The sequence below is a fragment of the Nocardioides sp. NBC_00368 genome (assembly GCF_036090055.1).
Lineage (GTDB): Bacteria > Actinomycetota > Actinomycetes > Propionibacteriales > Nocardioidaceae > Nocardioides.
This window is the reverse complement of the sequence record NZ_CP107970.1, coordinates 4,596,802-4,710,462: the sequence shown is the minus strand read 5'-3', so window position 1 is coordinate 4,710,462 and position 113,661 is coordinate 4,596,802. Positions and strand designations below refer to the sequence as shown.

Sequence of the window (113,661 nt, the reverse complement as noted above, 5' to 3'; positions counted from 1 at the left end):
ACCCAGGACCCGACCCGGCGGGTGCTGATGTTCGAGTACGCCTCCCGCCCGCTCGGGGTGGTGACCTTCTTCGACCACGATCCCGTCGCCCGGTCGGCCTCCTGGGGCTTCTACCTCGACCACGACGGCACCACCGCCGACGGCACCGCGCTGCTGGCGTGGACCAAGGTGATGCGGGAGGCCGTGGCGTACGCCTTCGCCCCGGAGCCCGACGGCCTCGACATCGACCTCCTCGAGGGCGAGGTGCTCCCCCACAACGAGTCCGTCCGCGCCATGAACCGCCGGCTCGGGTTCACCGAGGGCGAGCCCTACGATCAGACCGTCGACGGCGGCGTGGTGACCGCCATCCCGGTCCGCCTGCACCGCGACGACCGACCGACCCGACGTTCCGGCAAGGAGCAGTGATGACCCACCACGAGATCGCCGTGGGAGACCGCCTGATCGGTCCCGGGCACGAGCCGTTCGTGATCGCGGAGATGTCCGGCAACCACGGTGGCGACCTGGAGCGGGCGCTCGACATCGTCCGCGCCGCGGGCGAGGCAGGCGCGCACGCGCTCAAGATCCAGACCTACACCGCCGACACCATCACCCTGGACGTCGACACCCCCGCGTTCCGGCTCTCGGCCGACCATCCGCTCTGGCCCAACCGCCGCCTCCACGAGCTCTACGAGGAGGCGCACACCCCGTGGGCGTGGCACGAGCCGATCTTCGCGCTGGCCGCCGAGCTCGGCATGGTCCCCTTCTCCGCCGCCTTCGACCCGACCGCGGTCGACTTCCTGGTCGGCCTCGGCGTCCCGATGCTGAAGTCGGCCTCCTCCGAGATCACCGACCTGCCGCTGGTCCGGTCGATCGCCGAGACCGGGCTGCCGATGATCATCTCCACCGGCACCGCGACGCTCGCCGAGATCGACGCGGCGGTGCGTACGGCACGGGCGACCGGCAACGACGACCTCGTCGTGCTGGCCTGCACGGCGTCCTACCCGGCTCCTCCGGAGGCGTCCAACCTCCGCGGGATCCCGGTGCTGCGCGACGGGCTCGACGTCGCCGTCGGCCTCTCCGACCACACGCTCGGTATCGGCGCCTCGGTCGCGGCCGTCGCGCTCGGCGCCTGTGTGATCGAGAAGCACATCACGCTCTCGCGCGAGGACGGCGCCGTCGACTCCGACTTCTCCCTGGAGCCGCACGAGTTCGCCTCCCTGGTCAGCGAGACCAGGATCGCGTGGCAGGCGCTCGGCGAGGCCCGGATCGGCCCGAAGTCGGCCGAGCGCGAGGGCCTGCGGTTCCGTCGTTCGCTCTTCGTCACCCGCGACGTACGCGCCGGGGAGAAGGTCGGACCGGACAACGTACGCTCCGTCCGCCCTGCCGACGGGCTGCCGCCGGCCGACGTGGACATCGTCGTCGGGCGCACCTTCACCCAGGACGTCCCGGCCGGCACCCCGCTCAGCTGGGACCTGGTCTAGATCGCTCTGACCCGGTCGAGGGCCAGGAGCGCGTCGGCGACGCGCGCCGGCCCTCGGCCGTCGACCGTGGCCCAGCAGGCGGCGCGCAACCGCTCCCGGAGGCGTACGTCCCCCAGCAGGTCACGCATCCGGGCCACGGCCACCTCAGGGTCGCCGTCGAGCTCGGCCAGGGTGGCGATCCCGACGGCCAGCCGGTCCTCGTCCATCCGGACGTACGCGTCCCGCTGGTTGTCGGCGACGCAGACGAACCCGACCGCCGCGCCGATGCAGAAGAGCTCCCAGGCCGAGGTGCCGGCGGCGCTGAGCACCACGTCCGCGTCGGAGACGAGCTCGGCCAGGACGTCGGTCGGCCCGATCACGTGGATCGCCTGACCCGGCGCCGGCACGATGCCGGCGATCTCCTCGGCGAGCTCAGGGGTGGCCGCGATGGCGGTCAGCTCCACGGCGATCCCGGTTCGCACGACCAGGCGGACGACCCGCGGGGAGACCCCGAAGGCGTCCGTGCCACCGAAGAACGCCAGCACCCGCAGCGGAGTGTGCTCGTCGGCGGCGGCCTTGGGCGCGCTCGGACGCTGCCGGACGATGTCGCGTCGCTGCTGGGCGTAGTCGAGTCCACCGAGATGCCGGGCTCCCTCGGGGAGGACCCACGCGGAGGCCTCCGCGCCGAGGTTCTGGTCCAGGTACAGGTCGGCGACCCGGTCCCCGGGATCGCCGTCGGTGAGCGCCAGCAGCGGCCAGCGTTCCCGCAGCTCGGCGTAGACCGATGCCGGAAGGAGGTAGGAGTCCACGACCACCGACGACGGCTCGATGCGGGCGAGGACGTCCGCGAGATCGCCCGGCCCCGGCGACGCGATCTCGATCCCGCGCCGCCGCACCTGCTCGGCCGCCCAGGGCACCCGGTCGAGGTCGGCGACCACCACGACAGGCACTCCGCGCGCGACGAGCTCCTCCCCGAGCGCCAGGCACCGCATGACATGCCCGATCCCGACCTCGGGGCCGGCGTCGCACACCATCGCCACCCGGAGACGTCCGTCGTCGGGCGATCCCATGGACATGTCTGCGCAACCTCCCGGATCCGTCCGTTTCTGGCGAACGGCATATGTCACCTTTTGCGCGCCGTATCGTTGGCGCAGCAGATGAGGCCCAGACTAGAGAGCATCCCTGTGACCGTGCCGAATTCGGAAGTCCGAGAGTCCCCCGCCGACCATCCTCTCGATGGCGCCAGCATCCTGGTCACCGGCGGGACCGGCTCGTTCGGAAAGGCGTTCATCCGACATGTCCTCGACAACCTCAACCCGAGGCGCGTGATCGTCTTCTCACGCGACGAGCTCAAGCAGTACGAGTGCCGGCAGCTGTTCGGCAACGACCCGCGGCTTCGCTGGTTCATCGGAGACATCCGCGATCGCGACCGCCTGCACCGCGCGCTCCACGACGTCGACTACGTCGTCCACGCCGCGGCGCTCAAGCAGGTCGACACCGGGGAGTACAACCCCTTCGAGTTCATCAAGACCAACGTGCTGGGTTCGCAGAACGTCGTCGAGGCCTCGATCGACGCCGGCGTCAAGAAGGTCGTCGCCCTCTCCACCGACAAGGCCTCCTCGCCGATCAACCTCTACGGCGCGACCAAGCTGACGGCCGACAAGATCTTCATCCTCGGCAACAACTACGCCGCCTCCTACGAGACCCGGTTCTCCGTGGTGCGCTACGGCAACGTGACCGGCTCGCGCGGCTCGATCATCCCGAAGTGGAAGGCGATGGCCGAGCGCGGTGAGCCGCTCGGGATCACCGACATGCGGTGCACCCGGTTCCTGATCACGCTGCCGCAGGCGGTGCAGATGGTGCTCGACACCTTCGAGCTCATGCAGGGCGGCGAGCTGCTCGTCCCGCACATCCCCTCCCACAAGGTCGTCGACCTGGCGAAGGCGGTCGCACCCGACGCGACCTTCGTCGACATCGGCCTCCGCCCCGGCGAGAAGCTCCACGAGGAGATGATCAGCCCGGAGGAGGGCCGCCGCGCGGTCAGCATCCACGACGGGAAGTACTACGTGATCGAGCCCGAGAACCCGCAGTGGGGCTACAAGCCGATCATGGACGCCGTGCCGGTTCCGGACGGCTTCCACTGCGCCTCGGACAAGAACGACATCTGGTACGACGCCGACGACCTCCGCACGGTTCTGGAGTCAGGGGTCTGAGCATGCTTCCGTACGGCCGCCAATCGGTCTCCGAGGAGGACATCGAGGCAGTCACGGCGATCCTGCGCGGCGACTGGCTCACCACCGGACCGACCGTCGCCGCGTTCGAGCAGGCGCTCTCCGACCTGGTCGGTGGACACCGGGCGATCTCGTGCACCTCCGGCACCGCCGCGCTCCACATCGCCTACGCGGCCGCCGGAGTCGGTGCCGGCGACGAGGTCGTCACCACGCCGATGACGTTCGTCGCGACCGCATCGGGAGCCTCGCTGCTCGGCGCGAAGGTCGTCTTCGCCGACGTCGATCCGGACACAGCGCTGATCGACCCAGCAGCCGTCGACGCCCTCGTCACCGACAGCACCAAGGTCGTCGCTGCCGTCGACTACGCCGGCCATCCGGCCGACTACGCCGCGCTGCAGCCGATCGCCGACCGGGTCGGTGCGCTGACGCTGGCCGACGCGGCCCACTCGATCGGTGGCTCGTCCGGTGGGCGTCCGGTCGGCGACCTCGCCGACCTGACCACGCTCTCGTTCTTCCCGACCAAGAACCTCACCACCGGCGAGGGCGGCGCCGTCGTCGCCAAGGACGCCGCGATCGCGCAGCGGGCCCACGAGTTCCACTTCGTGGGGCTGATGCGTGACGCCGACCGGTTCCGGATCGAGGACGAGGGGCCATGGCACCAGGAGGTCCACGAGTTCGGGCTCAACTACCGGCTCACCGATCTGCAGTGCGCCTTCGGCCTCTCCCAGCTCGCGCGGCTGGCCGGGTTCAAGCAGCGGCGGGCGGAGATCACCGCCCGCTACAACGCCGCGCTCGCCGGCGTGGACGGGCTGCGGCTGCCGGTCCGGCGCGAGGGCGTCGATCCGGCCTGGCACCTCTATCCGGTGCGCATCCTCGAGGACCGCCGGCGCGAGGTCTTCGAGAAGATGCGGGCATCCGGCATCGGCGTACAGGTCAACTACATCCCGGTCTACTGGCACCCGGTCTACGCCGACCTGGGCTACCGGCGCGGGATGTGCCCGAACGCGGAGGCGTTCTACGCCGAGGAGCTCTCCCTGCCGCTGTACCCCGACCTGACCGACGACCAGGTCGACCAGGTCGTCGAGACCCTGATCGGCATCCTGTGAAGACCGCCGTCATCACCCAGGCACGGATGACCAGCACCCGCCTTCCCGGCAAGGTGCTGCGGGAGGCCGCGGGCGTCACGATGCTCGAGCATCACCTCGCCCGGCTCACCGCCGCCGGGCTCCCGGTGGTCGTAGCGACGACCACCAACCTCGACGACGACCCGGTCGCCGTCCTGGCCGACAAGCTCGGCGCCGGGGTGGTCCGGGGCAGCGAGCACGACGTGCTGTCCCGCTTCGCCCTGGCGGTGCGAGAGTTCGAGCCCGACGTCGTCGTCCGGGTGACCAGCGACTGCCCCCTGATCGACGGCGATGTCGTACGCCGCGGGGTGGACGCCTGGGCCGCCGCCGGCGACCCCACGCTCTATGCCAGCAACGCCCTGGAGCGCACCTACCCACGCGGGCTCGACTTCGAGGTCTTCTCCGCCGAGGCGCTGCTGGAGGCAGACCGGCTCGCCACCGAGACTCCCCACCGCGAGCACGTCACCCCGTGGCTCTACACCGACGATGCCCGGCCCAAGCTCAACCTGCCGTGGGAGCGGGACGCCTCGGCGTACCGGATCACGCTCGACACCCCCGAGGACATGCAGCTCCTGCGGATCCTCATCGAGGAGCACGACGCGCATCGTCTCGACGCCGCCGGCCTCGTCGCGCTCCTGGAGGCCCATCCCGAGCTGGTCGAGATCAACGCTCAGATCGAGCAGAAGAAGCTCGGCCAGTGAGCCTCGGCCAGTAGGATTCGTGACCACGCGGGACGTCGCGCCGCACCCCATCCCAGCAGCGACATTTGGAGCGTTGCATGCAGAAGACTCTGATCGTCCATTCCGGCACCTTCAAGACCGGGAGCACGGCGATCCAGTCCTTCCTCGCTCGCGCCAGCAAGGAGGGGAACCTCCCGCCCGACGTGGCCTACCCCACGATCGGCCGCGGCGAGCACAGCATCCAGCACCAGAACCTCTACTCCCAGCTGGTCGGCGAGGTGCTCTTCATGCCGGCTCTCGGCACCTGGGAGCAGCTCGTCGAGTCGATCGCATCGGGCAGCGCCGAGACCACGGTGATCTCGTGCGAGTCGTTCTCGCTGCTCAAGCCCGAGCACATCAGCGCGATCGGCGACTACGCGCGCCAAGCCGGCGCCCAGGTCCGCTGGGTCCACTACGTCCGCGACCAGGCCACGTTCTACAACGCCTTCTACGTCGAGCGGCTGATGGTGATGCGACCCGAGCACGCCGAGCTGGTCGATCTCCCCTTCGAGGACTTCCGTGAGTGGTCGCCGCTCGACATGAGCTTCCTCCACTACGGACAGTTCGCGGAGACCATCACCACTGCCATCCCGGACGTCGATCTCCGGCTGCGCCCCTTCATCCGCAAGGAGCTCCGCGACGGCAACGCCGTCACGGACTTCCTCAGCACGTGCGAGCTCCCGCTCCAGGGCACCGGGGCCGCCTCGAGCAACGTCGGATCCGGCTGGCGGACCGTCGAGACCGCCCGACACATGGCTCCGATCGTGGCGGCCGCTCCGATGCGGGGCCGGCTCCGAGGCGCCGACTCCTGGAAGGCCACCCGGTTGCGGTGGATCCAGATCCTCCGGGGCGAGTTCGTCACCAAGGCCACCCAGCTCGGCTGGAACGACACCAGCGCGGTCTACATGACCCCCGAGTTCCGCCAGGAGCTTCTCGAGGACTACCGCGAGGACAACCTCCTCATCGGCAAGCTCGGCGGCTTCTCCTTCACCGAGATGATCGAGCAGAGCAACTTCCCCGCCTACAACATCGGCGACTACGCCTCCATCCCGGGCGACGAGGTGATGCAGGTCGTGAAGCTGGTCATGCAGGGGCTGCACACGATGCCGGAGGAGATCCAGCAGGAGGTCGAGGACGCGCGCGCCCGGCGCCGAGAGGCGGCACCGCCATCGCGACGGGAACGGCTTCGCGCCCTCCTGCGCCGTTGACCGTGCCTCAGCGCAGGTCGAACACGGAGTACAGCCCGCCCTTGAAGCGCGGCTGGCCGAGCTCGCGGCGGATGCCGGGGAGGTCGGCCTGGTAGCGGCGGTCGACGACGAGCCAGTCGACCCCGTACTCGTCACGCAGCCTGCCGATCGTCTCCGGTGACGGACGCGTGATCGCCGCGTCGTTGGCCTCGAGCAGCTCGGGGTCCCAGAAGGGCAGGTAGGCGGAGTTGTTGAGGTCCGTGGACGGCTGCCCGACCACGAGCGGGTCGATGTAGGCCCAGCCCTCCACCAGGACCCGCCGCTCGGCATAACCCGCGATCCAGAAGTTCCGGCGATCGCAGTCGGGCACGGGCAGCCCGATGCAGTGGGCGTTGGTCGCGATCAGCTCGTCCGGCTGCGAGTGCTCGCGGACGAACCGCGCCGCGGCGATCCCACCCGGGCCGATGATGTCCGTGTCGGGAGCCCGGGAGAGCCAGGGGCCCGCCACCGCGAGCGCGGTGGTCTGCGGTGCACCGGCGAGGACGACTCCCAGCATCAGAGCCACGACCGCCGGGATCGCCGCGATCGTGGTGCGCCTGGCGTACACCAGCACGAGGACGACCGCGACGGCCAGCACCAGCAGCCCGACGGCGAGCTGGGTCAGCAACGTCGGCGTGAAGACCGAGCCGGTGGCGGGCATCTTGCCACCGACGACCAGCCTCACGGCCACCATCGCGAGCCAGCCGAGGGCGGCGCAGCCGAGGATCCGTACGACGTCTTGCCGGGACAGGTCGGCCGGGAGGAGGTCCGAGAGCGCGACGGCGGTGGCCACGGCGAAGAACCCGGCGGCGCCCAGGAGGAAGTAGGCCTGGCTCAGCGCGGGGTGGCTCAGGACCATCAACGCGCCGGCCCCGGCGGCCCACGGGCCGATCAGGAACACGAGGTCGGGGCGGCGCCAGCCGCCGCGCACCAGGCCGATGATCAGCGGCACGGCGCCGAGGACGAACCCGACGGTGAAGCAGATCCAGATCGACACCGGCGCGGACCCGGGGAGGGTCTCCCCCTCCGGCAGCATCAGGATGCCCAGCCGTTGAACGGTGCTCCCGTTGAGATCGATCGTCGTCGCCCGGGTGCCGCCGCCGTAGAACACCTGCTGCGCGACCAGGAAGACAGCGACGGCCGACCCGAACAGGACCGCGAGAGTGCGGACCGCCTGCCAGCGGCGCAGCACGGCCGCGACCACGAGCGCGAGGAGCAGGCCGGCGATGACCGTCGGCAGGGCGGACGACTTCGCGCCGGCCACCGCGACCATGACGACCACCGTCAGCAGCCACGGCCGCCATCGCCACCGCTCACGCCGGATCATCTCGACGACCAGCACCATCAGGACCATCTGGAGCGGCATCACGAAAGCGTGCGTCGGGCTGTAGAACGCGCGGGTGACGGAGTCGAGGGCGAGCTGCGCAGGGCTGACCAGGCTCGTCCAGCCGAAGAAGTCCGGAGTGGCACCCAGGGCGAGGACGAGGGCAGCGACGAACCCGGTCCACTTCCGTCCCGTGAGACGTGTGGCCGCCGCGTACGCTCCGCCGACGGTGAGCAGCACGAGCAGCGCGATCGACAGGCTGCGCATGAGCACGATGAGCTCGATGTGGGTGACCGTCGCCGCCGACGCCAGGTGGACGTAGACCAGCCAGTGGTAGAAGAGCGGGGTGCCATCGACCCACGGCATCTGGGCGGGGAAATGGTGCAGCAGGTCGCCGGCGATGGCGAGGTGGAAGGGCTCGTCGACGTACGGCGCCCGCAACGCGTCGAGGGGTCGGTAGGTCCACATCTGCTTCGTGACCAGAAGAACCTGTACGCCCGCCACCGCCGCGCCGACCCAGGACCACAGGTGGGCCCGTCCGACCGCCACCGGTCCGACCCGTCGACGGCGCCGGACGACGACCAGCGTCACGAGGAGCACCGCGACCGGATAGCCGTAGATCAGCGAGGGGAGGTCGATCGCTCGCAGCAGCACGTAGAGCGGGGCCTCGAGGACGAGCCCGAGGATGGTGCCGAGCACCAGGTCGTTGCCGAGACCCGGTCCCGGCTTCGCGACCGCTCGCCACACCACCGTGCCGGGAAAGGTGAGGAACGCCAGGACGTACCCGGTGAAGAGCAGGACGTCGCCGAGAGCGACGCCGGCCACGACCATCGCGAGGACAAGGGTCACGCCCACGACGAGCGCCCCGGGGAGCAGACCGGACCAGGTCCCTCCCGAGAGCACGCGACTCGAGAACGTGCGATCCGAGGAAGGCTTCGCGTCAGGTGCGACGCCCGCGGTTGCCGGGTCTGCAGTCACGCGGGCGATCATGCCAACAAAATGCCTACATGGAGTACACCGAAGCCCCTCCGGATGCGCTATTTTCCTAGCGATGTCCCTCACCCACACCGTCTCCGTCGTCATCCCGGTCTACCGCGGTGCCGAGACCCTTCCGGACGTGGTGAGCGAGATCGCCGACCTCGCCGAGCCGTTCGTGACTCCGGACGGGCACCAGGGGCGGGTCACCGAGATCCTCCTGGTCCACGACCACGGCCCGGACGCCTCCGATCTGGCCATGCGACAGCTCGCCGAGAAGTACGACATCGTTCGGCCGATCTGGCTGAGCCGCAACTTCGGCCAGCACGCCGCCACCCTCGCCGGCCTGGCCTCGTCGGGATCGGACTGGATCGTCACGATGGACGAGGACGGCCAGCACGACCCGGCCTACATCCGGCCGATGCTCGACACCGCGCTCCGCGAGCGGGCCGCCCTCGTCTACGCCCGCCCCACCAACGCGGCACCCCACGGCCCGCTGCGCAACCTGACGTCGCGCGGCTCGAAGGTCGTCATCGACCGCCTGATGCCCGGTGGCAGCGCCCGGCAGTTCAACAGCTTCCGCCTGATCCTCGGCGAGTACGGCCGCAGCGTGTCCGCCTACGCCGCCAACGGGGTCTACCTCGACGTCGCCCTGAGCTGGGTGATCTCGGATGTGGCGACCTGCCCGGTGGAGCTGCGCGAGGAGGGTGAGCGGCCCTCCGGCTACAACTACCGCTCCCTGATGTCGCACTTCTGGCGGATGGTGCTCACCGGCGGCACCCGGCTGCTGCGCGCGGTCAGCATCTGCGGTGCCCTGCTCGCTGCCTCCGGCATCGTTCTCGCGGTCGCGCTGGTCGTCGCCCGTCTGGCCGGCGGCGTCCCGGTGCAGGGCTGGACCTCGTTGATGGCGGCCGTGCTGGTCTGCTCCGGCGCCATCATGCTCACCCTGGGCGTGATCGCGGAGTACCTCGGTGTCTCCGTCAACATGGCCATGGGCAAGCCGCTCTACGTCATCGTCAGCGACCCCGCGAACGGCCCGCTTCGCGAGGGCCCCCGACCCGGTCGCCCCGAGTGACCGGCGCGCGATATCCGTCCCGACCGCCCACGCTCGTCGTCGGTGGTGGGGGCCTGCTCGGCCGCCACGTACGCACCGCCTTCGAGCGCTCGGGGGCGTCCGTGCGTACGACGAGCGTGCCGTGGCACGACCCGGTCGCCGCCCGCGCCGCCCTGAGGTCCGAGCTCGCCGCCTTCCTCGGCTCCGCGCCGGACGGCCGGGTCAACATCGCCTGGTGTGCCGGTGCGGGCTTCGTGGCCAGCCCGGCGGACGAGCTCGAGACCGAGGTGTCCCTCTTCCGTGACGTCCTCGACGACCTCCGCCCGGCGCTACGGCCCACCATCCGGCTCGCGTTCTTCTTCGCGTCCTCCGCCGGCGGCGTCTACGCCGGCTCGGCCGATCCGCCGTTCACCGAGCTCTCCGAGCCGCGCCCGCTGGTGGCGTACGGCAGGGCCAAGCTGGCCATGGAGGAGGCACTGACCGCGTTCTGCGCCGAGACCGGCTCGGTGGCGGTTCTCGGCCGGATCACCAACCTCTACGGGCCCGGCCAGAAGCTCTCCAAGCCCCAGGGCCTGGTCTCCCAGCTGTGTCTGGCTCAGCTGCGCGGCACGCCGCTGCCGGTCTGGGTCTCTTTCGACACCATCCGGGACTATCTCTATGTCGGCGACTGCGCCGAGATGGTCGTCGAGGCCCTCGACGGGCTCGACGAGCAGGTCCGGCGGACCGGATCGAACGCCGTCGTCAAGATCCTCGCCACCGGCACCGGGGTGACTCTCGCGGCCGTGATCGGAGAGATCAACCGGGTCTTCAGACGACGGGCGCGGCTGCGTATCCCGGGAGCCGGCACACCCGGCCAGGTGCGCGACCTGCGCGTCCGCAGCGTCATATGGCCGGAGCTCGACCAACGGACGCAAACGCCCTTCCCCGTTGGCGTGCGTCGCATCGCCGATGAGATCACACTGGCCTATTCTGCTGCTACCTCCGCCCCCGGCCACAAACATCAGTCGACCCACGTGAGCGAGGTCTCCATCCGATGACCGACATGGGCATGTTGCTGGGCACCAGGACCGGCGGCTCTCCCTCGATCGCCCAGAGCGACTACTGGTGGTACCGGGCGCGCACCCGCATCCTCGAGACCGTCATGAAGCCGTACGTCGGGACCCCACGCCGCCTCCTCGACGTCGGCAGCGCCGACGGGCCGAGCGTCACCTGGCTCCGGGGCACCGCCGAGCATCACGTCTCGCTGGACGTCGACCCGCGTGGCCTCGCCGACGGCGGTGTGTGCGGCTCCGCGACCGGACTCCCCTTCGCCGACGCCTCCTTCGACGTGGTCGCGGCCTTCGACGTCATCGAGCACTGCGAGCCCGAGGCCACCGCCCTCGCCGAGATCCAGCGCGTCCTCGCCCCCGGCGGCCGGCTGCTGATGTCGGTGCCGGCGTACAACTGGGCCTGGACCAGCCACGACGACCACAACCACCACCACCGGCGCTACACCCGGCGACGGGCGGTGGCGGCGGTCAGGGCCGCCGGGCTGTCGCCGGTGCGCGCGACGTACGGCTTCGCGGGGACGTTTCCGATGTTCGCCGCCCAGCGCCTGGTCACCCGGCTCCAGGAGCGCGGTCCGGCCGGCGCCCAGCAGCTTCCCGACGGCGGCGTCGCACCGCTCCCCGAGGTCTCCCCCACGATCGAGAAGGTCCTGCTCGGCGCCACCCGCATCGACGAGCGCCTGTTGCCCCGGCTCGACCTGCCGTTCGGGTCCTCGGTGCTGGTGGTCGCGGTGAAGACCGACCGAATCCGTTCGCTAGATCTCGGAGACTGAGACTTGGACACGAGCAATCACTGGTACGGACACGCGCACATCCTCTCGGAGTACTGCGGCCTCCCCTTCGAGGAGCCGCGCCCGATCTGGGGAGTGCTCCAGCACGGCTGGAACCTTCTGCACGGCTTCGGCCCTGGCCACGCGCCGCCCTACGGCTTCCCCAAGTTCGTCTGGTCCCACGCGAACCTGCGCCGCGGTCAGGCGGCCGGCTGGCGCGACTATGCGGTGATCGGCGCCCCGTGGAACTACCTGCTCGACCTGAAGAAGGACGTCGAGCCCATCCCTCCGGCCGACGAGCGCGAGGGCACGATCTTCTACCCGTTCCACACCTGGGACCACGGTGAGGTCAGCGGCGATCACGACCGGTTGATCGCGGAGATCCGCGACACCGAGGACGGCCCGGTGACCGTCTGTCTCTACTGGATCGAGTACGACATGCCCGAGATCCGTCGCCGCTACGAGGACGCCGGCTTCCGGGTCATCTGTCACGGCAAGCGAGGCACGCTGCGCCAGGGCACCGACATCCGCTTCCTCCACAAGCAGTACGCGGAGCAGATCCGCCACCGCCGGGTCGCGTCGAACCGGCTGACCACGGCGATCTTCTACGGTGCCTCGGTCGGTGCCGAGGTCGCGGTCTACGGCGACCCGATGACCTTCGCCGACGTCCGGGACGCCAGCGTCAGGGACGGGAACGAGCAGGCCAGGCGCCTGTTCCCCGAGTTCCACGGGGTGGAGACCGACGCAGAGGAAGTACGCGCCACGACCGTGCGCGAGCTCGGGCTGGATGCGATGGCGTCGCCTGCTGAGCTGCGCGCGCTCTTCGGATGGGAGATCACTGCATGAACGACATCGACACGAAGGTCGCCGCCTACAGCGTCGTCTCCGGTGACATGTACGACTGGTCCGACATGGCCAGCACCCGTCCGCTCCCCCGCGGACCGGTCCTGACCCGGTTCGCGGTGGCGACGGCGAGCGGCGCGGCGCACCTGCTCGTCGTCGGCCCGCACGACCTCGACCTGCTCGATGCGGTCGTCGACCGGGCCGTGACGACGACCGTCATCCTCCGCACGCATGCCGATGCCGAGCTCGTATCCGAGCGTTACGCCGGCAGGTCCGTCGACGTCGTCTGCGGTGATCTGCGCGCGTGGACCCCCGATCGGCCGGTCGACGCCGTGCTCGCGCTGGACGGGCTCGGCCGGGTCGCCACGATCGACGCCGACCCGGCGGACTGGCACGCGCTCTCCGAGCACCTCGCCGGCATCGCACCGGGCGACTCTCGGCTGGCCCTGGTCGTCCCCAACCCGGGATCGCCGCTCGCCCAGCTCAGGGCCGTCACCCCGGAGGCGTCCGACGAGAACGCCGACTGGTCGTTCCCCATCCATGATCGCGGGAACCCAGCGAGCCTCGCGGACGCGAGCGCCCGGTTCGCGGGTCGCGGATACACCCTGTGGCCCGACGTCGGTTCGCCCACCTTGGCCGCAGCCCCCGACGCCTGCTCGGTGGCGCTCGCGATCGCTCACGGCCGCCCCTCCGACACCCCCACGCTGCGCGAGGTCCAGCCGGCGCTGGGCCAGACGCTGGACGCGTTGGGGACCGCGGCGGCTGCTGGCGGCTGGCTGGTCACCCGAGGCCTCGAGACGACCCCGACCGTCCTCGGTGTCGACCGGACGGGCGAGGAGACGTCCTGGACGGCTGCCGACCGGTCCTGGCTGGTCGAAGCCATGCGCGACTCGGCCCGCCGGGACGCGACAGCCCTTCGCCGCCACGTACGCCGGCTGCACGACGCCGTGGCCGGCGCACCCGAGCTCTGGTGCGGTCTTCAGGTCGACGAGATCGGCCTCGACGCGGACCGCGTCGTCCCTGTCCACGAGTCGACGGTGAAGCTCGCTGAGTCCGCCGACGAGATCCTCCTGGGGCTGCTGGACGAGCTCGCCGCGTACCTCTGCGTGGCGGGGTGGCGTCACCCCTGGCCGGCCGGTCGCGGCCGGGACGAGCTCACCGTCCTGCTCGCGGCGACTCTCGATCTCGCGGTGACGCCGGCGGAGGTCCGCCGCGTACGCCAGCGGCGCGAGTCCGCGCTCTCCTCCACCGGCATGACCCCCGTGGTCGCAGGCTCCCGGACGACGCCGGACGCCGACCCGAGCGAGCTGAAGAAGCTGATGGACGAGAACGAGGCGCTGCGTGGCCAGGTGACCTGGTTCAAGCAGCAGATGCGTCAGCGTCAGACGATGACCCACGAGGTCCGCACGGCGGCCCGGCGCGACGTCACGGCACTGAACAGCCGCATCAAGGAGCTGGAGGACCAGCTGAGCGCTCGGCAGGCCTCCTCCGTGAACCGAGTCGCCCAGCGCGCGACGGCCGTCCCCGGACGGGCGCGTGCCGGCGTCGGACGCGTCCCCGGGGCCCGGCGTGCGGCCCGCCTGCTCAGAAGGGTCCGCGCCGCGATCCGACGCATGGCCAGACGCTAGAGCCTGGCTCCGGCGGTGTCAGCCGGTCACGCGTCGACGGGCGTGGCCGGCACGAGCCGCAGGTGGATCTCGTCCGACCAGCCGAACTCGAGCTTCACCGCCTCGGACGCGGCGGGCTGGGGCACCCGCTCGCTGAGCTCACGGGCCACGACGACCGGCTTGTGCTCGCTGCCGTCCAGCAGCGACCACATCGTCGTCTCGCAGGCACCGTGCTCGACCGCCGCGCTCCGTAACGCACCCGCGGGCACGGTGATCAGGAAGACCCCGTCACGGTCGACCACGTCCAGGGAGACGTCGAGGGGCTTCTCCGGGGTCGGCCAGGTGCGGAGCACCGCACCGGCCGACGCCAGGCGGGGACCGTCCGGACCGCGCAGGATCAGATCCTCGCCCTGCCACCAGGCGTCGTGCACCACGGGACGGTCGGGCGTCGCGGTGATGACGAAGGAGCCGTTCGGGTCGCGGGTCGCGTTCACTGCGCGCCCCTTCATCAGAGATCGAGACCCGAGGAAGTCCGGGTGCACAGGTAGCGGAGACGTACGCCCCTTCCGGGTCACCTTCACCCGGGTCGGCACGATCTCCTCCATGGGCATGTCCAGCCCGGACCTCTCGAGAATGGCGCCGACGGACACCGTCACCCGCCACGGGGTGATGCCCCGCTCGCCCTTTTCGCCGATCGTCAACGGGTGGGTCGTCTCCGAGCCACCGCGGCCGGTGAGGGTCAGCTCCGCGCTCGCAGGAGGAGCGCCGCGGAACGCACCCCGGATCTCGATCTCGTCGCCGAGGTCCGTGGCGTGATCCACCCACGCGTCCGGAAGATCCCGAACGGTCACCCCGAAGCCCCCGGGGAGGCGCCCTGGGCGGCACCAGCGGTTGCCGATGCGCCGCCAGCCCTGCCAGCGCTCCCGCCCGTCGCCCGACGTCGTCACCTGGATCACGTCGCGGAGATCGCGGTTGCGGATCCCGATCATGAGGCGCCACTGGCGATCGCCCGCCAGCTGTGACGGATCGATGCTCAGCTCGAGCGTGGACCTGTCCACCTGCCCGAACGCGATCGCCCGGGGCCGAGCGACATGATCCACCGGAACCCTGGCGCCGGCAGGACTCTCCAACCACACCTTGAAGCGTGTCCGGGGCGCGAGCGCGAGGGTGTTGGCACCGATGTTGACCCGGATCTCGATCCGGGAGCCGCTCCACCACGCCTCGGTCGCTACGGCCTTGGCCTTCATGTAGGCAGGGGCCAGCCGGAACACCGAGTCGGGGACGCCGACCGCGGCGTCCCCGAAGGAGGGGAGCTTCGCGTACCAACCGTCCCGGCGACGGGCGAGCGGCGCCTGGGTGCCGTTCGTGGCTCGATAGCGGGTCAACGCCGTCAGCGCGTCCCGCTGACGACGCCGCAGCAGGTCGAACACGAGTCGCTCGAACGGACCCTGACGATCGAGGATCTGATCGTCGATGCGCGCCAGGTAGCGCGCGGCGAGGTCGAAGATCCGTCCGGCCTCGTCGGCCGGATGGTCCTCGATGGATCGGGCGAGCACCTGGACGTCTGTCGCCGTGAGATGCGACTTCACCAGGTCGGCGAGGTAGGGAGCCTGCTCTTCGACCATCTCGAAGAGCATCTCGGCCGAACGTACGCGGTCCTCGAGGTTGTCGAGGTGCCAGTGGCTCTGGGTGATCGATGCCTCGCCACCGTCGCGCTGGCGCCAGTAGTAGACGGGGTCGGCGAGGATGTCGACCTGACGGGCGCGGATGTGCGCGGCCAGGGCCACCGGATAGTCCTCGTAGAGCATGTCCGGGTAGCTGAGGCCGGCTGCGTCCCAGAAGTCGCGCCGGTAGACCTTGTTCCAGATGTAGCGGTCGATGCCCAGGATGTGGGTGCGACTGCAGTGCGTCGCCCTCCGGGCGGTCACGAACGGACGACGGTGGGACCACGACTGCCAGACCGACACCGAGTCGAAGCGGCGAGCGTTGCCCGCGACGAAGTCCGAACCCGTCTCGGCCAGCGTGTCGGTCATGAGCTCGTAGGCGTACTCCGGCACGTAGTCGTCGGCATCGACGAAGGCGAGCAGGTCACCGCGGCTGTTCTCGACACCGATGTTGCGCGCGACACCGACGCCGACCTTCGCCGAGCGGACCACCCGGAACCGGGGATCGCTCGAGGCGAACCGATCCGCGATCTCCGCGGAGCCGTCGTCGGACGCATCGTCGACCATGACGACCTCGAAGTCCGAGAACGTCTGGGTCCGAAGCGACTCCAAGCAGGTCTGGAAGTAGGGCGCCACGTTGTGAAACGGGATGACGATACTCAGCGCAGCCTGCGACACGCTCTCAGCCAACGCGGTTCCCGTCCTCGAGCCGTCGCAGCCGTTCCTCGAAACGCATGGCTGCGGTGATGCGGGCGCGCACCTGCTCCTGCTGGCGCTGGATCTCGGCCCAGATCGAGGCGGTGTCGACATCGCCGCCCGCCGCGGCGGTGGTCGCGATGTTGCCCCGCTCGACGGTGTCGCGCAGGGTCTCCAGTCGCGCCTCGAGAGCGGCGACCTGCGGGCTGACCCGGGCCAGCTCACGCTCGAGGTCCGCGATGCGTACGCGCTGCCGATCGGTGATCGCGCGCAGCTCCTCGATGATGGCCCGCGACTCCTCCGCCTCGGCGGCGGATCGGACCTTCTTGATGACCTCGCCGCGCAGTCGCTTCAACGCCATAGAGACACCCGTTCCTCCTTGAGCCAGTCAGTCATCACACGCGCCTCTGCCTCGATTCGATGCTCCGGTGCCACCGGCGACGAACCACCGACCTGGTAGACCCACTCCGTCTGGCCGGGATTGTCGATGAACGAGAAACCTGACATCCGGATCTCGGACTCCGGGAAGAGGTGGAAAGCCAGCCACGCCGCGGTGAAGCCGGTGGTCGGCGCCAGCTTCTGGGTGCGCCAGGGGATGTCGAGCTCGTCGCCGATACGAGGGAGCACCTCTGCGTTGGGGAGGGGTACGAAGCCGAGGTCTGTCGGCCAGGACATCGGCCACACCTCGGGGCGGCCGTGGAAACGCATCGGCTCGGCGAGGAGGTAGAGGCGCTCGCGGTAACGGTCGAAGGTGAACCGGGTCGGGCGGGTGATCCGGTTCCAGATCACGACGTCGGCCCGCGACCCCTGGCAGCGCGGCTCGCCGGGAGTGTCCAGCACGAAGCTGTTGACCCGGATGACCAGGTCGGAGTCGTCGATGGCCTGCGCGCGTACGTCGCTGGGCCCCAGGGGCGCATTCCCGAGCACGGCGACCGAGGCCACCGGCGTCCTCTTCGCGTACGTGGCCATCAGGTCGCGTAGGTAGGCGAGGCCTTCAGTGATCGTGACTGCCCGTTCGGCGATCAAGGTCACCGGATTCCCCTTTCCAACGACCCGTGTCGCAGCATCGCCGCGGAGCGCGGAGACGCGACGGTCGCGTTACCCGTTCGGAAAAATCATAACGAGCGAGCTCCCCGACAGTTACCCGCCCGAGTATCGATTTGGCCGTCGCGGAGTGGTTTCACGCGTGGGGACGCAGGTGGGGGGTGGTGATGTTGGCGCTTCGTCACCATCCGTACATCTGTGTGCCATGCGCCGGTCAGGCGGACTGAGCCCCGGTCCAGCTGGTGCGCTCGGCCTCCAGCTCGGCGCGAACGGCGTCCAGCTCGGACTCGAGCTCGGCGACCCGGATCGCTGCCTCGGCGGCATCGGCCTCGACCGCCTGGAGACGGGCCTCGAGCTGCTCACCGCGGAGCTCGGCCTGGGCGGCCCGGCGGGCCTCCTCGCCGCGACGGCGGACAGCTTCGGCGGCACGCTGATGAGCGGCGGCCAGGGCGGCCTCGAGCTCCTCGACGGCCTGGACGCGGTCGGCGAGCTTGGCGTCCATGTGCGCGCGGAACTCGGCATCCTCCTCGGCGCGCTTCTCCGACTCGACGCGGTAGGCCTGAGCCTGCTCGGCGCGGTCACGCGCCCAGTCGCGGCGGGTCTGGAGGAGCTCGGAATGGGTGATCTTGGTAGCGGCAGCGCCACAGGCGAGCCCGAGAACGGCAGCGAGCACGACGACCAGCCAGGACCCGGAGGCCACCGCGGCGGTGATCGTGATGGCGGCCAGCGCCAGCAGTGCTACAGCGACCGTCAGGCGTGTGCTGCGCTGACGCCTGCGTGTGACTGAAGTTGCGGATGGGGAAGGCATGCTTCCACGGTACGGCTAGTTTTCATCCGGTTTGCGGACCCGGCACGCGTGTTCGAGGAGTCGCGAGGCGATCACGATCGCGATCCCGGCGACGGCCGCCAGGGCCGAACGCACCAGTCGCTCGCCCGCGGCGGTGCTGGCGTCGTAGCCCAGCCAGCTCACCGCGTAGCCGAGATAGCCCCCGGCGAGGAGCGCACCGACCAGGGTGCAGGCGCGGGCGAGCACCAGCCGGTTGACCGCCTGATGAGCCTCGATCCGCTCGCCGCGTACCTGCAGCTGGCGGTGCGTGATCCAGGCGGTCACGCCCAGGGCGCCCGCGATCAGCAGCAGCACCAGCGGCTGCGCCCAGGTGACGACCGGGGCCACGCCGCGCCAGGACTCCAGCACGGGATGGGCCAGCCAGCCACCCACGATTCCGATGACGGCCCACGCCGTGATCGCTCCGCCCGACATCGGGCGGAGCCGACGCTCGTCGTCGGCGGGATCCTTCTCCGGACCCTGGTCGGGGTCCTCCGGTGCCGTGCTCAGGTCCGGCTCAGAGCTCGAGGACGAGGTCGTCGCGGCGGGTGATGCCGGTCTGGTCGGACTGCTCGAGCAGCTCGGAGATCGGACCGACGCCCGGAAGGTCGGCGCTCGGCTCCAGGTCCAGCCACGGCTTCAGCACGAAGGCGCGCTGGTGGGCACGCGGGTGCGGCAGGGTCAGCGACTCCTCCTCGAGGATCTTGTCGCCCACCGAGATCACGTCGATGTCGAGCGTGCGCGGCTCGTTGAAGATGCCGCTGCGCGAGCGGCCGTAGGCGTCCTCGATGGTGAGCGCCCGGTCGAGCAGGCGCGCCGGGGTGAGGGTGGTGTCGGCCAGCACGATCGCGTTGAGGTAGAGCTCGGAACCCTCGGGAGAGTCGACCGGCTCGGTCTCGTACACCGGCGAGATCGTCGTCACCCAGACGTCCGGGGTCTCGGCGAGCGTGTTCAACGCGTCCTGGAGGTTTGCCAACCGGTCACCGAGATTGGAGCCCAAGGACAGCACCGCCCGCCGGATCGGCCGCATCTCCCCGGTGAGCGTGTCGGCGTCGATGATGTACGGGTTCGGTACTTCTGTCACGTGCTCTGCCTCCGGGTGATCGTCAGGGTGACGTCTTTGAACGTCGCTTCGATAGGCGCCCCCGGTTTGTGAACCGTAACACGTACCCAAAGTGCGCGGATGTCTGCAAGGCAAATGTCCGCGATCCGCTGGGCAAGCGTTTCGATGAGGTCCACCGGGTCGCGCTCAACATTGGCTTTGACCGCCATTGCGAGACTTCCGTAATCCACGGTGTCTTGCAAGTCGTCCGTCGCCGCCGCCTTGCGGGAGTCGGTGCCGATGACCAGGTCGATGATGAACTTCTGCCCCTCGCGACGCTCGAAGTCGAACACCCCATGGTGTCCGTAGCACTCCAGACCGAGGATCTGGATTTCGTCGGCCGGTTCCTCAATGTTCATCGGATGCTCCTCAACTTCGCCGCCGCCGCGAGGGCGTCCTTGGCAGCACGTACGTCATGAACACGTGTGGCCCAGACACCGCGTTGCGCCAGGAACACGGTGATCGCATCGTGGGCGCTCTCCCGCTCGGTCACCGGACGCAGCGTGCCGTCGGGGGCGGCCAGCAGGTGACCCAGGAAGGTCTTGCGGCTCGCCCCGACGAGCACCGGGAAGCCGAGCTCGTGGAACTCCTCCACCCCCGCCAGCAGCCGCCAGTTGTCATCGGCCGTCTTGGAGAAGCCCAGACCTGGGTCGATCACGATGTTGTCGTCCCGGATCCCCGCGGCCCGCGCCGCCTCGATCCGCTGCTCCAGCTCCTGCTTCACCGTGGCGACCACGCCGTCGGCGTAGACGAGATGGTCCTGGTGCTGCATCTCCGCGCCGTGCGCGCGCCAGTGCATCACGACGTAGGTCGCATCGTGGTCGGCCGCCACTTTCAGGATCCCCGGGTCGGCCAGGCCGCCCGAGACGTCGTTGATGATCTTGGCCCCGGCCTTCACCGCCGCCGCCGCGACCTCGGGGCGCATCGTGTCGACCGAGAGCGTCGCCCCCTCGGCGGCCAGCGTCTCGATGACCGGCACCACCCGGGCCAGCTCGTCGGCCACCAGCGGTCGGGTCGCTCCGGGACGGGTCGACTCACCGCCGATGTCGAGCAGATCCGCGCCCTGCTCCAGGAGCGCATGGCCATGGGCGACCGCATCATCGGTCGCGAAGAACCGTCCCCCGTCGCTGAACGAGTCGGGCGTGACGTTGACGATCCCCATGACCTTCACGCGGCCACCTCCGTAGCGCAAGCGCCAGAATCCGGACGCGGCCGCGTGATGACTTCATGGTTCACTCGCTGGCGCTCGTTCACGGGGACGACCCTACCTAGCGCGTTCCGCCCCGGATCAGGGCCATCGCCTCGGCCCGGGTAGTGGCGTTGGAGCGCATCGTGCCGCGTACGGCACTGGTGATCGTGCGGGCGCCGGCCTTCTTGACGCCGCGCATCGTCATGCACAGGTGCTCGGCCTCGATCACCACGATGACGCCGCGGGCCTCGAGGATCTCGGTGAGAGCGTCGGCCACCTGGGTGGTGAGCCGCTCCTGCACCTGCGGCCGCTTCGCAAAGACGTCGACGAGCCGCGCCAGCTTGGACAGGCCGGTGATCTTGCCGGACTCGGCCGGGATGTAACCGACGTGGGCGACGCCGGTGAACGGCACCAGGTGGTGCTCGCACATCGACCACAGCTCGATGTCGCGGACCAGGACCATCTCGTCATGGCCGAGGTCGAAGGTCGTGGTGAGCACGTCCTTGGGCTCCTGATGGAGCCCGCGGGTCACCTCTTGGTAGGCGCGGGCGACCCGGGCGGGGGTCTCGAGCAGCCCTTCGCGGTCGGGATCCTCCCCGATCGCGTAGAGCAGCTCCCGCACGGCTGCCTCGGCCCGCTTCTGGTCGAACGGAGGAACGTCCGCCACGTCCCGCTCGGGGACGTGGACGGGCGCTACATCATCGAAGGTCTCGGACATCTGTTCCGTATCAGGCAGGCGGGGTCGCCTCGGGCGCGCCGGCCTCGGTCGGCTTGCTGAGGTCGACACCGTTGGCGGACTTCTGGGAGGCGGAACGAATCGCCTTGGCAACCGCCGCCTTGTCGCGCTCGACGATCCACTGCGGGATCTCGACCGCGGGGCGGTCCGAGGGGCGGCGGGTGTCGGAGCCGGTCCAGGCCGGGCGCGGGTCGCGGCGGCGCAGCGGCTCGAAGATCTCGGCGACCTCCTGCTTGGAGAGCGTCTCCTTCTCCAGGAGCTGCAGAACCAGGTTGTCCAGGACGTCCCGGTTCTCCTCGAGGATGTCGAAGGCCTCCTGGTGAGCGGTCGCGAGGAGCTTCTTGGTCTCGTCATCGACGATGGCCGCGACCTCCTCGGAGTAGTTGCGCTGGTGGCCGATGTCGCGCCCCAGGAACGGCTCGCCGTTGGACTCCCCGAGCTTGATCGCACCCAGACGCTCGGTCATACCGAACTGGGTGACCATCGCGCGGGCGAGGTTGGTCGCCTTCTCGATGTCGTTGCCGGCGCCGGTCGTCGGGTCGTGGAAGATGAGCTCCTCCGCGGCACGGCCGCCGAGCATGTAGGAGAGCTTGTTGAGCATCGACGAGCGGGTCTGGCTGTACTGATCGTCGTCGGGCATCACCAGGTTGTAGCCCAGCGCCTTGCCGCGCGGCAGGATCGTGATCTTCTGGACCACGTCCGGACCCGGCAGCGCCGCTGCGACCAGGGCGTGGCCACCCTCGTGGTAGGCGGTGATGAGCTTCTCCTGCTCGCTCATCAGGCGCGTACGCTTCTGCGGGCCCGCGATCACGCGGTCGATGGCCTCGTCCAGGGCCTTGTTGGTGATCAGCTTCTGGTCGCTGCGCGCGGTCAGCAGCGCGGCCTCGTTGAGCACGTTGGCCAGGTCGGCACCGGAGAAGCCCGGGGTGCGGCGAGCGACCGAGTCGAGGTCGATGTCGCCGGCCAGCGGCTTGCCGCGGGCGTGGACCTGCAGGATCTTCTCGCGACCGGCGAGGTCGGGGGCGTCGACCTGGATCTGGCGGTCGAAACGGCCCGGGCGCAGCAGCGCCGGGTCGAGGACGTCGGGACGGTTGGTGGCCGCGATCAGGATCACCCCGCCGCGTACGTCGAAGCCGTCCATCTCCACGAGGAGCTGGTTGAGCGTCTGCTCACGCTCATCGTGGCCACCGCCCATGCCGGCGCCGCGGTGACGGCCGACGGCGTCGATCTCGTCGATGAAGACGATGGCGGGAGCGTTCTCCTTGGCCTGCTCGAACAGGTCACGGACACGGCTCGCACCGACACCGACGAACATCTCGACGAAGTCCGAACCGGAGATCGAGTAGAACGGCACCCCGGCCTCGCCCGCGACGGCTCGCGCGAGCAGGGTCTTACCGGTTCCGGGCTGGCCGTAGAGCAGCACGCCCTTGGGGATCTTGGCGCCCACGGCCTGGAACTTGGCCGGCTCCTGCAGGAACTCCTTGATCTCCTGGAGCTCCTCGACGGCCTCGTCCGCACCGGCGACGTCGGCGAACGTCGTCTTCGGCATGTCCTTGGTGATCAGCTTCGCCTTGGACTTGGCGAACTGCATGACCCCGCGGCCGCCACCGCCCTGGACCGAGTTCATCAGGAACAGGAACAGCACGATGATCAGCACGAACGGAAGCAGGAAGCTCAGGATCGAGCCGAGCACGGAGGGCTTGGCCACCTCGGAGTTGAACTCCTTGAGGTTGTCGCCCTCGGCCTCGGCCTTGCGCACCATCTCGATGAGCGCTTCCTGGTCGCCGTCGACCCACGACGTGGTGACCTCGGCGCTGCCCTTGCGGGCGTCCTTGGTCAGGGTCGCCTTGATCTCCTGGTCGCCGTCGACGAACGTGATCTCCTTGACCTGGTCGTTCTGAATGTATTCAGTCAGCTCGCTGGTGGTGATCTCGTCACCGCCGTTGCGAGGGGCCAGGTACTGCAGCGCCAGGATCACACCGAGCACTGCCAGGATGATCCACAGCCAGGGACCTTTGAATATGCGCTTCACAGGCTTCTTTCAACCGTTACGGGGTCAGACACCGCACGCCGGGGAGCGTGCTCGTCATTTAGAACGACGGTACACGCCAAATCGTGCCCGAACCCACCTGAGCGGTTCTGCCATCAGCGAAAGCGGCGATCCGGCGAGGCGCCGGGGCGAAACCGTCCTACTGTGTCGCCATGGCCGAAAGTAAAGCCTCGACACCGGGTCCGACCAGTGGCTCCGGCAATCGTCTCGCCGTGATCATCGTCGTAGCGCTGCTCGTGCTCCTGGTCGTTCTCGTGACGGCTGCCGGCGTGGTCGCCTGGCGGCTCGTGGCGCGGTCGGCAGCCGACTCGCCGCCGACGACGGCGCCCAGCACGTCGGCGGCGCCGGCGACATCCGCGGCCGCTACACCGAGTCCCGCCGGCCCCTCGGATACCCCGAGCATGGCCCGGCCCACCGGTCCGTGGCAGTCGGTGACCTCCGCCAAGGACGCGATGGCGTACGACGTACCCGGCAACTGGAGGCCGGGCCCCGAAACGCTCGCCGGGTTCGAGTCGAGCGAGGGCGAGGTGCAGGCGATCATGCACGGGGTCGCCTTCGGCGGGGACGACTGGTGCGGTCCGGGCAGCTCGCACACCCTGGTCGGCTTCGTCACGCCGGGGTCGAGATCCGACAAGGGGACCATCGAGGCGACCGCGACCCACTGGGCCGTCTCGGCAGGTCAGAGCGAGGACGGCAAGGCCCCGACCGGATCGCTGGGCGATCCCCGACCGGTCGAGGTCGACGGCGGCAGGACCACCGCGACGGCCGTGACCGCCACGACGACCCCGGTGGACCCGGAGTGCCCGGTGCCGACCCTCGAGATCACCGTGGTGTCGGTGCCGCGGGCAGCCGGGAAGACCGCGCTCTTCGTGATGGTCGCCGACCGTGATGTCGACGGCGCCGACAGCGACGCGACCCTGGCGAGAGTGATCGCCAGCATCCGGCCCACGCGCTGACGGACCGATCGGCCCCGCTCAGCTGTAGATGTGCGGAGCGAGGGTCGAGATGTCGCGGAGGTTGCGGTACTTCTCGTTGAAGTCGAGGCCGTAGCCGACCACGAACTCGTCGGGGATGTCCCAGCCGACGTACTTCACCTCGACCGGCATGCTGACCGCCTCCGGCTTGCGGAGCAGGGTGACGATCTCGAGGCTCGCCGGGCCGCGGCTGTTGAGGTTGGAGGTCAGCCAGGTCAGCGTCAGGCCGGAGTCGATGATCTCGTCGACGACGAGCACGTGCTTGCCGGTGACGTCGGTGTCGAGGTCCTTCAGGATCCGCACCACACCGGACGACTTGGTGCCGGAGCCGTAGGAGGACACCGCCATCCAGTCCATCTCGACGTGACGGTTCAGGGCGCGCGCGAGGTCGGCCATGATCATCACCGCGCCACGCAGGACGCCGACGATCAGGAGCTCCTCGCCCTCGTAGTCCTTCTCGATCCGGCGGGCCAGCTCTTCGACCTTCGCCTGGATCTCGTCGTGGGTGAACAGGGTCTTCACGAGGTCGTCGCCGACGTACTCGGTGTCCATGAGCGCCACTCTAAATGCTTGTGGGGAAAGGGCCTGATTCGAAGACGATCGACGAGTTCGTACGCCGCGCCCGAAGGTGTCCCGGCAGGTCGATCCAGCGTTGCCCGCGCCAGCCGGTGACCAGCTCGTCGACGGCCTTGACGTGCTCACGGGTGAGCTCTGCGGGCGGGCTGCCGGCCGCGAGCGCTGCGATCCGGAGGACCCGGGTGCGGACGGCGGACGGGTACTGGGCGAGGGTCTCGACCGGGAGGGTTCCGCCGAGCTCGCGGTGCATCGCCTCGGCGATGTCGTCGATGAAGTCGGCATCCTCGCGGAGCTGCTCGGCCGTGCGGGCCAGCGCCTCGGTGACCCCCGGCCCGAGATCCTCCTCGAGCGTGGGCAGGACGCGGTGCCGGATGCGCGCGCGGGTGTAGGCGAAGTCGCGGTTGTGCGGGTCCTGCCAGACGTCGAGGCCCTCGATCTGGCAGGCGGTCTCGGTGTCGATCCTGGTGGTGCCGAGGAGCGGGCGGCGATAGCGGTCGAAGGCGGCGCGCATCCCGGAGAGGCTGCGGGCGCCCGATCCCCTGGTCAGGCCCAGCAGCACGGTCTCGGCCTGGTCGTCACGGGTGTGGCCGAGCAGGACCACGCTCGCGCCGAGGCGCTCGGCGAGCTGGTCGAGGACCGCATAACGAGCCTGTCGGGCGGCTGCCTCGGGCCCCTCACCGTCGGCCTTGACCTCGACGGTCGCGGTGACCGTCTCGTCGACACCCATCTCGGCGAGCTGGGCGATGACCTTGCTCGCCTGGGCGTCGCTGCCTTCCTGCATCCCGTGGTCGACGGTCGCACCGATGATGTGCAGCCCGAGCTTGTGGCCCTCGAACACCGCCGCCGAGGCCAGCGCCAGCGAGTCCGCTCCGCCGGAGCAGGCCACGATCACCTTGTCGCCCGGCTCCAGCTGCTCGAGCGTGGCGCGGACGGGGCGGCGTACGGCTGCGATCGAGGGGTGGAGGCTCACCACGTCACCCTAGCGAGGCGAATGCTCATCGAGGTATGCAGACGAACAGTCACTTCCCTCGTGGAACTCCGCACGGGAAGTGACACCTCGTCTACATACCTCGACGAACCAACCGGCGAGTCACAAGACCCGCGCGACCCAGGCGTCCGGCTCGACGATCTCGGCCTTCGACGGGAGGTTCTCGGGGCCGGCGAAGACGGCGTTGAACTCGTCCATTCCGACGCGGTCGACGACGTGACGTACGAACTTCGCGCCGTCGCGGTACTGCGCCATCTTGGCCTCCAGCCCGAGGAGGCGGCGCAGCAGGCGGTCGAGCATGCCGATGCCCTGGCGGCGCTTGTTGAACGCCTTGCGGATCGCGGTGACGCTCGGGATCACCCCGGGGCCGACGTCGTCCATGACCACGTCGGCGTGGCCCTCGAGCAGCGACATCATGCCGGTGACCCGGTCGATGATCTCCTTCTGCTCGGGCTTGGCGAAGGCATCCACGATGCTGCCGTTGCCCTTGAGCGCCTCGGTGACGCGCTGCAGGCCACCGTCGAAGATCGACGCGGGGTCCATCGCCTCGGAGAGCCCCTCGATCTGGGCGAAGAGGTGGTCGCGCATCCACGGGCTCGCCGTGAACTGGACCCGGTGGGTCTCCTCGTGGAGGCAGACCCACAGCCGGAAGTCGGTCGGGTCGAGGCCGAGCTCGCGCTCGACGTGGACGGCGTTGGGCGCGACCAGCAGCAGCCGGCCCGAGGGGCCGAAGAACGGGTCGAACTGGCCGAGGATCTTCGAGGACATGAAGCCGAGCAGACCACCCACCTCGGCGGCGCTGACCTTGGAGCCGACCGCCAGGGAGAGGGCGCCCGGAGCCCGCTTCGCGGTGATCCGGTCGACCACCGGCGAGATCACGTGGGCGAAGGTGTCGGCGTTGGCCTGGATCCAGCCCCTGCGGTCGACCACGAGGACCGGCGCGGTGTCGCGGGGCGCGTCCAGGCCGGTGAACTCACGCACGAACTCGGTCGCCTTCGCAGCGTCCGCACGCAGCTCCTCGACGGCCTGCCTGGCCTCGTCGCGCGAGACGATCGGGCCGTCCCCAGCGACCTTCGCGCCGAGCCGCACGGCCAGGTCCCAGTCGACCATCGTCGCTCCGGTCGGCCTGGGCTCCTCAGCTCGATGGGTCATGCCTACGACCGTAGCCGACCGGACCTATGCCGAGCATCGACACGTCGCGACCGACGCCATCGCATCGTCGAGGGCGTCGCGTACGTCCAGGGTCTGCTCGGGCTTGAACCCGTCGGCCATGAGTACGACGACGAACGGCGTGCCGCGGGCGTCGACCACGATCCCGGAGAGCCCGGAGACTCCGGTGAGGGTGCCGGTCTTCGCCCGGACGCGGCCGCGACCCGGCTCGGCGTCGAAGTTGAACCGCCGCGACAGCGACCCGACCCAGCCGGCGACCGGCAGGCCGGTCGTCGCCGGCGCGAGCTCGGGGCGCTTGGCGTTGGCGGCGGTCTGGAGCGCGCTCACCAGCAGCGTCGGCGGGATCCGGTTCTGCCGGGAGAGGCCGGAGCCGTCACGGAGCACCAGTCCGGTGGTGTCCATGCCGAGATCCTTGAGCGTGGCCGTGATCGCCGCGGTGGAGCCGTCGAAGGTCGGATCGCCCGCCGCGAGCCCGACGTGGCGGGCGAGCACCTCGGCGAGCTGGTTGTCACTGTGCTGCAGCGTGTATTCGACGATCTCGCGGAGGGTGTCGCCCTGGCGTACCGCGAGCTGAGTGCCTGCCTTGGTCCCGCGGACGGGCTTGCCGTCGACCTTGATCCCGTGCTTGACCAGGGACTTCTTGAACTGCTCGGCGGCCTGCAGGGAGGGATCGCGACTGTAGCCCGTCGCCTGGGACCCGCCGTGGTCGACCAGCAGCGCGGTGATCCCGCCGACCTCCTCGCCCAGGTAGGTGCGTCGCCAGGTCGGGCTCAGCACCGGACCGGCGAAGAGGCTGTCGTCGTAGGCGAGGCTCACCGTCTTGGTGGTGCCGAGCTCACGGGCCGTCTCGGCAGCGAGCGCATCGAGGTCGTTGCTGGTGAGAGATGCGTCACCTCCCCCGACGAGCGTGACGGTGCTCCCCTGGAGGGTGGTGCTGGTCTCGAACCGGCGCTCGGGGCCGTACGCCTCCAGCACCGCCACGCTGGTCAGCACCTTCGTGACACTGGCCGGAGTGGCGGCCCCGGTGCCGTGGGTGACCAGCGGGGCGCCGCCCTCGAGCGGCGCGATCGCTGCCTTGAGGTGCCTGCCGAGACGCTTGTCGCCGACCATCTCGCGCATGACCCGCTCCAGCGCGGCCTGATCAGGCTTTCCGGGGGTCTTCGTCTGCTGGCCCGCGACCGCCGCCGGGCTGACCGTGGCGATGCTCAGCGGCGCCGGCGGCGGGGTCGGCGCGACGTTGCCCTGGGCATAGCGCACCCACCCCAGGGCGTACGCCGCTGCCGCGGCTCCCACCAGGAGCGCGAGCACCAACGGCACCACGATCGCGAGCTTCCCGCGGGCCTCGTCCGTCTCCTCTGACGGCCACTTCGGCGGGGTGTCAGGCTCCACGGATATCCTCCTCGATGCCGGGTCTGACGCTGATCGGTGTCAGACTGTCCGGCATTCCGTTTTTGGGTTTGTCTGGAGGCAGAGAAGTGACGCAGGAGTTCGACGTACTGATCGAGGTCCCCAAGGGATCCCGCAACAAGTACGAGGTGGACCACGAGTCGAATCGGCTTCGTCTCGACCGCGTTCTGTTCACCTCCATGATGTACCCCGCAGACTACGGCTACATCGAAGACACCCTCGGCGGGGACGGTGACCCCCTCGACGCGCTGGTCCTGACCCCGTATCCGCTGTTCCCGGGCGTGCTGGTCCAGGCCCGCCCCGTCGCGATGTACGTCATGGAGGACGAGAAGGGCCAGGACGAGAAGGTCCTCTGCGTCCCCTGCGACCCCCGCTTCGACCACATCCAGGACCTCTCGGACGTCGACGAGTGGACGCTCAACGAGATCAAGCACTTCTTCGAGCACTACAAGGACCTCGAGCCCGGCAAGACCGTCAAGGGCTCCGACTGGGTCGGCAAGGCCGCCGCGGAGTCGGAGATCGCCGCCTCCGTCGACCGGTTCAAGAACACCGCTCACTGAGGTCTCGTGGACGCGGCGGCATCGATGGCCGCCACCACCGCGGCGTACGTCGCGTCCACCTCACCCTCCACGCTGGTGACCATTCTCGTCGCCGGACGTCTGCGGATCAGGGCTGCCAGCCTCTCGGCGTAACCGCGCAGGACCTCGTCACCTCCTGCTTCCGCGACCAGGCTCCGAACGATGGTGTGCCACGAGTCCGTGCCATCGTCGCGGCGGTGGAAGCGACGTACGGCGTCATCGGTGTCGGCGGCGAGTACGACCTCCACGAGGTCTGCGCCCGCTTCGAGCACCGCACGCTCGAACTTCTCCAGCTCGGTCACCCTGGAGAGCAGCTGCGGCAGCACCACGTCACCGGAATCCCGCAGATAACCGGTGATCATCCCGAGCGCTGCAGGCCGGATCAGCGCCCCGGATCCCTCGAAGTCGTCGCGCCAGCCGCCGATGAACGTACGCAGCGAATCGATGTCGCACAGCAGAGTGCCCGGGTGTTCGGCGGCATATCGGCGCGCGATCGTCGACTTCCCCACGCCGGGTAGGCCGTTGAGGAGGATCAGGCGAGTCACGCGGCGAGGGTATCGGCGAGGGGGTTACGCACTTTCCCGCCATGGCGGGATTCTGTTCGTAGCTGAGGTCGTTCCAGGCGGCATTTTCCCGCCATGGCGGGAATTTGCCCGTGGCTGGCCCTCCTTCACTCAGGAGCGATCAGGGAAGTGCTGTTTCCACTCGTCGCTGAGCCTTCGTGGAACGCCCGGTTCGCCGCGCTGCAGAAGCACCCGATGGATCCGCTCCAAGGTCTCGGCAGGCGATGTGTAGATGTCCTTGGCGATGAAGACGAGGATCCGCCATCCGTCGTCATCGATCTTCTCCCGACGAACCAGGTCTGACTCCCACTGCTCTTCGCGTTCGACATGATGCTTTCCGTCGTACTCGATGATCGTCCGCGAGCGGCGGTAGCTCAGGTCGTACTTGTTCCTGCCCGTCTCGTCGCCGACCAGCGCATTGACCTCAGGCTCGGGGATCCCGGCGAGCACGATCAACAGCCGGAGTCGGGTTTCCATCGGGGAATCCACTCCGTTGCGGACGAGCGAAGCGGCGCGGCGTGCGAGCGCCGCACCGGGACTCTTGGCCATAGCGCTGTGTTCCGCCAGCTCCGCCGTCGTCACCAGTCCCTGTCTGACCATGTGATCGCCCACGACCACCAACTCGACGAGCGGGATCAGCGCTGCCAAGTCGACGAAGACCTGTGCCGGGGCCGAGACGTCCACGTGATCGAACTTCGTGATCAATCCGTCAGGCGCAGAATGGCAACTGATCTGGGGCCGGCCCCGACGCTGGCTGCGCCTAAGAACGGTCACGTGCTCACCTGGTAACGGCGGGATCGGGAGGTCCCACACTCGAGCGGCCGTCGCATGACTCGCCCACGCTCCGAGCGGATCGACGCTCAGTACGACGGCCTCAGCGATCAGCAGCGGTGTCACCTCGACGGCACGAGACACGTAGATCCCGTGGAAGAGTCGTCGAAACTCCTTCCGCTTGCGGCGCGGATCGAATCCGCTCGCCAGCCCGTCCTTGCGGCGGAAGGGTCGGCTCGGGTCGACAGGGATCCTGGGTTCGGTCCTGGGCTTCACGAGAACGGCAGTCATGCGGGGATCATGCGTGATCCGCACGATGACTGCAGGAGTTATCCACACCCCCTGTGGATAACTCCTGCTGGGGAGCATGGTGGCCGGTCCGCGGCTCGCTGGCGGGGCAGGTGCATTTTCCCGCCATGGCGGGCTTCTGCCGCCACCCGAGCCGACTCAAGCCAGCATTTTCCCGCCATGGCGGGAAAATGCTCCCGCTCCGACCCACCCCTCAGCCGATCAGATCCTCCGCCCGCAGCAGCTCCTCGGGCACCCCGAAGCCGTCGACGAGCAGCCGCGCGTGCGGGCGGAGCTCGCGGCAGAGGCGGTTGATCTCGGCGGTGATGGCCTTGGAACGCTCGGAGGAGAGCCGGCCGTGCTCCATGAACCACGCGCGGTCGGCCTCGATGACCGAGAGGGCGCTGAGGTCGCAGACGACGTCGAGCACGTCGCGCACCGCCCCCTCAGGCAGCCCGCGGACCTTCTCCCGGAAAGCCTCGTGGATGAGCCGCTCGACGTGCGCGTGGGCGACGCCGATGACGTGGTCCTGCACGGTCGAGAACACCGCGCCCGGCTCTCCGCCGGCCTTCACCCCGGACTGCAGGCGCCGGGCGACGCCGGCGAGCATGTGCTCCTCGCGGAAGCGCAGCATCGCCAGGTGGTAGTCGGAGTCGAGGATGTCCGGCTCGCGCTCCCCCGCGATCGGGACGACGTCGCGTACCCGTTCGAGCAGCTTGTGCACGGCGGTCCGCTCCAGAACCGTCTCGACGGCGAGACCGGCCACGAAGCGGACGAGGTCGAGCTGGTCCATCTCCTCGAACTCGCTGGAGTAGCCGGTGAGCAGCCCCTTGGCGACCAGCTGGAGCAGCACGGTGTTGTCGCCCTCGAACGTCGTGAAGACGTCCGTGTCGGCCTTCAGGGCAGCGAACCGGTTGGCGGACAGGTAGCCCGCTCCACCGCACGCCTCGCGGCACTCCTGGATGGTCCGCGTCGCGTGCCAGGTCGCCAGGGCCTTCGTGCCGGCGGCCCGCGACTCGAGCTCGCGTCGGGCGTGCTCCGAGGTGGTCACACCGGAGAAGACGTCGTGCAGGTCGTCGCGTACGACCTCCTGCGCGAAGCGCAACGCATAGGTCCGCGCGACCAGGGGAAGCAGCCGGCGCTGGTGCTGGCCGTAGTCGATGAGCAGCGACTCCTCGGCCTCCGCGGAAGCCTCGAACTGCCGGCGTCGCAGCGCGTAGCGGACCGCGATCGTCAGCGCGACCTCCGAGGCCCGGATCGCCGCTCCACCGACCGAGACCCGGCCCTGCACGAGCGTGCCCAGCATGGTGAAGAAGCGGCGCCCGGCCGACTCGATCTCCGACACGTACTCGCCGGAGGCGGTGACGTCGGCGAAGCGATTCAACAAGGACGTACGCGGCACCCGCACTCCCGAGAACCACAGCCGTCCGTTGTCGACGCCGTTGAGCCCCATCTTGGGCCCGTCGTCAGCGATCTTGACCCCGGGCGCAGCGACGCCGGAGATCCGGATCGGCACGACGAAGGCATGCACCCCACGCTCCTCGCCGCCGACGACGAGCTGCGCGAAGACGACCGCGAGCTCGCCGTGAGCAGCGGCGTTGCCGATGTAGTCCTTGTACGCATCCTCCCGGGTCGTCTCGATGACGAACTCCTGGGTCGCCGGGTCGTAGGTGGCCACGGTCGCCACGGCGGCCACGTTGGAGCCATGGCCGTGCTCGGTCATCGCGAAGCAGCCGAGCAGGCGCCCGGAGACGATGTCGGCGAGGTAGCGGTCGTGGTGCCGGGCGGTGCCGAGCTGCAGGATGGCGCCGCCGAAGAGCCCGAACTGCACGCCCGACTTCACCAGCAGCGACAGGTCCCCGCCGGCCATCTCCTCGAAGGCGGCGATGGAAGCGCCGACGTCACCGCCGCCGCCGTACTCCTTCGGGAACCCGAGCCCGGTCAGGCCGGTCGCAGATACGTCGAGGAGCACCTCCCGGACCCGCTCGCGGTACTCCGGCCGGGGCAGCTCCTCGACCTCGTCGAGAAAGTCGGCGCGTTCGGCCAGCGCTCGGCGTACGTCCTGGCGTACCCCGGCGTAGCGCCCGTCGAGAAGTGAAGTCAGTGCGGCGGCATCGATGGCGTTCACGTCGCCACCCTATGCCGGGCGAGGCCAGGATCAGGTCAGCTCGTGGGCGACCTTCGCCTCGCGCCCGGCGATCGCGTCGGACTCGGCGACGAGCCGGCGCACGCCCTTGCGCTGGAACTTCTGGCCGGCCGCCAGCCCGCCGAAGTAGTAGGCGACGAGCGCGATCATCGCGCCCGCGACGTCGTCGGCGAGATAGTGCCAGCCGAAGTAGACGGTCGCCACGACGGTGATCCCGAAGTTGATCCAGCCGGCCCAGCGGGCGATCTTGTTCTTGATCGTGGCGTGGATCATCAGCGCCACCAGCAGGGTGATGCCGGTGTGCAGCGAGGCGAAGCCACCGACCGACTGCACCACGTTGGCGTCGACGTCGAAGAGGACGTGCTGCCGGGTGAAGACCAGCGACTCCATCAGGCTGCTGGCCGGCGTGTCCGGCAGGTCGGCGTAGAGATAGGGGTACTGCAGGCCCGGACCGACCGTCGGCAGGCAGTAGTAGGACACCGTGCCGAGGATCCAGGCGATGCACTGCGAGGCGACGAACCAGTAGCCGTAGGCCAGGTTGCGCGACCAGACCAGCCATGCGGCGACCGCGAACGGCACCAGCGGCAGGAACCACATGTAGATGTAGGAGAGGAACCAGGCCACCCAACCGGTGCCGAGCAGGTCGTGGAGCAGGATCGCCGGGTCGGCGCCGAAGAGCACCGCCTTGTCGATCAGGTGCAGCTCGTGGTCGAACTCGTAGGTCTCCGGCACGACGAACGGCAGGAAGGACTTGAGGTTCCGGTAGCAGACGTAGACCAGGTAGAAGCAGACGATGCCCATCGCCACGAGCGTCAGGCGCTCACGGGTCCAGTGGGTGCGGACCCGCTCCTTGAAGATCGGGCCCATGTCCTTCCACTTGAACTTCGCCAACCACAGCGTGCGTGGCACCAGGTCGACGAGCAGGGCGGCTCCGACGAGGAGGGGCAACCGGAGCCAGGACGGTCCGAGGAAGCCCTCCGGGTCGAGCATGCGCTTGTCGACGATCTGCGCGGTCACGACTGCGATCAGGCCGAAGATCAGCGCGCTACTGACGAGGAAGATCTGAGCGCGGCGATACATAGCCGCTAAGTTTAAATGGCGGGTGGCTGCTCTGCCGATTCGGGGACAACAGATTCTGGAATGGCCAGCCGGTTCGGCTCCACCCGCAGCCTGACCGACTCCCCCGGCGCCGGCGCCGAGTCGGCGACCGCGTCGACCTCACCGATGTCGTCGAGACGTACGACGAGCCGGTGCTGTTCCGGCGTGGCCCTGGCCGAGACGACGGTGCCGGTGAGCGGCCCCGCCGGGTCGGCGACGAAGGCCGAGCGTCGGAGCGCCACCGCGCCCGCTGGGCTCAGTCCGGCGGCCTTCAGAACGGTCCGCGCCGCACTGCCCTCGAGCACACGGGCATAGCCGAGGAACAGCGCCGCCCAGGTGTCGGTCGGCCGCGCCCAGACGTCGCGGAGGGTCCCCTCCTGCACGAGGCGACCGTCGCGCAGGAGCGCGATCCGGTCGGCGACCGCGAACGCCTCCTCCTGGTCGTGGGTGACCATGAGCGCTGTCGTGCCGGCCTCGTGCAGGATCCGTCGCAGATCGCCGGCCAGCCGCTCCCGCAGCCCCGCGTCGAGCGCGGAGAGCGGCTCGTCGAGGAGCAGCAGCCTCGGCTCGACCGCCAGCGCCCGTGCCAGCGCGACCCGCTGCCGCTCGCCACCGCTCAGCGTGCCCGGGAGGCGATCCTGGTAGCCACCCAGGCCGACGAGATCCAGCAGGTCGGCGACCCGCTTCTCGCGGTCGGCGCCGGGGATGCGCCGCAGCCGCATCGAGTAGGCGACGTTGCCCGCGACACTGAGGTGCGGGAACAGCTGCCCGTCCTGGAACATCAGCGCGAAGCCGCGCTTGTGCGTCGGCACTCCGCGCAGCTCCCGCCCGTCCCAGCAGATCTCCCCCGTCGCCGGCTCCAGTCCGGCCACTGCCCGCAACAGCGTCGACTTCCCCGACCCCGAAGGCCCGAGCAGCGCCAGCACCTCTCCGTCCGCCAGCTCCAGGCTGACGTCCGAGACGGCCGCCTTCCCGTCGTACGCCACCGACACCTCACGCAGCGACAGCATCGCAACCCCGATCCCGCCGAATCGGTAGTTCTGGTGGCCGAATCGGTAGTTCTGGCGTACCAAACTGCCGTTTCGTCCGCCACAAGTGCGGACTCGGCCCCCAAAGGTGCGGTTTCGGCGGTGCGGTGTTCACAGTGCTCCGATCGAAGGGACGCGGAGACGCTCGACGAGGAGCATCACGACGGCGGTGGCGAGGGCGAGGACGCAGGCGGCGGCGAGGGCCATGCCGTAGTTGTCGGACCCCGGACGGGACAGCAACCGGAGGATGACGACGGGGAGGGTGGGGCGCTCCTCGCGGACCAGGAAGGACGTCGCGCCGAACTCCCCCAGCGAGGCCGCGAAGGCGAAGCCGGAGGAGGCGAGGAGCGGCTTCCAGACGGCAGGTACGTCGACGGTCATCACCGCACGCAGCGGCCCGGCCCCGAGCCCGGCGGCGGCCTGGCGGAGTCGGTCGTCGACCGATCCCAGGACCGGCACCAACGTCCTCACCACCAGGGGCAACGCGACCAGAGCCTGGGCCAGCGGTACCAGCCACGGCTCGTCACGGAAGTCGAGGACGCCCGACCCGAGCGTCAGGTAGAGCCCGAGCCCGAGGGTGACGGCGCTGACCCCGAGCGGCACCATGAACAGCCCGTCGAGGACCGCACGCACTCGATGCTCGGCCCGGGTCCGCGACCGGCGGGTCACCGCGAAGGCCACCAGCAGCCCGAGCACCAGCGCGACGAGTGTCGCCTGCACCGCGACCGCCAGCGACGTCATCAGCGCCGTGGTGACCGGCACCGGCAGCGGCGGGTCGAACCCAGGGGTCTGCAGGGCGACGTAGTTCCCGAGGCTCCACCGGTCGTCGACGCGCAGCGACCCGAGCAGCAGCGCCAGCAGCGGCCCGGCCACCAGCAGGACCAGCACGGACGTCGACAACAGGGCCGGGAGGTCTCGCAGCGACACCTGCCGACGGCGTACGACGACCCGCGACTGCGCGGGATCGGGCACCGAACGCAGCCGACCGGCCACGACCAGGAGACCGACGACGACCACCAGCTGGAGCACCGACAGCACCGCGGCACCGGGCAGGTCGAACAGGGTGAAGGTCAGCTTGTAGATCTCGGTCTCGATGCTGTTGTAGCGCACCCCGCCGAGGGTGAGCACGATCCCGAACGCGGTCGCGCAGAAGAGGAAGACCACCGACGCCGCCGAGACGATCGCGGGACGCAGCGCGGGCAGGGTGATCGTCAGCAGGACCCGCAAGGGCGACGCCCCGAGAGCGGCGGCGGCCTCACCCGGACGCGGATCGAGCGACTCCCAGGCCGCCCCGACCGCGCGGATCACCACCGAGGCGTTGAAGAAGACCAGCCCGAGGATGATCGCGGTCGGCGTCCCGTCCAACCCGAGAGAGGCCAGCATCCCCGCCTCGCCGATGAGCTCGCGGAAGGCGACCCCGACGACGACGGTGGGGAGTACGAACGGCACCAGCAGCCCGGCCCGGATCACACGCTGCAGCGGAAACGCCAGCCGATGCAGCGCGAACGCAGCCGGCAGCCCCAAGGCGACGCTCAGCACCGTCGCGAGGCCCGAGGACCACAGCGTGAACCAGAGCGCCCGCTGGATCTCCGGGCGCCCCACGACCCGAGACACCACGGACAGGTCGAAGGAGCCACCGAAGAACAGGCCGCGCTGCACCATCCCCGTGACCGGCAGGACGAAGAAGACCGCCAGCACGGCCACCGGAAGGGCGGCGAGCGCGACCAGGGTGCCTACGCGACGGGTGGAGCTCACTGCGCGATCGTGTCACTCCAGGTCGCCAGCCAGGCTTCCCGGTTCTCCTCGATCTCCTCGGGCTCGACGGAGAGCGGCGAGGTCGGCTGCTGGGCGAACTTCGCCCATTCGGCGGGCAGCTCGACGCTCGAGGAGACGGGGAAGACATACATGCTCTCCGGCAGCGCCCCCTGCACGCTGTCGGAGAGCATGAAGTCGATCAGCGCCTGGGCGCCCTCGGGGTGGTCAGTACCCTTCAGCACACCGGCGTATTCGACCTGACGGAAGCAGGTGTCGAGGAGCGCGGCAGTCGTGGTCTTCCCGTCCTTGACGGTGAAGGCCGGCGAAGAGTCGTAGGAGAGGACGATCGGACGCGTGCCCTTGCCGCCGCCCTGGGTGAAGTCGGAGTAGTAGGCCTGGTCCCAGCCGTCGACGACCTTGGCGCCGTTGTCCATCAGCTTGCCCCAGTAGTCGGCCCAGCCGTCCTCGCCGTACTCGGCGACGGTCGCCAGCAGGAACGCCATCCCCGGCGTCGAGGTCGCCGCGCCCGGGGTCACGAAGAGGTCCTTGTACGCGGGCTCGGCCAGGTCGTCGAGCGACTTCGGCGGCGTCAGCTTCTTCGCGGCGAACCACTCGGTGTCGATGTTGACGCACACGCTGCCGTTGTCGACGGGGGTGAGGAAGTGCTCCTCGTCGCCGGGCAGGTCGTAGTCGGAGACGCCCTCGGGGATCTCGGACGGCGTGTAGGCCTCCAGCGCGCCCTGGTCGATCGCGCGGCTGGCGAAGGTGTTGTCGACGCCGAAGACGGCGTCACCGTCGGGGTTGCCGGTGTCCAGGGCGATCTTGGTGGTCAGCTCGCCGCCGTCGCCCGCGTGCCGGATCTCGGCGGTGTAGCCGGTCTTCTCGGTGAACTCGGCCAGCACCTCCTTCGGCAGCGTGAAGCTGTCGTGGGTCAGCAGCACGACCGTCTTGTCGTCGGCACCCTTCGACTTCTCGGACTCCGGCTCCGCCGGCGTGCCGCCGCAGGCGGACAGCAGCAACGCCGAGATAGCTGTGGCAGCGATGGCAGGCGTACGCATGCGCATTTCTGACTCCCTTCGCCGGTATCAACCGGAGCAGGTTCGGAGGGTCTGCGGCGCTGTTCGCCGCACTCTCAGGCCTTCCGGCCTCCCCTGTCTGTTCCCGGCAACACTACTTGCTTGCGAGAATCCACCCATGACCGACGTCTCCATCTCGTCCTTCGACGACCTCACCCCCAAGACCGCGTACGCCCTGTGGCGGCTGCGCCAGGAGGTCTTCGTCGTCGAGCAGGACTGCCCGTACCTCGACCTGGACGGCCGTGACCTCGAGCCCGGGACGCGTCACGTGGTGCTGACCGACGGCGACCAGCTCGCCGGCACCGCCCGCATCCTCGACGACGGCGACGTGTGGCGGATCGGCCGCGTCGTTCTCGCCCCCACCCACCGCGGCCAGGGCCTGGCGGACGTGATCATGAAGGCTGCCGTCGAGGCCGTCCCCGACCGCGACATCGTCCTCGACGCCCAGTCGCCGCTGGCCGGCTGGTACGCCGAGTTCGGGTTCGTGAAGGACGGCGAGGAGTTCCTCGAGGACGGCATCCCGCACACGCCGATGCGGCTCAGGCGTTGACGGGAGCGAAGAGCACGCTCGCCTCTGTCTCCTCACGCGTGGCCTGACCGCGAGCCGCCAGGAGCTCGAGATGGGCCTTGGTCTCCATGACCGCGAGGCCGGCGTTGAAGTAGTCGAGCTCTGCGAAGGCGCGCTCGTGGCGGGTCCAGCCGAGGTCGTTGGCGACCTCGAGCGCTGAGCGACGGCCGGCCTTCAACGAGGCCAGCGACTGGGCGAGCCGGGTCTCGTGATGGGCGAGGAGCTCGTCGACGCGGGCGTGCGACGAGGTCGCGACGGGGCCGTGGGCGGGCAGAAGCTGCAGGTCGGGCAGGGTCCTGACCTTGGTCAGCGAGGCCATGAAGTCGCCCAGCGGGTCGATGACCGGCACCGGCTCGAAGCCGATCGACGGCGTGATCGTGGGCAGCACGTGGTCACCGGCGAACAGGACCGAGCCGGCCAGATCGGCATAGACGTAGTGGCCCTGGGTGTGCCCAGGGGTGTGCACGGCATCGACGTCGCGGCCGGCGACGGAGAGGCGTACGTCCCCTTCGAGCCACTGCGAGGGCATCCGCCAGTGGGACAGGTCGGGCGCGGGCGGCGGGTTGGCGGCCCACACCGCGGCCAGCTCGTGCGCACCGGCATGGGCGAGCAGCCGGTCGGTCGAGATCCAGCCGTCGAGGTCGCCGTTGGTGAGCTCGAGGGTGGGCCGTTCGCCGGCGCCGAGCAGCACGTCGGCGCCGAACTCCTCACCCAGCACCGAGGCCAGCGTGTAGTGGTCGCGGTGCACGTGGGTGACCAGGAACCGCCGGATGTCACCGAACGCGAAGCCGAGCTTCTTCAGCCCGTTCTCCAGCGCGGCGCGCCCCTCGGTGATCGCCCAGCCACCATCGACCAACGAAAGGCCGTCAGAGCCCTCGAGGACGTAGATGTTGACCGCCTTGAGCCCGTCCATCGGCAGCGGAAGCGGGATCCGGTGCACGCCGTCGGCAACCGTCCATGCTCCCGGAGCGGACCAGTGCTCCCCCGAGTCAGGCGAGATGGCGGTGGCTGTCGACTGACTCATCAGGCTCCTTCGGTCGGCCCCGGAGTTCGACCTTTCCAGAGCCAGAGCAGGCCCAGGATCGGCAGCAGGGCAGGAACGAAACCGTATCCGCTCCCGAACTTCGACCATACCGATGCATCCGGGAACCAGGACGGCACGACCAGGGACAGGACACCGACGACGAACACGCCGGCGAGCTCGATCCACAGCATGACCTTCGCGAAGCCCGCCGACCCGTTGGCCGCCCGGCGGATCGCGAACCAGCCGGCGACATAGGTCGCGGCGGCGACCACCGAGAGCGAGTAGGCGATCGGGGCCTCGTCGAAGCGGGTGAGGACCTGCACCAGCGACCGGGCGCCCGCGGCGAGCACGAAGATCGCGTAGACGGTCAGCAGCACCAGGTGGGGACCGGAACGGGTCTTGGCGGGAGCGGTCTCGGTCACCGGACCATCATGACGCGTACGGCCACGACCCCCGTCGCCAGGGCGGCCGCCGCGATCACGCCCGAGGACCAGGTCGAGCGGTCCTCGCGCATCGTCTGCAGCGCCAGCGGCATCAGGCACACGAGCGCGCCCAGGTAGCCCAGAAAGGTCGACAGCGACTCCGGCTTGCGCCCGGCCGACCAGCCCGCCAGCGCCCCGATCGCGAGCACGACCGCGAGGATCTCGAGCATCCACGCCAGCTGGTCCAGCCACCGTGGGCGCGGGGCCTTCAGGACGAGGCCGACGACGGCCGCGATCGTCACGAACGCGGCGTACGCGGCCACGATGATTCCGATCGGAGTCAGGGCGTCCACGTGCCAATATTCTCTGATGACCTCCGTCGTTCCCGATTCGGGGCTCGTCGCCCGCCTCCGCGCCGCCGGCTGCGTCTTCGCCGAGGAGGAGGCGGCCCTCCTCGAGGCGGAGCCCGTCTCGCCGCAGGAGCGAGAGGCGATGGTCGTACGCCGCCTGGCCGGTGAGCCGCTGGAGCTCATCCTGGGCTGGGCCGAGTTCTGCGGGCTCCGGATCGGGGTCGCGCCTGGGGTGTTCGTGCCCCGGCAGCGCTCGGCGCTGATGGTCGAGCTCGCCGTCCAGGGGACTGAGCACAGCACGACCCGGCGGGTTCTCGACCTCGGCTGCGGGACCGGAGCGCTGGGCGCGGCCATCGCCGCACGTGTCCCGGACGCGGAGGTCTGGGCGACCGACATCGACCCGGCCGCCGTCTCCTGCGCCCGACGAAATCTGCCCTCGGACCGGGTGCTCCTCGGCGACCTCTTCGCCCCGCTCCCCCACGGCCTCGCGTTCGACGTGATCGTGGCCAACGCTCCTTATGTGCCGAGCGACCAGATCCGGAACCTGCCGCCCGAGGCGCGCGACCACGAGCGCCACGTGGCTCTCGACGGGGGCGCGGACGGCCTCGACGTCCAGCGGCGCGTGATCGAGCAGGCTCCGAAGCATCTGGCACCCGGCGGCGTACTCGTCATCGAGGCCGGCCAGGAGCAGGCGCCCGTCACCGCGAGCCTGATGCGGGAGCAGGGGCTCGTCGCGCAGATCCATCACGACGAGGAGCTCTACGCGACGGCGGTGACCGGGATCGCTGTCGGAATACCCGGTTAACCGGGTATTCCGACGCCCAAGGCGAGGCGTCCCTCTGATTGCACACCACCCCCGCGGTGTGCATTCAGAGGGACCTCCACCCAGTTGGCGTCGGACCCGTTTCTTGGCCCACGGATCAGCCACCAACCTCTGTGAGAGATCGTCCACCCCCCACCGGTGGACGACCTTCTCGCCGATGAAACGGGCCAGCCGCGGACCCATGACGCGGGTTGGGAAGAATTTTTTCGGGAATCCCGTCAGACTTTCGACATGCAGGCTTACGGTCTGACCCATCTGGTGCCGTTGTCCCTGCTCACAGCGGGGATCGTGGCCGTGGTCTGGCTGGGCAGGCGCCAGCGGGACGAGGAGAATCCGTCGCGATTCTCCCGAGGATTCGCGCTCGCGATCCCACTGACGACCATCCCGCTGCAGGCCCATGAGTGGGTCACCGACTTCGACCTCTTCATCGATCTGCCGATCCATCTGTGCGACCTGGCGTGGATGGCGGCGGCGGTCGCGCTGTGGACCCACCACCCCTACCCGACGGCGCTGACCTGCTTCTGGGGTCTCACGCTGACCACCCAGGGTGTGTTCACTCCGGACGTACGGGACTTCCCGGAGGTCAGCTACATCACCTTCTGGGCGATGCACCTGGTGGTCGTGCTCGCCGCGGTCTACCTGGTCTTCGGGCTCAAGCTGCTACCGCGCTGGCGGGACTACGGCTGGGCGGTCGCGACCACAGCGGTGTGGGCCGCGGCGGCGTACGTCCTCAACCTCGTCCTCGACGCCAACTACGGTTACCTGCGCTACAAGCCGCCGTCGGGCTCGCTGCTCGACGTGCTCGGGCCGTGGCCGGTCTACATCCTCAACGAGATCCTGCTCATCGCGGGCGTGTGGGCGCTGGTCACCCTCGGGATGCGGATCTGGGCCCGTCAGGAGGGGTCGACGAGGACGCCGGTGCGCTCGTAGTCGGCGAGGGCGGAGGCGTACGGAGCCAGGTCGATGCCCTTCTCGCTGACCCAGCCGTCGTCGTAGTAGGACGAGCGGTAGCGCTCCCCGGAGTCGCACAGCAGCGAGACGACGCTGCCCTCGTCACCGGCCGCCACCATCTCGCGTACGACACCCAGCGATGCCCACACGTTGGTGCCCGTCGAGGGGCCGACCGAGCGGCCCATCCGGGCCGAGAGCCAGCGCATCGTCGCGATCGACGCCGCGTCGGGGACCTGGACCATGTCGTCGACCACCCCGCCGACGAAGGACGGCTCGACCCGCGGCCGCCCGATCCCCTCGATCCGCGACGGCATCCCGGTGGCGTAGTCGGAGGTGTCCATCTCCCAGCCGCCGTAGAAGGCGGAGTTCTCCGGGTCGGCGACCATCAGCTTGGTGGGGTGGCGGCGGTAGTGGAGGTAGCGACCGATCGTCGCCGAGGTGCCGCCGGTGCCCGCCGAGACGACGATCCAGGTCGGCACCGGGTGCCGCTCCTGCGACATCTGGTCGAAGATCGACTCGGCGATGTTGTTGTTGCCGCGCCAGTCGGTGGCCCGCTCGGCGTAGGTGAACTGATCCATGTAGTGGCCGCCGCACTCGCGGGCGAGGCGCTCAGCCTCGGCATACATGTCGGGAGCGCGGTCGACGAAGTGGCAGGTGCCGCCGTACCACTCGATCAGCGCCACCTTCTCCTTCGACGTCGAGCGCGGCATCACCGCGACGAACGGGAGGCCGAGGAGCCGGGAGAAGTAGGCCTCGGAGACCGCGGTCGACCCCGAGGACGCCTCCACGACCGTCGCGCCCTCGTGCAGCCAGCCGTTGCAGACCGCGTACAGGAACAGCGACCGCGCCAGGCGGTGCTTCAGCGAGCCGGTGGGGTGGACGGACTCGTCCTTCAGGTAGAGGTCGATGCCCGGACATCCCGGCAGCGGCACGACGTGCAGATGGGTATCGGCGGAGCGCTGCGCGTCGGCCTCGACGCGGCGTACGGCTTCGTCGATCCAGGCGCGATGGGAGTCAGAGAGGCGTGGCACCGGCCGAGCGTAACTCCACCCTGATCTGTCCTTGGCATGTGCGGTGAGCCACAATGGCGGGACCGAAACCCGATCGGGTCCGCAGTGAAGTTGCCCACAAGTTAGACCGATCTAAGGACCCCGATTAACCATTGCGGCCTCAAAAGCGAGACAAAAGACCTGTGGACGAACCTCTTGACGTAGTGCTGATCGGCGGCGGCATCATGAGCGCCACCCTGGGCGTGCTCCTCCAGGAGCTGGAGCCCAGCTGGTCCATCAAGATGATCGAACGGCTCGACTCGCTCGCCGTGGAGTCCTCCGGCCCGTGGAACAACGCCGGCACCGGCCACTCCGCGCTCTGCGAGCTCAACTACAGCCCGCAGCAGGCCGACGGCTCGGTCGACATCTCCAAGGCCGTCAACGTCAACGAGCAGTTCCAGGTCTCCCGGCAGCTGTGGTCCTTCCTGGTCGAGAACGGCCGTATCCCGGACCCCGACAAGTTCATCCACACCGTCCCGCACATGTCCTTCGTGTGGGGTGCGGACAACGTCGAATACCTCCGCAAGCGCCACGAGGCGCTGTCGGCGCACCCGCTCTTCGCCGGGATGGAGTTCTCCACCGACCCCGAGGTCATCCGGGGCTGGGCACCGCTGCTGCTCGAGGGCCGCTCGGCCAAGTCGCTCGCCGACGAGCCCGTCGCGGCCACCTGGACCAACGCCGGCACCGACGTCGACTTCGGCTCGCTCACCGCGATGCTGACCCGCACCCTGGTGGACAAGGGCGCCGACCTGGAGACCGGGTCCGAGGTCACCGACCTGCACCAGACCATGGACGGCTTCTGGCACATCTACGGCCGCAACGAGTCCGGGAAGTACCACCTGCGTTCGCGGTTCGTCTTCGTCGGCGCCGGCGGCTACGCGCTGCCGCTGCTGCAGAAGGCGGCCATCCCGGAGATCCGCGGCTTCGGCGGCTTCCCGGTCTCGGGTGAGTTCCTGCGTACGTCCAAGCCCGAGCTGGTCGCCCAGCACCGCGCCAAGGCCTACGGCAAGGCCGCCGTCGGCGCCCCGCCGATGTCGGTGCCCCACCTCGACACCCGCTACGTCGAGGGCAAGACCCACCTGATGTTCGGTCCCTACGCCGGCTGGAGCCCGCGCTTCCTCAAGACCGGGTCGCTGACCGACCTGTTCCTCTCGGTGCGGCCCCACAACCTGCTGCCGATGCTGCGCGCCGGGCTGACCAACATGGACCTCACCGTCTACCTGGTCAAGGAGCTGCTGCGCTCCCCGCGCAAGAAGTTCGACGACCTCCTCGACTTCTTCCCCGCCGCGGACCGCAAGGACTGGGACCGGATCATCGCCGGCCAGCGGGTGCAGGTCATCCGCCCGGACGGCGTGCTGCAGTTCGGCACCGAGGTGATCACCGCCGAGGACGGCACCATCGCCGGTCTGCTGGGTGCCTCGCCCGGCGCCTCGACCGCCCCGGCGATCATGGTCAACGTCCTGCGCCGCTGCTTCCCCGACCGCTGGGACTCCTGGCAGCCCCAGCTCAAGGCGATGATCCCGGCCACCGGTGCCGAGCTCAGCGCCGACCCCGAACTCGCCGCCGAGACCTTCGCGCGCACGGACCGCCAGCTTCACCTCGGCTGACCAACCCGCCGAATCGGTGGTTCTGGGCACCGAATCTGTAGTTGTGGGCGGCGAAACGACAGTTTCGTCGCCCACAACTGATTTCTCGGCCGCCAGAACTGCCTATTCGGCGGTTAGGTGGGCGGCCACGGCTGCTGCTTGGACCCGGATCTCGGGGATGGCGGTGGCCTCGTAGAGCGCGCCCTTGCAGGGTGGACCGACGGTCAGAAGATCGGGTACGACGCGCCCGTCCGCTCCGATGACCCGACCGTCCTCGGTGACGTCGATGCCGAGGCGCAGCGGGTCGGGGGCGATCAGGCCGCGCTTCTGGAGCGCGAGGAGGAGCGGGTTGTCGGTGCGGGTGATGTCGGGTGAGGGACCGGTGCAGTTGACCACCGCGGTGACCTCGCGGTCCCCGTCGGCGAGCGTGACGACGGGCTGCTCGGCGCCGTCCACCCGGCAGCCGAGCACCCCGCCGCCGAGGATCTCCAGGCGTCCCTCGGCCCGGTAGGTGTCGAGGAGGGCGGCGATGCGCGGGGCCATGCGGTGGCGGCGTACCTCCCACTCGCGGGCGTAGACCTCGCGGAAGCGACGGCGCTCCGGCTCGGGGAGGCGGCGCCAGATCGATTGCGTCGGACCGCGGAGGCCGTCGATGACCGCACGCCAGTCGACGCCGAGGCCGGCCGCGTGCTCGATCTGCTCGCGGACGAGGTCGACGATGCCGTCGGCGGTCAACGGGCCGTCGGGGATCGGGGTCACCCAGGAGGTGAACTGGTCGTCGACGTGGGCGTTGGGCACCAGGCCGTGGCGGCTCACCATGATCACCCGGCGGGCCGGGGAGTCGTCGAGGAGCGTGACCGTCGCGTCGACGGCGGTCAGACCGGTGCCGACGACGAGCACGGTCGCGTCGTCGGGCAGCGCACTGATCCGGGCCACGTCCCAGGGATCCGACAGGTTCCACGGCGCCGCGGGAAGACCGGCCAGCGGCTGGGGCGGCGGGTTGCCGTAGGCGAGGACGACGGAGTCGGCCGCACGGCCGGCATCGTCGCTGGTCAGCAGCCGGAAACCGGCACCGACCGGCTCGACGTCGATGACCGTCTCGCCGACCGTCTCCAAGGTCCCGGGACCAGCCACAGCGGCCTGGGCGAGCCGGTCGCGCAGGTAGCGGGAGTAATCCCGCCGGGGCAGGAAGTCGATCGGGCCGAGGTCGATCCCGACCTCCGCCGCCCAGTCCAGCAGGTCGTCACGATCGTCGGGAAAGCCCGACATGTTGTTGGCCCGGACGTTGAGGAGATGGCGGGCGTCGGTGGTCGAGTAGGCCACCCCGTAGCCGGCCTCTCCCCGCGCCTCGAACAGCACCACGGACGCGCCTCGGCGGAGCAGGTTGATCGCAGTCAGCGTGCCGCTGGCTCCACCTCCGACGATCGCCACCGTCGGCGTGCTGGGCGGCGTGGGCGGCGCGGCATCTGTCGTCACCCCGCCAGGGTAACGGCGTTATCCAGGCTTTGTTCACCTGGTTACTGGTCTTACCCGAAAGATTGCACAAATCTATTTGCAAAGATCTCTTTGCGATCTATGGTGGACTCATGGCAGCACGCGAGATCGTTCCCGGAGTCGACCAGCTCAAGGCACTCACCCACCCCGTGCGCGTCCGCATGCTCGGGATCCTCCGTGTGGACGGCCCGGCGACGGCGACCACCCTGGCCGCGCGGCTCGGCATCAACAGCGGCGCGACGTCCTACCACCTCCGGCAGCTCGCGCAGCACGGGTTCATCGAGGACGACGAGAGCCGCGGCAACGCCCGGGAGCGCTGGTGGAAGGCGGCCCATCAGGCGACCGTCACCGGCGACCGGGACGTGCCCGACACCCCCGAGGGTCAGGAGACCCTCGATGCCTACCTGCAGACGGTCGTCACGATCTACGCGCAGCGCCTCCAGGAGGCGATCGAGGAGCGCGCGCTGCTCCCCAAGGAGTGGCGCGAGGCCTTCGGGCTCAACGACCGCGTCGTGCGCCTCACCCCGAGCCAGGCGTCCCGGGTGGAGGAGCAGGTCAACCAGCTCATCGACGACCTCGAGGACGAGCCTGCGGGCGAGGCCGTGATGTTCCAGTTCCACGTCTTCCCGCTTCCCGGACACCTCGGCAAGGACCAGGAGAGGCAGTCATGAAGCTCCCCCTCTACGGATGGCTCGCCGCCGAGACCATCTCCCTGGTCGGCACCCGCGTCTCGATGCTGGCGCTGCCCTGGTTCGTGCTCGAGACGACCGGCAGTCCCGCGAAGGCCGGCCTGATCGCGCTCTTCGAGATGACCCCGCTGGTGCTCAGCAAGATCTTCGGTGGCCCGGTCATCGATCGCATAGGTCCGCGCCGCGTCGCGATCTCCTGCGACCTGGGCTCGGCCGTCGTGGTCGGCCTCATCCCCCTGCTGTACGCAGCCGGCCTGCTGCACTTCCCGATCCTCCTTGGCCTCGTCGCCCTCGCCGGCGCGATGCGCGGCCCCGGTGACTCGGCGAAGTCGTCGATGATCCCGCAGCTGGTCGAGGAGGCCGGCGTGCCGACGGAGCGGGCGACCGGGCTCCACTCGTTCGTCGAGCGCACCGCCTCCATGCTCGGCGCCGCCGCGGCGGGCCTGCTGATCGGCGTGGTCGGTGCGACCAACGCGATCGTGATCGACGCCGCCTCGTTCGCGGTCGGCGCCCTCGTGCTCGCGACGACGACGGCCGGCCTGGCCCGGCGTCGGTCGCCTGCACCCACTGAGCAGCCGAGGGAGGACCCCGCCACGTACGGTGCCCAGCTCGCCGAGGGCTGGCACTTCCTCCGCCGCGACCGGGTGCTCCTGGGGATGGCGTTCATGGTCGCACTGACCAACCTGATCGACATCGCCTGGAGCAGCGTGCTGATGCCCGTGTGGGGCCAGCAGCACGCCGGCCCCGAGACGATCGGTCTGCTGTTCGCCACCTTCTCGGGTTTCTCGGCGGTGGGATCGGCCGTGGCGGCGGCCATCGGCGACCGGATGCGGCGCTACCCGACGTACCTGGTCTGCTTCCTCGTCACCGGGATCCCACGGTTCCTGGTGATCGCCTTCGGGGCGCCGCTGTGGATGGTGTTCGTCGTGTTCGCGATCGGCGGGACCACCAGCGGCTTCATCAACCCCATCCTCGGAGCGCTGCAGTTCGAACGGATCCCCGCCCACGTGCTCGGCCGGGTGATGTCACTGATCTCGGCCTTCGCCTGGGGGCTGATGCCGCTCGGCGGGCTGCTCGGCGGCGGCCTGGTCTCCGCGTTCGGCCTGACCACGGCCCTGGTGGCCTGCGGGATCGCCTACTTCGTGGTCACGATGTTCCCGGCCATCGACCCGACCTGGAAGCAGATCGAGCGGCGACAGGAGCCGGCGGCTAGCAGGCTTCCCGCAAGCGCGGGATCCTAGGGATCCCGCCGAGCCGCTTGTTGTAGCGGACGTGGTCGGCGTATCCCTCCAGGAGCGTCCACAGCGCCTTGTGCGCCGGCCACGGGATCGCCTCGCCGGGGAACGCCCAGCTCGAGCCGAAGCCGATCCAGACCGGGACCCAGTCCTTGGCGCAGTCCCACTCGCCCCGCTTCGACATCAGCAGCTTGTTGCGGACCTGGAACGCGAGCCGCTGCCCGTCCTTCACGATCGGCGCCGCGCACACCCGCCACAGCGGCATGTCGAGCGACATCAGCTCGATCTCGATGTCGCCGAGAATGCGCGGATCCACCAGGACCGTAGCGACGTTCTCATGCGGGCGCCTCATGACCATCACGCTAGCGTCGAGCGCCGACATTCGCGGCCGATCCGCCAGGAGCGAACATCGCGACCCGATTCACCACCCCGCCGGACAGGGCGTACGCACCGGGCCTATCATCCTCCCCAACTCGATCGGGCAGGGAGGCCCGAGGGAGGATCGAGGAAGGACCCACGTTGGCACCCTTGAGGCAGCCCAGAACGGGCGAAGAAGCCGAGAAGTACGCCGCGGAGCATCTGCATTCCCTCGGCTGGCCCGACGCCGCCCCCTCGGGCAGCACCGCAGCCGCCGACGTCGACATCATCGGCGGCCGGCCCGACAACGTCATCGTCGCGCAGGTCGTGCTCACCCGCGCACCGACCGAGGCGCGCAGCGTCTGTGCCGTACGCGGCGCGGGCTATGCCTACGACGCCCGGACGGTCGCGCTGTTCAGCCGCGCCGGATTCACGACGGACGCGGTCGAGTGGGCCGACAGAGTGCGGGTGGCCCTGTTCGAGTTCGCCGCCGACGGCTCGATCCGGCCGCACGGGAAGCACGCCGCCGAACTGGTCGTCACGGCCACCGCTCCGGCGCCGCCGGTCATCGGCCGGGCGCCCGAGCCGGTCCCCGGCAAGCACATCGACCCCACCCGCACGGGCGGCTTCACGTTCACCTCGAAGATCCCCGCGATCAGGCCGCGCCGGAGGGCGACGGAGAAGACCTCCGACCAGGTCGCTGCTCCGGAGGTCGCTCCGGTCGTCGCTCCGGACGTAACCCCTGGCGTCGCCCCGGACGCGACCGCGCCGGCCGTCGAGAAGATCGCCGGCCCGATGACCGGCCAGATCCCGGCGTACTCATCCACCTACATCCTCCCGGACACGTCTTCGACCTACGTCGTCCCGGCCGCCCCTTCGACCATGAGCATCCCCAAGGCGCCCACGCCGCCGCCCGGCGAGCGGTGGGTCCCGGACGGGCTCGGGCCGATCCTGGACGCGATCGCCCGGGCGTCGCAGCTGCCCGTGGTGCTCGTCCTGGGCTCGGACCAGCGGGCCGAGTGGGTGCGCCAGACCTTCCAGGTCGGCACGATCACGGTCACCGACGAGAGCGTGCTGCCGATGCTGCTCTCGCTCGTGACGGGCCGCGAGTCGCAGTACGCGAGCGGCGAGTCCTACCACAAGGTCGACGGCCTCAAGCCCCAGGGCGAGCGGGCGCTGGAGTCCTGGCGGGCCTGGGCGGCCTACGACCGCGCGATGGCCAACTACCGCCGCGCGGTCTGAGCCCCAGCGGCCGCGTGGTCGCACGCAGGAAACCTGGCGACACCGGCGATCGTCCTCGGGATACTGGTCCTCCATGGATGAGGTCACGGTCGTCGTCGCCCATTCCGAGCGCGCGACCCTGCGCGTGGGTGACGTGTTCCTAAAGGTGGACGCCGATCAGGCGCGCATCTTCGCCGAGGTCGAGGCGATGTCCCTGGCGCCGGTTCCGACACCGGAGGTGCTGTGGTGCAAGCCGCCCGTGCTCGCGCTCGCCGCACTTCCGGGGACGACGCTCGGCCGCCTCGGCGGGCCGGCGACCGGGTCGCCGGCGGCGTGGGCGACGGCCGGCGCCGCCATCCGGAAGTTGCACGACGCACCGCTGCCGCCCCGGCACGGCCGCGCGGGCCGGAGTAGCGATGCGCTGGCGGCGGAGCTCGACGACGAGTGCGACACGCTCGCGGCCGACGGAATCCTGCCCGCCGACCTGATCGCCCGCAACCGCCGGGTCGCCGAGGCCGCGCTCCGGCCCTGGACTCCGGCGTTCACGCACGGCGACCTGCAGATCGCGCACGTCTTCGTCGACGCCGACGAGGTCACCGGCATCATCGACTGGTCCGAGGCGGGCCAGGGCGATGCTCTGTACGACCTCGCCACCTTCACGCTCGGACACGAGGAGCACCTCGACGACGTCATCGCCGGCTACGGCACCGACGTCGACCTCGAGGTGATCCACGGGTGGTGGTCGCTGCGGAGCCTGCTGGCGGTTCGCTGGCTGATCGAGCACGGCTTCGACCCCTTCGCGCCGGGCTGTGAGGTCGACGTGCTGAGATCCCGGATGTGAAGCTGCGCGGACCCGCGCGAGCCACGTAGGTATTACCGATCGGTGACGGATGAGTCGCATGCTGTCGCCGAGGACGCAGCGCTGGCACAGTGAAGGCATGACTGGGCTGGACATGGGACAGACACCTCGCGCCGAGGTCGGGGTCATCGGCGGGACCGGGCTCTACGAGTTCGTGAGCGATGCCGAGGAGGTGGTCGTCGAGACGCCCTACGGTGCGCCGTCGGCGCCGATCACGGTCGGCACCGTTGCCGGCCGGTCGGTGGCGTTCGTGCCCCGACACGGCCGCTCGCACGAATATCCACCGCATGCCATCCCCTACCGCGCCAATCTCTGGGCCCTGCGGTCGCTCGGGGTGAGCCAGGTGCTCTCCCCCAGCGCCGTCGGCGGCCTCCGGTCCGAGGTCGCGCCCGGCGATCTCGTCACGCCCGACCAGATGGTCGACCGCACCTGGCGCCGCATCCCGAGCTTCGTGGAGACGGGGGCCACCCACGTACCTCTCGCCGATCCCTACTGCGCGCGCATCGCCAAGGCCTACGCCGCCGCCGACCCGTCCGTGAAGACCGGCGGCACGCTGATCATCATCGAGGGGCCGCGGTTCTCGACGCGCGCCGAGTCCATCCACCACGCCGCCCAGGGCTGGACGCTGGTCGGGATGACCGGCGCCCCGGAAGCGGCGCTCGCCCGGGAGTTGCGGATGTGCTACGCGCCGTTGTGCCTGGTCACCGACATGGACGCGGGCGCCGCCGAGGGCGAGGGCGTCGACGAGGACGACGTCTACGCGCTCTTCGCCGCCAACCTGGAGCGGATGCGCACGATCCTGACCGACACGATCGCCGGTCTCCCCGACCCGGGCGGGTGCTCGTGCTCGACCTGGGCCGAGGGCAAGCAGCTCGCCTACGAGATCCCATGAGGGTCCTGCTCACCGGCTCGGCCGGCTTCATCGGTACCGCCATCGGCCGGGTCCTGGAGGAGGCCGGTCACGAGGTCGTACGTGTCGATGCGCTGCTCCTGATGGCGCACGGCCCGTCCGCCTCGGTGCCTCCGGACACCCACCTGCTCGACGTACGCGACGCCGACGGGTGGGGCGACCTGCTGGACGGCGTCGACGCGGTGTGCCACCAGGCTGCCGTCGTCGGGGCCGGGGTGACGGTGGCCGACCTCCCGCTGTACGCAGCCCACAACGACCTCGGCACCGCGGCGCTCCTGGCGGCGATGAGCGCGCACGGGGTCTCCCGGCTGGTGCTGGCCTCGTCGATGGTGGTCTACGGCGAGGGCCGCTACGTCTGCGAGACCCACGGCGACCGGGTGCCGCCGCCGCGCTCACGCACCGCGCTCGACGCCGGCGACTTCGAGAACCACTGCGACCTGTGCGGCGGCGCGCTGGCCTGGGCGACGGTGGCCGAGTCGGCGCGGCTCGACCCCCGCAGCTCGTACGCAGCCAGCAAGGTCGCCCAGGAGCACTATGCCTCCGCGTGGGCCCGCCAGGCGGACGCGACCGCGATCGCGCTGCGCTACCACAACGTCTACGGGCCGCACATGCCTGCCGACACGCCCTACTCCGGGGTGGCCGCGATCTTCCGGTCCTCGCTGGAGCGGGGCGAGGCGCCGCAGGTGTTCGAGGACGGCGGCCAGCAGCGCGACTTCGTCCACGTCGACGACGTCGCCCGCGCCAACCTGGCGGCGTTGGAGGCGACCGCCGAGCGGCCGGCCGGTGAGCTGGCGGCCTACAACGTCGCATCCGGACACCCGGTCACGATCAGGCAGGTGGCCGAGCTGGTCGCGCGAGGTGCCGGGCAGGAGGTGGCGCCGGTCGTCACCGGGCGCTACCGGATCGGCGACGTACGCCATGTCGTCGCCTCCCCACAGCTCGCGGAGAAGGAGCTCGGCTTCCGCGCCGAGGTGCTGCCTGACGTTGGGCTTCCCGCTTTCGCCACCGATCCGCTGCGGATGCACAGCTGAACCGAGAAGCGCGTCCACATCGTGAGAGGTGTCCCGGCACTTGATGGGCACTTCTTGGGCTTGCGGGGTGTTTCAGTGCCCGTCATGTCCAGGGATACCCGGTCGACCGGGTATCCCTGGGTCCCTGTTCACCAGCTCGTGTGCAACAGGTGCTCGACGAGCAGCGCGGTGCCGAGCTGGAGCGCGAGGCCGGGGCGTCGCCACCGCTCGGGCAGGAGCGCACAGCCGAGGGTGAGCCCGGGGATGAACGGCAGCCAGATCCGTTCGACCTCGGCCCGGCTCATCTGCGAGGCATCGGCCAGGGCGACCATGATCAGCGCCGCGGCCACCAGGACCACGACCACCCGGTCCTCGAGGTTGCGCCGGGAGGCCCAGGTGGCGCCGATCCCGGCGCCGACGAGCGGGCCGGCACTGATCGCGAGCGCGGCCAGGTTCCCCCAGGTCCAGTAGGCCCCCGGACGCTGACTCGCGAGACCGTCCCAGTAGCGGTCGACCAGCACCGGGTAGGCCTCCCACCACGCGAAACCGCCCGCGGCGAAGACGAGAACCACCGCGAGCGCCGAGACAGCGGCGACCGGAAGCACCCACCAACCCCGGGACCATCCCCACCGTCGGCCGCTGCCCAGCCACAGCACCGCGAGCGCGAGCACGCCGACCAGCGGGAGGCCGTACGACATCATCACCAGGTAGCCGAGGAGCAGCCCGGCCACGACCGCCCACGGCCAGCCGCGGCGCGGGCCACCCCGGCAGGCGAGGGCCAGGCAGCACATCCCCCAGGCGGCGGTCGCCGCCATCACCGCGTCGGCGGAGACGGCGAGGAACACGGCGGACGGGGTGAGGACGAGATAGGGCGCGGCCGCGCGAGCCCCGGACTCGCTGCCGAGGACGCGGACCGTCGTCATGACCGCCAGAGGCAGGGTCGCGGCGATCACCGTCACGACCAGCCCGGCGGCCAGGTCGCCGCCGAGACCCACCTTCACCAGGAGCACGAAGAAGAGGACCATCCCGGGCGGATGCCCGGCGATGTGGACCGGCCAGTTGCCGTCGGGCGCGTCGTAGGGGATCCGGGCGACGTACTCCCGCAGCAGGCCGCCCACGTCGTCGACCGCCCGGGCGGTGCCGAGGTACTCGGACCGGCTCCCGAGCACCCCGGAGATGCCCTCGGCGCCGTCCACGAGCGCCAGCGACAACAGCCACCCCAGCCCGGCGCCGTACGCCACCACGAGCAGGCGCCGCCACGGGAGCCGGGTCGCGACCAGGTCGGCCCAGCGCAACGACGCGAGGGCGAGCAGGATCGCAAAGACCGTGCCGATCCCGGCCTTGACCTCGGGAAATCCGTGGAGCGGCGGAAAGGTTCCGTCCTCGATGTGCACGCGGGTCCACACCTGCCAGCCGAGGAGCGGCGGCACGACGACGGCCGCGGCCACGAGGGTCAGCGTGGCGAGGAGCCCCACCAGGGCAGCGCGGTGAGCTGAGGAGTTCACGACTGCGAGCGTAGGTGGGTGGAGGCCCGGTCGGCGCCGCGCAACGGCCACGTCATCGGACCGTAAGATCTGCCGGCCCCATCGGGCGCGGCGCATTCCTAGAGTCGGTTCCATGGCCCAGAACCGCCCCGAGACCGACCTCGTGCTGCCCTGCCGCGACGAGGCCGCCGCCCTGCGTGAGCTGTTGCCACGCGTGCCGGCGGAGCTGTCCGTGATCGTCGTCGACAACGGCTCGACCGACGGCACCGCCGACGTCGCCCGTGAGCTGGGGGCGCGGGTGGTGTCGGAGTCGCGGCCCGGATACGGGGCGGCCGTGCACGCCGGCCTGCTGGCTGCCACCGCCCCCTACGTCGTGGTGATGGACGGCGACGGCTCCTTCGATCCCGAGGCCGCGCTGCCGCTGGTCGAGACGATCAGGCGCGACGAGGCCGACCTGGCGCTGGGCTGCCGCCGGCCGGTGACGCCGGGCGCCCAGCCGTGGCACGCCCGGGTCGGCAACCGGCTCGTCCTGCGCGCGCTGCGGCGGCGTACCGGTCTGCGGGTGCGCGACATCGCCCCGCTGCGCGCGGCCCGCCGCGAGGCGCTGCTCGGGCTCGGCGTGGAGGACCGGCGCTCCGGCTACCCCGTCGAGCTCCTCGATCGGGCGGCCCGGGCCGGCTGGCGGGTGCACGAGATCGACGTCGACTACCACCCTCGGACCGCCGGCACCCGCTCCAAGGTCTCCGGCTCGGTGCGGGGCAGCCTGCGGGCTGCGTACGACTTCTGGCGGGTGCTCGCATGACGGCCCCGACAGTGCTCCTCGTGGCCAAGGCACCGGTCCCCGGGCTGGTGAAGACCCGGCTCGCGGCCGAGATCGGGGAGACGGCCGCGACCGCCGTCGCCGCGGCCTCGTTGCTGGACACGATCGAGGCGTGCACCCTCGCCGTCGGACCGGAACGATGCCGGCTGGCCCTCTCCGGAGACGTCTCCGCGGGATTCCGGGCGGTGGAGATCGAGTCGGCGATCGCCGGCTGGACCGTCACCCCGCAGCGCGGCAAGGGGCTCGGCGAGCGGCTGGCGAACGCACACGCCGATGTCGCCGGGCCGGTGGTGCAGATCGGGATGGACACCCCGCAGGTGACGCCGGCCCGACTGCTGGCCGTGGCCGCCGGACTGGACGCTGCCGACGCCGTGCTCGCCCCCGCCGAGGACGGCGGCTGGTGGGCCCTGGCGCTCCGCGACCCCTCCGCCGCCGCGGCACTGCGCGAGGTCCCCATGTCCACCCCCGAGACGTACGCAGCCACCCGCGCCGCCCTCGAAGCACTGGGTCTCCGCGTCGCTGCCGGTGAGCGGCTTCGCGACGTCGACCACCTCGCCGATGTCGCCCCCGTCGCCGCAGCCGCCCCCGGGACCCGCTTCGCCGCGGCTGCCGCGGAGATCGCCACCGAGATCGCGCGGGTGACCCGATGACGGCGGCGGTGGCGGAGTCGGCGTTCGGGCACGCCTTCGCCAGCGAGCGGTGTCGGGTCGTGAACGTCGACGGCAGGGCCTCGCGGCTGCCGGTCGAGGACTGGACCCGCACCGCCGACGCGGCCGACCTCGCGCTGCTCTCCTACTGCGCCGGGCCGACGATCGACCTCGGCTGTGGTCCCGGCAGGATGACCGCCGCACTCACCGCTCGGGGCCTGCCGTCGCTCGGCGTCGACGTCGTCCCGGAGGCCGTCGCCGAGACCGCGGCGCGCGGTGGTCGCGCGGTGTGTCGCGACGTCTTCGAACCCCTTCCCGGCGAAGGGTGGTGGGCGACCGCTCTCCTCGCCGACGGCAACCTCGGGATCGGTGGGGACCCGCTGGCCCTCCTCGCCCGTCTACGCCGGCTGCTGGTCCCGGGCGGCCGGGTGGTCGCCGAGGTGCACCCGCCGGGGACGCCGAGCGGCCCGCTGCTGGCTGAGCTCGTCTGCGACTGCGGCGGCTCCTCCCAGTTCCCGTGGGCGACCGTCGGCGCCGACGCGATCAGGTCGATCGCGACCGAGGCCGGGTTCGCGGTCACCCGGCTGGCGCCGCTGCCGCAGCTCCGTCCGACCGAGCCCCGGCCCCCGTCCCGGGTCCGGGCGCTGACGCCCGGCCGCGATCGGTGGGTGGCCGTGCTCGTGGAGGAGACGTCATGAGGATCCCGTCCGAGGACTCGTTCACCTCGCGCCTGCGCAGCGCCGCGGTCGCCGCCCGGGTGGGACTGTGGCTCGGCATCTGCTTCGTGATCGCGCTCGCGACCGGGCTGATCAGCCACTACGCCCAGGGCGACCAGCAGCCGGTGCCGCTGCCGACGAGCCCGTCGTGGCTCTACCAGGTCACCCAGGGCCTGCACGTCGTCGCCGGCACCGCTGCGATCCCGCTCCTGCTGGTCAAGCTGTGGGTCGTCTTCCCCAAGCTCTTCCAGCCGGTGCCGCGACGGGTCCGTGAGGCCCTGCCGACGGCGCTCGAGCGCGGCTCGATCGCGATCCTGGTCAGCACCTCGCTGGTCCAGCTCACGACCGGCCTGCTCAACGTCGCGCAGTGGTATCCCTGGGGCTTCAGCTTCCGGGCCACCCACTACGCGCTCGCCTTCGTCGCCGTCGGGGCGCTGTTGGTGCACATCGCGGTGAAGCTGCCGATCATCCGTGACGCCCTGACCGGCGACGTCGACGACACCGCCCACGACCGGCCGAACGCGCGCCGAGCGGGGCCGGTCAGCCGTCGTGGCGTACTGGTCCTGGCCGGCACCTCGGCCCTGGCCGCCGCCTTCCTCTACACCGCCGGCACCGTCCCCGGAGCCGGTCGCATCGCGGCCCTGTCCCCACGTTCCCGGAAGCACGGCATCCCGATCAACCGCACGGCCCACTCCGCCGGTGTCGTGGCCGAGGCGAGCAGCTCCTCCTACCGCCTCGAGCTCGTCCACGGGGCGACGTCCCGGGCCCTGTCCCGCCAAGATCTGGTCGCGATGCAGCAGCGGATCTCCACCCTGCCGATCGCCTGCGTGGAGGGATGGAGCGCGACGGGCGAGTGGCGGGGCGTACGCCTGCGCGACCTGCTCGACCTGGTCGGCGCACCTCCGGGGCGGGACGTCAGGATCCGGTCGATCCAGACGTTCAGCGCCTCCTCCGACACCGTGCTGCCGGCGAACTTCGCCGACGACGACCGGACCCTGATGGCGCTCGAGCTCGACGGCGAGACGCTCTCGATGGACCACGGGTACCCGGTCCGGCTCATCGCCCCCGACCGTCCCGGCGTCATGCAGACCAAGTGGGTATCCCGGATCGAGGTGCTGGCATGAGAGGGGTACGCGGCGGGCTGATCGGCCTCGGCACGGTCGGGATGGCGTACGGAGCCTGGCTGCTGCTGAGCAGGCAGGACATCGGCCAGATCACCGAGGTCGTGGTCTGGCTGGCGGCCGCGGTCGTGATCCACGACGGGATCCTGGCGCCGGCGGTGCTGGCGCTGGGGTGGCTCGGCGGCCGGCTGCTGCCGCGGGCGGTCGCCCGGGGCGCGGTGACGGTGCTGGTGCTGCTCGGGCCGACCGTCCTGGTCGCGATCCCGGTCCTCGGCCGGTTCGGCGCGAAGCCGGACAACCCGACGCTGCTGGACCGCGACTACACCCAGGGGCTGGTGGTGTTCGCGCTGCTGTGCGTATGCGCCGGTGTCGCCGTGGCGCTCGGCGAACTACGCTCGCGACAGCGGACCGTCGAGGAGGAGCAGAGCTGATGGCACGTGTGCTCGTGGTCGACGACGACCTCACCGTCCGTGAGGTGCTGGCGTCCTACCTGCGCGCGGGCTCGCACGACGTCGTCGAGGCCGGCGACGGCGAGCAGGCCCTCCGCGCGATGAGCGAGCGCCCCGCCGACATCGTCGTCCTCGACCTGATGCTGCCCGGTATCGACGGGCTGGAGGTGTGCCGGCGGCTGCGTCAGGCGAGCGAGGTGCCGATCATCATGCTCACCGCGCTCGGCAGCGAGGCCGACCGGATCATGGGGCTCGAGCTCGGCGCCGACGACTACGTCGGCAAGCCGTTCAGCCCGCGGGAGCTGGTGCTCCGGGTCGACTCGGTGCTCAAGCGCACCGGCCACTCGGGTGAGGGCGGCGTGGTCTCGGACGGCCCGCTCGTGGTGGACGCGGACCGGCGGGTGGCCACGAACGCCGGGACGGAGCTGGCGCTGACCACGCGCGAGTTCGACCTGCTCCGCTACCTGATCGCTCACCCCGGCAAGGCCTTCACCCGGGAGGACCTGCTCGAGCACGTGTGGGGCTGGACGATCGGCGACCGCTCGACGGTCACGGTCCACGTACGCCGGCTGCGGGAGAAGATCGAGTCCGACCCGACCCGGCCGGAGCGGCTGGTCACGGTCTGGGGCGTCGGCTACCGCTGGGAGTCCGCGGAGGTGGGCGCATGAAGTTCGCCGATGCCGTCCTGATCTCGCTCGTCGCCGCGGGCGCCGGTCTCACGGTCGGCCTGGTCGGGCTCCTGGTCGCCTGGCTGACGCGACGCTGGTCGATCCGCTGGCAGCTCACCCTGGCCGCCACGGTCGCCGTGCTGACCGTGTTCGGGGGCGTGCTCGCCGTCGCCTGGCTCATGTTCCTCTCCGGCCACGACCTGCTGGTCATCACCGTGGTCACCTCGATCGCCGTGGTCGTGGCGATCCTGGTCGCGCTCGTCATCGGCTCCGCGATGGTCCGCTGGTCAGGCGCCGTCCAGCGGCAGGCCCGGGAGATGGCGCTCGGCGGGCATCAGCTGCCCTCCGAGAGCGGGCCGCGCGAGCTCCGGTCGCTGTCGGCCGAGCTCGCCGAGACGCAGCGGCGGCTCGAGGAGGCGAGCGCCCGGGAGGCGCGGCTCGAGGAGTCGCGGCGCGAGCTGATCTCGTGGGTCGCCCACGACCTGCGTACGCCGCTGGCCGGGTTGCGCGCGATGGCCGAGGCGCTCGAGGACGGGATCGCGGCCGACCCGCACCGCTACCACCAGCGCATCCGCGTCGAGGTCGAGCGGCTGGCCCGGCTCGTGGACGACCTCTTCGAGCTCTCCCGGATCCAGGCCGGAGCGCTCACCCTGACGCCCGAGCCGGTCCTGCTCGGCGACCTGGTCAGCGAGGCACTGGCCGGCGCCGACCCGGTCGCCCGCGAGCGGCGGGTGCGGCTCGGCGGCCAGGTCGAGGACGGCCTCGAGATCACCGCCGACCCGGCCAGCCTGTCCCGGGTCGTCTCCAACCTGCTGATGAACGCGATCCGCCACACCCCCGCCGACGGCACGGTCGAGGTCCGTTGCCAGCTGGCCCCCGGAGAGGTACGCAGCATCGACCTCAGCGTCAGCGACGGCTGCGGCGGCCTGGATCCCGGCGACATGGAGCGGGTCTTCGACCTCGGCTGGCAGGGCAGCACTGCGCGCACCCCGGCCGCGCCCGAGAGCGCCGACGGCACCAGCGCCCAGGGCGCCGGGTTCGGCCTCGCCATCGTCAAGGGTCTCGTCGACGCGCACCGCGGCAGGGTCTGGGTGGAGAACCTTCCGGCCGCGACCGGCTGCCGGTTCCACGTACGCCTGCCCGCCTAGGCCGTGGAGCCTTCCAGCTCGTCGACGAGCACGAGGCCGCGTTCGGCCCAGGCGATCGCGGCGCGCGCCTGGTCGATCAGGCCGTCGTAGGCGAAGACCTTGTAGCGCACGATCCGGTCCCACTGGCTGGCGTCGTAGTGCTCCAGACGCCGGGCCAGCGTGGGGTGGCTGCGGTCGACCAGCGTGGCGCGGGTGGCCTCGAGCATCGCCAGATGCTCGGTCCAGTAGTCGCGGAACTGCTCCAGCTCGGCGCGCGCGGCGCCCGGCTCGGCCCACTCCAGGTAGGCCGCCTTGAGGTAGGCCGGCTCCCGCTGCCGGCGGATCTCGATGGGCGCGTCCATCCACTCCCGGAAGGCCTGCACCCCGGCCTCGGTGACGGCGTACTCCTTCTTGGTGCCCTTCTTGCCCCACGGCACGACCGCGGACTCGAGCAGGCCGTCGCGCTCCATCCGGTTGAGCTCCGGATAGATCTGCGAGTCGGGCGCGTGCCACACGTGGGCCACCGACTGGCTGAACTGCTTGGAGACGTCGTAGCCGGTCATCGGGCGCGAGGTGAGCAGCGCCAGCAGCGCGAATCTCAGCGACATCGTGACCCCCTCTTCCAGCCCAGTGACCGTGGCGCGAGCGTACCCGCCTCTTGCCACTAACTATAGAGATAGGTAGTTTGTGACGAGCACAACACCTATCTCCATAGGGAGTTCCCCATGACCGTCCTGGATTCCCCGCCGATCACCGCGGCGAGCAAGATCTTCAACTTCCCCCGCAACGCCTGGTACGTCGCCGCGTGGGACCACGAGGTGACCGCGAAGCAGCCGCTCGCCCGCACCATCGCAGGCGTGCCGCTGGCACTGTGGCGCAACAGCGACGGCCGCGCCGTCGCGCTGGCCGACGCCTGCTGGCACCGGCTGGCGCCACTGTCGAAGGGCAAGGTGTTCGGCGATGAGATCCAGTGCCCCTACCACGGGCTGCGCTACAACTCCGCCGGCCGCTGCACGAGCATGCCCGCGCAGGAGACGATCAACCCGAGCGCGATCGTCCCGTCCTACCCGGTCGTGGAGCGCTACCGCTACGTGTGGGTCTGGGTGGGCGACCCCGACCTCGCCGACCCCGCCACCGTGCCCGACATGCACCAGATGGACTCACCGGACTGGGCCGGCGACGGCGAGACGATCTATGCGCCCTGCAACTACCAGCTGGTGCTCGACAACCTGATGGACCTCACCCACGAGGAGTTCGTGCACAGCTCGAGCATCGGGCAGGACGAGCTCTCCGAGGCCGAGTTCGAGGTCAGCCACGACGACCGCCACGTGACCGTCACCCGGTGGATGCGCGACATCGACGCGCCTCCGTTCTGGCTGAAGAACATGCGGGACAAGTTCCCCGGGTTCAGCGGGAAGGTCGACCGCTGGCAGATCATCCACTTCGAGGCACCCTCGACGATCTGCATCGACGTCGGCGTCGCCAAGGCCGGCACCGGCGCCCCCGAGGGCGACCGCAGCCAGGGCGTGAACGGCTTCGTGATGAACACGATCACTCCGGAGACCGCGCGGACCTCGCACTACTTCTGGGCCTTCATGCGCAACTACCGCCTGGAGAGCCAGACCATCACGACCCAGCTGCGCCAGGGCGTCCACGGCGTCTTCGGCGAGGACGAGGACATGCTCGCCGCCCAGCAGCGGGCGATCGACGCGAACCCGGACCACGAGTTCTACAGCCTCAACATCGACGCCGGCGGGATGTGGGTGCGCCGGATCCTGGACCGCATGCTGCAGGCGGAGGGTCTCCCCGCCGCGGCTGCGAAGTGAGGCCGCCGCGATGGCAGTGAACACCCAGACCTGGTGGCAGCAGGGCCGTGTGGTCGAGACCTCCGACATCGCCGAGGGCGTACGCCGCGTCGTCCTCGCTCCCGAACGTCCCGTGCACGCCGCACCCGGCACCCACGTCGACCTCCGGCTCGACCTCGACGGGCACAGCCGGAAGCGCTCCTACTCGGTCGTCCGCTCCGACGACGGCGGCCGCCGCCTCACGCTCGGCGTCCAGCTCGCCCCGTCATCTCGCGGAGGGTCCCGCCACATGCACGCCCTCGAACCCGGCGACGTGGTCGAGATGACCGGCCCGGTCCAGAGCTTCCCGCTCGGCGTCGGCGCCGACCGGTACGTGCTCGTCGCCGGCGGCATCGGCGTCACCGCGCTGGTGGCGATGGCCGACACCCTCCGCCGCCGGGGCGCCGACTACACGCTCGTCCTGGCCGGGCGCAGTCGACGCGTCATGGCCTACCTCGACGAGCTCGTCGAGGCGCACGGCGACCGCGTCCGGGTGTTCGTCGACGACGAGGACGTACGCCTCGATGTCGGCGAGTTCGTCGGCGAGATCGCCGGGAGCCCCGCGGCGGCGCGGACCGAGATGTACATGTGCGGCCCGATCCGGCTGATGGACGCGATACGCCGCGCCTGGGCGGCCCACGAGCTGCCGGAGCCGAACCTGCGGTTCGAGACGTTCGGCAGCAGTGGCGCCTGGGCCGCCGAGGACTTCGTCGTGCACCTCCCCCAGCTCGACCGCTCCGTCCACGTCGGCAAGGACACCTCGATGCTCGACGCGCTCGAGGACGCCGGGGTCGAGGTGATGTGGGACTGCCGCAAGGGCGAGTGCGGGATCTGCCAGGTCAAGGTCCTCGACGTCAGCGGCCGGATCGACCACCGCGACGTCTTCCTGAGCCAGCAGAAGGAGACGTACGCGTCCTTGTGCCTCTGCGTCGCCCGTGCCGCCCGCGGCGAGTCGGGGTCGGGCTCGGCCGACCCCGCTGCCGTGACCCTCCACCTTCCGTGAAACCCCACCCCGAAAGAGACCCGAGATGAACCTTCGTGCGCGCATCGACGCCGCCGCGATGACCCCCTACCAGTGGATGGTCGTCGCGCTGTGCGTCCTGTTGAACTGTCTGGACGGATTCGACGTGATGGCGATGGCCTTCACGGCTTCCTCGCTGACCGAGGAGTTCGCGCTGAGCGGCTCGGAGCTCGGCGTGCTGCTCAGCGCCGGCCTCGTCGGCATGGCGGTCGGCTCGCTGGCGCTGGCCCCGGTCGCCGACGTCATCGGCCGCCGCCCGCTCATCCTGATCAGCGTCGGACTGGCGACCCTCGGCATGCTGCTCTCCGCGGCCGCCCCGTCCGCCCTCCTGCTCGGCCTCGCTCGGGTGGTCACCGGGCTCGGAGTCGGCGGCATCCTGGCCAGCACCAACGTGATCGCGAGCGAGTACGCCTCGGCGCGCTGGCGCGGTCTGGCGATCGGCCTCTACACGGCGGGCTACGGCATCGGCGCCACCCTCGGCGGCGTGGCCGCGCGCGGCATGCTCGCCGATCTCGGCTGGCGCAGCGTCTTCGTCGCCGGGGGCGTCGCGACCGGGATCGCGCTGGTGCTCCTGGTCGTGCTGCTGCCCGAGTCGGTCGACTTCCTCGTCCAGCGCCGGCCGCGGCAGGCGGTGGAGCGGATCAACCGGATCCTCGGGCGGCTCGGGCAGCCGGCGGTCACCTCGGATGTCCTGGAGGCCACCCCTCGGGTGACCGCCCGGCGCCGCAGCGGCAACCCCGGCATCCTGCTGGGCGCCGACCTGCGCCGCTCGACCCTGCTCGTCTGGGTGGCGTTCCTGGCGACGATGTTCGGCTTCTACTTCGTCAACAGCTGGACCCCGCAGCTGCTGGTGACCTCGGGCCTGTCGGAGGCGGACGCGGTCACCGCCGGCATGATGCTCGCCCTGGGCGGCACCGCCGGCTCGGTGCTCTACGGCCTCGTCGCCTCCCGCCTCGACAACCGCCTGGTGCTGATCGGCTTCACGGTCCTCTCGGCCCTGACGATGGTCGTCTTCATCACCAGCACCGCCCTGCTCACGGTCGCGCTGATCATCGGCGTCGTCGTCGGCGCGCTCATCAACGGCTGCATCGCCGGCCTCTACACGATCACCCCGGCCATCTACGGCACCGAGATCCGCAGCACGGGTATGGGCTGGGCGATCGGCATCGGCCGCATCGGGGCCATCCTGTCGCCGATGCTCGCCGGGCGCCTGCTCGACGCGTCGTGGACGCCCGTCAACCTCTACGTCGGCGCCGCCGTCGTCGTCGCAATCTCCGCTGTCGCGCTGCTCTTCCTACGGACCGGCCGGGCTGCTCGGCCGGTCGCCGAGGTCGCGTCGGCCTAGGGCGGGGCGTCAGGTCTGGCGGATAGTCCAGGGAGTTCTTGTCGCTTTACTGGCCGGTAACCGACGGAAACTCCCTGGACTACCCCCCCGCCAGGGGTCCCCGCAACATCTCCGGCCGGAATCTCGGCCCGTCCCGGCTGCAACCGGGACGGGCCGCGGACCGTCTAGATCGGCGGAACGCCCGCTCGGGGCGTACGACCGACGAGGAGTCACCATGACCACATCCCGCATCCAGCTCCGCGCCGCCCTGGCGGCGACCGCCGTGGTCGGGCTGCTCGGCCTCGCCGGGTGCGGGAGCGACCCGGCCCCGACCTCCGGATCTCCGTCCGCCGTGCCCTCCTCGGCCCCGTCCTCCGAGCCGCCCGCGACTCCCACCCCGGCACCCTCCGAAGTCTCGGTCTCCGCGACCCCGTCGGCCGAGCCGACGCCGAAGCTCGACTGGGGCGGCCCGCTGGCGCCCGGCGCCTTCGGCAGGATCAAGGCCGAGGGCAACGTACGCACCCTGGTCGATCAGGGCTGGATGACCCGCGACACCGCACGCGAGGACATCTGCGAGGGGAAGCACTGGCGGTGGGCCGACCAGCTCGGCGACGGCATCGACGTCATCCACGACCAGCAGGGCAACATCGGCTCCTTCGGGATGAGCGAGCCCGTGCTCGAGACCGCCCAGGGCATCACCATCGGCGACACCCTCATGGTCCTCGAGGACGTCTACGGGACGGGCTCCCAGAAGACCAACGACTACGGCCAGACGACCTGGGTCGTCCAGGAGGGCAACCGCTGGATCGGCTTCCTCCTCTCCGGCGACTCCCGAGACTCGAAGATCGAGTTCATCGAGGTCTCCGTCGGCCGCCAGCCCGGCCTCCTCCGCGACGGCTGCTGATCCCTGCGCTCCGGTCGCCTCCGTTCGACGTACGGTGGGGGTGACCGGATCCCGTTCTCGTGGAGGTATCCCATGTCCCGTCGTGCCACCGCTGCCGCGCTCGCTGCCTGTGGCCTGCTGACCCTCGCCGCCTGCGGGGAGGGGGCCGATCCTGACCCCGACGATCGCAACGAGGTGAGCGCGAAGCTCGCCGATCCCGGCGGGAAGGAGGTGGGGACGGTCGAGATCGAGGAGGACGACGGGGCCACCCGGATCAGCGTCCGGGTGAGCGGCCTCTCGGCGGGCTACCACGGCTTCCACGTGCACACGACCGGCAAGTGCGAGGCCGACAGCGCGGCTCCGGACGACCCGTCGAAGACGGGCGACTTCCTCTCCGCGGGCGGCCATCTCAACCCCGACGACAGCGCCCACGGCGAGCATCTCGGCGACCTGCCGTCGCTCCTCGTGAACGAGGACGGCACCGCCAGCCTGGAGTTCACCGGCCCGTTCACCCTCGACGAGCTGCGGGACACGGACGGCAGCGCGGTGATGATCCACGCCGGCCCCGACAACTACGCCAACGTCCCGGAGCGCTACGCCCCCGAGGGCCCGGACGAGGACACCACCAAGACCGGCGACGCCGGCGACCGGATCGCCTGCGCCGTGATCGAGGCCGGCTGAGCGTCGTGAAATAAGAGGACGTACGCAGCACCGGCCCGCAGACTGGGGCGGTGACCACCGAACTGACCCCGACCGACATGGCCCACCTGCGACGTTGCCTCGAGCTGGCGGCCGAGGCGCTGGCGGACGGCGACGGGCCGTTCGGGTCCGTCCTGGCCGACGGCGACGGCAACGCGCTCCAGGAGGGCCGTAACCGCGAGCACTCGACCGGCGACCCGACGGCGCACCCCGAGATCGAGCTCGCCCGCTGGGCCGCGATCCAGCTCGACCCGGAGACCCGGGCGGGAGCGACGGTCTACACCTCCGGCGAGCACTGCCCGATGTGCTCGGCGGCGCACGGCTGGTCCGGGGTCGGGCGGATCGTCTACATCGCCTCCTCCGAGCAGCTGACGCAGTGGCGGGCCGGCTGGGGCGCGGGCGAGTCGCCGGTGCGGGCGCTGCCGATCCAGGAGGTCGCGCCGGCAGTCGACGTGATCGGGCCCGTCCCCGAGCTGGTCGAGGAGATCCACGCGCTCCACCGGGCGGCCGCAGGAGTCTGATCTCGGTGTAGCCCCCAACACACTATTCTTGCATTGACTGCAACTTGCACTCAGTGCAAGAATAGTGCCGTGCCCACCTCTGCCCCGCCTCCGAACGCCCGCGAGCGTCAGAAGCGGGAGCGTCGGCTGGCGCTGATCGAGGCTGCTCAGCGACTGGTCGGCGAGCGTGGGCTCGATGACGTCACCGTCGAGGAGATCAGCTCGGCGGCGGGGTTGTCGACGCGTACCTTCTTCAACTACTTCGACTCCAAGGACGACGCGGTTCTCGGCATCCAGGAGATCGAGCTGGACGCCGAGGTGCGCGCGCAGTTCGTCTCCGGCGGACCGTCGGGGCGACTGATGACCGACCTGGAGACGCTGGTGGCGGGCTTCCTCAAGGACGCCGCCCCCAACATCGAGCAGGTCGAGCGAGCCATGCGGCTGCTGACCTCGGAACCCCGCCTCATGCAGCGGCACGTCGCCTGGCACCAGCGCGTCGTCGGCGAGTTCGAGGAGCTGCTCTCCGAGCGCCGCAAGGCACGGCCCTCCCCTGTCGACGACGACACGATCGGGATGGTCGCCGGGCTGCTGATGCGGTCGAGCGCGCTCGCCTGGGCGCGGTCCGGCTACGAGGGAGATGCGGCGGCGCATCTGCCCGAGGCGGTCGCCCAGCTCCGCCTGCTCCTCGACGACTAGAACGACCAGCCGCAACCTCTCGGGATTCTCACGGCACACGGGCACCCGTGTGTCCTCACCTCTGCAACACCTGCCTGGAAGGTCCAACCCATGAGCCACACGGTCGCGCCCGACGCGCCCGACAAGCCGCTGGTCGTGCTGACGCCGCGTACGATCTGGCTGATCTTCGGGGCCCTGATGGCCTCGATGTTCCTCTCGTCCCTCGACCAGACGATCGTGAGCACGGCGATGCCGACGATCGTCGGGGAGCTCGACGGCGTCGCCCACCAGGGGTGGGTGATCACCTCCTACATCATGGCGATCGCGATCGTGATGCCGCTGTACGGGAAGTTCGGTGACCTGTGGGGTCGCCGCTGGCCGTTCCTGGTCGCCGTCGCGCTCTTCACGCTCGGCTCGCTCTTCGGCGGGATGGCGCAGACGTTCCCGGAGCTGGTCGCCGCCCGCGGCCTCCAGGGTCTCGGCGGTGGTGGCCTGATGATCCTGTCGCAAGCGATCATCGCCGACATCGTGCCGGCCTCCGAGCGGGGCAAGTACATGGGTCCGATGGGTGCGCTCTTCGGCATCTCCGCGGTGATCGGCCCGCTCCTCGGCGGCTGGCTCACCGACGGCCCGGGCTGGCGCTGGACGTTCTGGATCAACGTGCCGGTCGGCATCATCGCGCTCGTCGTGGCCTGGTACGCCCTGAAGCTCCCCTCGCACCGCTCCGGTCGGCCGGTCGACTGGCTCGGGATCATGTTCATGGTGCTCTCCACCAGCGGCATCGTGCTGCTGACCTCGTGGGAGTCGCTCGGCCACGACGGCTACGACTGGTCCTCGCCGCAGCTGCTCGGCCTGCTCGTCGGCACCCTGGCCTCGGTGGCCGCGTTCATCGTCACCGAGACCCTCGCGCCCGAGCCGCTGATCCCGTTGCGTCTCTTCAAGAACCCGACCTTCACCGTGACCACGCTGATCGGCCTCGTGCTCGGGATGGGCATGTTCTCGGCGATGGCGATGCTGCCGACGTTCCTGCAGATGTCGACCGGCGCCTCGATCACGGGCTCCGGCCTGCTGATGCTGCCGATGATGGCCGGCATGATGCTGACCGCGATCGGCTCGGGTATAGCGATCTCGAAGACGGGTCGCTACAAGATCTTCCCGATCGTCGGACTGCTCGTCACCGCGGCCGGGATCGCCTGGATGACCACGATCACCGGCGACATGTCGATGGTGGTCTTCGGGCTGATGATCTTCGTGCTCGGCGCCGGGATGGGCCTGGTCATGCAGACCATCGTGCTGGCCGTGCAGAACGCCGTCGACCCGCACGAGCTCGGCACCGCGACCTCGGCGAACAACTTCTTCCGGGAGATCGGCGCGACCGTCGGCACCGCCCTGTTCACGACCGTGTTCACCACGCGGCTGACCGACAACTTCGAGGGCCTGGCCGCGAAGATGGCCTCCTCGGGGATGATGCCGGCCGACGGGGCCGGGTTCTCCGGCGACAGCCTCACCCCGGCGGCGGTCGACCAGCTGCCCGAGCCGATCCATGGCTGGGTCGTCGACGCCTTCACCGAGGCGCTCGCACCCGCGTTCTGGTACCTCGTGCCGCTGGTGCTCCTCGGCCTCGCGCTCGCGCTGTTCCTCAAGGAGGTCAAGCTCTCCAACGAGGCCGGCATGGTCGCGCGCGGAGAGGCCGTGGCCGGCTGAGAGTTCCTTGACGCTCGCCGTGGCAGGGGGCATTCTCCTGTCACGGCGAGCGTCTGTTCGAGGGACGTGCGCAGCTCTCGGGAAAGGCACGCCATGTCCGTTCGCGCCCCTGCTGTCGCCACAGCATTCGCCCTCGTCACGAGCATGCTGCTCGGCGTGGCTCCGGCCGCGGCGGCGCCGACGCCGGCTGACGACATCATCCTGGAGACGCTCTCCAACCGTGCCGACCTGGTCTTCGACGACAACGCGCTGGTGCGGGTCACGCTCCCCGACGGTGCCGACCCCGATGACCTGCGGGTCTGGCTCAGCGACACCCGCCACGCGTCGAGCCGCAAGGACGACCGCGACGTCACCGACGCCTTCGCCGAGCGGCCCAACGGCGAGATCGAGGGCGTCGTACGCGGCCTGCGGCTCGGCACCAACGAGCTCACCGCGCGCCTTCCCGACGGTCGTGGCGCCTGGCTCACGATCACCAACCACCCGCGCGGCGGGCCGATCTTCTCCGGACCGCAGCTGCAGCCCTGGCGCTGTCAGCCGACCGCCACGGACGCGCAGTGCAACCAGGAGCCGACGATCAGCTGGCTCTACAAATCGACAAATCCACTGCTCGACGGGCTCCAGCCGTACGATCCGGAGAACCCACCCGGTGACGTCGCGGCCACGACCACCGACGAGGGCGTGACCGTGCCGTTCGTCGTACGTGTGGAGACCGGCTACCAGAACCGCGACCAGTACCGGATCGCCGTGCTCTGGCAGCCAGGCGAGCCGTGGCAGCGCTGGCGGCCGCAGGAGCAGTGGAACAACAAGCTGTTCATCCCCCACGGCGGCAGCTGCGGGGTCGACCACGAGGTCGGCACCGCCCCGACCACCGACTACGCCGGCACCTTCGACCTCGGCATCCCCGTCGTCTCCGACGCCCTCGGCGACAGCCCGACCGTCGCGCTCGGCCGCGGCTTCGCGATGCTCTCGACCGCGCTGGCCAACACCGGTCACAACTGCACCGTGACCAGTGAGGCCGAGTCGCTGATGATGGCCAAGGAGCATCTCGTCGAGACGTACGGCGACCTGCGCTACACGATCGGCAGCGGCTGCTCCGGTGGGTCGATCGCGCAGCAGACGATCGCCAACGCCTACCCGGGGATCTACCAGGGTCTGGTCGTGACCTGCTCCTACCCCGACTCGCTCTCGCCGGGTCTGCAGTTCTCCGACTACCACCTGCTCCGCAAGTACTTCGAGAGCTCCGAGACGACCGGAGCGAGGCCTGACGGCGAGCTTGCTCGTCCGTCCGCGCCGAGCGAGGGAGTAAGCGCGCGCAGCGCGCAGCGGCTCACCGACGGCAAGTTCTGGAACCCGCTGCAGTGGGCGGCGGTCGAGGGCCACCTGCTGCCGCTCAACGCGGTCACCGCGGACGAGGGCCTGTTCAAGCAGGCGGTCATGCCGACCCACCCGTGTGCCGGGGTCAGCGACCAGGAGCGCTACGACCCCGCGACGAACCCCGGCGGCGTACGGTGCTCGATCATCGACGGCGCGATCAACGTCTTCGGCCCGCGGCCGGAGAGCGTGTGGACGCCTCAGGAGAAGCAGATCGGGCGTGGCTTCGCGGGCTCGCCGCTGGACAACACCGGTGTCCAGTACGGCCTCGAGGCCCTTCGGTCCGGGGCGATCACGCCCGAGCAGTTCGTCGACGTCAACGAGAAGATCGGCGGGCTCGACATCGACGTCCAGCCGCGGGCTCAGCGCTCCACAGCCGACCCGGCAGCGCTCACCAACGCCTACCGCAGCGGCATGGTCAACACCGCCAGCAACCTGTCCGAGGTGGCGATCATCGACCACGGCGGACCGGACCCGGGCCTCGCCCACGACGCCCGCTGGGCGTGGGCGATGCGCGACCGCCTGAGCCGGGAGCAGGGGCACGCGGACAACCAGGTGATCTGGTACGGAGTGACGCCCCTCATCGGCGACCCGAGCTACTCCAAGGAGGCGCTGCTCGCGATGGACCGGTGGCTGTCTGCCGTCGAGGCCGACGACCGATCCGTGGCGCTGGCCGACAAGATCGTCCAGGACCGCCCCGGCGACCTGCACGATCGCTGCACCCAGGCCCAGGGCGTCTCCAGCGAGGACGGCCTGTTCCTGCCGGTCGCCGACCCGCTCCTCGACGACCTGACGGGTGGCGCTCTCGACGGCCTGAACGGCGCCGTCAACCCGGTCCTCGATCCCGCGCTCAATCTCGTCGTCGACCCGGTCTCGGACCTGGTGTGCGGTCTCGGACCGGTCAGCGACCTGGTCAAGACCGACTTCGCGACGCCGCGGATCGTGGCCGGCGACAACAACTACTCCGACAACGCCAAGTGCCACCTGAAACCGTTGCGTCGCACCGACGACTACGGCGCGTTCGGCCTCACCGACGCGCAGTGGGACCGGCTGGAGAAGGCCTTTCCCGACGGGGTGTGCGACTACAGCAAGCCGGGTGTCGGGTTCACGAAGACCGAGCCGTGGCTGACCTACCAAGAGGCCGACGGATCGGTCGTGTACGGAGGTACGCCGCTGGGCTCGGCGCCGCAGTCGGCACCGTTCGGCCGTGCGGACGATAATTGACCGGCGGCGCGCATCCGGTGGGCGCTAGGGTCACCGCCATGCCTTCCCCCGAGCCGACCTTCGTCCTCGTCCACGGCGCCTTCGCCAACTCGTTCTCGTTCGCACCGCTCCAGGCCGAGCTGGCGCTGCGCGGGTTCCGTTCGCTGGCGGTCGACCTGCCCGGCCACGGCTTCGGAGCGACATTCCCCGCGGCTTACCAGGCACCCCAGGACCTCGCCGCGCTCGCGTCCGCACCGGGCGGCATCAAGGGCGTCACGCTTGCCGACAACGTGGCCCACCTGGTCTCGGTGCTCGAGCGCGCGAAGGCGCACGGTCCGGTGATCGTGGTCGCGCACAGCCGTGGCGGGATCACCCTGACCGCGGCCGCCAACGCCCGCCCGGACCTGATCGACCAGATGGTCTACGTGTCGGCCTGGGCCCCGGTGGAGCTCGATGCGGTTGCGTACAACGCGGAGCCGGAGATGGCCTCCTTCGACGCGTCGGTGCTGATCGGCGCGGCCGCCGCCAACCCCGCCGATGTCGGCCTGCTGCGCTGCAACTTCCGCACCGCCTCCCTCGAGGTCCTCGCCGGCCTCAAGCAGGCGTTCATGGCCGACGGCACCGACGACGAGTTCCGTACGTTCCTCAACACCTTCCAGCCCGACGAGAACCTCGACGCCGGCGGACCGGACGACCGCGCGCAGGCCTCGACGTGGGGCACGGTCCCCCGCGCCTACGTACGCCTCAGCGAGGACGTCAGCCTGCCGCCCGCCATGCAGGACCGGCTGATCCGCGAGGGCGACGCCCTCACCCCGGACAACCCGTACGCCGTCCACACCCTCGCCTCCAGCCACCTCCGCTGGCTCGTCCACCCCGCACCGGCCGCCGACCTCCTCGCGGAGATCGCCGCCGGCTGAGGCCCCTCAGCGCCTCACCACGGCACGGTCCCGTCGGCGTCGACGAACGTCCCCGACGGGGCGTCGTCGGGAAGAGTCGCGGCACGGTGGACGACCTCGGCGGCGTCGTCCGCCGTGGTGGGTGCGCTGTCCCGGTTGATCGGGGTCAGGTCGGTCTGCACGAATCCCGGACACACCGAGGTCACCTTGATGGGCGTATCGGCCAGCGCCTTGGCGAGCGCGATGGTCACGTTGTTCAGCGCGGCCTTGGAGGACTGGTAGGCGGGCACGACCATGCCGTAGTAGGGAGACTCCGGATCGGTCTGGTCGGCGAGGGATGCCATCGTGGTCGTCACGTTCACGATGCGCCCCGCGTCGCTCTTGCGGATCAGCGGCAGGAACGCCTCCAGGACCGCGACCGCGCCGAGCAGGTTGGTCTCGTAGGTGGTGCGGAACATCTGCAGGTCGACGACCTCGACGGGATCGGCGTTGGTCGCCTCCGGAAGAACGCCCGCGTTGTTGACCAGCACGTCGAGCCGACCGTACGTCGCCGCGACATGGTCGGCGGCGCGCTGCACGCTGTCCCTGTCGGTCACGTCCAGCTGGAGCGCGGACGCCGAGTGGCCCTCGCGGGTGAGCAGTTCGACGTCGGCATCGAGATCCTCGGTGCGGCGCGCGGTCAGGATGACGTGTCCGCCGCTCCGGGCCAGACGGCGTGCGGTGGCCTCGCCGATCCCGCGGCTGGCTCCGGTGACAAGGGCGACCTTCATGGGCTTCCCATCTTTCGAGTTGGTTGTGTCATGAACCATCCAACGTGTCTCGGGCACCGGTTTCCGGCGGTAATCGGACGTCGCAGGCCACCGCCGTCCACGGACTAGGTCATTTGTCCAGGACTCTTGACCCAGTGACCTGAGCCATGCATCCTCCTGCTATGACACGGGTCACGTGGAGGACGGCAGCGACTGCTGCGCTGGTGGCGGTCACCATCGCCGGACCTGCGACGGTGTCGCCGCCGTCGGGGAGTGCGAGCGCCGCGGCGCCACAGACCGCCGAGAAGCCCGGCGAGTTCCTCGTCGGTCGCGGCATCGCCGACGTCACGGGTGAGGTCGCCGAGGCCGGGATGATGGGCTACGCCGACCTCGGCCAGGTCAGCAGCGGCCTGCACATGCGCCAGCGCTCCCGGGCCTTCGTGATCGCCGACCCGCAGTCGGGCGAGCGCGTGGTCCACGTCCTCGCCGACGCCGGCATGATCTTCCAGAGCGTCCGCGACGCCGTGCTGGCGAAGCTCGAGCAGCGCTTCGGCGAGACCTACACCGAGCGCAACGTGATGCTGACCGCGACCCACACGCACGCGGCTCCCGGCGGCTTCTCGCACCACACCCTCTACAACGTCACCACGCTGGGCTACCACGGCAAGACGTTCCGCGCGCTCGTCGACGGGATCGTCGCCTCGATCGAGCGGGCGAACGCCGACCTCGCTCCGGCGGACCTGAGCCTGTCGACGAGCGAGCTGACCAACGCCAACGTCAACCGCTCCAAGACGGCTTTCGACCGCAACCCGGAGGCCGACAAGGCCTACTTCCCGGGCGGCGTCGACACCCGCAGCACCACCCTCCAGGTCCGTCGCGACGGCGAGCTCGACGGGGTGATCAACTGGTTCCCGGTCCACGCGACGAGCATGTCGACCAACAACACCCTGGTCAGCCCGGACAACAAGGGCTACGCCGAGTACGCCTGGGAGCGGCTCGCCCGCGGTGTCGACTACGTCGAGGACAGCGACGACCCCGGGTTCGTCGCATCGTTCGCGCAGACCAACTCCGGCGACATGTCGCCGAACCTCAACCTGCGCCCCTCGGACGGTCCGACCACCGACCAGTTCGAGAACACCCGGATCATCGGCACCAGGACGTACGACGCCGCCCGGCGCGGGCTCGACGACGACCGCGCGCTGGACGGAGGCGTCGACTCCCGAATCGTCTACGTCGACCTCGCGAACACCGCGGTACGCCCCGAGTTCACCCCCGACGGCAAGCCGCACACCACCTGCCCGGCCGCGCTCGGAGCGGCGTTCGCGGCGGGCAGCACCGAGGACGGTGGCGGTGGGCTGCCGATCTTCAAGGAGGGCAAGGACGGCGGCAACCCGGCGGTCGCGGCGATCTCCGAGGCGCTCTACACGGCGAGCCCGGCACTGCGTGCCTGCCAGGGGTCGAAGGAGATCCTCCTCCCGGTCGGTCCGCTCGACATGGTGCAGCAGAAGCTGCCGGTCCAGCTGGTCCGGATCGGCGACCTCTACCTCGTCGGAGTCCCCGCCGAGGTGACCGTGGTCTCCGGCCTGCGGCTGCGGCAAGCGGTCGCCGAGGCGGTCGGCACGGACATCGACCACGTGCTCGTCCAGGGCTACGCCAACGCCTACGCGCACTACCTGACCACGCCGGAGGAGTACGACGCCAAGGAGTACGAGGGCGCCTCGACGCTCTTCGGACGCTACGAGCTCCCGGCGTTCATGCAGACCGCGGCCGACCTCGGTGCCGCGATGCGCGAGGGGGTCGACGTCCCGCTCGGCGAGAAGGAGCGCGACCGCAGCGCCGAGCAGTTCCCCTCGCTCCAGGGCGCGGTGGTGGCCGACGCACCGCCGCTCGGAAAGGGCTACGGCGACGTGCTGACCGCGCCGGCCGCGACGTACCGTCCGGGCGAGCGGGTGAGCGTCACCTTCGCCGGCGCGCATCCCAACAACGGGCTGCACCACGGGGGCAGCTACCTCACGGTCGAGCGGCGGGTCTCGACAGGCTCGACCACCGAACCACGCTGGGAGCGGATCGCCGACGACAGCGACTGGTCGACGAAGCTGCACTGGGAGCGCTACGGCGTCGCCGCGTCGAAGGTGACGATCACCTGGGACGTACCTGACGAGGTGGCGTCCGGGAGCTATCGGATCCGCTACTTCGGCGATGCCCGGAGCCTGCTCGGGACCGTCCGATCGATCAGCGGCACCAGCCCGACGTTCTCGGTGGTGGGCCGATGAGGTCCGCAGCGGTCGGCATCGCGGCGGTGTGCGCGGTCGCCGCGACCTTGCTGCCCGGCCCGGATGCGCCGGCTTCGGCAGCACCCCCGCCGCCCGACCTCAGCATCCTGACCCACAACGTCGCGATGCTGCCGACGATCCTCGGCGGGAAGGCCAACGGCACCCGGGCGGACCTGTTCGCCGAGGCCGACCACCTGCGCGGGCACGACGTGGTGGTGCTCGAGGAGGCGTTCGACAACGAGCCGTCGGACACGCTCAAGTCCCGCCTGGCGAGCCGATATCCCCATCAGACGCCCGTCCTCGGCCGCTCCCGGTCGGGCTGGGACGAGACCCTCGGGTCCTACTCCGCGCTGACCCCTGAGGACGGCGGCGTGACCGTCCTGAGCCGGTGGCCGATCACGCATCGGGTCCAGTACGTGTACGCCGACGGCTGCGGCGCCGACTGGTTCGCGAACAAGGGCTTCGTCTACGCCCGCCTCGACGTCGACGGCCGACCGGTGCACGTGGTCGGCACCCACGTGCAGGCCGAGGACCCCGCCTGCTTCGGCAGCGGCGCGGCTGTCCGGGCCGAACAGTTCGCCGAGCTCGACGGCTTCCTCGACGGGCTCGCGATCCCGGCCGACGAGCCGATCGTGATCGCCGGCGACCTCAACGTGGTCAAGGACTCCCCGGAGTACGCCACCATGCTGACCGCTCTCGACGCCGCGGCCCCGGCCTTCGCTGGTCATCCCTACAGCTGGGACCCGGAGACCAACCCGCTGGCGAGCTCGGGCGGGCGCGAGCAGCTCGACTACGTGCTGTTCCGGCGCGGCCACCAGCAGCCTCGTGGGTGGACCAACACCACCCTGACGCCGACCTCCCCGCCGTGGAGCTCCGGCGGGACGACCTACACGGACTACTCCGACCATTACCCGGTCCTGGGAGGGACATCATGACCTGGCAGAACTGGGCGGGGACCGAGCGGGTCACGCCCGCGCGCGTGGTCGCACCCGCGACGACCGACGAGGTGGCGGCCGCCGTCAAGGAGGCCTCCCGCGACCGGCTGAAGGTCCGGATGGTCGGCTCGGGGCACTCGTTCACGGGCGCGGCGGTCGCGCCCGGCGTACAGCTGCGGCCGGACCGGCTCGACGGGGTCCACGCGGTCGACCGCGAGTCGGGGCTGGTGACGGTCGACGCGGGCATCCCGCTGCACCGGCTCAACCCGGTCCTGGCCGGGCACGGGCTCGCGATGGAGATCCTCGGCGACATCGACCGGCAGACGCTGGCCGGGGCGATCTCGACCGGCACCCACGGCAGCGGCTCCGCCTTCGGCAGCATCTCGACGCAGGTACGCGGGCTCGAGCTCGTGCTCGCCGACGGGTCGGTCGTGCAGTGCTCGGCGACCGAGCGGCCCGAGCTGTTCGAGGCCGCACGGGTCTCGTTCGGTGCGCTCGGCGTGATCACCAAGGTGACGCTGCAGTGCGTGCCGATGTACGCGCTGCGGGCGGTCGACGCGGCCGCGCCGCTGGAGGAGGTGCTCGACGGCGTCGACGACCTGGTGGCCGGCAACGACCACTTCGAGTTCTTCTGGTTCCCGCACACGACGACCGCGCTCACCCGGAAGTTCCAGCGGCTGCCCGGGGACACCGAGCTGCGCCCGATGAGCCGTTTCGTCCGCACCCTCGACGACAGGATCGTCACCAACATCGGCTTCGAGGCGATGCTCCGCGCGGGCACCCGGTTCCCGCGCCTGGTCCCCGGGATCACCCGGTTCGTGACCAGGGCGATCTCCGCACGCGACTTCACCGACCTGGCGCCGAACGTGTTCGCCTCCGAGCGGGACGTACGTTTCCGGGAGGGGGAGTACTTCGTGCCGCGCGATGCGCTCGTGCCCGCACTGCGCGAGCTGAAGCGGTGGGTCGACACCCACGACGAGGCGGTGTCGTTCCCCTTCGAGGTCCGGTTCGTACGTCACGACGACATCTGGCTCTCACCGGCCTACGAGCGGGACTCCGCCGTCGTCGCCTTCCACCAGTACCACCGGATGCCGCACGAGCGCTGGTTCGGCATCTGCGAGGAGGTGCTCGGCGCCGCCGGGGGCCGTCCGCACTGGGGCAAGATGCACAGGCTCGACGCGGCCGGGCTGCGTGAGGTCTATCCCCGTTTCGACGACTTCGTCGCGCTCCGCGACCGGCTCGACCCCACCGGCATCTTCGCCAACCTCTACCTCGACCGCGTGCTCGGCCCGGCGCCGGAGGTGCGGCGATGAACCTCGCCCAGCGCGTCGGTTCCGCCCGCACGCCCTGGCCGGACCTGCTCGCCGCGACCGAGCACCTGGACCCGCCGTTCGCCGTCCTGGACGTGGCGGCGTTGCGCACCAACGCCCACCAGCTGGTCCGCCGTGCCGCCGGCAAGCCGATCCGGGTCGCCAGCAAGTCGATCCGGGTGCGCTCGGTGATCCGGGACGCTCTCGAGCTGCCCGGGATGTCCGGCATCCTCGCCTACACGCTCCCCGAAGCGCTCTGGCTGGCCGAGGAGCACGAGGACGTCGTCGTCGGCTATCCGACCATGCACCGCGAGGCGCTCCGGCGGCTGGCCTCGGACGAGGAGCTCGCGTCCCGAATCACGCTGATGGTCGACAGTCCTCGGCATCTCGACCTCACGGCCGAGGTCGTCGGACCGGACGGTCCTCCGATCCGGATCTGCCTGGAGCTGGACGTCTCGCTCCGGCTCGCCGGCGGCCGGCTCCACCTCGGCGCCCGCCGCTCCCCCGTGCACACGCCCGAGGACGCCGCCGCGCTGGCTCGCCAGGTGGCGGCCCATCCGCGCTTCCAACTGGTCGGCCTGATGGGCTACGAGGGTCAGATCGCGGGCATCGGCGACAACCAGCCGGGCCTGAGCCGCTTCGCCGTCCGGGCGATGCAGCACCGGTCGGCCGCCGAGCTCGCCGAGCGGCGCGCGGCCGCGGTCGCCGCCGTTCGGAGCGTGGCGTCGCTGGAGTTCGTCAACGGTGGCGGCACGGGCAGCCTCGAGCTCACCGCCGCCGAGCCCGCCGTCACCGAGGTCGCCGCCGGGTCCGGGCTCCTGGCACCGCGCCTGTTCGACTTCTACACCCGTTTCCACCCTCAGCCCGCGGCGTACTTCGTGCTGTCCGTCGTACGCCGCCCCTCACCGCAGCACGCCACGGTCCTCGGTGGCGGCTGGATCGCCTCCGGCGCCGCCGGCAAGGACCGGCTGCCGACGCCGGTGTGGCCGCCAGGCCTCTCGCTGGTCGACCGGGAAGGCGCCGGGGAGGTGCAGACGCCGCTGGTGGGCGACCGGGTCGACGACCTCGGCATCGGTGACCGCGTCTGGTTCCGGCACACCAAGGCCGGCGAGCTGTCCGAGCACGTCGACCAGATGATGCTGGTCGACGGAGACCGCATCGTCGACGTGGTGCCCACCTACCGCGGGGAGGGAAAGGTCTTCCTCTGACGCGTCGGGCCGTCAGGAGCCCTCGGCGACCAACCCGAGCAGCTGGGTGGCGGCCAGGTCGATCGCCGCGCCGGCGGTCTCGGCGTCGCCCTCGTTGAGGTAGAGCAGGGTCATCCCGTCCACGATCGCGGTCAGGTAGCGCGCCAGGACCGCCTCGTCGACGGTCCAGGTCACCCCGGCGCTGGTGCCCAGCGACTCGATCACCTGGGTGTGCGCGTCCAGGTAGGTGCGGTACTGCTTGCGCGCGAACTCCGCCAGGGCGGGGTTGCGGGTCGCGTACTGCGTCAGCTCGTACGTCACCCGGTGCTCGTCCGGGTTGTCCAGCACGTGCTGCCAGTAGGACGCCAGGCCGCCCCGCAGCTTCTCCTCCAGCGTTCCCGGGCCCTCGATGATCTCGAGCGCCGGCGCCAGGGTGTGGCTCGTGATCGTGGTGATCACCTGCTCCAGCAGCTCCTCCTTGGAACGGAAGCAGTAGTGGAAGGTGCCGAGCGACATGTCCGCCTCGGCCACGATCGACCGCGTCGTCGCCTGCGCTACGCCGTCGCGCGCCATTACCCGGATCGCGGCCTGCACCAGCAACCGTCGCCGCTCGTCTGCCGACACCCTCGCCACGCGACCAAGACTAACGTCCAAGTCGGCGGCCACGACCACCCATCTCGCCCGCGGCGAAATCGTTATCCAGCGGGCCGTCACACCTGGTTCACTGACCCGGTGGCATCCTCCCCCGGCTCCCTGTGGCACACCCTGATCCACCTCCGTGGTAACCCGCGCGCCTGCGTGTGGACCGAGCCGATGTGGGGTCTGTCGATGGCGCTGGTGCTGCCGTATCTCTCCGTCTTCATGCTCACGCTCGGCCTTCACGACGCCCAGATCGGCCTGCTGGCGACCGCCGGGATGATCTCGCAGGTGTTCTTCGGGCTCGCCGGCGGCATCATCACCGACCGGATGGGGCGCCGGCTGACCAACGCGGTCTTCGACGTGATCGCCTTCGTGATCCCGTGTCTGATCTGGGCATTCGCCCAGGACTTCTGGGCCTTCCTGGCCGCGTCGCTGCTCAACGGTGCGTTGCAGGTCACCGCGAACGCCTGGGACTGCCTGATGGTCGAGGATGCCGAGCGCGACCAGCTCACCGGCATCTACTCCCTCGTGCGGGTCGCGGCCGACTGCTCGGCGCTGTTCGCCCCGATCGCCGCCTTCATGGTCGCGCAGTTCGGTCTGGAGCCGGCGGTGCGGGTGCTCTTCATCAACGCGGCGGTGGTGATGCTGGCCAAGGTCATCCTCTTGTACGCCGCCTCCACCGAGACCCGCCAAGGACGCATCCGGATGGAGGAGACCCGGCACGAGAGTCTCTGGCGGCTCTTCGTCGGCTACCGCGAGGCCGCGAGGCTGCTGGGCCGCTCGCGGGGCTCGCTCCTGGCGCTGGCCATCGCCGCCCTGGTCGCGGCGGTCACCCTCGTCAACGGGACCTTCTGGCAGGTCATGGTCAACCAGCACCTCCATGTGCCCGACCCGGTGCTGCCGTTCTTCCCGATGGTGCGCTCCCTGCTGTCGGTGCTCTTCCTCTTCACCCTGATCCGCCGGCTGACCTCGGGCCACGACCTCAAGCAGGCAACCCTGTGGGGATTCGGCATCTACCTGGCCGGCCAGCTGGTCCTTGTCCTGATCCCGGCCGCCGAGGGTGACGCCGACGTCGTGACGTACGCGCTTCTGGGGGTGTGCCTCCTCCTCGACGGCTTCGGCGCCGGGATGCTCTTCATGCTCTCGGAGTCGCTCGTCGCGTTCCACGTCGACGAGGCCGAGCGGTCACGGGTGATGGCGCTGCAACGCACCGCGGTGATGCTCGCGGCCGCCCCGTTCGGCTGGATCTCCGGATGGCTCTCCGGGATCGACCGCACCTACCCGTTCTGGCTGACCAGCGCACTGCTGGTGATCGGTGTGATCACCACCATCGTCTGGTGGGCCGGGCCGCACACCGAGCCGTCGGTCGAGCCCGTGCCCGCGGATCACGCGTGATCCGTGGACGGCCGGGACGGACTTGGCGTGCGGTCCTGGACGCCCTCGCGACCGAGTGGGGGGTACTCCAGCAACGTGGGCGCCCGGACCGCACTCGGAAGTGATAGCACGCATCCGGTGTCGAGCGTCACCAAACCTCGACATCTGGTAACCGATGTTCTCGTCCGCTCGGGTCTGACTCAGCTCAGGGTGAAGGTGCTGGAGCGCCGTCCCACGGCACCACCGCCGGTGAGCGCACCGCGATCGTGCTGGAGGTAGTCGCCACGATCCGTGGCCACCTGCAGCGAGATCCCACCCTTGACCGGGATCCGGCGGAAGCTGGCCTCAGCGGCGTACGCCGGGCCCGGCTCGACCGGGTCGATCCGGACCGTGCCCCCGGTGATCCGGATGTACCGGTCGGGGAAGTTGACCGACTGCAGCGACTCCGAGCCGTCGCCCGCCAGGCCGGGGACGAAGCGGAACTGGCTGTCGGCGAGCTCTCTCGGGGCATGGTCCACGCGCACGACGTACTCGTAGTGGCGTACGAACGAGCCTGGCGCGTCCAGCGGGGTGAGCCGAACGATCGGCCCACCCTTCCCGACCGGGACCCCGAACATGGGTGTGCCGTCCTCGTGCCACACCACCTTCTGCACGCGCGCGTGCCGGTTCGGGTCGTAGAGCGGGTCTCCGGTGATGTCGCGGTAGTCCCGGGCGTGGTAGACGAGGACGTCGGTCACGCCGTCCTCGGCGACCGTGAACGAGTTGTGCCCGGGGCCGTACTGCCCGGTCTGCACGTTCGTCGTGAACACCGGCTCGGGGTTCTTGACCCACGACGCCGGGTCGAGCAGGTCGGCGTCCGCCGACGCCGTCAGCAGGCCCATGCAGTAGCGCGAGTCGGTGGCGCTGGCCGAGAACGTCATGAAGACGCGCCCGTTGCGGACCAGCACGGCAGGGCCCTCGTTGACCTTGAAGCCCTGCACCTCCCAGCTGCGGGTCGGGGTCGCGATCCGCGCCGGGAAGGTGCTGATCGCGAACGGCGAGCTCATCTCGGCGATGTAGAGGCTGGTGTTCACCGCGATCTCGGGCTCGCTCTGCGCCCAGACCAGGTAGCGGCGGCCCCCGTGCTCGAACGTGGTGGCATCGAGGGCGAAGCTCTGCCACGGCGTGATGATCTGCTGTGGAGCACCCCAGCCGGCCGGGTCGCGGGGGTCGGCGAGCGTCGACTCCATGACGTACATCCGGATCCGGAAGACGTCGTCTGAGTCACCGGCTGCGAAGTAGACGTACCAGCGGCCGTCGATGCGGTGCAGCTCGGGCGCCCAGATGTGGCCGCCCATCTTTCCGCTCGCGGGGCGGCGCCAGATCACCGACTCCGCCGCGGTGGCGAGGCCGGCGAGCGAGGCCGACCCGCGGAGCACCAGACGGTCGTACTCCGGTACGGAGCCGGTCAGGTAGTACATCCCGTCGACGGGCGGGGTGACGAACGGGTCGGCCCGGCGCTCGACGAGCGGGTTGAGGGTCGGCACTCCCCAGATCTCGGCGTCGCTGGGCATCGGTACGGGCGGTGCCGCGGCGGCAGGCGCGACCTGCCCGGCGAGGGCGGCCGCTGCCCCGAGGCCGACCCCGGCCTGCAGGAGGTGGCGCCTGCTGAGGCCGGCCCGGAGACTGAGGTGGTTCAGGTGATCGGACATGAGTGCTCCCTACCGGGTCTGGATGCGGATGAAGGTCACGGAGTACGGCGCGAACGTGCGCGTGAAGGTGCTGTCCACGCCCCGGATCGTGCTCGTCACCGGCTTGATGGGCTGCGCCGTACGGGTGTTCTGGTCCTCCGGGTCGCCGCTGATCACGGTCATCTCCGCCCTCGAGGCGACCTTGACGCCGAGGTCGACCCGGGTGACCGCGGGCTCGGCCTGGGCGTTGACGACCTTGACGATCAGGTCGCCGGTCGCGTCGTCGCGGGTGACCACCTGCGCGAACGGCTCGGTGACCTGGTCGTCCTCGAGCTCCTGGAAGAGCTGGCCGTCGAGGAAGAGCCGGACATGAGTGCCGCGGACCTCGATGCGTACGTCGTAGGTGCGTCCGGTCTCGACCGAGTGACCCTCACGGGCGATCAGGGTCTCCTTGCCGCCGTTGGTGGCCTTCTCGACGACGGTGCGGGTGTTGTTCCAGCCGCCGATGTTCCACCAGTAGAAGTTGCCGGAGTCCTTCACGCCGAACGCGACCAGGAAACCTTCGGCGCCGGACAGCTTCTTGGCCCTGAGCTTGATGTCGTAGTCGCTCGCGGTGATGTTCGCTGCCCCGACCAGGGTGTCCTGGGCAGCAGCATCTGTCTGGGTGTAGGCGCCGTCGACGACCGACCAGCTGCCCCGGTTGGCCAGCGGGCTCCAGCCCTCGGCGTCACCGTCCTCGAAGTCGTCGGCGAACAGGGAGGTCCCGTCGGGTGCGGTGACCGACACGTCGTCGTACGCCGCGGAGGTGGCCCAGGTGGAGAGGCCGACACCGCCGGTGATGGGTTGGGGCTGGATCACCTTGCCGGTCGCCTCGCTGGGGACGACCCGGTCACCGACGTTGTTCATGAACAGCTTCTGGACCTGGTAGCTCGCGGAGCCCCAGGACTGGTCGTTGTCGAACCAGATCATGTCGGGGCGCCACTGCACCTGATCGATGTTGGCCAGCAGCGGGGCGTACGAGGCGAGCTGCACGACGTCCGCGTTGCGCTCGAGCCCGGTCATGTACGCCGCCTCGGACAGTGCGTTGAAGAGCTTGTTGTCCTGGGAGGCGTACTCGCCGAGGAAGACCTTCGGCCCGTTGCGGTCGTAGCTGTCGTAGCGGTCGTTGTTCTGCAGGAACCAGGTCGGGGAGTTGTAGTAGTGCTCGTCGACCATGTCGACGCCGGCAGCCCGGTTCTGCGCCCAGTGCTGGTCGAAGAGCGCGCCCTCGTCGTCGGGGCCGGAGTTGCTGATGATCGTGATCTCCGGGTGGCGCGCCTCGATGGCCGCACGGAACTTCTCGAACCGCTCGAAGAACTCCGTCGGCAGGTTCTCCTCGTTGCCGACGCCGAGGTGGGTGAGCCCGAACGGCTCCGGGTGCCCCATCTCCGCGCGCAGGCCGCCCCACTCGGAGTCGACCGGGCCGTTGGCGAACTCGATGAGGTCGAGGGTGTCCTGGATGTGGCGCTGCAGCAGGGCCTCGTCGTCGGTGACCCGGTTCTGGCCGCAGCCGGTGACCAGCGCGGGCACAACCGGCAGCGGCATCGCCCCGATGTCCTCGGAGAACTGGAAGTACTCGTAGTAGCCCAGTCCGTAGGACTGGTTGTAGCCCCAGAAGTTGGCGTTCGTCGCCCGCTCCTCGACCGGGCCGACGGTGTCCTTCCACTGGTAGGACCGGGCGCGCTGCCAGCCGGAGGCGGCGTCGTAGCCGGCCATGCTGCCGGTGTTGACGAGGCAGCCGCCCGGGAAGCGCACGAACTCCGGCTTCAGCGCCGCGATCTTCTCGGCGAGGTCCTTGCGCAGCCCGTTCTCGCGGCCCATGAAGGTGTCCTCGGGCATCAGCGAGACCATGTCGAGGCGAAGGGTGCCGACGCCCCCGCCCTGCAGCCACAGGCGTGCGGAGTCGGTCGTGGCGCTCGCGGTGAAGGTGCCGGTGTACTTCCTCCAGGCGTCGCCGTTCACCTGGAGCCGGACCGGAGCGGCGTACGTCGTGGCGCCGGACTCGTCGCGCAGCGACACGGTCAGCGGCGTACCGCCCGCGGTGTCCGAGCGAGCCCAGACCGAGAAGTCGTAGCTCTTGCCGGCCTCGAGCGCGACGCCGTTGTTCCAGCCGCTGTTGGAGACGCCGTACGTGCCGTCGCCGGCGTTGGCCAGCGAGAGCTGCAGGTAGGTGCGGTTGCGCTCGCTGAGCCGGGACTCGTCGTTGACGGGGGTGGCGGTCCCGCTCCCGCCACCGACGCCTCGCGGGGTCCAGGCGGTGAGGCCGGTGTAGGAGCGGTTGTCGACCGGGAGGAACTCGAACGACCGGTTCCGCACCAGCTCGGCGTAGAGGCCACCGTCGGCCGCGTAGTTGATGTCCTCGAAGAAGACGCCGTACATCGTGTCGCTGATCTCGGGACCGGACCGACCGGCGTGGGCCGTGATCGTGTAGTCGGGCTCGGGCGCAGCGGCTCGTCGGTCGGCGCCGAGGCTGGGCGCGGCGTACGCCAGGGGCAGCGCGAGGACGGTGGCGGCGGACAGGACGGTCAGCAGACGGATTCTGTGCACGATGGTCTCCTCAGAACACGCGGTAGGCGGTGCGGATGCGGTCCAGCTCGGCCTTGGTCACCGGCAGGACGGTCCCGTGGCGGGGGCGGCTGGGAAGCTGGTAGTCGCTGGAGATCCGGAAGAATCCCGAGTCCAGGTCGGTGGTCTCGAACGGCACGTACCCGCGGCCGCCGAACTCGTCGATGAACAGGTACCACTTGTCCTCGGTGTTGGACTTGAAGATCGTCGGACCCTCACCGCGGTCGATGCCCGGATTGTCGGCGGTGGCCTTGCCGATGCACTCGGCGACGAAGCTCCAGTCCAGGTCGAGCAGCGAGGTGGCCTTCTCCTCGACGATGAACTTGCTGCAGGGCGTGGTGGAGGTGTTGTTCCGCTCGTCCTTGGTGAACCGGTAGTAGGTCCCTGCATGCTCGACGACAGTGGAGTCGATCACCGAGTAGCCCGGGTCGATCCACACCCTGGGCTCGCTGAAGGTCCGGAAGTCCCGGGTGGTGACGTAGACCATCCGGTTGTGGGTGTTGCCGGCATGCTCGGGGTCGGACTCGTCGTAGAGCTTCGAGGCCCAGAAGACCACGTACGCGCCGATCCCCTCGTCGTAGTAGGCCTCGGGCGCCCAGGTGTTCCCGGCCTGGGGCGAGGACACGCGGACGTGTCGCTGCTCGGACCAGTTCACCAGGTCCGTGGACTCCCAGATCTCGATGTAGCGGCTCCCCCGCCGCTGGGCGGCGTCCCAGTCGCCGTTGCCGTAGATCTTGAGGTCGGTGGCGATCAGGTAGAACTTGTCGCCCTCCGGGGAGCGGATGATGAACGGGTCGCGTACGCCCTTGTCGCCGTGCTGCGACCGCAGGATCGGCTGGCCGCCGTTGAGCTCGTCCCAGTGGAGCGGGTCGTTGCCCCTGCTGGCGGCGAGGTAGACCTGCTCCCCGTCGGCCGTCCCCTCGCCCGTGAAGTACGCGAAGGTGTAGCCCTCGAGCGGCTCCTGCTCGGGCAGCGGCAGGACCGTCAGCCGGAACTGCCGCTTGTCCTTGACCTTGCCGAGGCTCACGGTGGCGTTGAGAGCCAGGCGGACGGCCTTCTCGCCGTACGCCGGTCGGTCGACCTCGCCGGTCGGGGTCACGACGGCGGGCTCGCTGGAGGTCCAGCTGACGGTCGTGCCGTGCAGGCCCTGGGTCGGCAGGGTGACGTTGCCGCGGATCCCGTCGGCGTCCCAGATCTTGAGCGCGGCCGCGGCGCGGGTGACCTTCTCCTCGTCGCTGATGTCGGCCGGCACGTTGACGGTGAACTCCTCGGGCTGGCTGGCGGAGCCGTGAGTTGCCGTGGCGGTGAGGGTCACCGCGGCATCGGGGCTGCCGTACGGCGGGCGGGTGACGTCGCCGGTCGCGGAGACGACGGTGGGGTCGGAGGAGGCCCAGGTGAGGGCGGAGCCGTTCGGGCCGCTGCTCGGGAGCGAGAGGTCACTGACGACGCGGGAGGTGTCGCCCAGGTCGAGCCAGGCGAGGTCGCGCTCGACGCGCTGCTCGTCGGTGACGTGGCCCAGCGCGTGGACCTCTGCCGCTGTCAGCGCGCGGTCGTACATTCGGAAGTCGCGCACCTGGCCCTTCAGATGACGGTCGCCGCTGTAGACGGATCGGCCGAGATAGTTCGCGGTCGTGACCCCGTTGCCGATCTGAGCGGGCGTGATGGTCACGCCGGTGCGGCGAGCGACCTCGACCCCGTCCTCGTAGAGCACCGCGGTGCCGTCGGCGAGCGTGTAGCTGATGGTCTTCCAGGTGTCGCGGACCAGGTTGCGCCCCGCCGTGACCGTCTGCTCGGTGCTCCAGTTGCCGGTGGCGATCGAGGTCCGGTAGGCGTTGCCGGTCGTGAACAGGTAGCCGTTGCCCGAGCCGTTGGAGCCGGTGTTGCCGAGGCCCCAGATGAAGTACGGCGTGGCCTGGTCCGCTGCGATCTTCACCTCGAGCGAGACGGTGATCGACGTCAGGCCGGCCATCACGTCGTTCGGCAGCCTGACGTGCCCGTTGGTGCCGCCGAGGGAGAGCCCCTCGCCGCCGAGCCAGGTCGTGTCGCCGGCGACCGTGCCATCGCGGCCGGCGCCCGACGCGTCGACGACCGTGGTGCCGCTGGTCTGGTCGAGGGGGTAGTGGACCACGAGCCCTACGTCGCTCGCGCCATGCGCCGGGGTGGTGGGCACCAGGCCGGCCAGGATCAACGGGAACGAGGCAAGTGCCGTCAGGGTGCGCGCGAGGTACCTCCGGCGCGGGTTGTGTGAGGTCGGGTTCGACTGGTCCATCGGCGCGCTCCAGGGTCAGCTGTGGGCGGGGGCACCCAGGTGATGTGACTTCCATCACGTGAATGTGAGCGCTAACATAAGCAGGGCGGCTGCGCGGTCGTCAAGAGTCATGAGGCGTCTGATGGAACGGTGGGCCTTACCCCGCGGAGGGCACGACACGAAGAAACCCCCGCCACTCCTGCCGAGATCCGGCTGGTGGGACGGGGGTTCTGTCGGAGCCGCCTGTCGGAATCGAACCGACGACCTTCTCATTACGAGTGAGACGCTCTGCCGACTGAGCTAAGGCGGCGTACCGTCATCCGTTACCGCATGTAGCGGGTCTGGTTGAGCGGACCGGATGAGTGTACCGAGACTGCGCGCTCGACACTAAAACGGTGCGCCTCGACGTGCTCGTCGATGGTCGTGCGGGTGGGCTTCCCCTTGCCGATCAGGCGGCCCAGGCGGCGAACGCCGTGCTTCATTACTGCTCTACTCCCCTAGGAACATGAATCAACCACCGACTGCGGACACAGTGGTGCTGATTCAATGATGACCGCCGGCGACTCATAGAGGTAGACGATCTTTCCTTGAAAAGACATAGGATGTCTCTATGTTGTCGCTGCACCAGCTTCGCGTGTTCCTCGCGGTCTACGAGCATGGCTCGCTGACCGCGGCGGCCGACGAGCTCGGTTATGCGCAGCCGTCGATCTCGGAGCAGGTCAGAGGCCTGGAGCGTACGCTCGGCGTCCAGCTCTTCCGGCGCGTGGGGCGGGGTGTGGTGCCGACCGCGGTGGCCGATGAGCTGAGGCCGCATGCGGAGCGTACGGTCGCCGCCGCGGAGGACGCGCGCAAGGCCGTCCAGGCGGTGAAGCAGTTCGAGACCGGGACCATCCGGTTCGGGATGTTCGGGATCGCGCGGCTCTACGGCGGGGCCGGGCTGGTGGCCGACGTGCTCGACCGCTATCCGGGCGTACGCGTCGAGCTGATCGGGCAGAACTCCACCGAGGTCCAGGAGGACCTGCGACGCGGCCGGCTCGAGGCAGCGATGCTGCTGGTCGGCAGCGTCTCCGGCCCGGGGCTGAAGGTCACACCGGTGGCCCGCGACGAGCTCGTCTACATCTCGGCCGATCCCGCGCACCTGGCGACGCCGGTCACGCCTCACCGACTCTCGCTGGCGACGCTGGTGATGGCCGACACCACCTGGAGCTCCGAGGACCCCACCCGGGTCACGATCCGCAACCTGCTCCACGAGACCGGCCGCAACCCGCCGAGCCGGATCGAGGTCGAGGACATCGAGACGGCCGTCGAGCTGGTCGGGATGGGCTACGCCGACAGCGTCATCGCCAAGGGAGCAGCCGAGCAGCTGCTCCCCCGGCTGGCGCCGAAGGCAGGGTGGGTGTCACTGCGGCCCCGGACGTACGACACCTTCGCCATCGTCCACCGCACCGACGCCACCCTCTCCCCCGCTGCCACGCTGATGATCGAGCTGGCGACGAAGCGGATCCAGGCCATCGCGGACCCCGTCCACCGGCGCTGAATCGGTCGTTCTTGCGGCCGAGAATGCAGTTGTGGGCGACGAAACTGTGGTTTCGTCGCCCACAACTACCTATTCGGCCGCCAAAGGTGAGGATTCGGCGGGATCAGTCGCAGCCGAAGCCGTCGTCGTCGGCGTCGAGGCGCCACGGGTCGGAGCTGTTGTTGACCCGGACGGGCTTCTTGTAGCCCGGGATCTCGCCGCAGTCGAGGTCGTTGGTCGAGGTGGCGTTGTAGACCTTCTCGCCGTTGGCGTAGGTGTAGTCGAGGGTCGAGGTGCTCGTTCCGCTTCCCCGCTTCTTCAGGTAGAACGACGCGGACACGTCTGCCCGGCGGTTGGCATCACCGGCGAACTTCCAGCGGTAGTAGCGGCTGACCTTCGGCGTCACGATGACGGCGCACTTGCCGTACCTGTTCGTCACGCAGGAGGTCACGTTCATCCAGCGACCGCTGGCCCGCTTCTGCAGGTGGATGCGCTTGCCCTTGATCGGGTTACCGCCAGCGGTCAGCTTGCCGACGGGACGGTAGGACCTCGTCCCGTACGGCTTGGCGGAGACCTTGATGACCTTGGTGATGACCTTGGCCGACACGGTGGCTGGGGGCGTGGCTGCGTGGGCGGGCTGGCTGATGACGGGGGCGACCGCGATCGCCAGGGCGGCGACCGCAGAGGCAGCGAAGGCCTTCGTCGTCGAACGGACTCGCTGGTTCATGATCACGTGCTCGTGACCTTTCTTCTCGAAGTGAAATTACGAGAAGTGATCCTCTGGGTCAGTGCGATCCAGCGGGCGGAAACGGTGAGGACCCACCCCACATGGGGTAGATCAGCACTCCAAGCCGTCGTCGGGGACCTTGCCATCGACCAGGTAGTCGTCGATGGCGTCGTCGACGCAGCCGTTGCCCTGCATGTAGCCGGTGTGGCCGTCGCCGTCACGGGAGACGAGTACGCCGGAGTCGAGGGCCTCCGCGAGGTCCTCGGCCCACTCGTAGGGAGTGGCCGGGTCACGGGTGGTCCCGACGACGACGATCGGGTTGGAACCCTCGGCGTCGATCTCCGGCTCGGGCTCGGTGGCCTTGAACTTCTCGGCGGCGCAGCCGTTGAGCATCCAGGCGAGGGCGGCACCGAAGGTCGGAGCGGCCTTCTCGAAGGCGGGCAGCTGCTTGCGTACGTCCTCCGGGCTGAGCCCGGAGGAGTCGTCGAGGCAGTTGATCGCCCAGTTGGCCTCCATCGTGTTGTTCAAGTAGCCACCCTCGGGGTCACGGCCCGCGTAGTTGTCCGACAGGCTCATCAGCTGGGACCCGTCGCCCTTCAGCGCCGCCTCGAGGGCGTCGGTGAGGTAGGGCCAGTAGGACTCGACGTAGAGCGGGGTGATCAGGCCGTAGAGGGCGTTGCCCGCGGTCAGCTCACGGTCGCCGGCGGGCAGCGGCTCGGCGTCGATGTCGGCCATCAGCTTCTGGACGCGCTCGACGCCGTCGTCGACGGTGTCGCCGAGGAAGCAGCTGCCCTCGTCGACGCAGTTCTCGACGTAGGAGCGGAGCGCGACCTCGAAGCCCTTCGCCTGGGCGAGGTTGGCGTCGAGCACGCTCAGGCCCGGGGCGATCGCGCCGTCGAGCACGAACCGGCCGACCCGGTCGGGGTAGAGCTCGGCGTAGGTCGAGCCGAGCTGGGTGCCGTAGGAGGCACCGAAGTAGTCGAGCTGGTCCTCACCCAGCGCAGCCCGGAGCACGTCCATGTCCCGGGCCGCCTCGACGGTGCTGACGTGGGCGGAGATGCCGTCCTTCTGAGCGGCGCAGCCGTTGGCCATCTGGACGCCGCTGTCGACGTAGGCCTTCTCCTCGGCGGGGGTGTCCGGGTCGGGGTCGACCGCGACGTAGGCGTCGAGCGCCTCGTCGTCGAGGCAGTCGACCGCGGTGCTCTGCCCGACACCGCGCGGGTCGAAGCCGACGATGTCGTAGGAGTCTCGGACCGCGGGACTGAAGGACTGGTTGTTGTAGAGCGCGTAGTCGATGCCGGACCCGCCGGGGCCGCCCGGGTTGATCGCCAGCGAGCCGATCTTCTTCTCGTTGGCCGGGTCCTTGATGACCGCGACGTCGATGGTGCGGCCGGTCGGGTCGGAGTAGTCGAGCGGGACCTCGAGGGTCGCGCACTGGAATGCGCCGTTGCACTTCTTCCAGTCCAGCTTCTGGCTGTAGAAGGTCTGCAACCCTTCCGCGGGGGCCGCGGTCGCCTCGGCGCTCGGACTGACCCGGTCGGCATCCGGGGTGCCGCCACCGCCTCCACAGCCCGTCAGGGCGAGCGCTGACATCACGACGAGAGCGGCTTTGCGGTTCACTGATCTCCTCCGGGCGGCAGCAGCGCCACCATCATGGCTTCCAGCACCAACTGGGGCTGGACGTTGAACTCCAGCAGCTGCTCACGGGCCTCGAAGACGGCGCCGATGCGCTGCAGGTTGAGCTCGGGGGTCGAGGACGCGACGATCTGCTCGATCTCGCGCCCATGCTCCTCGTTGACCAGCGTCACCGGCGCACCGGCGGCGAGGGTGATCGCATCGCGATAGACGGAGACCAGGTCCATCAGCCCACGGTCGATCACGTCGCGGTGGCGGCGGGTGGCACGGCGCTTCTGGTCCTTCTCGAGCGCGGCCAGCGCCGGTCCGTACTCCCGCGGCCGGCGGCCCCGGTCGACCACGCCGTAGCCGGCGTCGAGGTCGGCCTTCTCCTTCGCGTCGAGATCGGCGGTGACGGCGTCGGCCTCCTCCTTCGAGACCGCGGCCAGCTCACCGGCGGCCCTGAGCGCGTCGGCCAGACTGCGCAGCTTGGCCGGGTAGGCGACGACCTGCTCACGGCGGCGCCGGGTGTCGTCGTCGCGGGCCAGCGCCTTGGCGCGGCCGATGTGGCCCTGGCTCGCGCGCGCCGCATAGGCGGCTCTTGCCTCGTCGACGCCGAGCGTGCGCTGCAGGAAGGCGGTGACGTCGGGAGCGGTCGGGGTGGTCAGCGTGACCAGGCGGCACCGGGACCGGATGGTCGGGAGGACGTCCTCGACCGTCGGCGCGCAGAGCATCCACACCGTGCGGGCGCCGGGCTCCTCGACCGCCTTGAGCAGGGCGTTGTTGGCCTGCTCGGTGAGCCGGTCGGCATCCTCGATGATCAGGATCTGCCAACGGCTTCCAGCCGGGGTCAGGGCGGACTGGCGCACCAGGTCGCGGATCTCGTCGACACCGAGGGTCAGCTTCTCGGTGCGTACCAGGTTGACGTCGGCGTGACTGCCGGTGAGCACGGTGTGGCACTCGTGGCACCGGCCGCAACCGCCGTCGGGGCACTGCAGCGCGGCGGCGAAGGCGATCGCTGCGTTGGACCGTCCCGAGCCCGGTGGGCCGGTGAAGAGCCAGGACTGCGTCATGCCGTGGCCGGCCGCAGCGGTCTGCAATGTGGGAATGACGTGGCGCTGGCCGACCAGGTTGTCCCAGACGGAGGTGGTGGCGACGTTCATGCCGTCACCACCTGGGCGAGAAGAGGCTCGAGCCGCGCCAGCACCGCGGCGTGGATCTCCTCGACCGGGGCACGGGCGTCCAGCACCAGATAGTGCTCGGGGTTGCGCTCCGCGAGCGCGACGAACGCCGCGCGCACCCGCTGGTGGAACTCGGCCGACTCCTGCTCCATCCGGTCGCGCTCCGCGAATCGGGTGAACCCCGCCGTCGGGTCCAGATCGAGCAGCACGGTCAGGTGGGGGCGCAGGTCGGCGGTCGCCCACCGCGCCACCTCCTCGAGCTGCGCGGCGTCCAGAACCCGGCCGGCACCCTGGTAGGCGAGCATCGAGTCGACGTAGCGGTCGGTGATCACCACCTCGCCCCGCTCCAGCGCCGGCCGGACCATCGACTCGATGTGCTCGGCCTTGTCGGCGGCGAACAGGAGCGCCTCGGTGCGGTCGTCGAGATCACCGGTCTCCGGGGACAGCACGATGCGGCGTACGTCCTTTCCCACGGCCGTGTCCCCCGGCTCGAAGGTCAGCAGGACGCGGTGGCCGCGGGCGGTCAGCGCCTCGTGGAGCAGCCGCGACTGGGTCGACTTGCCCGACCCCTCGCCGCCCTCGAAACACACGAAGACGCCGTGCTCCGCATAGACACCGGGAAACCTCACGCAGCCACCTCCGTAGCGCAAGCGCCAGAATACGGACGCGGCTGCGTGATGACTCCATGGTTCACTCGCTGACGCTTCACGAGCCCAACCTACGGGGTGGGACCGACAAGGCCGAGGTACGCCGCCCGCACGTGCGGCGATTGAGGCTGTCGAAGGTCCCGGAGCCAGGTTAAGGTTCGGGTCGTCCTCACGCTGACCTCAAGGAGTCTTTGGTGATCTACGTCCTGATCGTCCTGCTGCTGGCCGCGCTCGCGGTCGCGGCCTATCTGCTCTGGAAGAGCAGGCAGCGGCCGACGGCGCAGCGGGAGCCCGACGACTTCATCGGCGACCAGCACAAGCATGCCTCCGACCAGCTGCGCCAGGTGCGCAACGGTGACGTCGTCGAATACCTCGGCCACAACTGGTTCGTCCGCGGGCGGATCGACTTCGACGAGCACGGCTACCGCTGGACCGAGCACATGCTCGACGACGCCGAGGGCAAGAAGTGGCTCTCGATCGAGGACGACGAGAGCTTCGAGGTCTCGCTGTGGCACGCGATCCCCCTCGGCGACATCGAGCAGGGCACCGTCGGTGACCGCGACGTCATCGTCGGTGGCGTCGCCTACCGGCTGCAGGAGAAGGGCTCGGCGGCCTTCACCGCCACCGGCGCGACCGGCACGGCGCCGTCGGGCACGGCCGAGTACGCCGACTACAAGTCGGTCGACGGCAAGCTGCTCGGCTTCGAGAAGTGGGGCAGCAACTGGGAGCCCTCCCTCGGCGAGGTGCTGCAGCCGTTCGAGCTGACCGTCTACCCCTCCACCGACCGGCCCGCGACGCTGGACGACGAGTGACGCTCCTCGACGTCCCGTTCGCGGACGTACGCGGAGACACCCTGCGCTGGACCCTCGCACCGGTCGCCTGCACTCCCCTGGCTTCTCGTTCGGTGCACCTCGGGGACGGCCTGACCGTCACGCTGAGCGTCCTGGGCGCCAGCCACCAGGTCGTCGTACGCCGCCACGACCGCCCGCTCCTGCACGAGACCGTCGCGTGCGGGATCGCCGAGGCCACGTTCCTTCCCGCGGCGCACGCGGAGGGTGGCTACAGCCTCGGTTCACACGTCGCCAGGCTGGATCCCGAGGAGCTCGCCGAGCGGGCATCGGAGCTCGTGGAGCGGTTGGAGGGACGTACGGACGCCGTCGTCGCGCACTTCCCGGGCGACCCGCACGCGGTGACCGCGCTGGCGCTCGACGAGCTCGGCGAGCAGCAGATCTCCTGGAGCACCTGGCACACCTACCCACAGACCGGCGAGATCGTCGCCACCGTCACCAGCTACCGGCCCGAGGAGGGCGCACGTGTCTGAATCGAACGGCCCGAACCGCAAGCTGATCGGATGGGCGATCGTCGCGGTGTGCGTCGTGCTCGCCATCATCATCGCCATCGCCGTGTCGGGCGACGGGAACAGCCCCGAGAAGTATCTGCGCAAGAACTTCGACCACGTCAGCGGCTCCGACCCCGACAGCGACGCCGGGATCGTCTTCGAGGACGACGGCTCCGTGTCGTCGGTCGCCAACCAGATCGCGAGCGGCACCGACGCCGACGAGAACCGGGCCGAGGGCTCCAGCCACTACCTGCGCTACGACGACGACTGGCTGGTGGTCGTGGAGCCGCGTACGCCCTCGGGATCGACGATCACCCTCTACGAGTACGACCGCGGCTACCGGCACCACAGCACCGTGATCGGCCTGTGGGGCTGGAACAGCTACTACGGCCGCAACAGCAGTGGCGGCAGCAGCGGTGATTCCTTCCGCGGCGGCGGCAGCGGATTCGGCAAGTGACCACCTCAGACCTGGAGATGAATCGATGACTGACCTCATGAGCGGACTGCTGTCCACCGTCGCCTTCGCCGCCCTCGGGCTGGTCCTGCTGGTGATCGGCTTCTACGTGATCGACCTGCTCACGCCCGGCAAGCTCGGGCAGCTGATCTTCGTGGAGCACCGTCGCGACCCTGCGCTGCTGCTCGGCTCCTCGGTCGTGGCGATCGCCACGATCGTGGCCACCTCGATCTACACCGCGGAGGCGGACACCCTCCAGGGCCTCGCCGAGACCGCTGCGTACGGGCTCGTCGGGATCGCACTGCTCGCGGTCGCGTTCGTGATCCTCGACCTGCTCACGCCGGGCCGGCTCGGCGAGCTGATGACCGACGACAAGGACGACCCGGCGATCTGGGTCGCGGTCGCGGTGCAGCTGTCCGTCGGCGTGATCGTGGCGGCCTCGATCACGTGAGCTTGTCCCTCCCTTCGTTGCCTGCGCTGCCCGCGGGACGAGCGGCCCGGCTGCTCGTCCTCGCGGCGGTGTTCGTCTGCGCGGCGTGCGGGCTGGTCTACGAGCTCGCGCTGGTGACGTTGGGGAGCTATCTGCTCGGCAACTCGATCGCGCAGACGTCGCTGGTGATCGCGGTGTCGATGTTCGCGATGGGCGTCGGCGCCGTGCTCGCCAAGCCGCTCACCGCGCGGCCGCTGCGAGCGTTCGTGGGCGTGGAGATCGCGCTCGCCGCGGTGGGCGGCGCCTCGGTGCCGGCCCTGTACGCCTCGTTCGCGTGGCTGCATCTCTACACGCCGATGATGCTGCTGGTGACGTTCCTGATCGGTGCCCTGGTGGGCGCCGAGATCCCGCTCCTGATGGAGCTCCTCCAGCGGCTCCGGCGCCAGCAGGCCTCGCTCGCGGTGGCCGACATCAATGCGGTCGACTACGTGGGTGCGCTGATCGGCGGGCTGGCGTTCCCGTTCGTGCTGCTGCCGACCCTGGGGTTGCTGGTGGGCACCGTGGCCACCGCTGCCCTGAACGTGCTCGCCGCCTGGACGGTCGGGGTCGCGCTTGCCGGGACCCGGCAGCGTCGCGGAGTCGTCACGGCCGTCTGCGGCGCTCTCGCCGTCGCGCTCGGCACCACCGCGGTGATGGCCGATTCCTTCGAGCTCAACGCCCGCCAGGCGCTCTATCGCGACCCGATCATCCACGCCGAGCGCTCGGACTACCAGGAGATCGTGGTGACCCGGGGCGCTCCGTTCGGGCCGGAGTTCGACGACGTACGCCTCTTCCTCGACGGTGACCTGCAGTTCTCGTCCTTGGACGAATACCGCTATCACGAGATGCTCGTCCATCCGGCGATGAACGGGCCCCACGAGCGGGTGCTGATCCTCGGCGGTGGGGACGGGCTCGCGGCACGCGAGGTGCTGCGCTACCGGTCGGTGTCGTCGGTGACGCTGGTCGATCTCGACCCGGCGGTGGTGTCGCTGGCGCGCTCCTACGATCCGGTCTCGTCGCTGACGTCGGGGTCGTTGGAGGACCCGCGGCTGCGTTACGTGGCCGACGACGCGTTCTCCTGGGTCCGCGACTACTCGGGGGCGCCGTTCGACGTGGTCATCGCCGACTTCCCCGACCCCGACTCGACCGCGCTGGCCAAGCTCTACTCGGTCGAGAACTACAGCATGATCTCCCGGCTGATGGCTCCGGCGGCGCGGCTGGTCGTGCAGTCGGGCAGCCCGTTCTTCGCACCGGACGCCTTCTGGTCCGTACGGCACACCCTCGCCGAGGCCGGCTACCGGACCATGCCCTACCAGGCGGACGTGCCCTCCTTCGGCAACTGGGGCTACGTCCTCGCCTCCCGCGGCGGCACGGCACCTGAGCTCGCCCTCGACGACGAGGCGCCGGGCGGGCTCCGCTACGCCAGCGACGCCGTGCTCGCGGCGGCCTCGTCGTTCCCGCCGGACCGAGCCGAGCGGCCGACCTCGGTGACCACGCTGCTGGACCCGGCGATCCTGGACTACGCCCGGCACGGGTGGGTGGGCTACTGATGTACTTCCTCATCCGACTCGTCCGGCGCACCTCGCGACACTCCGCCTGGGTGCTCCCCCTCGCGATCATCGGCTTCGTCTTCGTCACCGGCTGGATCGCGATGGCGCTGGCCCAGCCGGGCAGCGACATCGTGCACCCCGCCAACTACTGGTGGTGGTTCCTGGTCACCGCGACCACCGTCGGCTACGGCGACTTCTTCCCCGAGACGACCGGCGGCCGGTTCGTCGGGGCGTACGTCGTCTTCGGCTCCATCACCACCCTCGCCATCTTGTTCAGCCGGATCTCGGCAATCATCGAGAACACCAAAGGACGCCGCATGCGTGGAGAGATCTCTTTCAGCGGACGAAGCCACATCGTGCTGCTCGGCTACACCGCCGGACGCACCGAGCGGCTTCTTACCGAGCTGCTCTCCGAGCCCGAACGGGAGGTCGTGCTCGCGACCTGGGAGGACCAGCTCTCCGAGCACCCGCTGGCCGGGGAGGAACGCCTTCATTTCGTACGCGGCGACCTCACCGACCTCTCAGTGCTCGGCCGGACCGGGCTGCCCGGCGCGCACAGCGTGCTGATCGACGCGCGTGACGACAACGAGGCGGTCACGCTCACCGTCGCCGCCAACACCGCTGCCCCGGCGGTGCACACGATCGTGGCGCTGCGTGACCTGCGGGTGCAGCGCACGATCTTCCGCATCGACACCACCGTCCACTGCGTCCAGTGGCACAACACCCAGCTGATCGCCGAGGAGCTCAGCGACCCCGGGATCGCGGAGGTCTACCAGGAGCTCGCCACCGCCGGCGGCAAGGGCACCTACTCGCTCACGGTCCCGTCCGGGGTTGCCACCGTGACCGTCGAGACCTGGCAAAGCGCTCTCGGTCGCGGCCACGGTGCCACGCTCCTCGCCGTCCGAACCCTCGACGGGATTCAGGTCAGCCCGCCGTGGGACCTCCCGGTCACCCCCGGCGCCCGGCTCTTCTACATCGCCTCCGACCGGCTGGACTACGACGAGGTCGCCGGGGCGCTCGGCTGACGAGCGTAGGAATACCCGGTCAACCGGGTATTCCTGCACTTCTCAGGCATTGCAACACCCGAGAAGTGCAGGAAACACCTGAGAAGTCAGACGCTCGCCTCGCACAACGCTCAGATTGACCTGATCAGGCCTTCTTCGTCGCAGCCTTCTTGGTCGTCTTCTTGGCCGTGGACTTCTTCGTGGTCGACTTCTTCGCCGTGGACTTCTTGGCGGTCTTCTTCGTCGTCCGCTTGGTCGTCTTCTTCGCCGGGCCCTTGGCGCGCTTCTCGGCGAGGAGCTCGGCGGCCCGCTCGGCGGTCAGGGTCTCCAGGTCGTCTGCGGCACGGAGGGTGGCGTTGTACTCACCGTCGGTGACGTAGGGACCGAAGCGGCCGTCCTTGACGATCATCGGCTGTCCGGAGACCGGGTCGGGGCCGAGCTCCTTGAGCGGCGGCTTGGCGGCGGCACGGCCACGCTGCTTCGGCTGGGCGTAGATCTGCTCGGCCTCTTCGAGGGTGATGGTGAGCAGCTGGTCCTCGGAGCTCAGCGTGCGGGAGTCGGTGCCCTTCTTCAGGTAGGGCCCGTAGCGGCCGTTCTGGGCGGTGATCTCCTCGCCGTCGGCGGCGGTGCCGACGACGCGGGGCAGGGTCAGCAGCTTGACCGCGTCCTCGAGCGTGATGGTCTGCAGGTTCATGCTCTTGAAGAGGCTGGCGGTGCGGGGCTTGGCGCCCTTCTTGGCGTCCTCGGGGAGCTGCTCGGTGACGTAGGGGCCGAACCGGCCGCTCTTGGCGACGACGGTGAGCCCGGTGTCGGGGTGGACGCCGAGGTTCAGCTCCTCGCCGGCCGGGTTGGCGAAGAGCTCCTTGGCCTTCTCCAGGGTGAGCTCGTCGGGAGGCAGGTCGTCGGGGACGTTGGCGCGGACCGCGAACGGGGTGCCGTCGTCGCCGGGGCCCTCGATGTAGGGACCGTAGCGACCGACCCGGAGGTTGACCCCGGACTCCGGGCTGCCGACCGGGAAGGTCGCCAGCTCGCGGGCGTCGATGTCGCCGAGACCGTCGACCAGCGGCTTGATGCCCTTGACCCGCTCGGAGCCGAAGTAGAACTCCCCGAGCTCGGTGGTCATGTCCTTGCGGCCGTTGGCGATCTCGTCGAGCGTCTCCTCCATGCTCGCCGTGAACCGGTAGTCGATCTGCCGGGGGAAGTGCTCCTCGAGCAGCCTGACCACCGAGAACGCGACCCAGGCGGGCACCAGGGCGGTGCCCTTCTTGAAGACGTACCCGCGGTTGATGATCGTCTGGATGATGCTCGCGTAGGTCGACGGGCGGCCGATCTCGCGCTCCTCGAGCTCACGGACGAGGGTGGCCTCGGTGTAGCGGGCCGGGGGCTTGGTCTCGTGGCCGTCGGCAGTGATGCTGGCCGCGTTGACCGTGTCACCTTCGGCGAGGTTCGGAAGCCGGGTCTGCTGGTCGTCCGAGGTCTGGTCGGCGGAGTCGGTGCCCTCGACGTACGCCTTCAGGAAGCCGTGGAACGTGATCACACGACCGGTGGCGGAGAAGACCACGTCCTCGCCCGTGGTCGCCGTCGCGCCGAGGCGGATCGCGACCGAGTTGCCGACCGCGTCCTTCATCTGGGAGGCGACGGTGCGCATCCAGATCAGCTCGTAGAGGCGGAACTGGTCGCCGGTGAGTCCGGTCTGCGCCGGCGTCCGGAACGAGTCGCCGGCGGGCCGGATCGCCTCGTGGGCCTCCTGCGCGTTCTTGACCTTCGAGGCGTACGTCCTCGGGGAGTCGGGCAGGTATTCGGCACCGTAGAGCTCCCGGACCTGAGCGCGGGCGGCGCTGATGGCGTCGCCGCTCAGGGTGGTGGAGTCGGTACGCATGTAGGTGATGAAGCCGTTCTCGTAGAGACGCTGCGCGACCGACATCGTGGTCGACGCGCTCATCCCGAGCTTGCGGCTGGCCTCCTGCTGCATCGTGGTGGTGCGGAAGGGGGCGTAGGGGCTGCGCTTGTAGGGCTTGGACTCGACGCTGCGGACTTCGTAGGTCTGGTTGTCGAGAGCGGCCACGAGAGCCTCGGCGCGGGTGCGGTCGAGGTGGACGACCTTGTCGCTCTTCAGCAGTCCGTCGGGGCCGAAGTCGGTGCCGCGGGCGACACGGTTGCCGGCGATCGAGGTGATCTTGGCCGGGAACATCCGCGGGTCGTGGTCGGAGCCGGCGTCGAAGGTGCCGGCCAGGTCCCAGTAGGAGGCGGTGCGGAAGGCGATCCGCTCGCGCTCACGGTCGACGACGAGCCTGGTGGCGACGGACTGGACCCGCCCGGCGCTCAGCCGGGGCATGACCTTCTTCCAGAGCACCGGGGAGATCTCGTAGCCGTAGAGGCGGTCGAGGATCCGGCGGGACTCCTGGGCCTCGACGAGGTCCATGTCGAGCTCACGGGGGTTCTCGGCGGCCGCGAGGATCGCCGGCTTGGTGATCTCATGGAAGACCATCCGCTTGACCGGGATGTCCTTCTTCGGCTTCAGCTCGTCGAGGAGGTGCCAGGCGATCGCCTCGCCTTCGCGGTCCTCATCGGTGGCGAGGTAGAGCTCGTCGGCGTCCTTGAGGAGCGACTTGAGCTTGGCGATCTGCTTCTTCTTGTCGCTGGGCACGACGTAGTAAGGGGTGAAGCCGTTGTCGACGTCGACGCCGAAGCGCCCCCACGGCTTGTCCTTGATCTTGGCGGGGGTGTCTGCCGCGCTCTGCGGAAGGTCGCGGATGTGCCCGACGGATGCCTCGACGACATACCCCTGTCCGAGGTATCCGCCGATCTTCTGAGCCTTCGCCGGGGACTCGACGATCACCAACTTGTGTGCCACTGACGTCCTTATCTCACTGCAGCAGAGCCTGGCACCACTGACAAGCTCTGGCGAGACACGTTAGCGCGTGTCTCCAGCCGGCATGGGTCCAGTCACCGCGGTTCATGCGGCACTGTGCTCTCGGACAACATGGCGTGTTGCCTTGGGCGCCGCGATGACAATACCTAGCACGCTCGGGAGTGGGAGCGTGAAATCCGTGTCTCATCGTGGTCACCGCGACGACCCCCGAAGTCGCCCCACCGATTCTGTCGGTGGTCGTCCGTAGGGTGTCCCTCGAGGACGGCGAGACCCATCCGAACCGAGAGGTCTCTGCTGATGATCGACACCGAATACACCGACTACATCGAGGGTCTGACCACGCCCCCGGAGCACCTGGTCTGCTCCGAGTGCGCCCAGCTGCTCACCAGGACCAACATGATCCTGGAGCGACTGGAGGCGGAGCTGACCCGGCCGGTCACGCCACCGCGTCCCGAGCACGAGGTGGCGCTGGACTGGCTGGCCGCGCTGTGCGGCGGCCACGAGGCGGTCACCGCGCTGGATGCCGCGCCGCTGCTCGAGGACGGCCTGGACCTGCCGGTCGTGGAGGATGCGGCGGGGCGTACGCAGCTGGAGGCGGTGGCCGAGCTGCTCGACGACGTCGCGGCCGGCTTCCCGGTCGCGGAGGTGGGCTTCGCGTTGCGGCGGGCGCTGCTGCGGCTGTGGGAGATCGACCCGGTGGTCGTCGATCGCCCCACGCAGCCGGCTCAGGTGGCTGCCGGGATCGTGTGGACCATCCTGGGCGCCAACGGGCTCGCCGGACCGAACGGCCTGGTCACCGCGACCGCGCTCAAGGAGCGGCTGGGCCTGAAGCGGATGCCCACGGCCTGCGGCAAGCAGCTGGCGGCCGCGCTCCGCGGCTTCTGGCCGTGGCAGACGCAGCGACCCTGGGGCATGCGCGACCTCCCCGATCTCGAGCCGCTGGGCTACCCGGACCTGCTCGTCTCGAGCGTGCGCCGACGCCTGATCAGGCTTCGGGACCAGGCGTGCCTCATACGGGACGGAGGAAGCCCTCGCTGACCAGCTCCTGGGCGATCGGCAGATAGCTGCTGCGCACGACCGCGGGGTCGCGGTCGAGGATCTGCGCGAGCGCGTCGAGGATCTGACCGACGGCCAGGTCCCCGTCGCAGGCGCCCGCGAAGGCCGCCTCGATGGTGTCGGCCTGCCGGGCGCGGCGCAGGCCACGCTGCTGACGGAGGATGACGGTGCTCGGGTCTTCGGCGCCGGGCTGGCCGAGGGTCTCCTGCTGGACGTCCTCGGCGAGCACCAGCGTGGAGTATTCGGTGACCTCGACGCAGGCGGCCTCGCCCCATGCCCTGATCGCCGGGGCGATCGGCTGCTCGACGTCGTAGGGCCACTCCAGGAGCTCGCGCTTCGGGTTGGCGGTGTCGGTGCGGTGGAGGTTGATCCAACCGAACCCGACGCCCTCGATCTTCTGCTCCTCGAACCACGACAGCCAGGTGTCGTAGCGGGTCAGGTAGTCCTCGGCACCGTGGTGGCCGGAGTCCTTGAGCCAGAGCTCGACGTACGCCGCAGGATCGAGCACTTCACGCTGCACCACGAACGCGTCGACCTCGTCGCCGAACCAGCCCTCGAGGCGGTCGTCCCAGGGCTGCTCCTCGGAGATGATCCAGTTGCCCAGGATCTGACACCAGCCACCCTCGGTGAGCATGCCGGGAGCGGCCTTGACGATGTCCTCGACCACCCGGTCGCCGGGAAGGCCGGAGTCGCGGTAGACAAGGCGCTCGCCGGTCGCCGGGCTGATCACGAACGGCGGGTTTGTCGCGATCAGATCGAAGCGCTCGGTCGCGACGGGCTCGAAGAACGACCCGTTGCGTACGTCGATCCGGTCGGCCACGTCGTTGAGCGCGGCGTTGAACGCGGTGATCCACAGGGCTCGCTGGTTGACGTCGGTCGCGACCACCCGGTCGCTGTGGGTCGCGAGATGGAGGGCCTGCACGCCACAGCCGGTGCCGAGGTCGAGGGCGGTGCCGACCTGGTCACGGATGGTCAGCTGTGCGAGGGAGGTGGAGGCTGGGCTGATCCCGAGCACGTGCTCGGGGCCGACGCGTTGCGGGCGGCCGTCGAGGCCCGGCGTGAGGTCGGAGACGACCCACAGGGCGGTGTCATCGGCGGCGTACGGACGCACGTCCAGGCGGGCCGCGACCTCACCGACCGACTGCTCCAGGATCCCCTCGACGGCGAGCCGGTCGACCAACCCGGGAAGAGCTGCTTCGGCGTGGTCGAGCGAGACGGTCGTCTGCAGCAGGAAGAGCCGGACGAGGGTCTCCAGCGGGGAGCCTCCGTGGGTGCGCCGCCTGCCTGGCAGCGTCTCGTTGCGGCTGAGCGCGGAGTGGGCGATCGGGCCGAGCAGCTCGGCGACGGAGTCGTAGGAGAAGTCAGCCTGCTGGAGGGCGTCACGGAGCCGGTGCGGGAGGTCACTCACACCTGGAGCCTATGAGATCACGCGGGGAGGTGGGGTCGTCGCGAGCGCCGCGAGACGCGTGGCCTGGCAAGGCGGCGCTGCGAAGGCGGCCCGGGGTTGGCCGTCGAGCGGCGGCAACGCCGCCAGGACATGCGTATCGCGGCGCGCAGCAGGCTCCACCTCCCCGGGTGAGCTCATACCGGGTCAGCCTGCTGCCGCGCCCTCGGCGCTGGCGTGGATGTCGAAGACCTTGGCGAGGCCGGTGATCCGGAAGATCTTGAGCAGCCGCTCCTGGGTGCAGACCAGACGCAGCATGCCGTCGTGCTGGCGGACCTTCTTCAGTCCACCGACCAGAACGCCGAGGCCGGTCGAGTCGAGGAACTCCACGGCCTCGAGGTCGACGACGATGTCGTAGTGACCCCGGGCAACCAGCTCGGTGATCTTGTCCCTCAGCTTCGGCGCGGTATAGACGTCGATCTCGCCGCCCACGGCCACGACGGTGGCCGAGTCGAGCTCGCGAGTCGCAAGCGTCAGATCCACTTCGAAGTTCTCCTGCCAAGGAACGTGAGACAACTGACTCCGGTATCGAGCATCCTCGCGTCCGATATCCGGAGTCGATCGTAATGTAACCACGGCTCACCAGGATGCGCGCAAGAAACTCGCAACGTCATGCGCCAGATGCGGGCCCCAGACGTGACGACCACCAGGATTCTGGGAGAATATGAAGGTGTTGACGTCGGCGACCGGCGACCCTTCGACGGGCTCAGGACAGCGTCTCGTACGCCGGCTCGCTGCCGTCCCGGGCCGCGAGGACCGGCTCGCTCACCTCGAGCAGGTTCCGCCGCGTGAGGCAGTCTTCGCCGACTGGCCGGGCTGGGCGTCGCCCGATGTGGTCGACGCCCTGATCGCCCGCGGGATCCGGCGTCCGTGGCAGCATCAGGCGGTGGCCGCCGAGGCCGCCCACGAAGGCAGCCACGTGATCGTCTCGACCGGCACCGCCTCCGGGAAGTCGTTGGCATATCAGTTGCCCGCACTGACCGCGATCCGAGACGGACGGGGTCCACGTGGTGAGCGCGGCGCCGGCGTCCTCTACCTCGCGCCCACAAAGGCACTCGCCCAGGACCAGCTCACCGGGCTACGGGAGCTGGGCGTCGATGTCCGCGCGGTGACGCACGACGGCGACAGCACCCGGGAGCAGCGGGACTGGGCACGCGACTACGGCGAGTACGTCCTGACCAACCCCGACATGCTGCACCGGTCGCTGCTTCCCGGACACCAGCGGTGGACGGCCTTCTTCCGGTCGCTGCGCTACGTCGTCATCGACGAGTGCCATCACTACCGCGGCGTCTTCGGGGCGCACGTCTCACACGTGCTGCGCCGGCTTCGCCGCATCTGTGCCCTCTACGGCTCCTCACCCACGTTCATCCTGGCCTCGGCGACGGTCGCCGAGCCTGCGACCGCCGGCGAGCGACTCATCGGCCTTCCGGTACTACCGGTCACCGCCGACGCCTCACCACGGGGCGAGCTCTCGATCGCGCTGTGGCAGCCGCCGCTGACGACGCACGTTGGCGAGAACGGCGCGCCCGTGCGCCGCGCAGCCTCCGCGGAGACCGCCGACCTCCTCGCCGACCTGGTCTCCTCGGACGTACGCACCCTGGCTTTCGTACGTTCCCGGGTCGGTGCCGAGCAGGTCGCCATGACCGCGGCCACCGAGCTGGCCGAGGTCGATCCGTCACTGCCGGGACGAGTGACGTCCTACCGCGGTGGATATCTGCCCGAGGAGCGCAGGGCGATCGAGGCGTCACTGCGGTCGGGCGAGTTGCTGGGGCTGGCAGCAACGAACGCCCTCGAGCTCGGGATCGACATCAGTGGCCTGGACGCGGTCGTACTGGCCGGCTATCCCGGCAGGCGCTCTGCCTTCTGGCAGCAGCTCGGCCGCGCCGGACGTGGCGCGGGCGATGCCCTCGGCATCCTGGTTGCTCGCGACGACCCGCTGGACACCTACCTCGTCACCCATCCGGACGCGCTTCTCGGTCAGCCGGTCGAGGCCACCGTCTTCGACCCGGCCAATCCCTACGTCGTCGGTCCGCACCTCTGTGCCGCCGCTCAGGAGCTTCCGCTCACCGAGCCGGACCTACCGCTCTTCGGGCCGGGCGCGAGAGAGATCGTGGACAACCTGGTCGCCTCGGGGCTGCTGCGCAAGCGGCCTCGTGGCTGGTACTGGACCGACCGCCGCCGTGCCGCCGATCTCGCCGACATCCGCTCCTCGGGCGGGTCCCAGGTGCAGCTGATCGAGGCCGCGACCGGCCGCGTCGTCGGCACGGTCGACGCCGCGAGCTCGCACGCGAGCGCACACGCCGGCGCCGTCTACGTCCACCGAGGCGAGACCTATCTGGTGCACGAGCTCGACCTGGAGGAGAACGTCGCGGTGATCTCCCGCGACGACCCCGGCTACTCCACCTCCGCCCGGGAGATCACCGAGATCTCGATCGTCGCCGAGCGGGAGCAGGTCGCCTGGGGAGAGTGCCGGCTGGCCTACGGCGACGTCGACGTCACCCACCAGGTCGTCTCCTTCCTGCGTCGGCGGCAGCCGAGCGGCGAGGTGTTGGGCGAGGAGCTCCTCGACCTGCCCGAACGTACGCTGCGCACGTCTGCGGTCTGGTGGACCGTGCCGGCGTCGGCCCTCGATGCCGCCGGGTTGGAGGATGCGGACATCCCGGGCGCCGCCCATGCCGCCGAGCACTGCTCGATCGGCCTGCTCCCGCTGATCGCGACCTGCGACCGCTGGGACATCGGTGGCGTCAGCACCGCATCCCACCCGGACACCGGCATGCTCACCGTCTTCGTCTACGACGGCCATCCCGGTGGTGCCGGGTTCTCCGAGCGTGGCTTCCGAGCCGCCCGGGAGTGGCTCGGTGCCACCTTGGAGACCATCGAAGCCTGCGAGTGCGACGACGGCTGCCCCTCCTGCGTGCAGTCGCCCAAGTGCGGCAACCAGAACAATCCCCTCGACAAACAGGGCGCGATCGTGTTGTTGCGTCTCCTCCTCCAGAAATAGGCCTACCCTGGGGAAATGTTGATCTTGGGCCTCGTGCTGATCGTCGTTGCAGCAGCTCTCATCGTTCTCGGCCTCTTCACCACCGGCAACGGTGACCTCGAGGATCCGACCGCCACTCTGCTCGGTCTTCCGGTCGGCGGGACCACGATCTTCGTGATCGGCCTCGTCGCCGGCGTACTCCTCCTATTCGGCCTCTGGCTCACCAAATGGGGCGGCAAGCTCCAGGCGAGGAACATGAAGGAGAAGCGCGAGATGCGGAAGCTGGCCAAGTCGCTGCAGGACGTCACGCCTGAGTCGAAGGACGACGCAAACAACTAGTCCGGCGGAGTCTCGGTCGGCCCGGCCCTCGCCTCGGCCACCGGATCTCCCGGCTGGCCGAGCCAGCGCGGTCCCTCGACCCGCACTGTGACGGTGACGTCCTCTCCCGCGATCTCACACGACTCCAAGGTCGCGTCGTTGCGGGCGGAGACCGCCGATGCCGCCGCACACGCGTCCTCGGAGATCTGGAGCGCGTTGGCCCCCGCCAACGCCGCCAGATCGGCTGCGGACTGGGCCGTGCGGTGGGCGACAAAGACGGCGCCCACCACGCCCAGCGCCGCACCGAGGAAGAGCAGCAGCCCGATCGCACCGACCGCGAAGGGCGCCGCCGAGCCGCGTTCGTCCTGCCCGGCGCGAATCGCGCTCACCGCTCCCCCTGGATCGCCTCGGTTGCGGCGACCGCCTCACCGCGCACGGTCACGCCCGGCATCCAGCTGAAGATCCCGCCGGGTCCGGTGACCCGAGCCTGCGCCGAGGCAACGACCTCCTCCGCGCCTGCGCTCACCGTCACCTGCGTGCCCGCAGGCCCGACCCGACGTCCGCGGGCGGCGGCAGAGCCGCTGTCGTCGCCTCGGGCGACGGCACGCGCGGTCTCCCGGGCCGCGTCGACGACCTGGATCTGCGCCGCCCCCACCGACAGCAGCCACACCAGGCCGACGGTCACGGCCACCAGGAGCGGGATGACCATCACCAGCTCGGCGGTGGCTGCGCCCCGCTCGCTGCGCCCGCCGCGCTGCCCACGGACCACGACTCAGATCCCGAGGAGGCTGAGCACGTGCTGGAACAGCCGGTTGAGCAGGTCGTTGCCGAAGCCACCGGTGAGCAGCTTGTAGAGCAGGCCGGCGAGCCCCGCGCCGGCCGCCGTGCCCACGGCGTATTCGGCCGTCGTGATCCCTTTCTCGTTCTTACGAAGATGTGCCTTGGCCATGGTTGGTCTCCTCTGATCGATGGCCGTCCGTACGGCCGTTCACGGACGACAATGACCCGCTCGACCGACATTCGCGACCACCTTGTCGCCGGCTGTGGAAAACCCGGTCCCGAACCCACCCTGTGGATGGCAATCGGCCCGCTGATCAGGGCAAACAGGAGCGGCGAGACGTCACGTACGTCGGTCGAGTCGGCAGTCGGATGCCAACTCGACCGACGTCGGTGACGCCTCGGCCGACGCGGGTGACGCCTCGGCGATGGGTCAGATGCCGAGGTTGGAGAGAAGCCCGCCGACGACCGGGACGACGCCCAGCAGCAGGAAGGCGGGAAGGAGGCAGATGCCGAGCGGGACGGCGGCCTTGACACCCACCGAGCGAGCCCGGTCCTCGACCTCTGCGCGCGCGTTTCTGGTGAGGTCGTCGGCGAGACGTTCGACCGTCGTGGCGACCGGGGCACCGGTCGCCTGGGCCCGGGCCAGCGCCCGGCCCAGCGGCGCGAGCGCGGGATCGTCCACCAGGGTGCGCCAGGTCTTCTCCGGATCGGCTCCCAGATGGAGCCGGGATGCCGCCGGCAGGAGCCGGGCGGCAGCCGGTCCGGGCAGCGCGGCCGCAACCGCCACCAACGCCTCGGCAGGCGCCGCGCCGGAGGACAGCGCAGCGGAGAGCAGACGGACCAACGCGGGCAGATCGGCCTTGGCAGCCTCGCGCTCGCGCCGGACCTCCGCGGGTTCGACGCGGCCGATGACGAGCCAGCAGACGACCCCGGCCGGGGCGGCGAGCACGGCACCCACGGCGCCCCCGACGAAGGTGTAGACGGCGCCGGCGGTGAGCAGCGCGAGCAACGGGCGCCAACGCATCATCCAGCCCGCGGGATCGCCACGATCCTCGAGAACCGCGACACGTACGGGAAGAGGTGAGGTCGGTGCCGGCAGCAACGCCGCTGCCAGCCCGAGCGCGACGGCCACGACCCAGGTGCTCATCTCGCCTCGACCCCGCGCGCGATGCCCTCGATCCACCACAGGCCCAACCAACCGAGCAGCAGTCCGAGACCGAGACAGGCCAGGCCCACCGGCGAGCCGAAGAGGAACGCCAGCGGGTCACCGCCGACTCCGCTGCCCATCGCCAGGGCAGCTACCGGCAGACCGGCGATCAGACGGGCGGTGGAGCGGGCCGACCCGAGCTCGCCGTCGACCACCCGCTGGGTGGCCGCCGCGGCGCGCAGATCGAGCGCGACCCGGTCGAGCGCATCCGCGAGACCACTTCCGGTCTGGTGAGCGATCTGCCAGGCCGCGGCGACGACCCGGAGCGAACCAGCCCCGGGCACCTCGGCGACCTCACGCCAGGCGGCGGGAACGTCCGAACCCATCCGCTGCGCCTCCGCGACCGGCTCGATCACCGGCCACTCCGCCGCGAGCTGGGACAGCGCCGGTCCGGGCGGATGTCCGGCGGCCAGCTCTGCGGCCATCTGCTCGCAGGCCTCGACCACGCGGTCAGCCGTACGTCCCGCCTCGATCCGTTCGCGGCGGCGCCGCCACAGCGCGACGCCGCCGAAGGTGGCGATCCCGAGCAAGACAGCCGCGACGACCATCTTGCCCGGGAAGACGATGGGGATGACCGCGACCAGGAGGAACGACCACCGCGGCACCCGCCGGGCAGACGCCCGCGATCCGACCACGGCCCGCGGGCGGATCATCAGCGCTGCGGCAGCACCTGCCAGGCAGGCGACCAGCCCGAGACCGACCCCGCTCACCGGTCCCCTCCCAACAGCGACTCCAGCCGGCTCGAGGCGGGCCCGGCAACGACCTCGCCGTCGGCGGCCACCGAGCAGGCGGTCTCCATCCGGACCAGCCCGTCGGCGCCGCGTAGCGGGACAGCGATCTCGGTCAACGCCCGGCGACCGTCACGCCGCCGCAGATGCACGACCACGTCCACCCCGGAGGCGAACTGGCTGTGTGCCGCGTCCCGGCCGAGACCGGCCGCGAGCGCCAGGGCCTCGACCCGGGCCGGGACGTCGGCGGCTGAGTTGGCGTGCAGCGTGCCGCAGCCGCCCTCGTGCCCGGTGTTCAGCGCAGCGAGCAGGTCGACGACCTCGGCACCCCGCACCTCGCCCACGACCAGCCGGTCCGGCCGCATCCGGAGAGCCTGACGGACCAGCGTATGGAGCTCGACGGCGCCGGCGGCCTCGATGTTGGCCGGGCGCGCCTCGAGACCGACCACGTGCGGATGGTCCGGGCGCAGCTCGGAGGCATCCTCCACGAGCACCAGCCGCTCCTCCGCCGGCACCAGCGACAACAGCGACGCCAGCAAGGTGGTCTTCCCGGTGCCCGTGCCGCCGGAGACGAGAAAGGCAGCGCGCGCCAGCACCAGCCGTCGCAGCAGATCCGCCACGAAGGGGACCACCATCCCCGAGGTCTCAAGTTCGTCGAGCGTGAACGCCCGCGCCGACGGAACTCGTAGCGAGATCACCGTGCCCGGTCGCGCCAGCGGCGCGAGCACCGCGTGGAACCTGCTGCCGTCGCTCAACCGCAGGTCGACGTAGGGCGAGGCGTCGTCGAGCCGGCGGCCTGCCCCGGCCGCCAGCCGCTGGGCCAGCCGCCGGACCGCGTCGTCGTCGGGAAACGCCACTGGTGCGTGCTCCAGGCCGGATCCACGGTCGATGAAGACCTGGTCGGGCCCGTTGACGAGGACGTCGGTCACTCCGGGCAGCCGCAGCAGCGGCTCCAACGGCCCGGCCCCGACCACATCACGACGCAGCATCTCGAAGACTCCGAGCACCGTCGCGTCGCCGACGATCCGCCCCTCGGCCCGGAGCGCCTCCTGGACCCGGTGCGGGGTGAGCTCTCCCGGCGTACGCGCCAGGTGGTCGCGCACCAGGTCGACGACCTGGGGCGCGATGTCGACGGCCCCGACGGCGCCGATCATGCCGCCATCACCCCGCTCCGAAGCCGGCAGCGCACCAGCACCTCGGCCGCCGCACGAGCCAGCGGCGCCCGCTTGGAGCGGATCGGCCCGAGCCCAAGGTCGATCGCCTCCGAGAGCCCGCGCTGGTCAGCCATCGAGGCGATGACGGGAAGGCCGAGCGCACGCCCGACCGCCTCCGGCTCGGCAGCGCGACCGCGGACGACGACCCGCACCCGATCCCGTTCCGGAAGCCGGGAGATCAGCCGCGCGGCGGACGCCGTCCCGGTGACGTTGCCCCGGACCACGACGAGGACGACGTCGCAACCGCTCAGCAGCGCCTCCGCCCCCGGATCCGACTCCCGGGGCAGGTCGACGACGACCAGGTCGTGCCCTCGCCGAGCCGCGGCGAGCACCTCGCGCACGACATCGGCCCTCGGTGGCACCACGTCGCCGCCCGGCCAGCCCAGCAGGCCCAGCGACCCGACGTGCGGCACCGCCTCGCGCAGCGCCCGGGCACCCAGCCGCCCGGCGGTCTGACCGAGATCTCCCCAGGTCACCCCCGGCATCTCGTCGAGGCCGAGCACTCGTCCGGCACCGGGCCCGAGCCGGTCGGCGTCGATCAGCAGGGTCGACCCACGGTCGGCTCCCATGCTGGCCAGGGCCGCGGCGTACGTCGTCGCCCCGGCCCCGCCCGATCCCGCCAGCACGCCGACGACCATGCCGTCGCCGCCCTCGCCGTCGCCGACGTCGGCGAGCAACCCGGCGACCACGGTCTCGGCCGAGGGCAGCTCCAACAGCGTCTCGGCGCCGACTTCGAGGGCGGCCCGGAGCAGCGGTTCACCGGTCGCGCCCCAACCCACGACGTACACCCCGTCCCTCCTCGGCGGACGCAACGACGCCACCTCCACCAGGAGATCGGCGCCGACGAGGATCAGTGGTGGTCGTTGCCATCGGCGCAGGGCACCGGCGGCGTCGGTGCACTCCTCGACGGTGACGCCCGAGGCAGCGGCCAGACGGGCCGCCTCAGCGGCCAGCAGCGAGTCCGAGGTGATGACGAGAGGTTCCGAGGTCATGGCAGCAGGATCCGCCGAGGTACCGACGATTCCACCCGAAAATCGGGGGCCTGTGGATAACCCGGTCCCGGACCCGCCCTGTGGATGGTGATCGGCCCGCCCAGTTGGCGTCTACCATGTCCGCATGACACGCATCGCTGCGTTCTTCGATCTCGACAAGACGATCATCGCGAGGTCGAGCACGCTTGCGTTCTCCAAGCACTTCCAGGCCGGCGGCCTGATCACCCGAGCGGCCATGATCCGCTCGGCCTACACGCAGTTCGTCTACGTCGTCGGAGGGGCCGACCACGACCAGATGGAGAAGATGCGCAAGGCGCTCTCCGAGATGGTCACCGGGTGGGACGTCGCGACGGTCAAGGAGATCGTCGCCGACACCCTTCACAACGTGGTCGACCCGCTCGTCTACGAGGAGGCCGTGCAGCTCATCGAGCAGCACCACGCCCAGGGCCACGACGTCATCATCGTCTCCGCCTCCGGCACCGAGCTGGTCGAGCCGATCGGCGCGATGCTCGGCGCCGACCATGTCGTAGCCACCCAGATGGAGATCGAGGACGGCCGCTACACCGGCGAGATCGCGCTCTACGCCTACCGCGAGGAGAAGGCCCGCGCGGTCCAGCAGCTGGCCGAGCGCTTCGGCTACGACCTGGAGCAGTCCTACGCCTACTCCGACTCGATCACCGACACCCCCATGCTGGAGGAGGTCGGTCACGCCTTCGCGGTCAATCCCGACAAGGACCTCCGCAAGGTCGCCAAGGAGCGCGGCTGGGACATCCTGGTCTTCAACAAGCCGGTCGCCCTGCGCAGCCGCGTGCTCACCCCGTCCACGCCGACACTGGCCGCGCTGGCCGTCGGCGGCGCCGTGGCGATCGCGGGCGGGGTCATCTGGGCGGGCACGAAGCGCCGTCGCCTCGGCGCCTGACGCCGATTCTGCAGGAGCGCCATGATCCTCCTCATCCTGCAGAAATTCCAGCCTTGAATATGGCCGCCGATCAGCGTAGAAACAGAGTCGTAACAAGACGTACACGAGAGCCAGGCACCCACGCGGCGATCCACCCATCTGATGGGGTGCTGTAGCCGGGGAGAAATCCCGACGCAGTGACCAGACCTTGCACGCTTGGTAACCAGAAGGCCTCGTGTCCGCGGTGGCATCCGGTGTTCACAACCCACCGGGTGCCACCATCGGTTTTCCCCGCTACTCGGCCGCGTCCAGGCGCAGCGGCGAGGCTTCGGCCCCGGCGGCGTACGCCTCGGCTGCATAGAGCAGCCACGAGTGCGCCCCGGCCTGGCCGCCCTCGCGGAAGCCGCGCAGGTTGGACTCGTAGGCGGCCCGCAGCGCCAGATGGCCGGCCTCCGGCACGACGAGCGACTTCTCGTCCACGCCGCGCGCGACCAGGATGAGCCGCTCTGCGGCACGCGCAACCAGCCCGTTGTGGGACGCGAACGGCGCCGACGTCGCCAGATCGGCGTGCGCGAACGCCGCCACGACCAACGCCGGCGCGGACGTCGGTGCGAGCAGCAGGTCGGACAGACGCCGCAACCGTTCGGCAGCCACAGACGAGCGCGGACGCCCCAGCTCCTCGGCCTCCAACGACGCCCCCGCCGCGAGAGCGTGGATTCGCGCGAACGCCTGCAGCGGCGCCTGCTTCACCACCGGCACCAGCGAGAGCAGCTCGGTCGAGAGCCGCACCGCGTCCTGCGCGATCGCATCCCCGCCGGAGGCACGGACCTCGCCCAAGGACGAGGACGACCCCTCCAGCACGGCCGACGCGTGCGCACCGCGCAGCAGCGACTCGGCGGTGGTCTCCGGGGACGTACGTCGCAGTCCCCGGTCACGCAGCATCACGTCGATGCCGTCACGGGCTGCGGCGAAGCCGGAGGCCACACCTTCGAGCGACACCAACCGGGCAAGCGGATCGTCCTTCACACGAGGAAGCCTAAGCGGGGGTTACCCTGGCCACGATGACGGACCCAGCGAACCCCGACCCGGCACGCTCCTTCGGAAGCGTGGCGGACAGCTATGACCGCGGGCGCCCGTCCTACCCGGTCGACGCGGTGAAGTGGCTGGTCGGCGAGGAGCCGTGCTCGATCCTCGAGCTGGGCGCCGGCACCGGCAAGCTCACCGAGGTGCTCGTCGGCCTGGGCCACGACGTCTTCGCGACCGACCCGGACGACGCGATGCTCGACATCCTCTCCGAGAAGCTCCCGGACGTACGCGCCACCAGCGGCACCGCCGAGCAGATCCCGACCGGCGACGGTCTCTACGACGTGGTCGTCGTCGGGCAGGCGTTCCACTGGTTCGACCACGCCAGGGCGCTGGCGGAGGTCGGGCGGGTGCTGCGTACGGACGGACGACTCGCCGTGATCCAGAACGAGCGTGACGAGCGGATCCCCTGGGTGCGCAAGCTGGGCCGACTGATCGGCAAGCAGGACAGCGACTTCGACCCGACGAAGATCCTCGACGACTCGGGGCTCTTCTCCGCCGTAGAGTCCCAGACGTTCCGGCACTGGCAGGTCGTCGACCGCCACTCGATCCAGGACCTGGTCCTGTCGCGTTCCAACGTCGCGGTCCTCAAGCGCGAGGCCCAGGACCACAAGCGCCGCGAGGTGCTGGCCTTCTACGACGACTACGGCCGCGGCATGGACGGCATGCAGCTGCCCTACCACTGCCGAGCCTGGCGCACCCAGGTGCTCCCGCGCGCTCAGGTGGTCGGCGCGGACAGGGCCGACGAGGTGGACGAGACCGACCGGCCGACCGTGCCGCTGGCCAAGCGCACCGACACCGCCGTACGCCTCCCCC

General features: G+C 70.2%; 108 protein-coding genes, 1 tRNA gene and 1 riboswitch (2 of these 110 cut by a window edge). Of the genes, 57 read left to right on the top strand and 52 right to left on the bottom strand.

Annotated elements, in window-relative coordinates:
• Positions 1-405, top strand: the 3' portion of a protein-coding gene (locus OG984_RS22500; RefSeq protein WP_328528409.1) for a GNAT family N-acetyltransferase. The gene continues 132 nt to the left of window position 1, outside the view; only the last 405 of its 537 coding nucleotides appear in the window; its start codon lies beyond the left edge, outside the window; its stop codon occupies positions 403-405.
• Positions 405-1,460 carry a pseudaminic acid synthase gene (pseI, locus tag OG984_RS22495; RefSeq protein WP_328528408.1) on the top strand — a complete coding sequence of 352 codons (1,056 nt, stop codon included), beginning with the start codon at positions 405-407 and terminating at the stop codon, positions 1,458-1,460. Before OG984_RS22500 ends, pseI begins: the two co-directional genes overlap by 1 nt.
• On the opposite strand, the gene OG984_RS22490 is transcribed toward pseI, so the two are convergent.
• Complete coding sequence (locus OG984_RS22490; protein WP_328528407.1) at positions 1,457-2,515, bottom strand: PseG/SpsG family protein; 1,059 nt, start codon at positions 2,513-2,515, stop codon at positions 1,457-1,459. The two genes, pseI and OG984_RS22490, sit on opposite strands and share 4 nt — an antisense overlap.
• A gap of 114 nt (positions 2,516-2,629) precedes the next feature.
• Here OG984_RS22490 and pseB point away from each other — a divergent pair, with 114 nt between their 5' ends.
• From pseB to OG984_RS22470, 4 genes are all read left to right on the top strand, one after another.
• Positions 2,630-3,652: a UDP-N-acetylglucosamine 4,6-dehydratase (inverting) gene (gene pseB, locus OG984_RS22485; protein WP_328528406.1), complete on the top strand. Its 1,023-nt coding sequence runs from the start codon at positions 2,630-2,632 to the stop codon at positions 3,650-3,652.
• A 2-nt stretch (positions 3,653-3,654) separates the two neighbouring features.
• Positions 3,655-4,776, top strand: coding sequence for a DegT/DnrJ/EryC1/StrS family aminotransferase (locus OG984_RS22480; protein WP_328528405.1), 1,122 nt, complete (start codon positions 3,655-3,657; stop codon positions 4,774-4,776).
• Positions 4,773-5,495 carry a glycosyltransferase family protein gene (locus OG984_RS22475; RefSeq protein WP_328528404.1) on the top strand — a complete coding sequence of 241 codons (723 nt, stop codon included), beginning with the start codon at positions 4,773-4,775 and terminating at the stop codon, positions 5,493-5,495. Before OG984_RS22480 ends, OG984_RS22475 begins: the two co-directional genes overlap by 4 nt.
• A 77-nt stretch (positions 5,496-5,572) precedes the next feature.
• Complete coding sequence (locus tag OG984_RS22470) at positions 5,573-6,721, top strand: hypothetical protein (protein WP_328528403.1); 1,149 nt, start codon at positions 5,573-5,575, stop codon at positions 6,719-6,721.
• Between the two features lie 7 nt (positions 6,722-6,728).
• On the opposite strand, the gene OG984_RS22465 is transcribed toward OG984_RS22470, so the two are convergent.
• Positions 6,729-9,041, bottom strand: a complete 2,313-nt coding sequence (locus OG984_RS22465) for a hypothetical protein (RefSeq protein WP_328528402.1) — start codon at positions 9,039-9,041, stop codon at positions 6,729-6,731.
• 73 nt (positions 9,042-9,114) lie between these two features.
• Here OG984_RS22465 and OG984_RS22460 point away from each other — a divergent pair, with 73 nt between their 5' ends.
• Genes OG984_RS22460 through OG984_RS22440 form a run of 5 tightly spaced genes read left to right on the top strand, consistent with a single transcriptional unit; the run spans position 9,115 to position 14,379 of the window.
• Positions 9,115-10,113, top strand: coding sequence for a glycosyltransferase (locus tag OG984_RS22460; protein ID WP_328528401.1), 999 nt, complete (start codon positions 9,115-9,117; stop codon positions 10,111-10,113).
• Entirely contained in the window at positions 10,110-11,129 is a 1,020-nt protein-coding gene (locus tag OG984_RS22455) for an NAD-dependent epimerase/dehydratase family protein (protein WP_328528400.1), read from the top strand. Before OG984_RS22460 ends, OG984_RS22455 begins: the two co-directional genes overlap by 4 nt.
• Positions 11,126-11,911 carry a class I SAM-dependent methyltransferase gene (locus tag OG984_RS22450; RefSeq protein WP_328528399.1) on the top strand — a complete coding sequence of 262 codons (786 nt, stop codon included), beginning with the start codon at positions 11,126-11,128 and terminating at the stop codon, positions 11,909-11,911. Before OG984_RS22455 ends, OG984_RS22450 begins: the two co-directional genes overlap by 4 nt.
• Before the next feature lie 3 nt (positions 11,912-11,914).
• Entirely contained in the window at positions 11,915-12,754 is an 840-nt protein-coding gene (locus OG984_RS22445; RefSeq protein ID WP_328528398.1) for a hypothetical protein, read from the top strand.
• Positions 12,751-14,379, top strand: a complete 1,629-nt coding sequence (locus tag OG984_RS22440) for a hypothetical protein (RefSeq protein ID WP_328528397.1) — start codon at positions 12,751-12,753, stop codon at positions 14,377-14,379. Before OG984_RS22445 ends, OG984_RS22440 begins: the two co-directional genes overlap by 4 nt.
• Positions 14,380-14,405: 26 nt before the next feature.
• On the opposite strand, the gene OG984_RS22435 is transcribed toward OG984_RS22440, so the two are convergent.
• From OG984_RS22435 to ftsH, 10 genes are all read right to left on the bottom strand, one after another.
• Entirely contained in the window at positions 14,406-16,700 is a 2,295-nt protein-coding gene (locus tag OG984_RS22435; RefSeq protein ID WP_328528396.1) for a glycosyltransferase family 2 protein, read from the bottom strand.
• A gap of 4 nt (positions 16,701-16,704) precedes the next feature.
• Positions 16,705-17,079 carry a hypothetical protein gene (locus tag OG984_RS22430; protein WP_328528395.1) on the bottom strand — a complete coding sequence of 125 codons (375 nt, stop codon included), beginning with the start codon at positions 17,077-17,079 and terminating at the stop codon, positions 16,705-16,707.
• On the bottom strand, positions 17,070-17,750 hold the full coding sequence (locus OG984_RS22425) for a hypothetical protein (protein WP_328528394.1): 681 nt from the start codon (positions 17,748-17,750) through the stop codon (positions 17,070-17,072). The genes OG984_RS22430 and OG984_RS22425 overlap by 10 nt, the downstream gene beginning before the upstream one ends.
• 226 nt (positions 17,751-17,976) lie before the next feature.
• A complete protein-coding gene (locus OG984_RS22420; protein ID WP_328528393.1) occupies positions 17,977-18,570 on the bottom strand; it encodes a hypothetical protein in 594 nt (197 codons plus the stop codon).
• Between the two features lie 15 nt (positions 18,571-18,585).
• Complete coding sequence (locus OG984_RS22415; RefSeq protein WP_328528392.1) at positions 18,586-19,023, bottom strand: DUF3180 domain-containing protein; 438 nt, start codon at positions 19,021-19,023, stop codon at positions 18,586-18,588.
• A gap of 82 nt (positions 19,024-19,105) precedes the next feature.
• Positions 19,106-19,672, bottom strand: coding sequence for a 2-amino-4-hydroxy-6-hydroxymethyldihydropteridine diphosphokinase (gene folK / locus OG984_RS22410; protein WP_328528391.1), 567 nt, complete (start codon positions 19,670-19,672; stop codon positions 19,106-19,108).
• Positions 19,669-20,049, bottom strand: coding sequence for a dihydroneopterin aldolase (folB, locus tag OG984_RS22405; RefSeq protein ID WP_328528390.1), 381 nt, complete (start codon positions 20,047-20,049; stop codon positions 19,669-19,671). The genes folK and folB overlap by 4 nt, the downstream gene beginning before the upstream one ends.
• The gene (folP, locus tag OG984_RS22400) at positions 20,046-20,852 is read right to left on the bottom strand and encodes a dihydropteroate synthase (protein WP_328532382.1); all 807 of its coding nucleotides are present in this window, start codon (positions 20,850-20,852) and stop codon (positions 20,046-20,048) included. The genes folB and folP overlap by 4 nt, the downstream gene beginning before the upstream one ends.
• Before the next feature lie 106 nt (positions 20,853-20,958).
• On the bottom strand, positions 20,959-21,597 hold the full coding sequence (folE, locus tag OG984_RS22395) for a GTP cyclohydrolase I FolE (protein ID WP_328528389.1): 639 nt from the start codon (positions 21,595-21,597) through the stop codon (positions 20,959-20,961).
• Positions 21,598-21,607: 10 nt separating this feature from the next.
• Positions 21,608-23,647, bottom strand: coding sequence for an ATP-dependent zinc metalloprotease FtsH (ftsH, locus tag OG984_RS22390; RefSeq protein WP_328528388.1), 2,040 nt, complete (start codon positions 23,645-23,647; stop codon positions 21,608-21,610).
• A 230-nt stretch (positions 23,648-23,877) separates the two neighbouring features.
• Between ftsH and OG984_RS22385 the strand changes: the two genes are divergently transcribed.
• Entirely contained in the window at positions 23,878-24,621 is a 744-nt protein-coding gene (locus OG984_RS22385; RefSeq protein ID WP_328528387.1) for a hypothetical protein, read from the top strand.
• Between the two features lie 18 nt (positions 24,622-24,639).
• On the opposite strand, the gene hpt is transcribed toward OG984_RS22385, so the two are convergent.
• From hpt to dacB, 4 genes are all read right to left on the bottom strand, one after another.
• Positions 24,640-25,191, bottom strand: coding sequence for a hypoxanthine phosphoribosyltransferase (hpt, locus tag OG984_RS22380; RefSeq protein WP_328528386.1), 552 nt, complete (start codon positions 25,189-25,191; stop codon positions 24,640-24,642).
• A 10-nt stretch (positions 25,192-25,201) separates the two neighbouring features.
• Positions 25,202-26,185 (bottom strand): tRNA lysidine(34) synthetase TilS, encoded by a 984-nt coding sequence (tilS, locus tag OG984_RS22375; RefSeq protein ID WP_328528385.1) that lies wholly within the window; start codon positions 26,183-26,185, stop codon positions 25,202-25,204.
• Positions 26,186-26,305: 120 nt separating this feature from the next.
• A complete protein-coding gene (locus OG984_RS22370) occupies positions 26,306-27,355 on the bottom strand; it encodes a zinc-dependent metalloprotease (protein WP_328528384.1) in 1,050 nt (349 codons plus the stop codon).
• 24 nt (positions 27,356-27,379) lie between these two features.
• Positions 27,380-28,762: a D-alanyl-D-alanine carboxypeptidase/D-alanyl-D-alanine endopeptidase gene (gene dacB / locus OG984_RS22365; protein ID WP_328528383.1), complete on the bottom strand. Its 1,383-nt coding sequence runs from the start codon at positions 28,760-28,762 to the stop codon at positions 27,380-27,382.
• Positions 28,763-28,848: 86 nt separating this feature from the next.
• Here dacB and OG984_RS22360 point away from each other — a divergent pair, with 86 nt between their 5' ends.
• The gene (locus OG984_RS22360) at positions 28,849-29,340 is read left to right on the top strand and encodes an inorganic diphosphatase (RefSeq protein ID WP_328528382.1); all 492 of its coding nucleotides are present in this window, start codon (positions 28,849-28,851) and stop codon (positions 29,338-29,340) included.
• Here OG984_RS22360 and OG984_RS22355 read toward each other — a convergent pair.
• The 7 genes from OG984_RS22355 to OG984_RS22325 all read right to left on the bottom strand — a co-directional run bounded on the left by OG984_RS22355 (position 29,334) and on the right by OG984_RS22325 (position 38,065).
• A complete protein-coding gene (locus OG984_RS22355) occupies positions 29,334-29,903 on the bottom strand; it encodes an AAA family ATPase (RefSeq protein WP_328528381.1) in 570 nt (189 codons plus the stop codon). The two genes, OG984_RS22360 and OG984_RS22355, sit on opposite strands and share 7 nt — an antisense overlap.
• Positions 29,904-30,032: 129 nt before the next feature.
• Complete coding sequence (locus tag OG984_RS22350) at positions 30,033-30,983, bottom strand: DUF559 domain-containing protein (protein ID WP_328528380.1); 951 nt, start codon at positions 30,981-30,983, stop codon at positions 30,033-30,035.
• A gap of 211 nt (positions 30,984-31,194) precedes the next feature.
• A complete protein-coding gene (locus OG984_RS22345) occupies positions 31,195-33,108 on the bottom strand; it encodes an acyl-CoA dehydrogenase family protein (protein ID WP_328528379.1) in 1,914 nt (637 codons plus the stop codon).
• A 30-nt stretch (positions 33,109-33,138) separates the two neighbouring features.
• On the bottom strand, positions 33,139-34,206 hold the full coding sequence (locus tag OG984_RS22340) for a phosphatase PAP2 family protein (RefSeq protein ID WP_328528378.1): 1,068 nt from the start codon (positions 34,204-34,206) through the stop codon (positions 33,139-33,141).
• Between the two features lie 11 nt (positions 34,207-34,217).
• The gene (locus OG984_RS22335) at positions 34,218-35,234 is read right to left on the bottom strand and encodes an ABC transporter ATP-binding protein (RefSeq protein ID WP_328528377.1); all 1,017 of its coding nucleotides are present in this window, start codon (positions 35,232-35,234) and stop codon (positions 34,218-34,220) included.
• 129 nt (positions 35,235-35,363) lie between these two features.
• Positions 35,364-37,007 (bottom strand): ABC transporter permease, encoded by a 1,644-nt coding sequence (locus OG984_RS22330; protein WP_328528376.1) that lies wholly within the window; start codon positions 37,005-37,007, stop codon positions 35,364-35,366.
• Positions 37,004-38,065 carry a thiamine ABC transporter substrate-binding protein gene (locus tag OG984_RS22325; protein ID WP_328528375.1) on the bottom strand — a complete coding sequence of 354 codons (1,062 nt, stop codon included), beginning with the start codon at positions 38,063-38,065 and terminating at the stop codon, positions 37,004-37,006. Before OG984_RS22325 ends, OG984_RS22330 begins: the two co-directional genes overlap by 4 nt.
• Positions 38,062-38,170: riboswitch (TPP riboswitch) on the bottom strand. (Overlaps the previous gene by 4 nt.)
• A gap of 31 nt (positions 38,171-38,201) precedes the next feature.
• Here OG984_RS22325 and OG984_RS22320 point away from each other — a divergent pair.
• Positions 38,202-38,633 (top strand): GNAT family N-acetyltransferase, encoded by a 432-nt coding sequence (locus tag OG984_RS22320; RefSeq protein ID WP_328528374.1) that lies wholly within the window; start codon positions 38,202-38,204, stop codon positions 38,631-38,633.
• Here the strand turns inward: OG984_RS22320 and OG984_RS22315 are convergent.
• From OG984_RS22315 to OG984_RS22305, 3 genes are read right to left on the bottom strand one after another with little or no spacing between them, the layout of a single operon-like run.
• Positions 38,623-39,675 (bottom strand): MBL fold metallo-hydrolase, encoded by a 1,053-nt coding sequence (locus tag OG984_RS22315; RefSeq protein ID WP_328528373.1) that lies wholly within the window; start codon positions 39,673-39,675, stop codon positions 38,623-38,625. The genes OG984_RS22320 and OG984_RS22315 overlap by 11 nt on opposite strands.
• Positions 39,675-40,097 (bottom strand): hypothetical protein, encoded by a 423-nt coding sequence (locus tag OG984_RS22310; RefSeq protein ID WP_328528372.1) that lies wholly within the window; start codon positions 40,095-40,097, stop codon positions 39,675-39,677. Before OG984_RS22310 ends, OG984_RS22315 begins: the two co-directional genes overlap by 1 nt.
• Entirely contained in the window at positions 40,094-40,450 is a 357-nt protein-coding gene (locus OG984_RS22305) for a hypothetical protein (RefSeq protein ID WP_008354976.1), read from the bottom strand. The genes OG984_RS22310 and OG984_RS22305 overlap by 4 nt, the downstream gene beginning before the upstream one ends.
• A 16-nt stretch (positions 40,451-40,466) precedes the next feature.
• On the opposite strand from OG984_RS22305, the gene OG984_RS22300 reads away from it, so the two are divergent.
• Both OG984_RS22300 and OG984_RS22295 read left to right on the top strand, forming a co-directional pair.
• Complete coding sequence (locus OG984_RS22300; protein WP_328528371.1) at positions 40,467-41,252, top strand: putative protein N(5)-glutamine methyltransferase; 786 nt, start codon at positions 40,467-40,469, stop codon at positions 41,250-41,252.
• A gap of 249 nt (positions 41,253-41,501) precedes the next feature.
• Positions 41,502-42,200, top strand: coding sequence for a YwaF family protein (locus OG984_RS22295; protein ID WP_328528370.1), 699 nt, complete (start codon positions 41,502-41,504; stop codon positions 42,198-42,200).
• On the opposite strand, the gene OG984_RS22290 is transcribed toward OG984_RS22295, so the two are convergent.
• Entirely contained in the window at positions 42,164-43,252 is a 1,089-nt protein-coding gene (locus OG984_RS22290; RefSeq protein ID WP_328528369.1) for a PLP-dependent cysteine synthase family protein, read from the bottom strand. The genes OG984_RS22295 and OG984_RS22290 overlap by 37 nt on opposite strands.
• 161 nt (positions 43,253-43,413) lie before the next feature.
• Here OG984_RS22290 and OG984_RS22285 point away from each other — a divergent pair, with 161 nt between their 5' ends.
• Complete coding sequence (locus tag OG984_RS22285; protein WP_328528368.1) at positions 43,414-44,877, top strand: malate:quinone oxidoreductase; 1,464 nt, start codon at positions 43,414-43,416, stop codon at positions 44,875-44,877.
• 102 nt (positions 44,878-44,979) lie between these two features.
• Here the strand turns inward: OG984_RS22285 and OG984_RS22280 are convergent, their stop codons facing one another.
• Positions 44,980-46,332: an FAD/NAD(P)-binding protein gene (locus OG984_RS22280; protein ID WP_328528367.1), complete on the bottom strand. Its 1,353-nt coding sequence runs from the start codon at positions 46,330-46,332 to the stop codon at positions 44,980-44,982.
• Positions 46,333-46,442: 110 nt separating this feature from the next.
• Here OG984_RS22280 and OG984_RS22275 point away from each other — a divergent pair, with 110 nt between their 5' ends.
• Positions 46,443-47,021, top strand: coding sequence for an ArsR/SmtB family transcription factor (locus OG984_RS22275; RefSeq protein ID WP_328528366.1), 579 nt, complete (start codon positions 46,443-46,445; stop codon positions 47,019-47,021).
• Positions 47,018-48,280, top strand: coding sequence for an MFS transporter (locus OG984_RS22270; protein ID WP_328528365.1), 1,263 nt, complete (start codon positions 47,018-47,020; stop codon positions 48,278-48,280). Before OG984_RS22275 ends, OG984_RS22270 begins: the two co-directional genes overlap by 4 nt.
• Here OG984_RS22270 and OG984_RS22265 read toward each other — a convergent pair.
• The gene (locus OG984_RS22265) at positions 48,249-48,626 is read right to left on the bottom strand and encodes a hypothetical protein (protein ID WP_328528364.1); all 378 of its coding nucleotides are present in this window, start codon (positions 48,624-48,626) and stop codon (positions 48,249-48,251) included. The two genes, OG984_RS22270 and OG984_RS22265, sit on opposite strands and share 32 nt — an antisense overlap.
• A 176-nt stretch (positions 48,627-48,802) precedes the next feature.
• On the opposite strand from OG984_RS22265, the gene OG984_RS22260 reads away from it, so the two are divergent.
• From OG984_RS22260 to OG984_RS22245, 4 genes are all read left to right on the top strand, one after another.
• The gene (locus OG984_RS22260) at positions 48,803-49,873 is read left to right on the top strand and encodes a restriction endonuclease (RefSeq protein ID WP_328528363.1); all 1,071 of its coding nucleotides are present in this window, start codon (positions 48,803-48,805) and stop codon (positions 49,871-49,873) included.
• A 73-nt stretch (positions 49,874-49,946) separates the two neighbouring features.
• The gene (locus tag OG984_RS22255; protein WP_328528362.1) at positions 49,947-50,693 is read left to right on the top strand and encodes a phosphotransferase family protein; all 747 of its coding nucleotides are present in this window, start codon (positions 49,947-49,949) and stop codon (positions 50,691-50,693) included.
• 97 nt (positions 50,694-50,790) lie between these two features.
• Positions 50,791-51,603, top strand: coding sequence for an S-methyl-5'-thioadenosine phosphorylase (locus OG984_RS22250; RefSeq protein WP_328528361.1), 813 nt, complete (start codon positions 50,791-50,793; stop codon positions 51,601-51,603).
• Positions 51,600-52,652 carry an NAD-dependent epimerase/dehydratase family protein gene (locus OG984_RS22245; protein WP_328528360.1) on the top strand — a complete coding sequence of 351 codons (1,053 nt, stop codon included), beginning with the start codon at positions 51,600-51,602 and terminating at the stop codon, positions 52,650-52,652. Before OG984_RS22250 ends, OG984_RS22245 begins: the two co-directional genes overlap by 4 nt.
• Before the next feature lie 128 nt (positions 52,653-52,780).
• On the opposite strand, the gene OG984_RS22240 is transcribed toward OG984_RS22245, so the two are convergent.
• Complete coding sequence (locus OG984_RS22240) at positions 52,781-54,136, bottom strand: hypothetical protein (RefSeq protein WP_328528359.1); 1,356 nt, start codon at positions 54,134-54,136, stop codon at positions 52,781-52,783.
• A 112-nt stretch (positions 54,137-54,248) separates the two neighbouring features.
• On the opposite strand from OG984_RS22240, the gene OG984_RS22235 reads away from it, so the two are divergent.
• From OG984_RS22235 to OG984_RS22205, 7 genes are read left to right on the top strand one after another with little or no spacing between them, the layout of a single operon-like run.
• Positions 54,249-54,917 (top strand): glycosyltransferase family 2 protein, encoded by a 669-nt coding sequence (locus OG984_RS22235; protein WP_328528358.1) that lies wholly within the window; start codon positions 54,249-54,251, stop codon positions 54,915-54,917.
• Positions 54,914-55,585, top strand: coding sequence for a TIGR04282 family arsenosugar biosynthesis glycosyltransferase (locus OG984_RS22230; RefSeq protein WP_328528357.1), 672 nt, complete (start codon positions 54,914-54,916; stop codon positions 55,583-55,585). Before OG984_RS22235 ends, OG984_RS22230 begins: the two co-directional genes overlap by 4 nt.
• A complete protein-coding gene (locus OG984_RS22225; protein WP_328528356.1) occupies positions 55,582-56,280 on the top strand; it encodes a class I SAM-dependent methyltransferase in 699 nt (232 codons plus the stop codon). The genes OG984_RS22230 and OG984_RS22225 overlap by 4 nt, the downstream gene beginning before the upstream one ends.
• Positions 56,277-57,422, top strand: a complete 1,146-nt coding sequence (locus OG984_RS22220; protein WP_328528355.1) for a molybdopterin-dependent oxidoreductase — start codon at positions 56,277-56,279, stop codon at positions 57,420-57,422. The genes OG984_RS22225 and OG984_RS22220 overlap by 4 nt, the downstream gene beginning before the upstream one ends.
• Complete coding sequence (locus OG984_RS22215) at positions 57,419-57,850, top strand: hypothetical protein (RefSeq protein ID WP_328528354.1); 432 nt, start codon at positions 57,419-57,421, stop codon at positions 57,848-57,850. Before OG984_RS22220 ends, OG984_RS22215 begins: the two co-directional genes overlap by 4 nt.
• A complete protein-coding gene (locus OG984_RS22210) occupies positions 57,850-58,536 on the top strand; it encodes a response regulator transcription factor (protein ID WP_328528353.1) in 687 nt (228 codons plus the stop codon). The genes OG984_RS22215 and OG984_RS22210 overlap by 1 nt, the downstream gene beginning before the upstream one ends.
• Positions 58,533-59,684, top strand: a complete 1,152-nt coding sequence (locus tag OG984_RS22205; protein ID WP_328528352.1) for a sensor histidine kinase — start codon at positions 58,533-58,535, stop codon at positions 59,682-59,684. The genes OG984_RS22210 and OG984_RS22205 overlap by 4 nt, the downstream gene beginning before the upstream one ends.
• Here OG984_RS22205 and OG984_RS22200 read toward each other — a convergent pair.
• Complete coding sequence (locus OG984_RS22200) at positions 59,681-60,271, bottom strand: PadR family transcriptional regulator (protein ID WP_328528351.1); 591 nt, start codon at positions 60,269-60,271, stop codon at positions 59,681-59,683. The genes OG984_RS22205 and OG984_RS22200 overlap by 4 nt on opposite strands.
• 117 nt (positions 60,272-60,388) lie before the next feature.
• On the opposite strand from OG984_RS22200, the gene OG984_RS22195 reads away from it, so the two are divergent.
• The 10 genes from OG984_RS22195 to OG984_RS22150 all read left to right on the top strand — a co-directional run bounded on the left by OG984_RS22195 (position 60,389) and on the right by OG984_RS22150 (position 71,804).
• Positions 60,389-61,489, top strand: a complete 1,101-nt coding sequence (locus tag OG984_RS22195) for an aromatic ring-hydroxylating dioxygenase subunit alpha (protein WP_328528350.1) — start codon at positions 60,389-60,391, stop codon at positions 61,487-61,489.
• A 10-nt stretch (positions 61,490-61,499) separates the two neighbouring features.
• Positions 61,500-62,510 (top strand): PDR/VanB family oxidoreductase, encoded by a 1,011-nt coding sequence (locus tag OG984_RS22190; RefSeq protein ID WP_328528349.1) that lies wholly within the window; start codon positions 61,500-61,502, stop codon positions 62,508-62,510.
• 25 nt (positions 62,511-62,535) lie between these two features.
• Entirely contained in the window at positions 62,536-63,873 is a 1,338-nt protein-coding gene (locus OG984_RS22185; RefSeq protein WP_328528348.1) for an MFS transporter, read from the top strand.
• A 214-nt stretch (positions 63,874-64,087) separates the two neighbouring features.
• Complete coding sequence (locus OG984_RS22180; RefSeq protein ID WP_328528347.1) at positions 64,088-64,756, top strand: hypothetical protein; 669 nt, start codon at positions 64,088-64,090, stop codon at positions 64,754-64,756.
• Between the two features lie 72 nt (positions 64,757-64,828).
• Positions 64,829-65,416 carry a superoxide dismutase family protein gene (locus OG984_RS22175; RefSeq protein ID WP_328528346.1) on the top strand — a complete coding sequence of 196 codons (588 nt, stop codon included), beginning with the start codon at positions 64,829-64,831 and terminating at the stop codon, positions 65,414-65,416.
• Positions 65,417-65,466: 50 nt separating this feature from the next.
• Positions 65,467-65,955: a nucleoside deaminase gene (locus OG984_RS22170; protein WP_328528345.1), complete on the top strand. Its 489-nt coding sequence runs from the start codon at positions 65,467-65,469 to the stop codon at positions 65,953-65,955.
• Between the two features lie 69 nt (positions 65,956-66,024).
• Positions 66,025-66,630 (top strand): TetR/AcrR family transcriptional regulator, encoded by a 606-nt coding sequence (locus OG984_RS22165; protein WP_328528344.1) that lies wholly within the window; start codon positions 66,025-66,027, stop codon positions 66,628-66,630.
• A gap of 90 nt (positions 66,631-66,720) precedes the next feature.
• Positions 66,721-68,313, top strand: coding sequence for an MDR family MFS transporter (locus OG984_RS22160; RefSeq protein WP_328528343.1), 1,593 nt, complete (start codon positions 66,721-66,723; stop codon positions 68,311-68,313).
• Positions 68,314-68,406: 93 nt separating this feature from the next.
• On the top strand, positions 68,407-70,908 hold the full coding sequence (locus OG984_RS22155; protein ID WP_328528342.1) for a DUF6351 family protein: 2,502 nt from the start codon (positions 68,407-68,409) through the stop codon (positions 70,906-70,908).
• Between the two features lie 38 nt (positions 70,909-70,946).
• A complete protein-coding gene (locus OG984_RS22150) occupies positions 70,947-71,804 on the top strand; it encodes an alpha/beta hydrolase (RefSeq protein WP_328528341.1) in 858 nt (285 codons plus the stop codon).
• A 14-nt stretch (positions 71,805-71,818) separates the two neighbouring features.
• Here OG984_RS22150 and OG984_RS22145 read toward each other — a convergent pair whose 3' ends face one another.
• Positions 71,819-72,553, bottom strand: a complete 735-nt coding sequence (locus OG984_RS22145) for an SDR family NAD(P)-dependent oxidoreductase (RefSeq protein WP_328528340.1) — start codon at positions 72,551-72,553, stop codon at positions 71,819-71,821.
• Positions 72,554-72,714: 161 nt separating this feature from the next.
• On the opposite strand from OG984_RS22145, the gene OG984_RS22140 reads away from it, so the two are divergent.
• The 4 genes from OG984_RS22140 to OG984_RS22125 are packed head-to-tail and all read left to right on the top strand — an operon-like array spanning position 72,715 to position 78,258.
• The gene (locus OG984_RS22140; protein WP_328528339.1) at positions 72,715-74,805 is read left to right on the top strand and encodes a neutral/alkaline ceramidase; all 2,091 of its coding nucleotides are present in this window, start codon (positions 72,715-72,717) and stop codon (positions 74,803-74,805) included.
• Positions 74,802-75,740 (top strand): sphingomyelin phosphodiesterase, encoded by a 939-nt coding sequence (gene sph / locus OG984_RS22135; RefSeq protein WP_328528338.1) that lies wholly within the window; start codon positions 74,802-74,804, stop codon positions 75,738-75,740. Before OG984_RS22140 ends, sph begins: the two co-directional genes overlap by 4 nt.
• The gene (locus OG984_RS22130; protein WP_328528337.1) at positions 75,737-77,053 is read left to right on the top strand and encodes a D-arabinono-1,4-lactone oxidase; all 1,317 of its coding nucleotides are present in this window, start codon (positions 75,737-75,739) and stop codon (positions 77,051-77,053) included. The genes sph and OG984_RS22130 overlap by 4 nt, the downstream gene beginning before the upstream one ends.
• Positions 77,050-78,258 (top strand): alanine racemase, encoded by a 1,209-nt coding sequence (locus OG984_RS22125; RefSeq protein ID WP_328528336.1) that lies wholly within the window; start codon positions 77,050-77,052, stop codon positions 78,256-78,258. The genes OG984_RS22130 and OG984_RS22125 overlap by 4 nt, the downstream gene beginning before the upstream one ends.
• Positions 78,259-78,270: 12 nt before the next feature.
• Here the strand turns inward: OG984_RS22125 and OG984_RS22120 are convergent, their stop codons facing one another.
• On the bottom strand, positions 78,271-78,870 hold the full coding sequence (locus tag OG984_RS22120; protein WP_328528335.1) for a TetR/AcrR family transcriptional regulator: 600 nt from the start codon (positions 78,868-78,870) through the stop codon (positions 78,271-78,273).
• 99 nt (positions 78,871-78,969) lie between these two features.
• On the opposite strand from OG984_RS22120, the gene OG984_RS22115 reads away from it, so the two are divergent.
• The gene (locus OG984_RS22115) at positions 78,970-80,271 is read left to right on the top strand and encodes an MFS transporter (protein WP_328528334.1); all 1,302 of its coding nucleotides are present in this window, start codon (positions 78,970-78,972) and stop codon (positions 80,269-80,271) included.
• Positions 80,272-80,450: 179 nt separating this feature from the next.
• Here the strand turns inward: OG984_RS22115 and OG984_RS22110 are convergent, their stop codons facing one another.
• The 4 genes from OG984_RS22110 to OG984_RS22095 form a co-directional block, all read right to left on the bottom strand.
• Positions 80,451-81,941 (bottom strand): family 43 glycosylhydrolase, encoded by a 1,491-nt coding sequence (locus OG984_RS22110; protein WP_328528333.1) that lies wholly within the window; start codon positions 81,939-81,941, stop codon positions 80,451-80,453.
• 9 nt (positions 81,942-81,950) lie between these two features.
• Positions 81,951-84,506 (bottom strand): alpha-L-arabinofuranosidase C-terminal domain-containing protein, encoded by a 2,556-nt coding sequence (locus OG984_RS22105; RefSeq protein ID WP_328528332.1) that lies wholly within the window; start codon positions 84,504-84,506, stop codon positions 81,951-81,953.
• Positions 84,507-84,516: 10 nt separating this feature from the next.
• A complete protein-coding gene (locus OG984_RS22100; protein WP_328528331.1) occupies positions 84,517-86,793 on the bottom strand; it encodes an immunoglobulin-like domain-containing protein in 2,277 nt (758 codons plus the stop codon).
• Positions 86,794-87,009: 216 nt separating this feature from the next.
• Positions 87,010-87,082, bottom strand: a tRNA-Thr gene (locus tag OG984_RS22095).
• Between the two features lie 300 nt (positions 87,083-87,382).
• Here OG984_RS22095 and OG984_RS22090 point away from each other — a divergent pair.
• The gene (locus OG984_RS22090; protein ID WP_328528330.1) at positions 87,383-88,309 is read left to right on the top strand and encodes a LysR family transcriptional regulator; all 927 of its coding nucleotides are present in this window, start codon (positions 87,383-87,385) and stop codon (positions 88,307-88,309) included.
• A 103-nt stretch (positions 88,310-88,412) separates the two neighbouring features.
• Here OG984_RS22090 and OG984_RS22085 read toward each other — a convergent pair whose 3' ends face one another.
• The 4 genes from OG984_RS22085 to tmk all read right to left on the bottom strand — a co-directional run bounded on the left by OG984_RS22085 (position 88,413) and on the right by tmk (position 92,439).
• Positions 88,413-89,015: a hypothetical protein gene (locus OG984_RS22085; protein WP_328528329.1), complete on the bottom strand. Its 603-nt coding sequence runs from the start codon at positions 89,013-89,015 to the stop codon at positions 88,413-88,415.
• Between the two features lie 111 nt (positions 89,016-89,126).
• Positions 89,127-90,635 (bottom strand): alpha/beta hydrolase, encoded by a 1,509-nt coding sequence (locus OG984_RS22080; protein ID WP_328528328.1) that lies wholly within the window; start codon positions 90,633-90,635, stop codon positions 89,127-89,129.
• Positions 90,632-91,792, bottom strand: coding sequence for a DNA polymerase III subunit delta' (locus OG984_RS22075; RefSeq protein ID WP_328528327.1), 1,161 nt, complete (start codon positions 91,790-91,792; stop codon positions 90,632-90,634). The genes OG984_RS22080 and OG984_RS22075 overlap by 4 nt, the downstream gene beginning before the upstream one ends.
• Positions 91,789-92,439: a dTMP kinase gene (gene tmk, locus OG984_RS22070; protein WP_328528326.1), complete on the bottom strand. Its 651-nt coding sequence runs from the start codon at positions 92,437-92,439 to the stop codon at positions 91,789-91,791. The genes OG984_RS22075 and tmk overlap by 4 nt, the downstream gene beginning before the upstream one ends.
• Before the next feature lie 212 nt (positions 92,440-92,651).
• On the opposite strand from tmk, the gene OG984_RS22065 reads away from it, so the two are divergent.
• The 6 genes from OG984_RS22065 to OG984_RS22040 are packed head-to-tail and all read left to right on the top strand — an operon-like array spanning position 92,652 to position 97,294.
• Positions 92,652-93,269 (top strand): DUF4178 domain-containing protein, encoded by a 618-nt coding sequence (locus OG984_RS22065; protein ID WP_328528325.1) that lies wholly within the window; start codon positions 92,652-92,654, stop codon positions 93,267-93,269.
• The gene (locus OG984_RS22060; protein ID WP_328528324.1) at positions 93,266-93,778 is read left to right on the top strand and encodes a DUF2617 family protein; all 513 of its coding nucleotides are present in this window, start codon (positions 93,266-93,268) and stop codon (positions 93,776-93,778) included. The genes OG984_RS22065 and OG984_RS22060 overlap by 4 nt, the downstream gene beginning before the upstream one ends.
• On the top strand, positions 93,771-94,253 hold the full coding sequence (locus OG984_RS22055) for a DUF4247 domain-containing protein (protein ID WP_328528323.1): 483 nt from the start codon (positions 93,771-93,773) through the stop codon (positions 94,251-94,253). Before OG984_RS22060 ends, OG984_RS22055 begins: the two co-directional genes overlap by 8 nt.
• Positions 94,254-94,278: 25 nt before the next feature.
• Positions 94,279-94,701, top strand: a complete 423-nt coding sequence (locus OG984_RS22050) for a DUF350 domain-containing protein (RefSeq protein ID WP_328528322.1) — start codon at positions 94,279-94,281, stop codon at positions 94,699-94,701.
• Complete coding sequence (locus OG984_RS22045; protein WP_328528321.1) at positions 94,698-96,269, top strand: polyamine aminopropyltransferase; 1,572 nt, start codon at positions 94,698-94,700, stop codon at positions 96,267-96,269. The genes OG984_RS22050 and OG984_RS22045 overlap by 4 nt, the downstream gene beginning before the upstream one ends.
• The gene (locus OG984_RS22040; protein ID WP_328528320.1) at positions 96,269-97,294 is read left to right on the top strand and encodes an ion channel; all 1,026 of its coding nucleotides are present in this window, start codon (positions 96,269-96,271) and stop codon (positions 97,292-97,294) included. Before OG984_RS22045 ends, OG984_RS22040 begins: the two co-directional genes overlap by 1 nt.
• A gap of 124 nt (positions 97,295-97,418) precedes the next feature.
• Here the strand turns inward: OG984_RS22040 and topA are convergent, their stop codons facing one another.
• The gene (gene topA, locus OG984_RS22035) at positions 97,419-100,127 is read right to left on the bottom strand and encodes a type I DNA topoisomerase (RefSeq protein ID WP_328528319.1); all 2,709 of its coding nucleotides are present in this window, start codon (positions 100,125-100,127) and stop codon (positions 97,419-97,421) included.
• Between the two features lie 315 nt (positions 100,128-100,442).
• Between topA and OG984_RS22030 the strand changes: the two genes are divergently transcribed.
• Positions 100,443-101,183, top strand: coding sequence for a hypothetical protein (locus tag OG984_RS22030; protein ID WP_328528318.1), 741 nt, complete (start codon positions 100,443-100,445; stop codon positions 101,181-101,183).
• On the opposite strand, the gene OG984_RS22025 is transcribed toward OG984_RS22030, so the two are convergent.
• Both OG984_RS22025 and OG984_RS22020 read right to left on the bottom strand, forming a co-directional pair.
• Complete coding sequence (locus tag OG984_RS22025; RefSeq protein ID WP_328528317.1) at positions 101,155-102,609, bottom strand: DUF7059 domain-containing protein; 1,455 nt, start codon at positions 102,607-102,609, stop codon at positions 101,155-101,157. The two genes, OG984_RS22030 and OG984_RS22025, sit on opposite strands and share 29 nt — an antisense overlap.
• A gap of 183 nt (positions 102,610-102,792) precedes the next feature.
• Positions 102,793-103,128, bottom strand: a complete 336-nt coding sequence (locus tag OG984_RS22020) for an anti-sigma factor antagonist (protein WP_165109518.1) — start codon at positions 103,126-103,128, stop codon at positions 102,793-102,795.
• A gap of 181 nt (positions 103,129-103,309) precedes the next feature.
• Between OG984_RS22020 and OG984_RS22015 the strand changes: the two genes are divergently transcribed.
• On the top strand, positions 103,310-105,646 hold the full coding sequence (locus tag OG984_RS22015) for a DEAD/DEAH box helicase (RefSeq protein ID WP_328528316.1): 2,337 nt from the start codon (positions 103,310-103,312) through the stop codon (positions 105,644-105,646).
• A gap of 15 nt (positions 105,647-105,661) precedes the next feature.
• Positions 105,662-105,964 carry a hypothetical protein gene (locus OG984_RS22010; RefSeq protein WP_328528315.1) on the top strand — a complete coding sequence of 101 codons (303 nt, stop codon included), beginning with the start codon at positions 105,662-105,664 and terminating at the stop codon, positions 105,962-105,964.
• Here the strand turns inward: OG984_RS22010 and OG984_RS22005 are convergent.
• The 7 genes from OG984_RS22005 to ssd all read right to left on the bottom strand — a co-directional run bounded on the left by OG984_RS22005 (position 105,961) and on the right by ssd (position 110,864).
• Positions 105,961-106,332 (bottom strand): Rv3654c family TadE-like protein, encoded by a 372-nt coding sequence (locus tag OG984_RS22005; protein ID WP_328528314.1) that lies wholly within the window; start codon positions 106,330-106,332, stop codon positions 105,961-105,963. The genes OG984_RS22010 and OG984_RS22005 overlap by 4 nt on opposite strands.
• Positions 106,329-106,712, bottom strand: coding sequence for a TadE family protein (locus OG984_RS22000; protein ID WP_328528313.1), 384 nt, complete (start codon positions 106,710-106,712; stop codon positions 106,329-106,331). The genes OG984_RS22005 and OG984_RS22000 overlap by 4 nt, the downstream gene beginning before the upstream one ends.
• A 3-nt stretch (positions 106,713-106,715) precedes the next feature.
• Complete coding sequence (locus OG984_RS21995; RefSeq protein ID WP_141801821.1) at positions 106,716-106,892, bottom strand: DUF4244 domain-containing protein; 177 nt, start codon at positions 106,890-106,892, stop codon at positions 106,716-106,718.
• Positions 106,893-107,153: 261 nt separating this feature from the next.
• Positions 107,154-107,870, bottom strand: coding sequence for a type II secretion system F family protein (locus tag OG984_RS21990; protein WP_328528312.1), 717 nt, complete (start codon positions 107,868-107,870; stop codon positions 107,154-107,156).
• A complete protein-coding gene (locus tag OG984_RS21985; protein WP_328528311.1) occupies positions 107,867-108,640 on the bottom strand; it encodes a type II secretion system F family protein in 774 nt (257 codons plus the stop codon). The genes OG984_RS21990 and OG984_RS21985 overlap by 4 nt, the downstream gene beginning before the upstream one ends.
• Positions 108,637-109,812 (bottom strand): TadA family conjugal transfer-associated ATPase, encoded by a 1,176-nt coding sequence (locus OG984_RS21980; RefSeq protein ID WP_328528310.1) that lies wholly within the window; start codon positions 109,810-109,812, stop codon positions 108,637-108,639. Before OG984_RS21980 ends, OG984_RS21985 begins: the two co-directional genes overlap by 4 nt.
• Complete coding sequence (gene ssd / locus OG984_RS21975) at positions 109,809-110,864, bottom strand: septum site-determining protein Ssd (RefSeq protein ID WP_328528309.1); 1,056 nt, start codon at positions 110,862-110,864, stop codon at positions 109,809-109,811. The genes OG984_RS21980 and ssd overlap by 4 nt, the downstream gene beginning before the upstream one ends.
• A 124-nt stretch (positions 110,865-110,988) precedes the next feature.
• On the opposite strand from ssd, the gene OG984_RS21970 reads away from it, so the two are divergent.
• A complete protein-coding gene (locus OG984_RS21970) occupies positions 110,989-111,783 on the top strand; it encodes an HAD family hydrolase (protein WP_328528308.1) in 795 nt (264 codons plus the stop codon).
• A 273-nt stretch (positions 111,784-112,056) separates the two neighbouring features.
• Here OG984_RS21970 and OG984_RS21965 read toward each other — a convergent pair whose 3' ends face one another.
• Positions 112,057-112,788, bottom strand: coding sequence for an oxidoreductase (locus OG984_RS21965; RefSeq protein ID WP_328528307.1), 732 nt, complete (start codon positions 112,786-112,788; stop codon positions 112,057-112,059).
• A gap of 35 nt (positions 112,789-112,823) precedes the next feature.
• Between OG984_RS21965 and OG984_RS21960 the strand changes: the two genes are divergently transcribed.
• Positions 112,824-113,661 carry the 5' portion of a class I SAM-dependent methyltransferase gene (locus OG984_RS21960; protein WP_328528306.1) on the top strand. 56 nt of this gene lie beyond the right edge of the window, so the window shows 838 of its 894 coding nt (coding positions 1-838); it begins with the start codon at positions 112,824-112,826; its stop codon lies beyond the right edge, outside the window.

What these genes read in the sequence shown, in the direction of transcription:
- OG984_RS22430 (WP_328528395.1), bottom strand. Translation starts at nt 17,079, where the DNA reads ATGGCGTTGAAGCGACTGCGCGGCGAGGTCATCAAGAAGGTCCGATCC.
- OG984_RS22155 (WP_328528342.1), top strand. Translation starts at nt 68,407, where the DNA reads ATGTCCGTTCGCGCCCCTGCTGTCGCCACAGCATTCGCCCTCGTCACG.
- OG984_RS22205 (WP_328528352.1), top strand. Translation starts at nt 58,533, where the DNA reads ATGAAGTTCGCCGATGCCGTCCTGATCTCGCTCGTCGCCGCGGGCGCC.
- pseI (WP_328528408.1), top strand. Translation starts at nt 405, where the DNA reads ATGACCCACCACGAGATCGCCGTGGGAGACCGCCTGATCGGTCCCGGG.
- OG984_RS22325 (WP_328528375.1), bottom strand. Translation starts at nt 38,065, where the DNA reads ATGCGTACGCCTGCCATCGCTGCCACAGCTATCTCGGCGTTGCTGCTG.
- OG984_RS22125 (WP_328528336.1), top strand. Translation starts at nt 77,050, where the DNA reads ATGAACCTCGCCCAGCGCGTCGGTTCCGCCCGCACGCCCTGGCCGGAC.
- OG984_RS22295 (WP_328528370.1), top strand. Translation starts at nt 41,502, where the DNA reads ATGCAGGCTTACGGTCTGACCCATCTGGTGCCGTTGTCCCTGCTCACA.
- OG984_RS22245 (WP_328528360.1), top strand. Translation starts at nt 51,600, where the DNA reads ATGAGGGTCCTGCTCACCGGCTCGGCCGGCTTCATCGGTACCGCCATC.
- OG984_RS21995 (WP_141801821.1), bottom strand. Translation starts at nt 106,892, where the DNA reads ATGGCCAAGGCACATCTTCGTAAGAACGAGAAAGGGATCACGACGGCC.
- OG984_RS22085 (WP_328528329.1), bottom strand. Translation starts at nt 89,015, where the DNA reads ATGAACCAGCGAGTCCGTTCGACGACGAAGGCCTTCGCTGCCTCTGCG.
- OG984_RS22145 (WP_328528340.1), bottom strand. Translation starts at nt 72,553, where the DNA reads ATGAAGGTCGCCCTTGTCACCGGAGCCAGCCGCGGGATCGGCGAGGCC.
- OG984_RS22220 (WP_328528355.1), top strand. Translation starts at nt 56,277, where the DNA reads ATGAGGATCCCGTCCGAGGACTCGTTCACCTCGCGCCTGCGCAGCGCC.
- OG984_RS22250 (WP_328528361.1), top strand. Translation starts at nt 50,791, where the DNA reads ATGACTGGGCTGGACATGGGACAGACACCTCGCGCCGAGGTCGGGGTC.
- OG984_RS22210 (WP_328528353.1), top strand. Translation starts at nt 57,850, where the DNA reads ATGGCACGTGTGCTCGTGGTCGACGACGACCTCACCGTCCGTGAGGTG.
- OG984_RS22470 (WP_328528403.1), top strand. Translation starts at nt 5,573, where the DNA reads ATGCAGAAGACTCTGATCGTCCATTCCGGCACCTTCAAGACCGGGAGC.
- OG984_RS22160 (WP_328528343.1), top strand. Translation starts at nt 66,721, where the DNA reads ATGAGCCACACGGTCGCGCCCGACGCGCCCGACAAGCCGCTGGTCGTG.
- OG984_RS22230 (WP_328528357.1), top strand. Translation starts at nt 54,914, where the DNA reads ATGACGGCCCCGACAGTGCTCCTCGTGGCCAAGGCACCGGTCCCCGGG.
- OG984_RS22270 (WP_328528365.1), top strand. Translation starts at nt 47,018, where the DNA reads ATGAAGCTCCCCCTCTACGGATGGCTCGCCGCCGAGACCATCTCCCTG.
- OG984_RS22185 (WP_328528348.1), top strand. Translation starts at nt 62,536, where the DNA reads ATGAACCTTCGTGCGCGCATCGACGCCGCCGCGATGACCCCCTACCAG.
- OG984_RS22340 (WP_328528378.1), bottom strand. Translation starts at nt 34,206, where the DNA reads ATGTATCGCCGCGCTCAGATCTTCCTCGTCAGTAGCGCGCTGATCTTC.
- OG984_RS22350 (WP_328528380.1), bottom strand. Translation starts at nt 30,983, where the DNA reads ATGACTGCCGTTCTCGTGAAGCCCAGGACCGAACCCAGGATCCCTGTC.
- OG984_RS22450 (WP_328528399.1), top strand. Translation starts at nt 11,126, where the DNA reads ATGACCGACATGGGCATGTTGCTGGGCACCAGGACCGGCGGCTCTCCC.
- OG984_RS21980 (WP_328528310.1), bottom strand. Translation starts at nt 109,812, where the DNA reads ATGATCGGCGCCGTCGGGGCCGTCGACATCGCGCCCCAGGTCGTCGAC.
- OG984_RS22235 (WP_328528358.1), top strand. Translation starts at nt 54,249, where the DNA reads ATGGCCCAGAACCGCCCCGAGACCGACCTCGTGCTGCCCTGCCGCGAC.
- OG984_RS22415 (WP_328528392.1), bottom strand. Translation starts at nt 19,023, where the DNA reads ATGTCGGGCGGAGCGATCACGGCGTGGGCCGTCATCGGAATCGTGGGT.
- OG984_RS22300 (WP_328528371.1), top strand. Translation starts at nt 40,467, where the DNA reads ATGACCTCCGTCGTTCCCGATTCGGGGCTCGTCGCCCGCCTCCGCGCC.
- OG984_RS22460 (WP_328528401.1), top strand. Translation starts at nt 9,115, where the DNA reads ATGTCCCTCACCCACACCGTCTCCGTCGTCATCCCGGTCTACCGCGGT.
- OG984_RS22010 (WP_328528315.1), top strand. Translation starts at nt 105,662, where the DNA reads ATGTTGATCTTGGGCCTCGTGCTGATCGTCGTTGCAGCAGCTCTCATC.
- OG984_RS22225 (WP_328528356.1), top strand. Translation starts at nt 55,582, where the DNA reads ATGACGGCGGCGGTGGCGGAGTCGGCGTTCGGGCACGCCTTCGCCAGC.
- ssd (WP_328528309.1), bottom strand. Translation starts at nt 110,864, where the DNA reads ATGACCTCGGAACCTCTCGTCATCACCTCGGACTCGCTGCTGGCCGCT.
- OG984_RS22030 (WP_328528318.1), top strand. Translation starts at nt 100,443, where the DNA reads ATGATCGACACCGAATACACCGACTACATCGAGGGTCTGACCACGCCC.
- OG984_RS22075 (WP_328528327.1), bottom strand. Translation starts at nt 91,792, where the DNA reads ATGAACGTCGCCACCACCTCCGTCTGGGACAACCTGGTCGGCCAGCGC.
- OG984_RS21990 (WP_328528312.1), bottom strand. Translation starts at nt 107,870, where the DNA reads ATGAGCACCTGGGTCGTGGCCGTCGCGCTCGGGCTGGCAGCGGCGTTG.
- OG984_RS22190 (WP_328528349.1), top strand. Translation starts at nt 61,500, where the DNA reads ATGGCAGTGAACACCCAGACCTGGTGGCAGCAGGGCCGTGTGGTCGAG.
- OG984_RS22370 (WP_328528384.1), bottom strand. Translation starts at nt 27,355, where the DNA reads ATGACCCATCGAGCTGAGGAGCCCAGGCCGACCGGAGCGACGATGGTC.
- OG984_RS22320 (WP_328528374.1), top strand. Translation starts at nt 38,202, where the DNA reads ATGACCGACGTCTCCATCTCGTCCTTCGACGACCTCACCCCCAAGACC.
- OG984_RS22150 (WP_328528341.1), top strand. Translation starts at nt 70,947, where the DNA reads ATGCCTTCCCCCGAGCCGACCTTCGTCCTCGTCCACGGCGCCTTCGCC.
- OG984_RS22040 (WP_328528320.1), top strand. Translation starts at nt 96,269, where the DNA reads ATGTACTTCCTCATCCGACTCGTCCGGCGCACCTCGCGACACTCCGCC.
- OG984_RS22490 (WP_328528407.1), bottom strand. Translation starts at nt 2,515, where the DNA reads ATGTCCATGGGATCGCCCGACGACGGACGTCTCCGGGTGGCGATGGTG.
- OG984_RS22195 (WP_328528350.1), top strand. Translation starts at nt 60,389, where the DNA reads ATGACCGTCCTGGATTCCCCGCCGATCACCGCGGCGAGCAAGATCTTC.
- OG984_RS22255 (WP_328528362.1), top strand. Translation starts at nt 49,947, where the DNA reads ATGGATGAGGTCACGGTCGTCGTCGCCCATTCCGAGCGCGCGACCCTG.
- OG984_RS22110 (WP_328528333.1), bottom strand. Translation starts at nt 81,941, where the DNA reads ATGTCCGATCACCTGAACCACCTCAGTCTCCGGGCCGGCCTCAGCAGG.
- OG984_RS22050 (WP_328528322.1), top strand. Translation starts at nt 94,279, where the DNA reads ATGACTGACCTCATGAGCGGACTGCTGTCCACCGTCGCCTTCGCCGCC.
- OG984_RS22335 (WP_328528377.1), bottom strand. Translation starts at nt 35,234, where the DNA reads ATGCTGTCGCTGCGTGAGGTGTCGGTGGCGTACGACGGGAAGGCGGCC.
- OG984_RS22130 (WP_328528337.1), top strand. Translation starts at nt 75,737, where the DNA reads ATGACCTGGCAGAACTGGGCGGGGACCGAGCGGGTCACGCCCGCGCGC.
- OG984_RS22275 (WP_328528366.1), top strand. Translation starts at nt 46,443, where the DNA reads ATGGCAGCACGCGAGATCGTTCCCGGAGTCGACCAGCTCAAGGCACTC.
- OG984_RS22215 (WP_328528354.1), top strand. Translation starts at nt 57,419, where the DNA reads ATGAGAGGGGTACGCGGCGGGCTGATCGGCCTCGGCACGGTCGGGATG.
- folP (WP_328532382.1), bottom strand. Translation starts at nt 20,852, where the DNA reads ATGGGGATCGTCAACGTCACGCCCGACTCGTTCAGCGACGGGGGACGG.
- OG984_RS22175 (WP_328528346.1), top strand. Translation starts at nt 64,829, where the DNA reads ATGTCCCGTCGTGCCACCGCTGCCGCGCTCGCTGCCTGTGGCCTGCTG.
- OG984_RS22440 (WP_328528397.1), top strand. Translation starts at nt 12,751, where the DNA reads ATGAACGACATCGACACGAAGGTCGCCGCCTACAGCGTCGTCTCCGGT.
- OG984_RS22090 (WP_328528330.1), top strand. Translation starts at nt 87,383, where the DNA reads ATGTTGTCGCTGCACCAGCTTCGCGTGTTCCTCGCGGTCTACGAGCAT.
- OG984_RS22200 (WP_328528351.1), bottom strand. Translation starts at nt 60,271, where the DNA reads ATGTCGCTGAGATTCGCGCTGCTGGCGCTGCTCACCTCGCGCCCGATG.
- sph (WP_328528338.1), top strand. Translation starts at nt 74,802, where the DNA reads ATGAGGTCCGCAGCGGTCGGCATCGCGGCGGTGTGCGCGGTCGCCGCG.
- OG984_RS22180 (WP_328528347.1), top strand. Translation starts at nt 64,088, where the DNA reads ATGACCACATCCCGCATCCAGCTCCGCGCCGCCCTGGCGGCGACCGCC.
- OG984_RS22100 (WP_328528331.1), bottom strand. Translation starts at nt 86,793, where the DNA reads ATGGACCAGTCGAACCCGACCTCACACAACCCGCGCCGGAGGTACCTC.
- OG984_RS22140 (WP_328528339.1), top strand. Translation starts at nt 72,715, where the DNA reads ATGACACGGGTCACGTGGAGGACGGCAGCGACTGCTGCGCTGGTGGCG.
- OG984_RS22315 (WP_328528373.1), bottom strand. Translation starts at nt 39,675, where the DNA reads ATGAGTCAGTCGACAGCCACCGCCATCTCGCCTGACTCGGGGGAGCAC.
- hpt (WP_328528386.1), bottom strand. Translation starts at nt 25,191, where the DNA reads ATGGACACCGAGTACGTCGGCGACGACCTCGTGAAGACCCTGTTCACC.
- OG984_RS22480 (WP_328528405.1), top strand. Translation starts at nt 3,655, where the DNA reads ATGCTTCCGTACGGCCGCCAATCGGTCTCCGAGGAGGACATCGAGGCA.
- folB (WP_328528390.1), bottom strand. Translation starts at nt 20,049, where the DNA reads ATGAACATTGAGGAACCGGCCGACGAAATCCAGATCCTCGGTCTGGAG.
- OG984_RS21970 (WP_328528308.1), top strand. Translation starts at nt 110,989, where the DNA reads ATGACACGCATCGCTGCGTTCTTCGATCTCGACAAGACGATCATCGCG.
- folE (WP_328528389.1), bottom strand. Translation starts at nt 21,597, where the DNA reads ATGTCCGAGACCTTCGATGATGTAGCGCCCGTCCACGTCCCCGAGCGG.
- OG984_RS22015 (WP_328528316.1), top strand. Translation starts at nt 103,310, where the DNA reads ATGAAGGTGTTGACGTCGGCGACCGGCGACCCTTCGACGGGCTCAGGA.
- OG984_RS22265 (WP_328528364.1), bottom strand. Translation starts at nt 48,626, where the DNA reads ATGAGGCGCCCGCATGAGAACGTCGCTACGGTCCTGGTGGATCCGCGC.
- OG984_RS22420 (WP_328528393.1), bottom strand. Translation starts at nt 18,570, where the DNA reads ATGCCTTCCCCATCCGCAACTTCAGTCACACGCAGGCGTCAGCGCAGC.